The following is a 110,830-nucleotide window of genomic DNA, read 5'->3' as shown; positions in this document are numbered from 1 at the left end:
CCGTCTCGACCCGGAAGGCCCGGCTGAACTGACGCGGGCTCAGGTTCGCCGCATCGGCCAGTTGTTCGACCGATAAGTTCTCGCTTAGGTGATTCTTCGCGTAACTCAGCGCGGTCTGGATGCGGTCCGATTTCGGTTCGAGTTCGAGCATTGCCGAAAACTGGGATTGGCCTCCTGTACGGCGATGGTAGACCACCATCTTCTTTGCGACGGTACGCGAAACCTCGGCGCCGAGGTCGCTTTCCACCAACGCCAGACATAGATCGATGCAGGCCGTCATGCCGGCCGAAGTCCATACCGATCCGTCGACGATAAAAATACGATCCTCGTCCATTTTCACCTTGGGGAACTGCCGCTGCAGATCACGCGCATACGCCCAGTGCGTGGTGGCGCGACGGCCGTCGAGTATCCCGGCCTCGGCCAGGATATAGGCGCCCGTGCAGATGCTTGCGGTGCGCCGCGATGCCGTCAGCACCTCGTTCAGAAATTTGAGCAGCCCGGGCGTCGATGGCGCAACCTGCATTGCCCCAGTCACGATCACCGTATCGAATACCGGACTTTCGAAACGCTCGGTCTCGATCCGTACCCCCGAAGAGCTGCATACCGAACCACCATGCTCGGAAAGCATGCGGACTTGATATGCCGGTTCGCCCCCTGCCTGATTGGCTACCTCGAAAATCGACGCCGCCACCAGATCGAGGATCTGAAAGCCCGGAAACACAACAATCCCGATTTGTCTCATGTTGTCTCAAAAGGAGGGTTATATGTCATTCAGGACGTACGATACTTCCATAGAATTCATTCGTCAACTACCCAAGCCGAAACGCCGACGCGCCAACTTTTACGCTTCGGTCCTCGCACCGGTCGATCCGGGACGATCTTCGGTTCACTTACGATCATACGATTGAGGACTCAGAAAATGAACACGCAAGCCAAGCAAGGCACCGCTCTTATTACCGGCGCATCGACGGGCATAGGCGCCATTTACGCTGACCGTCTGGCACGCCGCGGTTACGACTTGATTCTCGTGGCTCGCGACCAGGCCCGCCTGGACACACTGGCTGGGCGCCTCGCCGCCGAAACCGGCCGTAAAGTGTCGGTGCTCGCTGCTGACCTTACGGACAAAGCCGATTTGCGCCGCGTCGAAGAACGTCTGCGCTCGGATTCGTCCATCACCACGCTGGTCAATAACGCCGGCTTCGGCGCTACCAAGCCGCTGTTCGAGACGGATATCGATAGGCTCGAAACCATGATTGCCTTGAATGTCACGGCGCTCACCCGCTTGACCAGCGCAGTGGTTCCCGGTTTGATCGAACGCGGCAACGGGCTGATTATCAACATCGCATCCATCGCCGCGCTCGCCCCCGAGATATTGAACGGTACCTACGCCGGTTCGAAGGCTTACGTGCTGACTTTCACGCAATCGCTGCATCATGAATTGGCAAACAAGGGGATACGGGTGCAAGCCGTGCTGCCGGGCGCGACCAGCAGCGAGTTCTGGGACCGTGCAGGGGTGCCCATCGCTTATCTGCCCACGCAGATCGTGATGTCGCCGGACGACATGGTCGACGCGGCACTGGCCGGTCTCGACCAGAACGAACTGGTCACGATCCCGTCGTTGCCGGACGCTGCCGATTTCACGACCTTCGATAACGCGCGTCGGGCGCTTGGGCCGAATCTGTCGCGTAGTCAGGCGGCGGACCGCTATAAGATTGGGGCGTCGCAAAACGCCTGAAGGGTCTGAAGAAGGCTGGAAAGACCTGACAGTTGGGCTTGTAAGGCCTGCGGGGCTTCAGGAAGCTGGGACGCCAACGGCGGGGCTGCGGCATCGACGATGCTCGCAGCCCCTACTGCATATACTGGACGTCGCGCTCGCGCACCTGAATGAACAAGCCAACGTCGCCCAACGCTTCGGCAAAGCGCCAGATCGTTTTGGTCACACCGCTCAAAGCCGGCACTTCCAGCCATCCGCCCAACAACGCTATCGTTTCGTCGAAACGCGAGCGTTGCAGCAAGCCGATCGCTTGCAGTATGGTCGCCTCGTCTTTAGCGAGCGCCGGGCAGCAACGGCAGCGCATATCGAGTGGGCGCGGCGAAACGTAAAGCAGCGAGCGCAAGAGCGTGTCGAAGCACTCCATCGCGTCCACGCCCATACCGGCGCCGAGCAAGGCTTCGCGCCAGTCGAGCTTGCCTTCGACCGCCGAGCATTGCGGCCGTAGCCACGCACGCAAAGCGGCCAGTACGATCAACTCGGGGCCGTTGTGACGATACAGGATGGTTTCGTCGAACGGGTCGACATCGCGGCTGGGCTGTTGTTCGGTATACATGGCTACTCCTGAAATAGCTTGGCGTGAACGTATGGTGCCAAGATTCCATTCTAATTGCAAATGATTCTCATTTGCAATGCAGCCATTCACGAATTTTTGTCCTCGATGGCGTGGGCATCGACGCCTGCTTCAATACCTCGTTTCCCGACCTTCGCCGCCTCCAACGAGTTTTGCCTCACCGGGTCGACTCACCGGGTCGACTCACCGCGTCGACTCACCATATCGATGATTCCACCCAATTTTCTGACCAGCCCGTCGATGTCTTGCGCCGGCACCCCGGCATAACCGAGCATGAAACCGTTGTAATGCCCGTTCGACGTTCCAGGCAGGCAATAGGTGCTGATCGGCTGTAGCACCATGCCCTGCGCGAGTGCGGCGCGGCTGACTTGCGTGTCTGCAATCGGCAAGTTCAAGCGCGCCGACAAATGCATGCCGCCTGCGCCTCCCGATACCGTAACTATCTGACTCAGGTGCCGTTCGAGCGCTTCGAGCAGCGCATCGCGCCGTTGCGCATAGAGCTTGCGCATGCGCCGCAGATGGCCCGCGAACAAACCGCTGTCGATGAATTCGGTCAGCGCGATCTGATCCGCCAAGCGCCCGCGTCGGCCGATTTCGCCCAGCGTTCTAGCCAACGGCGCAGCCAGGTTGCGCGGCACCACCATGAACGCAAGCCGCAGCGCCGGAAACAGCGTCTTGCTGAAGGTACCGAGGTAAATCACTGGCGCATCGGCCACCAAACCTTGCACCGCGGACAACGGCGGCCCGTCGCGGCGGAACTCGCTGTCGTAATCGTCTTCGATAATCCACGCACCCGCCGCGCGCGCGCCTTCGAGCAACTGCAAGCGGCGTTCAAGACTGAGCACCGAGCCGAGCGGATATTGGTGCGACGGCGTGACGTAGATTAATTTGGGGCGAGTTTCCCGCCATTGCTCAGCATCGGGCGCCATACCGTCGGCATCGACCGGAACCGGTACGACTTGCAAGCCTGCCGATTGAAACGCCGAGCGCGCGCCGCCGTAACCGGGGTTTTCCAGCCAGGCGTAGTCGCCGCTGTCGGCCAGTACCCTTGCGCAAAGGTCCAGGCTGGATTGGGTGCCGTCGGTGATGAACACCTGATCGAGCGTACATCGCACGCCTCGCGAGACCTTGAGGTATTCGGCAATCGCCAACCTCAGCGGCGCGTGCCCCTGTGCATGCCCATAGCCGAGATGCTGCGCGCCCAGGGTGCGCAGCGCCCGCTCCATACACATACGCCATTGCGATAAGGGAAACTCGCTGAGCGCCGGCACACCGGAGCGAAACGGCAGCATGTCATCGAGCACGTTGCGTTCGCGCTGCAAGCCGCGCACCCGCTCGGCCAATTGCGGTTCGCGCTCGGCGGCCGGGGCTAACCCCTGCGTCGGCGGCAAACCCACGCGTGCAACCACGGTTCCGTGTCGCGTCGTGATGACAAAGCCTTCGTCCGTAAGCCGCTCATAGGCATAGATCACGGAATTGCGCGCCATCCTCAATTCGTCCGCGAGTGCGCGCGTCGCCATCAAGCGCGTGCCCGATGCGATCTTGCCACCCAGGATCGCCTGGCGCAGACACTCGTAAAGCTTGCGTTGCCGGGTCAGCTTGCGACCATGCAGTTCGTTTTCAAACGCGGAAAACAGAAAGCCGTAGTCCATATCGTGGCTCTATAGAGTGGATTCCAAGTGGATCTATTTATAGTGCCACAAAAGGCTTAATTTATAGCCTGATCCTTTCCTGATATTGCCTGCGAGATTGCCATCATGACCCCTGTCGTACGAAAAATCGAAGCATGGGACGAAGCGCGCTGGCGCACGCTGTGGGACGGCTACACGCGCTTTTATGAAAGAGAGCCCAACGAAGCGCTGACGCGCTCGACCTGGAGCCGCCTGATGGATCCGGCCAGCCCGATCCACGGCATCGTCGCGGAGCATCGTGATGCGGGCGTGGTCGGCATGGCCAACTACGTCATACACGAAAGCACTTCGACGCTCACGCCGGTGTGCTATTTGCAGGATCTGTTCGTCGCGCCGGAGCTGCGCGCGGGCGGCGTGGGCCAGCAATTGATCGACTGGCTGGTGGCGCAGATGAGCGCACAAAACTGGGCACGCGTGTATTGGAACACCCGCGAAACCAACTACCGGGCGCGCGGCCTCTACGACAAATACACCCCGCACAGCGGCTTCATCCGATACAACCTGAACCGCGCCGATATCGATCCCAACCCCGACCCCGACGCAACGCCGAATTGACTCTCGCTGGCTGCATTGCGGGTGCAGACGCAGTTTCTTTCAATGTTGTACTGCGATCCATTGCGTCTGCACGCTGCCGCATCGGCTGATCCGTCAAAGCAGTGTTCGTACCGCGCGAGCACCATGCCCCATTCAGTTCACCAAGCCGGTCGACAACCACGGCACCGCCGCGATCACAATCAACGCGACCAGCAGCGCACCCAAATGCAGCCAGACACGGCCGATCACGCGCTCCGGCGCAGTGCGACCGATCGCACAGGCCGTGTAGAAGCCCACGCCAAACGGTGGTGCGAAAAGTCCCAGGCCCATCGCGAACACAATCACCATGCCGTAGTGCACTTCGTCGATGCCGGCAATGCGCGCAACCGGAAACAACATCGGTCCGAACAACACAATCGCGGGGATGCCTTCGAGCAAACTGCCCAGCACAATGAACGCCAGCACCGAGACGGCCATGAAGCCCCACTTCCCGCCCGGTATCGAGGTCATCGCCTGCACCAGTCGTATCGACAAGCCCGATTGCGTCAAGGCCAATGCCATCGCCGTGGCGCAACCTACGATGAGCAGAATGGCGCCTGACAGCGCAACGGTATCGACCAGAATCGGATAGACGCGCCGCCAATCGAAACGCCGGTAGATGAATAGCCCGACCAGCATTGCATAGACGATGCCTATGGTCGAGACCTCGGTCGCCGTCGCCACGCCTTCGACCACCAGCGTGCGTATCAAGAACGGCAATGCCAAGGCAGGTAGCGCAATCACAAACGAACGCGCGATTTCCGCACGCGAGGCGCGCGGTTTTTCAGTCTGCCGCGTTTCAGGCCGCTGCTTTTCAGTCTTCTCTTGGACCGATGGCGTGCTGCGCGTCTGGAAAAACACCACCACACTCAACGCCACCATCCCCACCAGCGCCGGCAGCAAGCCGCCCTTGAACAACGCGGCAATCGATACGCCTGTCACCGAACCCATCGTAATCAACACCAGGCTTGGCGGTATCGTTTCCGACATCGCGCAGGAGGCCGATAGCAACGCCACAAGATCGGCATCGCGCGCGCCGCGCTCGCGCATTTCCTTCATCAGCGCGGGCGCGACGGCCGCCATATCGGCCGCTTTCGAGCCCGAGATTCCGGACACCAAGTAGATCGAGCCCAGCAGCACGTACTCGAGACCGCCACGTACATGGCCGAGCAGAGACAGCAGGAAATTGATCATGGCGCGCGCCATGCCGGTCATCTCGATCAGGCCGCCCAGGAATACGAACAGTGGCACCGCCAGCAAGATCAACGACGACATGCCCTCGTCCATGCGACCGGCGACGATAGACAAGGGCTTGCCGGTGCACAAGGCCAGATACGCGATGGTCGCGATGCCGAACGAAAACGCAATCGGCACGCCGATGGCGACGCAAAATCCGAGCAACACCACGAAGAAAATCAGCAGGTTGTACTGGCCGAGCCCAGCGAACACCGGCTTAAGCAGCCACCCGCCAAGCGCCACCAGCAAGAGCAAAACTGCGACACCCAGCACTTGCCGCACCGTGGCATGCCGCCATACGTCGCACACGGCCGAGATCAACATCAGCGCGGCCCCCACCGCCAGCGCCGCACCCTGAAAGGCATACGAGATCTCGAGGTCCGGCGTCGTGACCATGAGCTGCGTCATGCAATGCTGATAAGCCGGGCCGATAAACATCAGCAGGAACACGATCACGATGCCGGAGGCCAGCGTCTGCAGCCACGCAAGCGCCGTGGGTTGCAGCAACGAGGCGAACAAGGTCAAGCGCATATGGGTGCCGCGCCGCAACGCCACGACGGCGCCCAGCATGGCAAGCCAGATCAGCACCAGGGTAGAGAGCTCGTCGGTCCAGGTCAGCGGCGCATCGAAGCCATAGCGCGCGATCACGCCGGCCAGCAGGATCACGATCTCCGCGACCAGCAGCACGACGGCCGGCAGCTCAGTGAGCCAGCCGAGTGCCGCATCGAGTTTGGCGTAACGGGCCGACACGGCGGGTTCGCTTGCGCTATGGCTGGGCGTCATGACAGGTCCGAAGGGTCATTACTACCGTTGTTACTATTGCGCTCAAGCACCAAGCGGGCCGGTGTATTTCTCCAGCGCAGCCCAGGGCTGAGCGCCGAACTTCGCCTTCCAGTTGCGGTAATAGCCCGCTGCCGCCAGCGCATTCCTGAACGCCACGCGATCCGGCGTGTTGAAGACGATGCCCTTGGCCTGCAAGGTGGAAACCGCATCGGCCTGGGCCTTGGCGAACAAGACACGCTGCTTGGTAACGGCGGCATCGAAATGACGTGTGATGATCGCTTTAATCGGATCGGGGAAGGCGTTCCAGGTCTGTTTGTTACTCAGTACCCACATGCCGTCCCAGCTATGTCCGGTACGTGAACAGTATTTCTGCACTTCGTAGACCTTGGTCGCTTCGATATTGACGAGCGAATTTTCCATGCCGTCGGCAATACGGGTCTGCAGTGCCGAATAGGTTTCTCCGAGGTTGATGGTGGTGGGCGAGGCGCCCAATCCGCTGAACAGCGAAGTCAGCAGCGGGCTGGGCGGAACGCGTATCTTCAGGCCCTTGAGGTCGCTCACCTGAGCGATCGGACGCGTACCGCAGATGATGTCGCGAAAGCCGTTATCCATCGTCTTGAACGCGACGATGCCAAGCTTGTCGAGGATCGTGCGTGTCATCGCGCCCAGTTCGCCGTCGTCGAGCGCGGGCCACAAGGTATCGTAGTTCTTGAACGCGAATGCGGTGCCGGGGATGCCGATCGCCGGCACCAAGGTCTGCAGCGAGCTGACCGAGAGATTCGCGAACTCAAGCGCACCTGAGCGCATCTGCGATTGCATATCGATTTCGCTGCCGAGCTGGCTGCTGGGGTAGAACTTGATGTCTACCTTACCCGCCGTGTCCTTGCGAATCGCGTCGCACGCCTCGGCCAGGCAGATCGAGGCGGGATGCGCCGCCGGCAGCACCGAGCCCATACTCATGGTTTGCGCACCGCTGCCCTGGGCAAACACGCTGCGGCCCGCAGCCGCGGCACTCAAGGCGGTGCCCAATGCGATCTTGCCGAAACTCCTACGGGTTAAGCTCATGTAGCGATCTCCTGTTGTCGGTTTTTTTTGAGTGAAATTTATTCTATTCACACTTGTACGGGCCGGCAATCGGACAACACCCTACTATTGCGCGCATCGTGGTTCGCCAGCGCCGCGCGTGCATGCTGGCTCCTTCGGTAGCCCCTCGCGTGGTGCTTTATGGCGCGGCTTCATTGAGGTAACTTCGTGAGGTACCTTCCGTAACGTAACTTCGGTCCATCCCCCTTATTGACGAGAATCACATGCCATCGCTCACCAACGCTTTCGGACAACCCATAGGCACACCCCTGACCGATTGGACCACTCGCGCCGAACCGCCGCGCACGCCCATCGACGGGCAGTACTGCCGCATCGAGCCCGTCGATCCCGACCGTCATGCCCAGGATCTCTTCGAGGCCTACAGCGAAGCGCCTGATGAGCGCGACTGGACCTACCTGAATGTCGGCCCGTTCACGGACCCCGCCGTCTTCCGCGCTCATCTCGAACGTATGGCGGCGAGCAACGATCCCCTGCATCACGCGATCATCGACCGGGCGAGCGGTCGGGCAGTCGGCACCTTTGCGCTGATGCGCATAGACCGCGCCAATGGCGTCATCGAGGTCGGACACGTCACGTACTCAAAGCGCCTGCAGCGCACGGCTGCGGGCACCGAGGCGATGTTCCTGCTCATGCAGCGCGTGTTCGACGAACTCGGCTACCGGCGTTTCGAATGGAAATGCGACAACCTCAACGGTCCGTCTCGAGCTGCCGCCGCTCGATATGGATTTCAGTTCGAGGGGGTTTTTCGGCAGGCGATCGTCTATAAAAACCGTAGCCGTGACACCGCGTGGTTTTCGATTATCGACGGCGAGTGGGCCGCATTGTGGACAGCGTATCGGGCGTGGCTGGCTGCGGAGAATTTCGATGCGGCTGGGCGGCAGATCAAGCGCTTGGCCGATATGATCGCGAGCAGATAACGAAGCCGGACGGGCGTATTTCCAAACCAGTATGTCGACAAGACATGGAATCTGGCGAAGTCGGTGACGGCTAAGCCTTACCCGACAAGGCGTAAGCGGAACTAATTACCAGAGGATGCTGAGGACATTTTCAGCGCCCTTTTTTTTCAGCCGGTCTTTCGATTTTTGCTTTCAACGCGGCGGGCTATCTTGAAGAGTGGCCGAGCGTTTTCAGTGTGAGGGCCCGAGCTAGCGCGACAGCGAATTCGTTACCCAGCCATCACCATCGACCATATTGAAATGGCGCGCCCCAGCGGGTGTCTGACAAATTATCCCTTATGGGCCGAGAAGCCGGTGACGCGACAGTTCGCTATCGAGCTAATCGAATGCTCACTGTCGACGGCGGATTCAACCGGTCGTTCGCCGCCCGACCGGCAAGCCCGACCACGAACCTACACTTCGCCGCTTACCAGCGTCGCTTCGATCCACGCCAGCACTGCTGACACGCGAGCGAGGTGTCGCACATCCGGATGGGTCAACGTCCAGATTTCCCGCTCCAGTAGCGCTGGACTACCAAAGTCGAGGCGTGCAAGCCCCGCCGTGCGATCGGCAACGATTCATGGCAACAACGAGCCGGGCAAATACGCGGTTACCTACTGCGTCACCGGGTCTCGCGAGGCGAATTGCGATGTCGGCATCGCGCCGGCTCAGATTCAGGTCGCGCGTATCGGCGACCAGTTCGATTCGCAAGTCGGGGTATCGCGCGAGCAACGTCGACAGTGCGGGAACCAGCACGTGATTGACGAGCACCGGCACGGAAGTCACTCGCACCGAGCCGCTCACGGCGCCATCGACGCCTTCAACGACCGCGCTCAAGCCACCAATATGCGCCTCAACCATTTCCGCGCGCTCGATCACGACTTCGCCGGCTTCAGTCGGACGCATTTGGCCATTCGTCGAGCGTTCGAACAATTTCGCATGCAACGCGGACTCGATGGCACGCACCCGCCGCGCGACGGTTGTCGGATCGGTTCTCAAGCGTTGCCCGGTTGCGGCGTAGGCGCCCTCGCGGGCAACAGCGAGGACGTATTGAAGATCGTTCCAGTCGAGGGCGGGCATTTTTGCAGTTTTAACCGGCAATTTTTCTCATTGAGACTGCAATGATGCCGCACTAAGCTAAACGCATCCACCTCACAGGAGATGCAACGATGCTATTCGCGGTCCTATTCGAAGACAACGACGATTGCGCAGCCGATCTGCGCAGCCGATACATGCAGGCGCATCTGGATTTTCTGGGCAGACATGCATCGATGATTAAGGCTGCCGGGCCGCTTCGCCACAACGAAGGCTTGGCGGCGGGTGGGCTCTGGCTGGTAGAGGCGGATACACAGGACGCCGTAGATCGATTGGTGCGGACCGATCCGTTCTGGCCCACAGGCTTGCGTCGATCCGTTCGCGTGTTGATCTGGAAGCAAGTCTTCGCGGACGGCGCACGTCTTTGAGGTTGCGTGTCATCCGACTCCGGGCTGTCCAAATCCATTTCTAAAACACCGATCACGTATGTGAGGTTCATCTGGCGCGCTTCGGCGAGTGACGCATGTGTAGCGCTATATCTAAATTAGATGCGATCAACTTACAGCGACTTCGTCATAAAAATCCGGCTTGTACCGAGCGGAGAGCACGCGATTTCGCCAAACACCACCCAGCCGTTACGTTTATAGAATTCCGGTGCTTGAAAGCTGATCGTATATAGCACTGCCGACCGACAACCCCGCCTTCGCCCCTCATCCTCGAACGTTTTTAATATTTGTGTCCCAAGGCCTGAGCCGCGTAGCGACTCGGGAAGATAGAAAAGATCGAGAAACAGTAATCCCAGAGAAGAGCGACCTGTCGCCCCGCCGAGAACGCCATCCGTCTCGGGGTCTTTCAAAATCACGGCAAGTGGCTGCCTTCAATCACAAAGTGTTGGTGTCGTCAATTTCAACGATCGTCGCAAATCTAAGCCCCTGTCTAACGCCCTATAGTGGCCGAACTCGGTCCCATGATGAACTCCCGTAGTCGACCCGCAACACACTCTTGGCACGCTCGATGTCGAAAGTTGCGGAAATGCCTGCCCGACGCGGCGAACATCCTTTACATGTCATGTGGCTAGCGCGGCACTGTCCGGCGCCGGTCTTCGGCGTGCGAGCAGCAACAGCAAAGCCAACGCAGTTCCAGAACATAAAATTGCAACTTCCAACAAAGCATCGTTACCAAGCCGCGTCAACAACGCAATGAACAGCGGCGGCGCAACTGCTGATATCAAGTTAATGGGGAGAGCTATACGAGATGCCGCTGACGCATATTCGGCCTTGTCGTAAAATGACAGCGGTATGGTTGCCCGAGCGACGGCAAGTGCTCCACTACCCAATCCATAGAGAATGACGAAAACCACGACCGCCGAGTGCGAACCCTGACCCAATATGAGCAGCCCCATCGCCACGGGAAGAGCAATGCCCGCAAAAATGCCGGTCGAAATACCATCCCACTTGCCGCCCCCCAGGAAATCCACCGCTCTTGCGCCGACCTGAATCACGCCGAGTGCTGAACCGAAGACTACAGCCTGCATTGCAGGTAATCCGACAGCTTTGAGTAATTCAATGAATATCGCACTGAACCCAAATGTGACAAATGCATTCAACGTAATCGCTGCCGCCATCAGGTAGAACGTGCTTTTGCGCCTCGGCACATTGGGCGCAGCATTAGAAATAGCGTGTAGATTTTGAGTTGCTGAGATCGTCTTCGCCGGAAGTCCAAACACATAGAGCGGCAGGGATACGAGCATCATCATTGCGGCATAGATCACGCATATTGCCTGCCATCCGACAGCCTTCGCAAGAACCGATGCTATCGGCCAAAAAACACTGCTCGCGAGCCCGGTGAGCAACATCAGCCCGCCGATCGCGCGTTTCGCATTCGGTCCGGCGAGTTCGTTGAGCATAATATAAGCTGCGGTCGTGAGCGTGGCACTACCTGCCGTGCCCAGCGTCACCCAGCCGGCAAAATACAAAAAAGGCCCACCGCTCGACGCGAGCAACAAAAACCCCAGGGCCGCCAAAATCGTGCCGCCCATCATGACGCGTCTAGCACCAAATCGAGCGAACGCTGTGGCCAGAACGGGCGCCCAGAATCCCATGACAACATACAGCACGGAGCTGCCAGCAAAGACGGACGAAAGGTCCATCTTGAGGTCATGGGCCATCTGCCGCCCAACAATCGCTGGCAAGCCAACTTCAATTGCGGCCCGGTTGTAGACGGTGAACCTCTCCTCTTGGAAAACAAGCTGGAAATAATCGTGAATAAACGCCACCTGCGATAGTGGCCCAAGCGGTATTAGCCTGCTGTCCGAGCAGCAACTGCGCCGCCCGAAGATTTTTTGTGCGGCGATAGATCAGCGACGCTTTGGTGCGCCGCATGGTGTGCGTCCCGTAAGCCATATCGTCTAGTCCGATGGATCGAATCCAACGGTGCACGATTCTCGCATACTGACGTGTCGAGATGTCTGGCGACTCATGTAATCTGCTCGGGAACAGGCAGTCTGCCGACTTCAAACCTGTGTGGGCTATCCAAGCCGCAACGCTGTCGCGCGTCTGCTCAGTGAGTTCGAATTGAACCGGACGCTTGGTCTTCTGCTGCATGACTGTCGCTCTGGGCGCGACCCGGTCGCCGTGGCAAACGTCCCGAACAAGCAGCTTGGTCAGATCGCACGCGCGCAGTTTGCTGTCTATCGCTAGGTTGAACATGGCTAGATCGCGAATCTGCGCTGACAACTGCAACCGACCTCGAATAGCCCAGATCTCTTTGAACTTCAATGGCGCTTTCTGACCGACCAGCTTTCCTTTGTTCCACGGTTCCCGCCGCGCAGTGTGAATATTGGTGGCTTCCATGATCGTCTCCTTCTGCGTGAATGGAGATCTAGTTGCCCCTACCCACCGGCTTGCCGCGACCCGTTAGAGCCACTCAGACGGGACCTGCGATCGTCCGCTCCCGAGCCGAGATGAGACGGTCGCGGATGACGCCTAGACCGACCGCTCACCTTGACCATACCTGCCATTCGAAGCCACCGGTTGCGCTTGAGGTCGCTCAACACCTCGGTCGCAATGCGTAAAAATTTCAAGTCGGTATTTCGTGGAGACTTAATTCATCGCCACCGCCTGACGGAGTGCGCAGCCGGAGATCTACAACACCGCGAAACGGTGAACTCCGTGCGCATCAACCCGACCAAGGTTGCCAATAGCACAGAAGTCGCGCTCTGCTTTGATGCATCGTCTTGCGCAAATGCTCCCACCACGAGCGTGGCGGGTTCGCCCGACGCGCGAAGTCACTTCGTTCAAGCAACGACGCGACCCATACCAATTGCCTGCCTGGCCTGCCGCCATTGCCCTGATAGCACCCGCCTCTATGCCTTACGGGAATGATTGTTATGCGGTGCGCGTGTCTTCTGCGGTCGTTTGTATTGGCGGACTATTCATCCAACGCAATGCAACTGCAACACACCACCAAACCGTTCCTCAAAGGAGATTGTCATGTCACTTCAAGCCAAGCTCGACGCATTCAAAGCCGATTTCAAGGGCGGAAAAGCCCCGTACTTTGCACCACCGGAAATGCATCCGATCATGGAACGCGCGACGGCCGAGCTCATCGCGTCAGGTCAAGCCAAGCGCGCTCTCAAAGCGGGCGACGCGGCACCGGAATTTACGCTCACCGACCCGGATGGCAAACCCGTGTCATCGGTCGAACTGCTCAAGCGCGGGCCGCTCGTCATCAGTTTCTATCGTGGCGTGTGGTGCCCATATTGCAACCTTGAACTAACAGCTCTTGAAGAAGCACTGCCGTCATTCAAGGCCGAAGGCGCCAATCTGGTCGCAATCTCACCGCAGAATGCCGTGAATAGCCGCAAGTCGGTTCGTAACAACAAGCTGAATTTTCCGATCCTGAGCGACACGCACAACGATGTAGCAGCCGCATTCGGCATTCGCTTCGCTCTTCCCGACTATCTTGTCGAGTTGTACAAGGGCCTGAAGAACGATCTGCCGGCGTTCAACGGGGACGATAGCTGGACGCTGCCCATGCCGGCGCGCTATGTGGTTGGACAAGACGGGACGATCCTGTACTCTGAAGTGAATCCCGACTACACGCACCGTCCCGAGCCGCAGGACATGTTGCCCGTTCTGCGCCGCAAGGTTACGTCGGCTTCGTAAGTTGGGCCTGCGACGCTGCGGACTCTGAAGTGTCCGCGGCGTCGGCATGGGTGACAGACTTTTAAACAGGGAGACATCGTGAAATCACGCACTTTTCTAGTAACGGGTGCCAGCAAAGGTATCGGGCTAGCTCTCGCGCAGCGGCTGCACTCAGACGGGCACCGCGTAGTGGGGCTGGCACGTCAGGGGAACGAGCGTGGCTTCCCTGGAACGCTCGTGTCCGTCGACCTTTCCGACCGCGCGAAAACGCAGGCCACGCTCGACAAACTTGCGCTGCAATACCAGTTCGATGGCGTGGTCAATAACGTTGGGCTGGTGAAACCGCAGAGGCTGGGCGCCATCGATCTGGACGCACTCGACTCCGTCATGTCACTCAATCTCCACCCTGCTGTGCAGGCTGCACAAGCGATGCTGCCCAACATGCGCGCGCAGGGCTGGGGGCGTATCGTCAATATCTCTAGCCTCACCGTGCTTGGCATCGTGGAACGTACCGCTTATGCTGCCGCAAAGTCCGCCTTGGTAAGTTTTTCACGTTCCTGGGCGCTTGAGCTGGCGACCACCGGCATCACGGTCAATTCCGTTGCGCCCGGCCCCACGGAAACCGAACTTTTTAGAGCCAACAACGCGCCAGGAAGCGAAGGCGAGCAGCGCTACCTCGCTGCAGTCCCAATGAAGCGATTCGGCAAGCCAGCCGAGATCGCTGCGGCCATCGCTTTCCTGCTGTCGGAAGATGCCGCTTTCATCACGGGGCAAACTCTGTTTGTCGATGGCGGTGCATCGATTGGTAAGGCATCAATTTGAGTGGATGTTGTCCGGGAGGTGTTAGCGATTCGTGATATCGAATGCGCCGAACATCTCCTCGACCCATGCAACGAAAGCACGCGCTTTCGCGCTGACCATGCGTCCGCTCGGAAAAACTGCCCACAGATCGACGCCAGGTAATTCCCAGTCGGTGAGCACCTGTTTCACCGCGCCACTCGCGATTTCCGGCGCGAACATCCATTCGGACGCGATTGCGACGCCCATATCGGCGAGCACTGCTGCGCGCACGCCTTCCGCCGCATTCACGCGGACGCGCCCGCCGACGGCAATCGATGTTTCCGTACTGCCTTGCTTGAACGACCAAGCGCTTCCGCCGCCGCCCTGCTCATACACGATCGCCTGATGCGAAAGCAGATCGGCAGGTATGCGCGGCTCGCCGGCTTTCGCGAACCAGGTCGGCGTGCCGACGACGCAACGCCGGCTGTGGCCAATCTTGCGCGCCGTCATGTTCGAGTCGCCGAGCACCCCCATCCGTAACGCGACATCGATGCCGCCTTCCAGTAGATCGATGTTCTCATCGTCGAGCACGATATCGATGTTGAGTTCCGGATGTCGATCGAGAAACGCCGAGAGTCGCGGAACGAGATGCAGCCGCGCAAAGGTCACCGCCGCTGAAATCCTGAGACGACCCGAGAGGGCACCAGCCGATCCCTTCGCCGCCACCTCCGCTTCGTCCGCTTCTTCGATCGCCCTCTTCGCGCGTTCGTAAAATGCCTGGCCTGCCTCGGTCGGCGTCAGTCCGCGGGTGGAGCGCAGCAGCAGTCGGACCGCGAGCCGTTCTTCGAGTTGCGCGACGGACTTGGAAACGGCGGGTTGCCCCACATCCAGCAGTCGCGCTGCAGCCGAAAAAGAACCGGACTCCACCACGCACACAAATGTTTCCATCGCTATCAGTCGGTCCATCGTCCTCCCTCCGGGGAAAGCACGCGCTGCGCGTGCGACATCGGTCGGCGCAGTGGGTTAGCTAGCGCCATTGCGAATGGCATCTCTGTCGATTATCGATCTTTCCGGGTCGCACAAACGCGTCATGCTGCACTCAATCGAGCCACCATTTTGGCCCCTACACCCTTTCCCATCGCGTCGCGATGGCGCCGTTGACGCGCATGCGTTCGGAGCCCGGCGACCTGCCGGGCGGTGACGCACACGGTTACACCGACTATCCGTTCCATGCTGAAACGCGCGCTGCATAAGTCTTAACCCCACCATCCAGTTTCGAAGTTAGGCCGGTTGTCCGGGTGAGGCGGACATTGCGCCACGTCCACGGCTCCCCCGGCGGCAACGATCAGACCGGGAGTTTCGGGGCAGCGGGAAAGTCGACCGCTACGTGCGTCGTCCCGTGCAGATAGTTGGTCACCGTCTTGTCGCCGATGGCGACGATCGTGTCTACCAGGTTGGCCTTGGTCCAGCCCGCGGCAAAGAACGCATCGACAAGTGCCTGGTCCGCGTGTCCGCGATTGACCTCGATGTTCTTGACGAGCCGAGCCAGTGCGTCGAGCTTCGCATCGAAGCTCGCCCGACCACCGCGGATCTCGAGAATCTGCTGGTCGGTGAAACCGTTCATCTTGCCGATGACGGTGTGGGCCGCCAGGCAGTATTCGCAAGTATTCACCTGGCTAACGACGAGGTTGACGACTTCGCGTGCCTTGCCGGTGATCGTGCTCTTTGCATTCTGCAAGGCGAGGTAACTACCCAGCGCAGTCTCGGAATGGGCGAGCGTAGCGTAGAGATTGGGCACGGTGCCGAGGCTGCTCTTGAGCCTGTCGAAGAGGGCCTGATTGGCCGGGGACACTTCTTCGCGGGTTGGGACGTTGATGGTGGTCATGCGAGTTCTCCTAGATTAAAAACGACGTGATAAGCGGGTTAATAAGCGATAAGCCGATGCCTTACTGCGCGGTGTAGCCACCGTCGACTGCAATGCTCTGTCCGGTGAGGTAGCGCGCCTTGTCGCTGGCGAGGAACACGATGGTTTGGGCGATCTCTTCCGGGGTGGCGGCACGTCGTGCCGGGATCGTGGCCAGGAAACCTGCTTTGCCCTCTTCGGTACCGGCGAAGCGGTCGAGCATCTCGGTGGCCACGGGGCCGGGCGCCACGGCGTTGACGCGCACGCCGGCGGCAGCGCCTTCGAGAGCCGCGCTTTTCGTGATGCCTTCGACAGCATGCTTGCTGGCCACATAGACCGAAGCGCCTGCGAAGCCGATCTGACCCGCGACCGAGGAAAGGTTGATGATCGAGCCCGAGCCCTGGGCCAGCATCGCGCGCATCTCATGCTTCACGGACAGCAACGTACCCAGCACGTTCACCGAGAAGGTCTCTTCGTAATTGGCCGCCGATTGCTCGACGATCGGTGCCAGTTGGCCTTCGGTGCCGGCATTGTTGACCGCCACGTCAATACGGCCAAAGCGCTCGATCGTCTGCTCGACAACGCTGCGGACTTCGGCTTCGAAACGCACATCAGCGCGCACGAATTCGGCTTCGGTGCCGAGGGCGCGCAGTTCGGCGGCGAGCGCGTGCCCGGCTTCTTCGCGACGGCCGCTGACGACGACGCGGTTGCCTTCCCGGGCGAAAGCGATGGCGGTGGCGCGGCCGATACCGGTCAACGCGCCTGTGATGAGAACGACGGGTTGAGTCATGTCAGTGTTCCTTCAATTGGGGTTATGGGGAATCGCGTTTGCGATGACTGCACTTTGACTGATGCCGCATGATTGATATAGACGGCATATGGTCATATGATTAAGTCCCACCAGGAATATATAAGGCGCAAATGGATAAGCTACAGGCCATGAGGACGTTTGTGCGCGTCGTGGAGGCGGGAAGTTTTTCGGCGGTGGCGCACGAGTCCGACACGACACAAAGCGCGGTGAGCAAGCAGGTGGCGGCGCTGGAGCGCGAACTTGGGGCGAAATTACTGACACGTACCACGCGTTCGCTCGCGCTGACAGAGGAAGGCGAGCGCTACTTCGAGCAGGTGCGGCGCCTGGTGGCGGAGATCGCGGACGCAGAAGGCGTCTTGCACCGCGGCGAGCGACAATTGACGGGGTGGCTTCGGATCGCGGCGTCGGTTGGCTTTGGGCGCCTCAAACTCATGCCATGGGTTCAGTCATTTTTGAGCGAACATCGCGGCATAAAAATCGACCTGCGCTTGCACGACAACTTCATCGACCTGGTGGAACAGGGCATCGACGTAGCGGTACGTATTGGCGATTTGCCAGACAGTAGTTTGATCGGCAGGCGCGTGGGGACGACCTACCGGCTGATCGTGGCGCATCGCGATTACCTGCGCTCACTGCCCAAAGGAACGAAAGCGCCCACCATTCCCGAAGACCTTGCCCAGCACAACTGCGTGGTCTACACGGAGTTGCCTATGCGCCATGCCTGGAGTTTTACGGCGGGTTCGGGAGCGTCTGAACCGGTCGGAACGACGCGTGTCGTGCGCGTCGACGGTAACCTGCAAACCAACAGCAGCGAGGTGATGCGGGCTTCGATTCTCGCTGGAATGGGAATCGGTTATTCACCGCTGTGGCTTTTTGATAGAGAACTCACGAGCGGCGAAATTCAGCAGCTTTTGCCGGATTGGAAAGCGCCCCCTGTTCCGATCCATCTTGTGAGCCCTCGTGAGCGTTGGCATTCGGCCAAAGTCAATGCCTTCGTCGAGCATGTCAGCAAGGAGATAGCGCGTGGGTGAGATCGTCGTGGTGGGAATGTCATTGTCGGCGAGCGTCGCCAGTGAGTTCACTAGCGGACGGTTGCGAGATTTGGCTGACTGACTGAAATTGGCCGGCTGGTGCCGGCCGTGACCGGCGATAGCCGGCCCACTGCTGCCACTCGACCGCGTTGGTTGGCTGCCAGAAACCGGACGTTCGCGAAGGTCTACTGCTAGCCTATATACTTCGCACCGGCACCATCTGCACCCACAACAACCTAACCCGATAAATGTTCGAGCAACCGCACGAGAATTTGGATAAACCTGACCTGCAGATTGGAGGGATGAAACTTTGGGTACACGGTCGTCAATTTCCGTTGGCGCACGATTACTGGGATGGAAACTGGTTGCAAGTGACCGCCCGATACGACTCCGCAAGCTCAACCGTTTCGACGGTCGGCCCCATTGTGCACCTAGGTGAGTTGGTGAGCCTCCTCGGCGAATGCGAGCGTCTCTACGAATCCCTATCCGGCGTGGCGAAGCTTGATTGCATGGAGCCGAACCTCGGCATTACCTTGACGGCCAAGACAAGCGGACACATCGATGTGCGGATTCACATTACGCCCAACCACATACCAGAGTCTGGTGCGTCAAATGTTGCACAGCGCACAGACTCGTATCATCGTCGAGGCGATAGTCGATCTGGCGCATAAGCTCGACTATCGCGTTGTAGTAGAAGGGGTTGAAACCCGAGAGATCTATGACGCCGTGACGGATTGGCACTGCGATGAAGCTCAAGGGTATGAGATCGCGAAGCCGCTGACGGCGCAGGCGTTTGAGGCTTGGTATCTGGCATTGCAGCAGTAGCCGCTACTGTTAGCCGGTCGATAGGTTAGTAAACGAACAGACTGCCGCCAATATTTTCTCTCTAATCAGCCCCTAGAAACCTTTTCTCGCGCGCCGCTTCATCGCGGATGGCTATTGGAGGGCTAGTGCTTTTCTGAGCGACCATGTTGAGGCGCCGGATTCACAGTTGTTATCGTGAATGAGCGCCTCAGAGCCACCGGACGTCGGGTCGGGTCTCGCTGTTACACGTTCGGGGCCGCAGAAAACGAAAGTTCACGAATGTTGTCGGGCAGACGCGTGGTCCGCTGTCGCCAATGAGCAGCCATTGTTCCGCAGCGCGCGCACATGAAAGGGCGACACATGGTTGATCTGTCGTTGGCGACGTCAACCATGCGGTGCCTTAGACTATCGCATGGTTGCACTCGTCGCAGCGGATCTTAAGCTTTGGCTTACCCCACACAGCGGCATTTCAGCCAGGGCATGTGTATTTTTCTCGTAGGCTTCGATTCACGTCGGCGCGCTCCAATACAGGCATACCCGGCACCGCCTTGATCGGGATCGCGTACGCCAATGCCATTATGTCAGCCGCCGGCATCTGCGGGGTCGCTGCGATCGTGACCACGGACGTGATCTCGTCAAGCGTCGAGTCGATGACCTGGTCGTCGGCCGGCACTGAGCTCGTGGTCACGCTCGCCGATGTATTGTGGAGAAATCGGTGCGGCGCCATCTTGACCGGGAAGCGATCAAACCAGCTAATTGAAAACCCCGTACTCAGAAGTTCGCGCGTCGCCAATTCGAACCGCCCTCCTTTGATCATGTAATCGCCTATTTTTTGGCCGGTCTTTTTACCGCCAGGCATGCCGGTGTCGGACGGCATGAGTCCGACGAATCGATTGTGTGGCAGAGCAGATTCGTCACGGATGCCGATCGCTGTCACATGTATTGAACCGGGCGCAGTTCCGGATCTGCAGTGGCGATGATTTCATCCATGTCGGCATGCGGCGGGTAGATCCAGGATGTGTTGATTTTCGCTTTCAGCGCGGCAGCATCGGTGCCGGACAGCTTGATATGCCGGTCCCATCCTTCAGAGTAAACAGCCCCCCAAGGTCCGAGTGCCAGGCAAGTTACATACTTGTGTTGGTTGTACGGGATGCAGGGCAGCCCCAGTACATCAGCCATCGCGTTGTAGCCGGCTGAGCGTCCGAGATTCATGGCGTGTTGGCACGACATGAGGGCGTGGTGGCCTAGATCGTCGGCGGCAACGAAGGCGACATCGCCCGTCGCATATACATTCGAAGCACTGACCCGCAAGTCGGTTGTTACGTGGAGGCGACCGAGATGATCGTGTTTACCGGAAACTTGCGCGGCCAAGGCATTGGCGCGAGCGCCGGCAGTCCAGATCACGGTCTCTGCTTCGATCCGTTCTCCGCTGGAGGTGGTAATGCCGTTGGGGTCGATCGATGTCACCGCTTGACCCAGGCGCAGCGACACCCCCTGTTCTCGCAAGGCGTGCTCGATGATAGGACGCGGCCCCTCACCCAACTCTGGGCCAACCGTTTGTGCCTGCTCAACGATGACTACGTCGACCTGCGCATCATTGCCCAGGATGGCGCGCAAGCGCGATGGCATTTCTGCCGCCGTTTCGATACCTGTGAAACCACCGCCACCGATAATTACCGTATTGCGTGATTTGCTTGCAGGGCGCTGTGGGAGCGCGTGCAGATGCCGCTGCAATTTTTCAGCATCGGGCAGCTGATCCACGTCGAAAGCGTATTCCCTCAGGCCCGGTATATCCGGGTGGAACAGCGTGCTGCCACTAGCCAATACCAGTCGATCATAGGCGATCGAATGCTTGTCGCCATGAGCGTTGACGTAGACCACAGAGTTGTCGCTCTCATGAATCTGCTCGACCTTGCCTGCAATGAAACGCACACCTGCCACGTCGAACAGCGCTGTCAACGATGGGTCCATTCCCGACAAATCCGCTTCGTATAAACGAGGGCGGATATGCAAGTTGGGCCGCGGCGAGATGACCGAAATCTCGACGTCTTTAGTGCTCTTGCCTTCGAGATGGCGCAAGCGCGCCGCAGCGAGGGCACTCCACATTCCCGCGAATCCGGTGCCAATGATCAGAATCTGAGCAGCCATTTGTTTAATCCTTTCGATCAACTCAAGTTAAAATTCACAACTACGACTATATCAGTCGCAGTTGTGAGGCGCAAGAACTTTCAGGCAATTCATGATGGTGAGACGCTCGCGTTATAATCAGCGACAAATATCATCGGAGTTTTTATGGCTCACATCAGTTCGGGTGTTGAATATGGCATTCACTGCCTTCTATTCCTCATCGACGAGTCCGGTTGCGAGCGGGGAGCGAGTGTTCGTGACCTTGCTGAGTTGCAGGGTGTTCCTGTCGATTTTCTGGCTAAGATATTCACGAAACTGGCCAAGGCACGGCTTGTGGTGGCTACGGAGGGAGTGAAGGGCGGTTTTTCTCTGGCCAGGTCGGCGAGCGAGATCAGTGTGCTCGACGTGGTGACCGCGATCGACGGGAAAAAGGCGTTATTTGAATGTCGCGAAATACGTGTGCGATGTGCGGTATTCGGCGACGTCGCTCCGGCTTGGGCGACGTCGGGAACCTGTGCTGTCCACTCGGTCATGTTGAGCGCCCAGCAACTGATGGAAGAAGCGCTGGCAAAAGAAACGCTATTCGACCTGGCGGATCGTGTCAAACGCAAGAGCCCGGCCAGTTATGGCACCAAAATCATTAGCTGGTTGGATGATAGAGCTGCGCTGAGGAACCCCAAACTCGGGTAAAAACCCCGCTGGGCAGCAATCGCACTGCCGAGCGTTATAGCTCCGTGGCCGCCGCGTGAGAATTTTAGTGGGCAGGACTGAGCCAGCCACAGATTACGTTTTCTGGTCATGTCGCAGATTCGCGGACACATCCTTCAGCACGTCTGCGAAAGTTGTCGCGACGCGAGTCCGCCCGGTTCCCTTCGGCCATAGTAAACCGAGTTTTCGGGACAATTCCGGATGCGTTATGGGTATCAATTTGATGCATTCGAAGCCCGCCCCGGCACGTTCCGGAATGATGGTTGCAAGCTGCCCTTCTGCGGCGACTGCCAGAAGCGACTCCGTGGCATCCATTTCTACGACCACTCGCGATTGCACACTGGCGGCCCTGAACGTCTCTTCAATCAGGATGCGCGTCGAGAATTTTGGTGTGAGCAGCGCAAGGGAAATTGAATCGAGCGTTTTCCATTGAACCCGGTGCTTTTGCGCGAACGGGTGGCCCCGACCAACGGCCAAGACGAGCCGCTCCGAGAAAAGATACTCGGATTCGACGTCGTTCCGTGAAGCCGGATGGAATGCGATACCGAGATCGATTGTTCCCAGTGCCAGTTTTTCCTCGAGCTCTGTCGCGAGAAGATCCTGGACCACGATCCGCACCTTCGGGTACCGCTGGTTGAAGGACGAGACAGCTCGAGGCAGAAATGAAAGTGGAAATACCGGGACAGCGCCCAAAGTAAAGGTACCTGCATCGAGCTCGTTGAGTTCCTGCATGGCACGCTTGGCTCGCATCGTTTCATTGCACACGCGTGCCGCATAGTCGTAAAAAACCCGGCCTGCCTGTGTGAGGCGAATGCTTCGTCCTACTCTGTCGAACAACGCGATACCCAGTTCCTCTTCGAGTTGACGAAGGGCGTGCGACAGGGTGGATTGCGCAACGCACATCGTTTCGGCTGCGCGTGAAAGGTTGTTGAACTCGACAATAGCTAGGAAATAGCGAAGGTGGCGCAGTTCCATGTGTCTCCCGCTGGGTTATTGATAAGCGTAACGATATCCATCGAATTAATTCATTTTCCCGATCATCGACACCTACGTATCATCATCCGTTGACACACCTCGATATCCCGATTGACCAACGAGCGGGCGCGTCACAATTGGTTGACACACGAGAGGCACGGTCAACTCAACTGACGGTGTCATGTCCGTCGGTCTCACCTTTGGAGTACCTTATGAGCGACACCATTGTGCGGCACCATACCCCCGCGCACCTCGAAGCGTCGTGGGCACGAGAATTTTCGGAAGCAATCGAGATCCCCACTAACGCGAAAACCATCACGTTGAGTGGGGTAGGCGCACTGCCGTCGAATCTCGACGCCGACCCGCACGCGGTGAACTATTTCGGCGATTTACAAACGCAAACGAAAAGCGTGCTGGATCAGATTCAGCGAATCCTCGAAAGTAAAGGGTATGGGTTAGGCGATGTGATTGCCGTGCACGCTCTTTTCGTTGCAGAGCCCGCGAAAAACGGTGCGCCAGACTACGGCAGTTTTTCGAGCGTCTATGCCGACTATTTCGGCTCGGCAGCGCAACCCCACCTGCCGACCCGGACTCGTGCACAGGTAGTGGGGCTTGTCGAACCTGGATGGCTGGTCGAAGTGACCGTGACGGCGGCGAAGATCATGAAGGTCTGATCGCACCATCATCGATTCGACCTTTTTGTTCATCGATCCCGCGACAATGTCGACAATCCAGGTGCGGCAGTCGAACGGCGGCTCCTGGCCGAACTAGGTCCGACGGTGAGCTACCGTAGCCGCCCCGCTTCCGACGTTCGGTCCGACGTTGCCGCAGTGGCCGTTTTCACGTGTACGAAGGTCGGCTAAACGCCTTGTTCGAGCACCTGCGGTCAGATCGTCGACTCGTGTAAACTGTGCCGATGTCCCAAGAGATCGATTACCTCAACCCCGCCCTTCCTCCTGGCCTCCGACGCGTGTCGATGCCTGTGGTCGACGCGACCCCTACAACGCTTGATGGATTTGGCAGGCTTGTGACAGACCCGAGCGAGTGCGCGATCGAGATTGTGCAATGGCCGGCGGTGGGGACAAGGCCCATCGATCCTGGAACCGGTGATGAGGCAGGCACAACCGAAGGGACATTTGTGAGCGAATGGCGCGGGGATATTCTCTACGGTCGAAACGAGGCCGTGGGCGGTAACTACATTCTTGCGTACGCAAGGGAGCCTGAAGAAGCCCGCGACGACAGCACCAATGCCCCGGAACGCATGTTGCTTTGGCACGCGAACTACCACCCAGACGGCGGACAACTGTTCTTTCCTCTGGACCATCTTCCGTTCTACATTCCACTGGCATTGCCCGGGGACGACATTGCACCAGAGAAGTTCGTGTGCTTTCGCTTCAATGGACAGCAGGGTCTCTACATCCACCCAAACGTCTGGCATGAAGGTGTGTTCACTCTTAGAGGGACGCAGCGGTTCTTTGACAAGCAGGGCGCAGTCCATGCGCGCGTCTCTGTCGACTTTGCCCGCGAGTTTGGCTGTCTTCTCGAGGCGCCGATCGCCAGCGATGCCTAATCGTTTGGTGGAGGCGGCGATCCCTGCGGGTGCAATTGCTCAACGCGTATAAATTGCCGGACGCGGCCTTTACTCAGATGCCGCGAAAAACCCCAGGTATTCGAAGTCCGCAGTACTGTTCGCATGGACGAGAGAACCGAGCGCGCCAGCCGACACAAGTGTATCGACCATCGTTCGGCGGTTGGATCAGCGGCAGGATGCCAGCATCGACCAGCTTGCCAGCACGCAGCAGCGGCGGCAATCCAGGCGTCCACGCGTCAGGCGGACAGGCCTTGTGCATTGGCGTCAGTTCGACGAATGGACTGATTTCCGCCGGATAGATTCGGCACACCAGAGGCCTTTGCTCATAAATACCGCAGCGCATGTCGGGCTGGAGATTCGGGCATGGGCCCGCATACGCTCCTGTCAGAATGACCACGACCCTCGTGGGCAACGACCCACTCATCGCGGCAAACGAACGACGACGTCTATGCGCCACTGGAGGTTGTCTTCAGGCGGCTCCTCGGGCCACGGCGACGCGTCGCAGAGAATCTGCACATCGTTGCCACGCTCCAGCCAGACAACTGCCTCCGTCACGGTCAAAGGCAAACGCAGATAGCGCGATGAAGAAGAGCAAAACCCCTGACTAGGGTTACCGTTTCCCGGCCGCGGTCATCAGCTGCGCGGTACGCTGGTACCTTCGCCTGGGTTGCACAAGTACGCGGTTAGGGCGTGCCAGCGGCGATTGGAGAATGGGTCTGCAATGCTGGGCCCGATGTTGAACCGGTCCGTTGGAGCAGCCGGTGACTGTTGATCGCGATTCCAATGGATGCCGTCGGTTCCGGCGCTCGCTGGGTAGCTCGACTGTCCGATGCACTGTGTCCATTCTCGTTTGTGGACAGAGTCGGTCGCTCGTGCCCATCACAGCCGATCATTGCATCTTTCTACGCGAGGCGGGGAGCGGTACAAATGAGACGCTGACGTTTGTTACGCGCTAGTGCCGGTCACAGGCCGCCGCCTGTACGAAATAGTAACGCCAGCGTCTCGCGGCACTCCCGAGTTGGTCCGCGCGCTAGTAGTCTCGCGCGGCTTCCCCGTTTCCTCCTGGATGGTGGAAATTCCGTGCTTGTAGACAGCCTGCATGCCTGATGTCGAACTCAGTATCACCATGTACTGGTCAAATGACTCGACATGTCCTATGAGCTTGATGCCATTCACAAGATATACCGCGACCTTTTGCCGCTCTTTGCGCACCCTGTTCAGCATCTCATTTTGGTAATTCTGCGCTTCTGAACTCATCTGGATCCATTCGTAGGTGTCGGGGCAACTCGCTCTCGACCGTTGAGCGTACAGCGCTGCGAGGTCGCCGAACTTTTCCGCTCGCATTGAGACAGCTACGTTAACACATTGCGTGTCTTTTAGATGAGCCCAGCAGAACAGAGACGGCGCCAACCTTCGTTTGCGAGCCCGTGCGGGCGGCGACGCGAAGAGCCTGCGCATGCTGGCCAGGTTTGCAATCAACCGCCTTAGATCGCGCTAGGCACCGAAAAAACTAGTGCGGCTTATGCGCGCCATTTTATGGACTGATCTGTCAAAAACGGAGATAAAAGTGAACGAGAGTCGCAAACTTACGGGAAAGGTTGCCATTGTCTTTGGCGGTTCGCGAGGCATTGGTGCGGCGGCAGCAAGACGCCTGGCAAACGAGGGGGCCGATGTAGCGGTGACCCACGTGTCGGCGCCGGAGCGAGCAGCCGAAACGGTTGGGGCAATAGAGGCCGCCGGACGGACCGGCCTTGCCATCAAGGAAGGAGTCAGGCTACATGACGGGCTCCAGCCTCACCATCGACGGTGGCGTGGCGCTATGACTGTCCGGTGACGGTCCGGGCGGAATTCGTCAAGAACCAGTATTCACGACAGCGTTTCTACGGCCTGCTACGCCGAAGGACAGCTTTGGCTCAACGAGCGGACGCTTGAAAATGGATTGCCGTCGTCCGCTCATGGCCGCACTGAGTCAGATAGCGACCGGCCTAGTCTCGCGTCTTATCAGAACCGATTTTGTCCAACGACAATATCGCATTCTCTGGCAAGCGAAGGTCCACGCTCTCGATGTTCTGCTTCAGATGCTCGACCGACGAGGTTCCGGGTATCAGGAGGATGTTCGGTGAGCGCTGCAACAACCATGCAAGGGCGACCTGCATAGGTGTCGCGTTGCACTGGTCTGCGGCGTGGCTGAGTGCATCAGCCTGCAACGGAGAGAAGCCGCCGAGCGGGAAAAACGGCACATACGCAATGCCGTCTTTTGCAAGACTGTCGATCAGCGCGTCATCGTTGCGATGTGCAAGGTTGTACATGTTCTGCACGCACGCAATGCGCGTAATTGCGCGTCCCTGTGCCACCTGCTTTGCTGTCACATTGCTCAGCCCGATGTGACGAATCAAGCCTTTTTCCTGAAGCTGCACGAGCGCCGTCAGAGGCTCTTCGATGTCACCCTCGGACGGCGCTCCGACGTTGAACATCACACGAAAGTTTACGACGTCCAGCACATCGAGACCGAGATTGCGAAGATTGTCATGCACCGCTCGTTCCAGTTCGGCCGCCGATGATGCAACGTTCCACGAGCCATCGCTGCCTCGGCTGGCGCCTACCTTTGTGACGATAGTGAACGCATCGGGATAAGGATGAAGTTCCTCGCGGATGAGCTGATTAGTGACGTGCGGGCCATAAAAATCGCTCGTATCGATATGCGTGATCCCGCTTTCCACCACGGCACGAAGCACCGCGATGGCTGCCGCGCGATCTTTCGGTGGCCCGAAAACGTGAGGCCCCGCTAGCTGCATCGCGCCATAGCCCATGCGCGTAACAGACCGGTCGCCGAGTTGAAAAGTACCTGCTTGAAAAACTTTAGTCATTGGATGGTTCCTTCCTTCGGGTTGTTGCTTCCGTTGCTGCGAGATATTCGTATAGAATACGAATAATTATTCAGATTGTGAATTCGCATATGCGCACAGACAACGGACAAGGGCTGGACGCCCGCAAACAGCCGCAGCAGGCGCGTTCGCAGGCTACTGTGGACGCGATCTTCGATGCAACTATTCAGGTTTTGCTGGTTGAGGGCCTGCAGCGACTTACCACCATTCGGGTGGCAGAGAGGGCCGGCGTCTCAGTAGGAACGCTTTACCAATACTTTCCTCAAAAACAGGCGCTTCTGTTCGCCGTGCTGCAGCGGCATTTGGAAAGAGTGGTGAGAGCAATCGAGGATGCCGCGGCGTCAGCGCGTGACGCCTGCTTGAGGGAGATGGTAAAGGCCGTTGTCGCAGCATTCGTAAAAGCCAAGACGGCAAATCTGGACGAATCGCGTGCCCTTTACGCGGTTGCCGCTGAACTCGACTCACGCGACTACGTTCGAGAAGTGGAGGCGCGCAACCGTGCGGCGCTGGAGGCTATGCTGAAGACCGCTTCCGATGCACATTTTGACGATATTTCCACGACCACATTTATGTTCACGGGAGCGTTGGTCGGCCCGATACGTTTGTTGCTTGAGGGAAAGTTGCCGCAATCAGTGATCCGCAAATTTCCTAGTCAACTTGAGTCGATCTGTATAGGGTATTTGGAACGCGAGGCGCGTTCGAAGTTATCGGCGGACTAGTCTCAACTATGGTTGGCGTGGGAACAGGCGCACGCCTCATGAACGCGGCGGGACGCGAAACCACGTGACCGCCACGACCAGCAGGAACGCCGCGTAGGCCATCGCGAACACCCAGCCCGGCAAGTTGTAGTACAGCCAGTGGCTTACCCAGCGCTGCACGAACCCCTGCGGGCCGACGCGTCCGCTACGAAGCCAGTCCTCCAGTACCGTCAACGGGCACGGTATGTCAAGAACAGCGAGAATCGCGACGACGCCTATCGCTGTGAGATGCGCAATCCGGAACATGCGGTTGCGTACCCAGTCGCGTTTTAACCATGCACCTGTCCAGATAGCGATTAACCCGCCGACGATAAACAGCACGATCAGCGCGTGCAACACAAGAACGGTATTGGCCAGCCAGTTCATGACGCGCTCGTCCGGTTCGATAACCGTCGCAAAGCCGATCAACCTTTCGAGCAGCGCTCGGCTTGATCCGTCATTCGTTGCCCGGCACCCCGTAGCTGGGCGCGGCGGTCGGATTCAACGCCCGGGTCAGGTAGTCCTGCATCTGCGGCCGATACGCGTGCCACAAACCGTCGAGTTGGCCGAGGGGATCGTCATCCGCCCAATCGACCCGCAAATCGACCATCGGCCAGCTCAGGTCGCCCACGATCTTGAGCGCCGCCGAATGCACGGGTCCCGCCTCGCCGCCGGCGGCCATCGCCGCATGCATGGCTGCGAGCAGCCGATCAGCAAGCGCGCCGGTTGCCTGCTCGAACGCCGAAACCATCGCCTCGATCACTTCGACGCCGGCGAGCATGTTGCCCGCGGCTACGCATTGCTTGCCGGCTAGGGCGTGATGCGTGCCCAACGCTTCTTTACCGCTGAAGAACGCCGTATGGCCCTGGCTATCGACCACCGTGACCTGCCGATATTCGGACCACTCGCTCGCGCCGAGCGCATGGTCCAATGCGGCGGTGGGATCGAATTGCCCGCTCTCCAGAAGATCGAGAACCTGCGGACCGAGTGCCGGCAGCGTGACGTTCTGGGTCGCCACCGCGCCGACGCCTGAGCGCACCCACGGGCATCGAGCGCCCACCGCGATGCTCGAAGAACTGATCGCGATACCGAGCTGCCCCGATTCTGCACAACGTCCAACGATAGAGAATGTCATGTCCTGTTCCTTAGGCTTTCGGCCGCGCCCATCCATCGGGAATGACGGCGATAACGTCGATCTCCATCAGCCATTGCGGCTGACCCAACGCGACCACCACCAGTCCGGTGGAAATGGGAAATACGCCTTTCAACCACTTTCCGACTTCCTGGTAGACCGGCTCGCGGTAACGGGTGTCGGTCAGGTAAGTGGTTGTCTTGACGATGTGGGACAAATCGCTGCCCGCCTCCTCAAGCAACTGCTTGAGGTTCTTCATCGCCTGCTCGGCCTGGGCGCGCGGATCGCCGAGGCCGACCAAACGGCCTTCGAAATCCGTACCCACCTGGCCGCGGACATAGACCGTGTTGCCGGCGCGCACGGCCTGACAAAGATCGTTGTCGAGCGTCTGGTTCGGATAGGTATCCTTCGTGTTGAACATGCGGATACGGGTATGCGTAGGTTGGCTCATCAATGCACCTTAATGTAAGGAAGATACCGCTGAGAAGAAATAGATCGCGGATTAAAAAGGCGTAGGTATCAATTCAAGCCCATCTCGCTGACATTATGGACGGATGAACCGGCGGCGGATACGCCATCGGCACTTCCAGCGCTATCCTCGCCGCGGCTCGGTGCATGGCGCTGCGATTCGTCGTAATACGCCAGATATTTGCGTTGCGTGGCGATGTGATCGGCGACGTGCTTCGCGTCGTGCCACACGCCCCAGATAAATGCCGACCCACGACGCGACAGCCAGGGCAGACCGAGAAAATAGACACCCGGCTCCTTTGATACGCCGCGCTGATGCGTCGGCTTACCCTTTTCATCGAAGGCGTTGACCTGCAACCAACTGAAATCGACTGCATAGCCGGTCGCCCAGATAATCGACGTCACGCCGGCTTTCGCCAGGTCGAGATCGTGCAAGGGATGAGTGACACACTCCGGATCGGCGGGAATGACGCGCGCTTCGGGCTCTCCCGGAAGATCGAGACCGTTGCGCTCGGCGTACGCGTCGGCCGCGTCCAGCAGCGACAGATAGTTCTCGTCGCCGCGCGCGATGTTCGCCGCGAGATCGGCTTCGAAACTCGCCACGCCATTGTCGAAAGCCTTCGTGAGCCCAACGAGAGTGATGCCCTGATGTGCGAGACGCCGGAAATCCACGGTATAACCGCCACGCGCGCCGCTCACCGCAATGGTGACGTGCTCGCGGCCGGGCTTCATGACCTCCGCGTCCCATTCGCCGAGCACGCCCAGCCACCAGCAGAAATCGCGACCGCGATAGGCGCGCGGCGGACGATCATGCGCGCCAACCGACAGATAGACGCGCTTGCCCGCACGTTGCAACTCGTCCGCGATTTGCACGCCGGACGATCCTGCACCCACCACCAGCACGCCCCCTTCGGGCAATTGCCCGGGATTGCGATAGTCGGCGGAATGCATCTGCGTGAGACTGGAATCTTGCGGCGCGATCGGCGGAATGACGGGGCGCTGGAAAGGTCCCGTCGCGACGACCACGCGATTGGCCTCGATCGTGCCCTCCGACGTTTCGATGGTAAACCCCTGCCGCCCCGCATTGCGCACGACCTGCTTCACTTCTACGCCGGTGCGGATCGGCGCTTCGAACTTCTTCGCATAAGCGACGAAATAGTCCGCGACCTGCTCCTTTGGAGCGAATGCATCCGGGTCGACGTCCGCGAACTCGAGATTGGGGAAACGATCGTGCCATGCTGGACCGTTGGCAACCAGCGAATCCCAGCGTCCCGTGCGCCAGCGCTCGGCGATACGAGCGCGCTCCAGTACGAGATGCGGCACGCCGAGTCTGCTCAAATGTTCGCTGATGGCGACGCCCGCTTGGCCCGCGCCGACCACCAGCGTATCGATAGCCGTTCTTTCCACTGTCATGACTCTGTCCTTCTGAAGAGGCGGATGATTTTGATTCGTCCTCGGAAAAATGTACGCGCCCGTTCAGGATCTGAAAAATATATTTAAAAAATGCATAGCATCGGAGTTTCCTATGCAGGTCTTTTTGACCGCTTTACACTTCTTCCCATTGAAGACCTTGAATATTGGAGCGGCGTCGATGGAAAATCACCCGTTGCGTTATTCGTTGCGCCAGTTGCGCTATTTCGTGGTCACGGCCGAAGCGCTGTCCTTCACGGCCGCCGCGAAGCGTCTGCACATCTCGCAGCCGTCGATCTCGACCGCGCTTGGGGACCTGGAAGTGTCGTTCGGCGTGCAACTCTTCATACGGCATCACGCAAGCGGTCTCTCGCTCACGCAAGCGGGACGCGATCTGCTCGGGCAAGCGCGCAATCTGCTGAAGATCGCCGAGGAACTGCAGACGACCGCAAAGGAAATGGATGGCCGCATGACGGGCTCCATCGCGCTCGGCTGTCTCGTCTCGCTCGCGCCACCGCTCATGCCGGCGCTGATCAGCCGGTTCACGAGCGAACACGCAGGCATTTCGTTTCGCACTGTCGAGGCACATCAGGACGGCCTCTTGCGGGGCCTGCACGATGGCTCACTCGATATCGCCCTCACATACAGCCTCGACCTGACAGAAGACATCGCCTTCACGCCGCTGCTCTCGCTGCCACCTTATGCGATCCTACCGAAGACGCATCGGCTCGCACGCGTGCGTAAGGTATCGCTCGCAGACCTCCTGCCCGAGCCCTATGTGATGCTCGATCTGCCGCACAGCCGCGAGTATTTCGCCGCGCTCTTCGATGCGGTGGGCAGCCGCCCCGTGCCGGCGTTCCGTTCATCGCAGCCGGAAGTCGTGCGCGGCATGGTGGCCAACGGTCTCGGGTATAGCCTGCTCAACTTTCCACTCAAGTCGAATCGCACCGTGGATGGCGAAGAGTTCGTCATTAAACGCTTCAAAGACAATGTCAATGCAACGATGCTGGGTATCGCACAATCGCGCGCGATGAAGCCGCGCCAGCTTGTGCATCGCTTTGCATCGTTCTGCGAAACCTATATCGAGCAACTGCACATCGACGCGTGATGCACACCGTGCAATCGTCTGCTTCAAGCCTGCGCCCGGTCTGCCCCCCGCCTGCACCCGCTGCATAGGTAAAAGCTTTGCTTTGTATCCAAAAACAATATTTTGACTTGGAATTTGGCTTGGTAGATTAATGTTCATATTGAGCGCCACGCTGCGAAGGGCGCGCTCATACTGTGATGAATCAAGGGGGACACCATGGTTAACCCGGCAAGGACGATCGCAGTGCAAGCGCTTATCGACACGCTGCGCACGGGTTGCGAACGGCCATTCAGCGATGCGCATGCAATGCCGCCCGGTGTCTACACGTCGCCTGAATTCCTCTCGCTGGAAGAGCACACTATCTTCGAGCGGGAATGGCAATGCGTCGGTCGCGCCAGCACGCTCAAGGCGCCCGGCGATTACTTGACGGCGCGCATAGGAGCGCAACCCATTGTCGTCTTGCGCGACGAACAGATGCAGCTCAAGGCCATGTCGAACGTGTGCCTGCATCGGATGTCGGTACTGCTCGAAGGACGCGGCAATGTGCGTCGCATCGTCTGCCCCTATCACGCCTGGAACTATTCGCTGGACGGCGCGCTGCAAGGCGCGCCGCTCATGGACCGGCAACAGAGCTTCTGCAAGGAAAGCTACAAACTGCCCGCCGTGCGGTGCGAAGAATGGCAAGGCTGGCTCTACGTGACGCTCGACGAAAACGCGCCGCCCGTGCATACGCAACTTGCCAGTTTGAGCGAGCTCATCGGCCAATACGGTATGTCGGACTACATCGAAACCTTCCATGAAGAGCATGTGTGGGACACGAACTGGAAGATCCTCGCGGAAAACTTCATGGAAAGCTATCACCTGCCGGTGCTGCATCGCGCGACGGTAGGACCGCATTCGCGGCTCCAAGACATGGAATGCCCGCCGGGCTATCCCGCCTTCAACTATCACTGGATCACGAAAGAAGCATCCTTGCCCATCGGCAATGCACATCCGGACAACACGCGTCTCACGGGGCATTGGCGCAAGACCACGGCGCTGCTCGCGATCTACCCGACGCATCTTGTTACGCTCACGCCGGGTTACTTCTGGTATTTGGTGCTGCAACCTCAAGGCGTGGGGCGCGTGCATATCCGCTTCGGCGGCGGGCTTGCGCCGGAGTTCATCACGGACCCCGAGGCCAACGCGCACATGACCACGTTGAAGAAACTGCTCGATGAGGTGAATGCGGAAGATAGACGCGGCGTGCAAGCCGTCTTTCGTGGCGTGCACGCGCCGCTTGCGAAGCCCGGCCACCTGAGCCATCTCGAACGCCCCAACTATGACTTCGCCCGCTACGTCGCTAGCAAAATCGTCGCGACGAAGCTCGACACACATTGATTACGACGCACCATCGACAGGACGCGATCACGATGTCAGACCCTTCCTTCATTTCGTTCTCGCGCGTGAGCAAATCGTATGACGGCGTCCAATACGTTGTCGAAGACTTGAATCTCGACGTGCGCAAGGGAGAATTTCTGTCGCTGCTAGGCCCGTCGGGCTCGGGCAAGACGACCACGCTCATGATGCTCGCGGGATTCGAATCGCCCACCCAGGGCGAGATTCGCCTCGATGGCCGTCGGCTCGACGATAAGCCGCCGCATCAACGCGACATCGGCATGGTGTTTCAGAACTACGCGCTCTTTCCGCATCTGACGATTGCGGAGAACGTCGCGTTTCCGCTCTCCGTGCGGCACGTGAGCCGCGCCGAGCAGAAGGCGCGTGTGAAGCGCGCGCTCGAGATGATCGAACTGCGGCATCTGGCCAACCGGCGTCCCGCACAGCTCTCCGGCGGACAGCAGCAGCGCGTGGCACTCGCACGCGCGCTCGTGTTCGAGCCTAGCGTCGTGCTGATGGATGAGCCGCTCGGTGCGCTCGACAAGCGCCTGCGCGAGACCATGAAATACGAAATCATGCGCCTGCATCGGGAGCTGTCGCTCACGATCGTCTATGTGACGCACGATCAGGCCGAAGCGCTGACGATGTCGGACCGCGTCGCCGTGTTCTCCGATGGCCGTATCCAGCAGGCCGCCATACCGAGCGAACTCTATGAGAACGCGCAGAACGCGTTCGTCGCTAACTTCGTCGGCGAGAACAACGGGTTGACTGGGCGCGTCGTCAATGCGGGAGAAGGCTGGGCGACGCTCGCGCTCTCGGACGGCAGCGTTATTCGCGGCCGCTGCGAAAATGGGCTGCGCGCAGGCGACGAAGCGATGCTCGCTTTGCGCCCCGAACGCGCGCATATCGCGAGCGCGGAGGGCACACACGCCGACGAACACAACAACCTGGTGCGTGCGCGCGTCGAGGAACTGGTGTATTGCGGCGATCATCATCGTGTGCACCTGACGCTCGGCTCGCACGATTCGATCGTCGTGAAAGTGCCCAACACGCAGCGCCATGCGCTGCCTTCGCCCGGCAGCGCGATCGAGATCGCATGGCGCCACGACGACTGCAAGATTCTCGCGATGAGTGCGCCGCGAAGCGCGCCTGCGATTCACGTATCCACACCGCCGTCACCTTCCATTCTCACGACCTCACCAGCAGGAGCCAACTGACATGCGCACTTTCATCCAAGCACAATGCGTTGTACTCGCCGTATTCGCATTCGCCACCGTGACTACCCAGGCCGCGGAGACGCTCTCCGTCGTGACTTTCGGCGGCGCGTATGAAGCCGCAGCCAAAAAGGCCTATTTCGAACCGTTCACACAGGCCACGGGAATCGGCTTCTCCACCGAATCGTATGACGGCGGCCTCGCGAAGCTCTCCGCGATGGAGCAGGCGAAGAACACCACGTGGGACCTGATCGACCTCGAAACCAACGATGCGATCACCGCCTGCGACGAAGGCCTCCTGATGAAGTTCGACAGGAAGACGATCGGCAAGACCAGCGACTTCATACCCGGCACGATCAGCGATTGCGCGGTCGCGAGCATGGTCTGGTCCACGGTCTACGCGTACGACGCGAGCAAGCTGAAGGGCACCCCGACCACCGTCAACGACTTCTTCGATCTGCAGAAATTCCCAGGCAAGCGCGGCCTGCGCAAGTCGCCGAAGGTCACGATGGAATGGGCGTTGATTGCGGACGGCGTCGATCCGAAGGACGTCTACAAGGTGCTCGCTACGCCCGCCGGCGTGGATCGCGCGTTCAAGAAGCTCGACACGATCAAGCCGAACATCGTGTGGTGGGAGGCGGGTGCGCAGGCGCCGCAGTTACTCGCAGACGGCGCGGTCGTGATGACGCAGGCCTACAACGGCCGCATTTCCGATGCCGCGAAGAAGGACAACAAGCCATTCAAGAGCGTCTGGGACGCGCAAGTCTACGACTTCGACTGGTGGGGCATTCCGACGGGCGCGAAGCACGCCGACGCTGCCGCGAAATTCATCGTCTTCGCTTCGCAGCCGAAGCAGTATGCCGACTTGTCGAAGTACATCGCGTATGCGCCGCCGCGCAAGGACGCGATTGCGCTCATCGACAAGCAGCGCCTCGGCGACCTGCCAACCGCTCCCGCGAACTTCGGCCGCGCATTGCAGATCAACGCGAATTTTTGGGCCGACAACTCGGACCAGATCAACAAGCGCTTCCAGGTGTGGCTGACGCAGTAACTCCATCGTCTGACGAGCGCCTAACTTGACTTGACTACCAGCATGCTCGCTTCCGCCCAAGGCACGGCCCCAGGCTCTCCGACGAGAGCCGACGGCCGTGCGTCGTTTCAAAAGGCGCGCCGCCGCGCATCGATGCAAGCGCTGTTGCTTGCGCTGCCGTTGCTCGTGTTTCTGCTGTCGACGTTCATTGCGCCGATCATGCTGTTGCTCGCGCGCAGCGTCGAGAATCACGAAGTGCCCGACAGCATGCCCGCGCTCACGCGCGCGCTCGATGCGTGGGACGGTCGCGGCGTGCCGGACGAACACATGTTCGCCCTGCTCGCTGCGGGGCTCAAACAGGCGCAGCAAAGCGGACAGCTCGGCATCGTGGCGCGGCGGCTGAACTTCGCTCAACCCGAGTTTCGTAGCTTGCTGATGCGCAGCGCGCGCCAACTGCCCGCCGATGCGCCGCCCGCGTGGAAACCGGCGCTCATCGGACTCGATGAGCGCTGGGATTCGCCGGAGACCTGGCGGTTGCTCAAGCGCGCCGCCGCGTCGCCGACGCCGGACTATCTGCTCGCCGCAGTCGATGCGCAAGTGACGCCGCAAGGCGCGGTCGCGTTCGTCCCGGACAACGCTTCCGTCTATCGACAGGCGTTCGTGCGCACGGTCTCAATCAGCGCCACCGTCACGCTGCTATGTCTCGTGCTCGGTTATCCCGTCGCGTGGCTGCTCGCGAACTTGCCCGCGAAAAGCAGCAACCGCCTGATGCTCCTTGTGATCGTGCCGTTCTGGACCTCGCTACTAGTGCGCACGACCGCGTGGTACGTGTTGCTGCAACCCGGCGGCGTCATCAATAGCCTGCTGATGGGCCTGGGTCTCGCCACGCATCCGCTGCCACTCATCTTCAACCGCGCGGGCGTGCTGATCGGCATGACACACGTGCTCCTGCCTTATATGATTCTCGCGATCTACTCGGTGATGAAGGGCGTGTCGCCGGTGTACGTGCGGGCCGCGCAATCGCTCGGGGCGCATCCGTTCACCGCGTTCGTGCGGATCTACGTGCCGCAGACGCTGCCGGGCGTCGGCGCGGGCTGCTTCCTTGTATTCGTGCTCGCGCTGGGCTACTACATCACACCTGCGCTGCTCGGGGGCGCAGGCGACGAGATGATCAGTCAGCTCATCGCGATGCAGACCAACACGCAGCTCAACTGGGGCCTCGCCGGCGCGCTCTCGGCCTATCTCGTGATCTTTACGGCGATCGTTTATTTCCTGTTCAACCGCCTGGTCGGCATCGACCGCTTGCGCTTCGGTTGAGTCTGGGTTGAGTGTCAATTAAAAACGCGCACATCGAAGGAACGACATGCCAGTTCAACGCAACAAGGTGCTGACGGAACGCATTGCGCAACGCTGGGTACGGCTGCATACCGCGCTCGTGCTGTTCTTCCTGATTGCGCCGATTCTCGCGATCATCCCGCTCTCGTTCAATTCGGGCTCGTACTTCTCGTACCCGATGCAGGGCTTCTCGCTGCGCTGGTACGAGCAGGCGCTCACGAGCGCGGACTGGCAACGGGCACTACTGAACAGCATGGGCATCGGCGCGGCTGCGACGCTGATCGCCACGTGTCTGGGCACGCTCGCTGCGCTGGGGCTCGCGCGCACCCAGTTTCCGCTGCGCTCACTGATCATGCCGCTCATCATCTCTCCGATGATCGTGCCGATCGTCGTCGTTGCGGCGGGCTTCTATCTGGTCTTCGCGCCGCTTGGCCTTGTGAACTCATATACCGGCGTGGTGCTGGCGCACGCGGCGCTCGGCACGCCATTCGTCGTGATCACCGTGACGGCGTCACTGATTTCGTTTGATAACAGTCTATTGCGTGCCGCTTCCGGGCTCGGCGCGCCGCCCTGGGTGGCATTCAGGCGCGTGACCTTGCCGCTCATCACGCCCGCGGTCGCGACCGGCAGCGTCTTCGCTTTCGCGACCTCGTTCGACGAAGTGATCGTCATTCTATTTATCGGCGGCCCAGATCAAACAACCGTACCGCGGCAGATGTGGAGCGGCATTCGCGATTCGATCGACCCGTCGATTCTTGCCGTGGCGACGATGCTGATCGTGTTCGCAGTGCTGCTCTTCGCGAGCATTAACTGGCTGCGCGGCCGCACGGCCGCCGCCAGCAACGCTCTTACCTGATCCATCGAGGGCCCCTGGGGGCGCCCTTCACGGGTTACCCAAACGAACGCCGCGAATGCGGCAAGACCGAGAACTCACTTTTGAGCAGCCAAGCCCCGCAACCACTCGCTGACCGACCATGCCGATCCTGATAGCCCTTATTGTGGTGTGCGCCGTAATCTACGGCGCAGTCCGCGCATTCAATGCGCTCGATGCACAGTTCGGGATCGCTGTCGCGCTCGGCGCGGCCGCCGTGGTCGCTCTACTGCTGGCGGTGCTGGTGGTCTGGCTGCTGCGACGTCATCGCGATGTCGCACCGAACGCAAGCTCGGGCACCTGGACTCACGTGCTTGAGCATAGCTGGGGGAGCTTGCGGTTTTCCGCCCCGCAGAGGCTGATGATGGTGACCTTGAACGCGGTCACCGGCAATTACATATTTGCCGACCTGACCGGCGCCAGCGTGCAGCAAGCCAATCAGGGCTGGAGCGTGACCATCACGGTCAATGACCGCACGCATCCGCAGTGGGTGCTACCCATGGATAGCCAGCGCGAAGCGCAGCGCTGGGCACGTGTCGTTCAATTGGCGATCGCGCAGAAATTACCAGGACGGTAGCGCGCTCGGCTGACCAGCGCCGCTAGCAGACCCGCTTTCCGCCTTCCACATCAAAGAAATGCAGCCGTTGTCGAGGCAGCCCCAGTTCTATCGTGTCGCCGCGCGCGGGACGATATTCGTGCGGCAGGCGAGCGACCACATCGTGACCGCCCCACCGTCCATAGGCCAGGTTGTCGGCCCCGAGCAGCTCGCAAGTATCGACCTGCAACGAGGTCCGCGCAGAACCTTCATGCGGCATCATGTGTTCGGGACGTACCCCAAGGATATATTCGCGCCCGGCCAGCACGCTTTCCCCCAGGCCTGGCGCGCCTTCGATCGGCAAGCTCACGCCGTCCGTTAGCTCGAAGCGAGTCAGATCGTGCGAAACACGCCCCGGCAGCAGATTCATGGCCGGCGACCCGATAAAACTTGCCACGAAGGTGCTAGCCGGACGCTCATAAACGTCTGTGGGCACGCCAATCTGCTCGGCACGCCCCTGGTACATCACGACAACGCGCTGCGCCAACGTCATCGCTTCAGTTTGATCATGGGTTACGTACAGACTGGTGGTGCCCAGCCTTGCGTGCAGGCGCTGAATTTCGAGCCGGGTGTGTACCCGCAGCTTCGCGTCCAGGTTGGACAACGGTTCGTCGAACAGAAATACGGCGGGCTCGCGCACGATCGCCCGGCCCATTGCCACGCGTTGCCGTTGGCCGCCCGACAGCTCGCGCGGACGACGCTGCAACAGCGCGTCGAGCTCGAGAATTTTCGCCGCGGCAGCCACCCGCTGATCGACAGTCGCTCGGTCCAGGCCACGGATCTTCAGTCCGTAAGCCATGTTCTGTTCCACCGACATGTGCGGATAAAGCGCGTAGTTCTGGAACACCATCGCGATATCGCGGTCCTTCGGCTCCAGCGTATTCACGACACGATCGCCAATCGCGATTTCGCCGGACGTTACGCTTTCGAGCCCCGCTACCATTCTGAGCAGCGTCGATTTTCCGCACCCCGACGGGCCCACCAGCACGACGAATTCGCCGTCGGCGATATCGATATCGATGCCGTGCAGCACCGTGTGCTTGCCATCGTAGGATTTTCGGACGTTCTTCAGTGACAGCTTAGCCATCGTATCCCCACACCACTAGCGGCGCATTCAAACCTGCAGGTTCATTTTTCGGCATCGACCAGCCCTCGGACAAACCAGCGCTGCATGACCAGCACCACCACCAGCGGCGGCAGCATCGTCAGCAGCGTGGCGCTGAGCATCAAGTGCCATTCAGTAGCGACGTCGCCACTGCCGATCATGCTCTTGATGCCCACCACAGCGGTCGTCATGGGCGCGACGTTGGTGATCAACAGCGGCCACAAATATTGGTTCCAGCCGTAGATGAAGGTAATCACGAACAGCGCGGCGATATTGGTCTTCGACAGCGGCAACACGATGTCGATGAAGAAACGCACCGGTCCCGCGCCATCGATGCGCGCAGCCTCGATCAGTTCGTCGGGCATGCTCAGGAATGTCTGGCGAAACAGGAACGTGGCCGTGGCCGAAGCGATCAACGGCAAGGTCAGCCCCGTATAGCTGTTGACCATGTGCAGCGACGACACCACTTGCACCGTGGGGAAAATCCGCACTTCGACCGGCAGCATCAAGGTGGCGAAAATGAGCCAGAACGCCAGTTGCCGGCATGGGAAACGAAAGAACACGATGGCATAGGCCGAAATCATCGACACCGCGATTTTTCCGATCGCGATCACGAGTGCCATCACCAAGCTGTTCAACAACATCACGCCGAACGGGCTGGCAGCCGAGCCGGTGCCGTGCTGCCAAACGTTGGCGATGTTTTCGAACAAATGAGTGCTCGGTACCAGCGACAAGGGCACGGAGAAAACTTCATGCTCATTCATCGTCGCGGCGCAAAACGCCACGTATACCGGGAACACCACCAGCAACACGCCAGCGATCAGCATCGCGTGGCAAAAGATATCAAGACCGCGCCGATTTTCTATCATGAGTACTGCACCCGGCGTTCGATGAAGCGAAATTGCAGCACAGTGAGTACGACGACAATGGACATCAGCACCACCGACTGTGCTCCGGAACTGCCGATATCCAGGCCTTTGAATCCGTCGTCATAAATTTTGTAGATCAGCGTGCGCGTCGACTGGCCGGGACCGCCGCCTGTCGCCGCATCGATGATCGGGAACGTGTCGAAAAACGCGTAGACCAAGTTGATGACCATCAGGAAAAAACTGGTCGGCGACAACAAGGGCAGCGCGATATTGAGAAACCGCCGTACCGGGCCGGCGCCGTCGATCGCTGCGGCTTCGATCAACGAACGCGGAATGGCCTGCAATCCGGCGAAGAAAAACAGGAAGTTGTAGCTGAACTGCTTCCACACCGACGCCAGCACGATCAGGAACATCGCCTGACCGCTGTTGAGCGCGTGGTTCCAGGAAATACCGAATTTGGCGAGCGCGTAGGTCGCCAGGCCTATGCTCGGATTGAACAGAAAGCCCCACAGCACCGCCGCGATCACGGGCGCCACCGCATATGGCCAGATCAGCAGCGTTTGGTAGATACCGCGCCCCCGCGTGACCCGGTCGGCCAACGCCGCAAAAAACAGCGACGTAACCAAGCCGATCACCACGACCAGGGCGCTGAACACCATGGTCGTGTTGAACGAGCTCAGATACAGCGGGTCGGTAAACAACTGCTTGAAGTTACCCAAGCCGACGAATTCGCTGGACGTGCCGAACGCATCCTGCGTCTGGGTCGACTGCCACAACGCCTCGCCCGCCGGCCATAGGAAAAATACGGCCGTGATCGCCAGTTGCGGAGCAACCAACAGGTAGGGCAGGAAGCTGACGCCGAAACGGGAGCGTTCTTGCATGATTAGCCGCGTCCGAGTTTAAGGTGCACTCAGTTGCCCTGGCTTTGGAAACGGCGCAGCAATTCATTGCCGCGCTGCACCGATTCATCGAGCGCAACCTTGGGCGTCTTCTGGCCGGACCACACTTCCTCGAGTTCTTCGTCGATCACGGTGCGAATCTGCGGCATGTTACCCAGGCGCAAACCTTTGGTGAAAGGTAACGGCGGCTTGTTCAACATTTGGCGGATTGCCGTATCCGAGCCCGGATTCTTATCGTAGAAACCTTGCTGGCGGGTCAGGTCGTAGGCGGCCTTCGTCACCGGCAGGTAGCCGGTGTCCTGATGCCACTTGGCGGCCACAGCCGGCGAGGTCAGGTAAGCGAGGAATTTGGCCACGCCACGATAGACGTTCGGATCCTTGCCCGCGATCACCCACAAGCTCGCACCACCAATGATGGCGTTTTGCGGCGCGCCCGGCACAGTGGCGTCATAGGGCATGAAGCCGGTACCGAACGAGAATTTCGCATACTTGCGGATCGTGGCAAGCGCACCCGACGAACCGGTGATAATGCCGCAGTCGCCGCTGTAGAACTTCGAGTTCGGTTCGTCTTTGCGACCGACGTAGGTGAACGTGCCCTGCTTGGCCATGTTGGCCAGGAACTGGATATGGGCGATTTGCAGCGGCTTGTTGAATTCAAGCACGGCATCGGCGCCGTCGAAGCCGTTGTTGCGCGTGGCAAACGGCAGGCCGTGCCAAGCACTGTAGTTCTCAAGCTGAATCCAACCCTGCCAACCGCTGGAGTAACCGCACGACATGCCCGAGGCCTTCAGCTTGGCTGCGTCGGCAGCCAGTTCGTCCCAGGTCTGGGGGGGCGTATTCGGATCCAGCCCGGCCTTCTTGAACGCGTCCTTGTTGTAGTACAGCACGGGCGTGGAGCTGTTGAACGGCATCGATATCAGCTTGCCGGTCTTCGAATCGCTGTAATAGCTGGCGATGGTCGGCACGAATGCATTTTCATCGAGCTTGACGCCGGCCTGCTGGAACACCTGCGAAACCGGGATCACGGCTTTCTTAGCGGCGATCATGGTGGCGGTACCCACTTCGTACACCTGCAAGATGGCCGGCGCGTTGCCGCCGCGATAGGCCGCGATGCCGGCGGCTAGCGTCTGGTCGTAAGTTCCCTTGAAGACCGGGACAATCTTGTAGTCGGTTTGCGACGCGTTGAAATCGTTCGCGATGTCGTTGACGCGGTCGCCGAGCGCCGCTTCCATTGCATGCCAAAACTGGATTTCCGTGGCGGCCAGGGCCGCGTGAGACGCGCCCAATAATAACGCCGCTCCCATTGCGATCGAACGCAAAAGTCTGCTCTTCAACATCTGACTACCCCTGTCATTGAATTCTGTGTCTGTGGTCCGACGCACCGCCCACGGCTATCGCACTGCGCCGGATGCCGTAGATGACGCTTGCCTGCACCCAAAAATTGGATCCAGATCGGAAGGAATGCAGAGATTACCGGCCGTTTATTACAGACCGGTGTCTTTGCACATCGAGAAGTCAGTCTACGAATTCAGTTGACTAATTCTGTCGATATGATTGCCGGAATTAAGCGGTTGTCCTGATCTCTGTTTAAAGATAGGCATCCGCATTTTTCTTTTTTTGGTCACTTCGTCCCCTCCTAATCATGACAATTTTATGCGTGTTGCATTGATAACACTTTGTCTGACAATTTTCAAGTTGACATCAATTTCGGTAAATCGATTTTATACACTCTGACCCCGTCGGGAACCTGTCCCATGCGGTTTGGCGGATTCTTTCAAGCTCGCGCTGTTCAAGCGGGCACGACATTTTTTAAATCAATTCAACCTATTCGCGACAATTTCGGGGTTATAAGAATGAAGAAGATTATTTTGGTGAGCGCTCTCGCAAGCGTATTTTCGATCACCGCACACGCACAAAGCACCGTGACCTTATATGGCATCATCGATGAAGCGGTTCAGTTCAATAGCAATGCCAAGAACACCGTGAACGGCGTCAATGTCGGTGGACGTCAGGTTACGTTGGATTCGACCAATGGCATCAACGGCAGCCGCTGGGGTTTGAAAGGCGCTGAAGATCTGGGCGGCGGCCTGTCGGCCGTGTTCACCCTCGAATCGGGCCTGAACCTGAACACCGGCGCCTTCGGTCAAGGCAGCACGCCGTTCGGCCGCCAGGCGTTCGTCGGCTTGCGCAGCACGCAATACGGTTCCTTGTTGCTGGGTCGTCAGTACGATCTGGTGAACGATTACGTTCAGCCGGTGACGGCGCTGGGATACTTCGGCAGCACGGCGTTCGAACATCCGGGCGACCTGGATAACACGAACAACTCGATTCGCGTCAACAATGCGATCAAGTATGCGAGCCCGAATTTCAACGGCTTGACGTTTGGCGCCGTTCTGAGCTTGGGTGGCCAGGCTGGCAACGTGACCGGCAGCGGCGGTTATTCGGCGGGTGCGGCTTACAACAATGGTCCGTTTGCCTTGGGCGTGGCTTACGATTACTTTAAAAATCCTACAGGCCCGTTCACCACGGCAACGCCGGGTACTACCAGCAGCGCCAGCAGCGGCTTTTTCACCGACAACGTGAGCGGCTCGAACGCACTGAGCGGCGCGCTGAATACCGGCTACCTCACCGCCAGTTCGTATCAGGTGGTGGCTGCAGGCGGTACATATGCAATCGGACCGGCGTTGTTCGGCGTGTCGTATTCGAACGTGCAGTACGCTTCGATCACTGCACTGGCAGGCGCGACGGCAATCTTCAACGATGCGGAAATCGCGTTCAAGTGGAGATTCACGCCGGCCTTCTTTGCAGGCGCTGCGTATAACTACACCAAGGGCAATAGCGTGCGTAACGCTGCAGGCGTGAGCATCGGCAACCAGCATTTCAACCAGATCGCTGTGATGGCCGATTACTTCTTGTCCAAACGCACCGACGTGTATGCGGAGGCTTCGTTCCAGAAGGCTGCGGGTACCAGCTCGACGGGTGGCGCTGCAGTGGCGGACATCGGTAACATCGGTGATTCGTCGAACAGCCGTCAGGCGCTGGTTCGGTTGGCCTTGCGTCACAAGTTTTAAGCCCGACCTCGTTTGAAACGCGCTTAGAAGTATGAAGACGGGGGCATTATGAGTCCCCATCCCCTAGAGTGAATAGAAGTGGCGGCTAGGTCGTGTGGGCTGAGTCCTGTATTGCATAGGACTCAGCCCTTTTAATTTGAGATTGAGACGTTCGCACTGCGTTGCATCGCGGTGCTAGGCTACAACCGTCCGGTGGCGTTGGCCGGTTGGTCAGTTTCGGCGCCTTTGCTCGCGGAGCCGGTCATCGGCAGACCGGTTGCCGGGTCGAGATTTTTGTCTTTGCTCAGACGCTCGATCAGCTCATCCGAAGGCTTCTGCGGAGGAACTGTTGCATTCTGCTCCCTCTGCCATTGGAACGTGCCGTCCCATGGTGGCAACTGCGCCGGCGGCAGGGGCACGATCTGGTCGATGTCAGGCACTTTCGGATTGTGACCGTCGTTGACGCGCATAAACTCCGCAATTGCACGGTAACGGCGTGCGCGCTCGGGATCGCCGGGGAGCCCCACGTACTCCATGTCGTCGCGCGACACCCTCTCTCCGAACCCAGACTCAAACACCATTGCCGAGATCATACTGCCAGCCTCCACCCCCTTCTGGAAGGCCTCGATTGCTTCGGGATAGCGTCTCTTCTTCGCGAAATAAATGCCCAATCTGCTAGCGCCGCGAGCATAGCCCTCGTCGGCTGAGCACCGGTACATCTGCTCCGCAATCTCTGGCGCGTTCTCCACGGGTTCTAAAATGTCGCCGACTTCAACCTGCGCCTCGGGGCTGCCCAGATCAGCGGCCTTGCGCAAATAGCGCAGCGCCTTGTATTTGTCCGGCTGCACACTATAGTCAAGATCGAGGTAACCGCTCATGTCGATGTAACCGTCCGGCACACCAGCGTTCATCAACCGCCCAACCAGATCGATGGTTTCCCGAGCAGGGGTGGGCGACGAGGCGGAATCTTTCCACACTAGCCGCTGCAGATTGTGCATGGCCTTGTAGTGGCCATGTGCAGCCGCGATCCGATAGTAACGGGCGATGGCACTCAAATCCTTCGGTCCGTCCAGCCCTTCCAGATAATGGCCATACTCAAAAAGCTCGTCGGCCTGTACGTCCAGCGGCGGCAGACGATCGGCTTCATGCGTGCACGTGAAAGGGAAACTGACGCGCACCGCGCTCATGTCAGCTTGAGACCACGCCTCCAGGCGACGTCGGGCAGTCTGGGCGCTTTGGGTTGTTGAGGCAGTCAGTGGCAAACCGGTCGCCGGGTCGAGGTCTTTATCCTTGCTCAGACGCTCGATCAGTTTGTCAGAGGGTTTTTGCGGCGGAGCCGCATCCTGCTCCTTCTGCCACTGGAACGTGCCATCCCAGGCGGGTAGCTTCGCCGGTGGCAGTGGCACGATCTGGTCAATATCCGGCACCTTCGGATTGCGACCTTTGTTGTTGTCAATGAAAGACCTGATCAGCTCGTATCGGCGTGCGCGTTCTGGGTCGTTGGGTAGCGCAAAGTAGTCCACGTTGCCTGGCGATAGGAGTCCTTTGAACCCACTCTCAAGAATAAAAGCCGAATCTGCATTGCCGCCTTGCACTCCCTTTTGGTGAGCGCTGACGGCGGCGGTGACGTTTTCATTCACCGCGTAGTACTCCGCCAAGTTGTTAGCGGCGTCCCCGTTGCCTTGTTCCATCGCACACGCAAGCATCTGCTTGCCGATCTCGCGTTCCGCCTTAATGAGCAAATCGCCCACATAGTTTTGTGCATCCGAGTTACCCATATCGGCGGCTTTACGGAGATAGCGGAGCGCGTTGCTGTCATCCTGCTTCATTCCATAGCCATAGAGCAGGGAGTAGCCCATGTCGTAGTATCCGGTTGGCACATCTTGCCTGACCGATTGCCCGATCAGATCAATGATTTCCTCACTACGGTTGGGCGATGCAAGCCCATCCGCCAACATCGATTGCAGGTTGTGGTTGGCCTTGTAGTGACCGTGGGCGGCAGCAATCCGGTAGTAGCGCGCAACCTCGTCAGAGTCGTTCGGTCCGTCCAGTTTTTGCAGGTAACGGCCATACTTGAACAACTGATCGGCCTCCGGATCGAGTGCCGGCAGATGATCCGATTCACGTCTGCATGGGAAGGCAAACTTGGTACGCACGACGCTCATGTCTGCTTGCCGCAGCATTTCGCTACGTGGCGCCGCCTGCCAGCGCCAGTGTGTATTTCTTGGTGGTGACGTGGTGGTCGACCGGAATTTGGCCGCTTGCGTCGATCACACCTTGCTTAACCAACACACCATCCGCGAAGAGCTTGTAGGGCATGCCTTTCGGTATGCTGCCCAGCGAAGCCGGCGCAGCCGCAGCATCGAGCATCACATGCTGCGTGGGCAAAGCGTTCGCCAGCGCCTGTTTGTGGACAGGGCTGGATGCCGCTGGCTCCAACCCCCAATACGCACACCGCTCGTAGATATCGCCCGGCGTACAGTATTCAATTCCGTTGGCGCTGATCCTGATATACGACCCGCCCGCGCCGATCCAGACTTCCTTAGCTGCCGTCAGGACAATCCTGTCTGCAGAACTGGTGATCGTGAAGTCCTTGAGCGCCGCAAGCGTCATCTCACCGCGTTGCGCCTGGACTTCTACCTTGCCCCTCGCGGCAAAGAGTTTCATGCCCCCCTTCTGCGCGAAGAGCGAGATGGCCTCACCCGCCGCGACCGTGAAATTATTCTGCACGCCGATGTCCGCACTGCCCCCTGCGTTAGCAATCAAGTTCTTGCCGGCCGACAGCTGCAGATGGTCCCCTGACACCAGACCAATGCCGTCCGGCGCACTCATCACCACGGCCGGGTACTCGAACCTCTTGAGGACGTTGTCCAGCACCTCCCGTTGCGCGGCAAGATCAGCGACGCCTGCTCGCGCCGATTTCGCTGCGGCGGCAAGTTCCTCCATCTGTTCCAAGGCCTGTTCAAGCAATTTGCGCGTGGACTCCATGTCCATTTGTTTGCCATTGGCCCCAGGCTGCGCATCGGCTGAGATCAGGATGCCCTTGCCGCTGCGCATCGCAAGGTGCTCGTCGGTGCGCAGTTCAGCCCCTTGCCCGCGCTCTTTGCTGTTGCCGTCGACCATGTGCCCGAGACTCAACTCGCTGGTCTGAAACGGTGTTGTCAGCCGGATATGCTCTAAGCCGTCTCGGTCCTCCATCCGCAGTTCGTTCTGCGCGACCGTGCGGATAAGGTTGCGGGTGTGGTTGAAGGTGTTGACCAGATCCGGATGCAAGCTATCGTGCAATGCGCCGACAATGATGGGCCGATTGGGATCCCCCAGCGTAAAAGCGATCGCGACCTCCGCGCCATCGATCAGTGGGAAGTGATGACCATAGTTGTCGCCGCTGAAGGGCTTTGAGCGCCGCACGGGCCGGCTTGTACCACCCGGGCTCCAGGCATCCAGATCGAACGGTAGCTTGATCACGTACCAGCCTTCCGGGGTCAGGTAGGCACGGGAATAGTCGCCGGGCGAGGTGATGCGTGCCGGCAGGAGACCTTTAATCACCGGCTGCGCCTCCGGATCGATGGGTGTGCGCCAGACGCGGTCCGACGGAATCGCCGTGAAGGTATTCCAGTACGCTTGGCGGCGGCCACCACTCGACTCGACCGATAGGATGAACAAACCGTGTGGTGCGTACGCAGGGTTGGGATCGATTTTCAATACTTCGCCGACCTCCAGAGCAAACGCGTTGCCTTCGCCCTTGAAGGTCGTCTGCTGGGCTAGATGAGCTTCATGGCGTAACTGTGCAATGCGTTGCCCTTCTTCCGGTGTCGCGTAGTGTTCGCCCCAGCGAGAGTCCACACCATTCGTGGTCGTGTCGTTGCGCGCGGCGTTTGCCTCGACGAGCAGAGGCACGTTTGCCTGTCGATGGTTGTAATCGTTCAACTGAACCGATTCCGGCACGCGCTGCATGCGACACTCAAGCGACTTGATGGCCTGAGCGCCTGCGCTCTCCAGACCCGACTCGCGTCGCAGCGGCACCGTTCTCTGGTTGCGTGCATACGCATCGAGGTCGTCACCGAAAATGATGACTTCTCGATTCTTCACCTGCTCGAAGCGAAACCAGATGCCTTCGTCCGCCGCGATGCGTTGGATAAACGCGAACGTGCTCTCATGGTATTGCGTGATGTATTCGTGACGCTTGTACTGCGCGCGCAACTGGAACTTGAAGTCAACACCGTCGCCGTAGCCGTAGTGGTTCAGCGTCTGCGTGATGATTTCCTGTACCGATTGCTTCTGAAACAGCCGGCTCTTCTTGCCGCGCGCGAGATCGGCCGTGCGCGGCTCAATCACCAACTTGTAGCGTGTCTGATCCGCCGACGTCTCGAACTGGACGAACTCGGTGACAACGCCATGTATCGTGCGCGCTGGCGGCATGTCGCTGAACTTTTCTGCATTCTCGCCAAACATATGACGCAGATACTCAGCGTTCGGATCAATGGTGTCGATGATGAATCTCGCGGGCCGCCCGAGCACTTTCTCCGTCGGGATATGGGCAACGGGACTCGTGAATTCGACCTCGTACCGATATAGCTCGCTGACCGCATCAAGGCCCGCAAATTTGAGCACCGAGAACGGCGCCGGATGCGGCGCGAGCTTTAACTCATATGCCTGGGACGGCAACACCATCGATTTCATAAATGAATTTTTCCCTAGTCGAAGAGACGCCCGCTAACACGGCGCGTCCGCGAGGATAAGCGATATTCTTCAAATAAATTGGGATGCGGATCGTGGCGAAACGCGGAGCAATATCGAGACGATATCGGCGCATTTGCGAAAATTTGGAAGACTCGTTTTCAGCGAAAGTCGAGAGCGTTGACCGCGACCGACATTCGATCGCTTACAGTTCGACCGAGCGCGTTGTCACGTATCTCAGGAAGATCGACATGCTGTGGGAGCGAGGTGGAAGACTGAAAAAGTCGGAGGTACTCGCAAGGATTTGCGACGACTTCAAGTTTCAGATACTCACTGGCACTTCGTCATAAAAAAAGAGATTGGACGGGTGTCCAATCTCTGAGGTGCACTTCACATTAGCGATTTTTTTCTCTTAACCATTCCCGCTCAGGGCAGGAAAAACCCGTCGCCTCGTTCAAGGAATCAGCCAGAGCGCCGCCGCATAAATCACGAGCGAGACAGCGAACGTAACCGCCGTGTAACCCATCACGCGCTGGATGCGTATCCCGGCGATCGCGACCACCGGCACCGCCCAGAACGGCTGCAGCATATTCGACACGTTCTCCGCCATCGCCACACCCATGGCGGTATGCGGCACCGAAGCATGCAGGCTAAGCGCAGCGGGCAACACGAACGGGCCCTGCACAGCCCAATGGCCGCCCGCACTGGGGATCAGCAACGTGATGATCAGCGAGCTCAAATAACTCCATACCGGCAACGTGGCTGGCGTGGCAATCGCGACGAACGCCTTGGCAATAACGGACGCCAGTCCCGTGCCGATCATGATGCCCATGATCCCCCCATACACAGGATATTGCAGCAGCATCGAGCCGGTTTGCCGAGCCGCCCCGCGTATCGCGTCGGCATAAGCAATCGGCGTACGTTGCAAGGCCAGGCCGATCAGCAGGAAGATCAGGATCGTCGTATTGATGTCGAGCTCGAAGCCCTTGCTGGACCACGTCACCCACAGATAACCCACGCCCAATGCCAACAAGAACAAAGTGCCCAGCATCGAACGTTCCACGCGCGACGCGAACGAGTTCGGCGTTGCCTGCCGCGCGTGCGAATCCTGCAACGCGCCCTCCTCGGCTTGCGTAAATGCAACAACATGCTCGGGCTTGGGGTGCATCCAGATGAAGATCACCATCATCACTACGACGACCAGCACGGTAGGAATGAGGACAAACGGCGCGAAAACGGTCTCATTCAAACCGATCACATTGCCGGTCGCTTTCTCGACCAGATTCAACGCATTGCCGTGCGACGCCTGCGACAGCGCGATCGAGCTCGACAGGCCGCTATTGCAGACCGACCACGCCGAATAGCTTCCGGCCACCAGCCACGCGAAATCCACTTTGACGCGCCGGGCGATTTCTCGCGCCAGCAAAGCGCCGACCACCAGCCCCAGCCCCCAGTTCAACCAGGCGGCGATCGCCACCACCGGAAACACCAGCAGCGCCGCACGCGTGGGCGTGTGCACGCGCGCCGCCAGCGCACGCAAGCCGCCCTGCACCACAGGTGCATCGGCAATGGCATAGCCGGTGGCGAGGATCAGGATCATCTGCAGCGCGAAGCCGAGGATGTTGAAGGTGCCGTTGTACCAGGCGGTGAGGATGTTCGGTATCGAGCCATGCGGTGCAAAGCCTGCCGCCACCAACGCGACCACCAGCGTGAGCCCGATCGACAAAACGAAGGGGTCCGGCATGATTTGTTCGAACGTGTAAACCAACCCCGTGACCAAACCTCGGCGCGGTGCAGCGGCGCCTGCAGGCACCGGTTCTCTATGTATCTTGTCCACTGTCTCGTTCCTTTATATTGCGAGCGGTGTCGACGCTCGCATTAATATTTTGCACCTGCTTTTCTGTCTTGCCGTGGCGGCCGCGCGAGAACGATCTCGCGCGCCGCCTGCTCCCGATTCAGATCCAGGTATCGAACCTGGCGGCTGATTCCGACGGTCTATGCCGGATGCATATGCCTGATCCTTAAACCCGCTCGATAATCAGCGCGATACCCTGCCCCACGCCGATACACATCGTGCACAAGGCATAGCGACCACCGGTACGAGCCAGTTGATAGGCCGCGGTGGTGACCAGACGCGCGCCGCTCGCGCCCAACGGATGACCGATCGCGATCGCGCCGCCATTGGGGTTCACATGGGCTGCGTCGTCGGGCAAACCGACATCGCGCAACACAGCCAGAGCCTGCGATGCGAATGCCTCGTTCAATTCGACCACATCGATATCGGCCATCGTCAGGCCTGCCAACGCCAGCACCTTGCGAATCGCATACGCCGGAGCAAAACCCATGATACGCGGTGCGATACCGGCGGTGGCCATCGCCACCACACGCGCTCGCGGCGTTAAGCCCAAGCGGGCAGCGGTCGCTTCGTTGGCGAGCAACACCGCGCATGCGCCATCGTTCACGCCCGAAGCATTGCCGGCCGTTACCGTGCCGTCGGGACGTACCACGCCTTTCAAGCGCGCCAATGCTTCGAGCGTGGTATCGGCACGCGGATGTTCATCCACGGCGACGATCTTCGGATCGCCTTTTTTCTGCGGCAGGCTAACCGGTACGATCTCATCGTCGAAGCGCCCAGCCTGCTGCGCCGCCGCCGCGCGTTGCTGGCTGCGCAACGCAAAGGCGTCCTGATCAGCACGCGAGACGCCGAATTGGTCCGCCACGTTTTCACCGGTCTCGGGCATCGTATCGACGCCGTACTGCCCTTTGAGCCGAGGGTTGATAAAGCGCCACCCGAGCGTGGTGTCCTCCATCTTCATCGACCGCGAAAACGCCGTATCCGCCTTGCCGACCACGAAAGGCGCGCGCGACATGCTTTCCACGCCGCCGGCAATCAGCAACCCGGCTTCGCCCGCTTTGATCGCACGCGCAGCCGTGCCGATCGCGTCCATGCTGGAGCCGCACAGGCGGTTCACCGTACTGCCCGGCACTTCCACCGGCAAGCCGGCCAACAGGCCGGCCATGCGCGCGACGTTGCGATTGTCTTCCCCGGCCTGGTTGGCGCAACCGTAAATCACGTCTTCGACCGCCGCCCAGTCCAGCGAGGGATGACGCTCCATCAGCGCCTTGATCGGCAGCGCCGCCAGATCGTCGGCGCGCACGCTAGCCAGGGCGCCGCCATAGCGGCCGAACGGGGTGCGAACCGCGTCGCAAATAAAAGCGTGTTCCATGGTATTTCCTTTGGTGCTTCCTTGCATGTTCCCTTAGGCGGACTGCACGAGCGGCAAACCCGCCAGGCGCTGCAGTTCTTCAAAGTCCAACCCATCGACCATCTCACGCACGAGCAAACCCTCGGGCGTGATGTCGATGATGGCCAGATCGGTATAAACACGATCGACGCAGGCAATCCCGGTAAGCGGGTAAGCACATTGCTCGACCAGCTTGGATTCCCCGGACTTGGTGAGCAACTCCATCATCACGAATACTTGCTTGGCGCCGATTGCCAGATCCATCGCACCACCAACGGCGGGGATGGCACCCGGCGCACCGGTATGCCAGTTCGCCAGATCGCCACGCCGCGATACCTGAAACGCGCCGAGCACGCAGATATCGAGGTGACCGCCGCGCATCATCGCAAACGAATCGCCGTGGTGAAAAAAGCTGCCGCCCGGGAGCAGCGTGACCGGCTCCTTGCCGGCGTTGATCAACTCGGGATCTTCCTCGCCCGGGGCGGGCGCTGGCCCCATGCCCAGCAGGCCGTTCTCGCTGTGCAGGAAGATTTCCCGCTCCTGCGGCAAGTAGTTGGCCACCCGGGTGGGCAGACCGATCCCCAGGTTGACGTAAGCCCCTTCAGGGATATCGCGGGCTACACGGGCAGCCATTTGATCGCGGTTCAGTCGGTTCATAGCGGTTCTCTCTCAGGCCGGAGTGGTTTGCACGACGCGCTGGACGAAGATGCCCGGGGTAATGATCGTCTCGGGGTCCAGCTCGCCGAGGGCCACGATTTGGCGTACCTGAGCGATGGTGCAGCGCGCAGCCGCCGCCATGATCGGCCCGAAGTTGCGGGCGGCCTTGCGGTACACCAGATTGCCCCAGCGGTCCCCGCGCTCGGCTTTGATCAGCGCGAAATCGGCTGTGATCGGGTACTCGAGCACGTAATGGCGGCCATTGATTTCACGAGTCTCTTTGCCCTCGGCCAGCAAGGTGCCGTAGCCGGTCGGCGTGAAGATCGCGCCCAGCCCGGCGCCGGCAGCCTCGATGCGCGCCGCCAGATTGCCTTGGGGCACCAGTTCGAGTTCGAGTTCGCCGGCTCGATACAGTGCGTCGAAAACCTGCGAGTCGGACTGGCGAGGAAACGAACAGATGATTTTGCGTACCCGTTTGGCCTTCAGCAGCGCAGCCAAACCTACCTCGCCGTTACCGGCGTTGTTGTTGACGATGGTCAGGTCGCGGGCGCCGTGCGCAATCAGCGCATCGATGAGTTCAGAAGGCATGCCGGCGGTACCGAACCCGCCAATCATCACAGTGGCGCCGTCTTGAATAACGCTGACGGCCGCCTCCAGCGAAGCAACGGTTTTATCGATCATGGTTCTCTCTTTCCAATTGAGCAGGGTGCGCAGAGGGCAAACGCAAGCACCGTGCAACGCGTGGCTGGACAAACCACTGCAAAGCGATACTATTGCGTTGTGCGATAAACGAACATTCATCCGATCAACGCACGGTCAATTTAAGATAAGAACCGATACAAGGTCAATCCGGTGCGCGCAAATTGCGTGCGGTGATCGAACAAACCTGGAACAAAAACCGGAACAACCCGGTTCAAAAAGAGGAGCCGCGCATGTCCACCGCAAAGCCGCGCATAAGGCGTACGGACGCCCCAAACCCCGTTGCGCAATCGATCGCTGCGCCCAGCGATCGGGATGAAATCGTGCAGGACCTTAGCGGGCAGAACGACAGCGCGATGCCGGACGTTGGCCTAGCCAGCGACGAAAGCGCTCCGGTCAGCGACCCGAACTACATGACGTCGCTCGCACGCGGTCTGGCGGTAATTCAAGCGTTCAGTCCGCAGCGCCGTAGCTTGTCGATCTCGCAGATCAGCCAGAAAACGGGGATCCCGCGCGCGGCAGTCAGACGCTGCCTTCATACCTTGAGCCTGCTCGGTTTTGTCGCGGCCGACGACGCGCGTAACTTCGTGCTGCGCCCACGCATCCTGTCGCTGGGGCATGCCTATCTGGCGTCGACGCCGTTGGCCAAAGCGGCGCAGCCGGTTCTGCGGCACGTGAGCAGCGTATTGAGCGAATCGTGTTCGATTGCACTGCTGGACGGTGACGACATCCTTTATATCGCACGCGCCTCGACCTCGCGCATCATGACGATAGACCTCGATATCGGCAGCCGCCTGCCCGCGAGTTGCACATCGATGGGTCGCGTCATGCTCAGCCAGCTCGACCGTGCCTCGATCGACGCGCATCTGGCGCGCGTCAAACTCGTTCAGTACACCGCGAACACACTGATAACGCCCGCGGCGTTGCGGCGCGAGCTTGAAAAAGTGCGGGAGCAAGGCTATGCCGTGATCGATCAGGAACTGGAGATCGGGCTGCGCTCGATCGCGGTGCCTATCATCGATTCATCCGGCAAAACCGTGGCGGCGATCAATGTCGGCGCGCACGCGGGACGCGCGTCGGTACAGGACATGACAGAGCGCTTTTTGCCCGTGTTGAACGACGCCGCGCGCGAACTGACGTTGTTGGTGGGATAAGAAGCGGTGGGATAAAGAGGCACGACACCGCAGATCAACGCGCCGCCACGCTCACACGCACGCGAGCGCTTCGCGACGCTCGGGTGCCGCGAGCTGGCGCAATGCGGCGATCGTATTCACGCACGCCTGTGCCACCTCAGCACCTTTGACGACAAAGTGTTGCGAGAAAAACTGTTGATGTTCCTCATGCCCATGGAAATGATGCGGCGTGAGCACCGCCGAAAACACCGGTACTTCTGTTTCCAGTTGGACCTGCATCAGGCCACTGACCACCGACTGTGCGACGAAGTCATGGCGATAGATTCCGCCGTCGACCACGAGGCCAGCGCCGACGATGCCGGCATAGCGCCCGCTTTTGGCCAGCAACTTGGCATGCAAGGGAATTTCGAATGCGCCCGGCACTTCGAACAGATCGATTTGCGAGCGTGCATAGCCGGCGCGTTCCATTTCGGCCAGGAACGAATCCCGGCATTGGTCGACGATATCGCGGTGCCAGCAAGCCTGGATAAAAGCGATGCGGCCGTTATGTTCGGGACGTTGGGTGTTCATCATGAAGCTCCTGTTTTCAATGCAAAAACAGGGCGTATGGGGACGCGCGAGCACCTCGGCCCAAATGGCCCGAGCACCTGCGGAAGGTCCCGCTCTCTCTTTATCCGGACTATACCGTCGGCCCCGGAATCACACCGGGTCTGCTGACCTTGCGGCATACCGCCACAAGCGCTCGCGGGCTATGCGTCGTGACGCAATTACCGCCGGTGGGGAATCGCACCCCGCCCTGAGAACGTTGCGACGAGGTGAATCGCCGCGGGAAGAAAATTATCAGCAATATCGAGATGCCGCAAGCATGCCCTGGCAGCGGGTAGGGCTTAATTCGAGGGTTGATCAGCCCCGCGCGGTTCGTCGGACGACGGCACCGTATCGCCTGGAATCGAAGCTGCGTTAAAATCACGGTTTGCGCAAGCAAGCTGCACCCCAACCTGCACTCACCCGCGCCACATTTACGCGTCACATTTTTTTAGCAACACGGCATTACCAGCATTTACCTACACAACATTTACCACGCGTCATCTACGCATAGACCTACGCGAGATTCGCGGGAACGGGAGTTATCCGGCATGGCAAACGAACAGCAATTCAAGTCCAGTGGCGCAGCGGCCGTCGGCCTCGCCACTCTAACGCCGCAAGGCGTGATCCTGGACACCTGGTTTGCGCAACCGGCATTGACAGCACAGGCTGAGCAGGCCAAGGCGAGCGGCACCCAGCGCTTGTCGGCCGACGAAGCGCAGCGCCTGCTGGGCGCCGCAGCCAAATGCGTGGGGCCAGACGAGCGCCGCGGCGTCGAGGTGGTCGCGGTGCGCACTGAAATTGCGTCGCTGGCTCAAGCGCCGGTCGATGCGCATGACGTCTACCTGCGCCTGCATTTGCTCAGCCACCGCATCATCAAGCCGCATGAAGCCAACCTCAGCGGTGTGTTCGGGCTGCTCGCCAATGTGGCATGGACCTCGCTGGGCCCGTGCCCTGTGGAGAATGTCGAGCAACTGCGTCTGCTTGCCCGCGCCGAGCGCATCCCGTTCGAGATCAGCAGTGTCGACAAATTCCCGCGCATGACCGACTACGTGGTGCCGGCCGGCGTGCGCATCGCCGATGTCGACCGGGTTCGCCTGGGCGCCCATCTGGCTGCGGGCACGACCGTCATGCACGAGGGCTTCTGCAATTTCAATGCGGGCACACTGGGCTCGTCGATGGTCGAAGGGCGTATCAGTGCGGGGGTCGTGGTCGATGACCATAGCGATATCGGCGGCGGCGCTTCGATCATGGGCACCTTGTCGGGTGGTGGCACCACGGTGATTTCGGTCGGCAAGCGCTGCTTGCTCGGCGCCAATTCGGGTATCGGCATTTCGCTCGGCGACGACTGTGTGGTCGAAGCCGGCTGCTATGTCACGGGCGGCACACGCGTCACGCTGCCGGACGGCAAGGTCGCCAAGGCCAGTGCGCTATCGGGTCAGTCCGATCTGTTATTCCGCCGCAACTCGCAATCGGGCGCAGTCGAGGCGATCGCGCGGACCAAGGCTTGGGGTGGCCTGAATCCGATTTTGCACACGCATAACTGAGCGGGATTGAGCGCGGGCGATTGATTGGGCGGCCGCTGCTCGCGGCCGTCGAGCCCATGCTCAAGCAGACGTGGCTTGGATGAAACCAAGCACATACCGATTGAACGCGCTCGGATGCGCAACGTTCATACCGTGCGAGGCGCCCGCCACTGTCTCGCGCCGCGCATCGGCAATCCAGCTCGCCAACATCTCGGTATTCTTGCGAAACATGCGCGGACTTTTCTCGCCATCGATCAGCAAGGTCGGGCAACGAATCGTCGCGGCCAACTGCGCCGAATAGGCCGGCAACGGATCGCGAAACTGCAGCGCCAACGTATGTGCGTTGTCGGTCGCCATCATGCGGAATTCGTGGGTGCTTTTTTTCCAGAAACCGGGGCGGCTGACGGAATCGACGAACAGCTCCAACCCCGTGTCGATATCGCCCGCGGTGATCAGCCCGGCGGCCTTCGCGCGCAGGGCATTCAATGTCTCGGGGAGTTGCGCGACCGTGGCCTCACCCTGCTGCAGCGGGCCACCGGGGTCGGCCAGCGTCAGCGTGCGTACTAGATCGGGATAGCGCGCAGCCAGATGGAACGCGACGCAACCGCCGCGCGAATGCCCAACCACATGGGCCGGCCCGGCATCAAGATGCGCGATCAACTCGGCCATTTCATCGACGTGACGACTCCAGCTGAAGCTCTCACTTTCGGCCGGTTGCGCACCTGGCCAGTAATGAGCCAGGCTCGGCGCAACGCAACGATAGCACGTCGAAAACGGTGCGAGCTGCGGCTTCCAATAACGAAAGTCGCATAAGGACCCATGCACCAGTAGCAGCAACTCACCGTCGCCACTGTCGAGGTAAGGGGCGGCTAAACCAGCTTGCAGTTGAGCCGCGAGCGGCGCCGGCAGGCCGAATAATTTGGCTGGGTCGGAAATTTCCATGCATTCGGCCAAAATTGGACCCTTGAGTTTATTCCTCGACCGGACTCGCGACGCTCACCCCACGCGCCGTGTTCTTCAACGAAGTTCTCATGTAATAGAACACGAGCGACGACGCCAGCGTCACTACGCCCACCAACACAAAGGTCACCCGAAACGCGAGTATCGGATTCGACCATGCCGCCGATAACGATTTGACCAGCGCGCCACCTACTGTCACGCCCAAGCCGATCGCCAGCATCTGCGCCATCGAAAACAAACCGTTGCCGCTGCTGGCCTGCTCGCGGCTGAGGTCTTTCAGCGTTACGCTGTTCATGGCCGCATATTGCATCGAGTTGCCCGCGCCGAATATCGCCAGTTGCAAGATCGTGAACCACAACGGCCAGCTCTGTTTGATAGCCGAGAACGCCATGATCGAACCACCCACCAGCAAGGTGTTGGCGACCAAAAATTTGGAGTAGCCAAAGGTTTTCACCAGCGGCGAAACCAGGCCTTTGCACGCGACCCCGGCGATCGCAACGGGCAGCATCATCATGCCCGATTGCAATGGCGTATAACCGAGCTCGAGCTGAAACAACAGCGGCATCAGGAACGGTACGGCGCTGGCGCCGACGCGGGCAATCAGGTTGCCGATCAGCCCCTGGCGAAAGGTCGGGCGCTCGAATAGCGACAACGGAAACAGCGGGCTGGCATGGCGGCGGGCATGCGGCACATAAGCCCACCCTGCCACGGCACTGAGCGCCATCAACCCGGCGATCCAATGCCAGGCCTTCGCGCCGCCGGCGCTATCGAGCGCCAGCGAAAACGCGACCATGCAAACAGACAGCAGCGCGAAGCCCGTCATATCGAAACGCGGCCGGCTATCCAGCGGTAATGTCCGTGGCAGAAAAACCAGCACCGCTATGCAGCCGACCAGACCGATCGGCAAATTGATCAGGAAAATCCAGTGCCACGAAATGGCCTGGACCAACCATCCGCCCAATACCGGGCCAAGCAGAGGCCCGACCTGGCCCGCGATCGACACGACCGCGATCGCGGATAGATATCGGGCACTCGGAAACGTACGCAGCACCGCAAGCCGCCCAATCGGCAACAACATCGAGCCGCCAACCCCCTGCAACACGCGCGCCGCAACCAGTTGGTTCAGCGTGTGGGAGAGCGAGCAAAACAGCGAACCGATGGCAAAAATCAGAATCGCGACGAAGTAGACGCGCCGCGTGCCGAAACGGTCGGCGAGCCAACCCGAGGCCGGCGTCAGCATTGCCATGGTCAGCGAGTACGCAACGATCACCGGCTGCATGTCCAGCGGCCGCTCGTGCAGGCTATAGGCCATCGAGGGCAATGCGGTGTTGACGATGGTGGTATCCAGCGCCTGCATGAAGAAACCGGCTGCGACGATCCACAGCAGCGCAGTCAGTGATACATCGTTTTTCATACTAAAAAATTTCCCGTTCCTGCTCGAAAGTCGTGCGTTCCCGTAACGGCGACGTGCCGATTTTACTTCGACGCACGCCGACGAGCAGCCGAAGGGTGCCCTAAGCGGGCGCGTACTGCAAGTTGCCCGCAATGCGATCACTGTTGCCGTGCGACTAAGGCCCCGGCATGTTGGGAGCTGCTTGCGAAGTGGCTACACCCCGCGCGCAGGCGCTTGCCTGCTCGGTTGCCTGCTGGGTTGCCAGCTCGGTTGAGAGCTCAATAAAATGGCTCACCGGATCGTCTGCATTGCTCTGTCCCGGCTCGCGATAAGCCAGGTTCAACGGCACCGCGAATGCCGATTGCGCATCGAGCCTGCGATACGACACACTGGCCGTGTGTAAAGCACTCATGGTCTCGGGCACCAGCGTAACGCCCCGGCCAGCCGCGACCTGGGTGAGCGCCCCCATCAATCGCGGCACCTCCTCGACCACATGCGGGCTAAAGCCGGCGCGCTGGCAAGCCGCGATCACAGCGTCCAGCGTACCCGGTCCGTCGGCGCGCCGATACAGAACAAAATCCTCCTGGGACAAGGCAGACAACGGAATGTCCGTGGGGTAGACATGGGTCAGCGGATGCCCGATGGGCAATGCGACGATCATCGGTTCATGGCATAGCACGATCGAGCGCAAGCCCGGATAACGCAGGGAGGAAGCCCGCACGAAGGCGATATCGAGCCGACCGCCAGCGAGCGCTTCAAACAACGGGTTGGTCAGGTTTTCCTCGATGGCCAGCGTCACCAGCGGATAAGCAGCGCGAAACGCTCGGATGATACGTGGCGCCAACGCGTGCAGCGATGATGAATTGGTATAGCCGACCGCAATACGCCCGAGTTCGCCGCGTGCCGCCTGTTTGACCCGCAGTACCGCCGCATCGGCGTCGGCCAGCAAGGCACGGGCGTCTTGCAGAAAAATCCGGCCGGCGGCATTGAGCAGGATCTTGCGAGGCGAGCGTTCGAACAATTGCACGCCCAGCTCCTCCTCCAGCGCCTTGATTTGTTGGCTCAAGGGCGGTTGCTGAATACCCAGCCAAGCGGCGGCCCGCGTCATGTGCTGTTCTTGCGCAACGGCCACGAAATAACGCAGGTGGCGTAGTTCCATTTGGCTTGCCTCCAGAAAATGGCGCATCAGATTGCATGCGAATGGATACTTATTACATATCCATTTGCAATGTTTGAGATATTTTACATTGCGATGCGAGATCGGTAAGCTTCACGTATTCGGTCATACAGGAGCCTTATCATGCAATCGCGCGCAAGCGAGATCGAAGCGGGTGCAGCGGGTGTAATCGACCCGCCGCCGACAGCGCTGCAGCTGTTCAATGGCTTTCTTGCGCTCGGTCTGACGGGTTTTGGCGGAGTCCTGCCGATGTCGCACAGGATGCTCGTCGAAAAACGTCGCTGGCTGTCTGATGCGGAATTCACCGATTTGCTCGGCCTGTGCCAATTTTTGCCGGGCGGCAACATCATCAACTTATCGGTCGCCGTCGGTCTGCAATTTCGCGGCATTCGCGGCGCCCTGGCCGCGATTATCGGCCTGATCGCAGGACCTTCGTTGATCTTGATCGGCCTAGCCATCGTGTATGGCCATTACGAAAGTAACGTCACCCTGCAGCATGTGTTTGCCGGCTTGGCCGCAGCAGCGGCAGGCTTGCTTGCAGCGACGGCGCTCAAAATTGCCGCGCCGTTGCTCGGCAAACCGATCTCCATCGTGATTGCCCTGCTGTGCTTTGGTGCCATTGCGGTGCTACGCCTGCCTTTGCTGCCCACTATGCTGATCCTCACGCCGCTGAGCATCTTGGCCATCTGGAAATACAGGTCATGATCGCGCTTCTGATGGCGCTGGCCGGAATTTTCTCGGAGCTGTCGTTATTGGCGTTTGGTGGTGGCAATACCATCCTGCCGGAGATGCAGCGCCAAGTGGTGGAGATCCACCAATGGATGTCGGCGCGCGACTTCAGCGCGATGTTCGCGCTGGCGCAGGCCGCGCCCGGGCCGAACATGATGGTGGTGACGCTGGTCGGGTGGCGGGTTGCCGGTTGGGCCGGGGTGTTGGTCACGTCGCTGGCAAAGTTCGGGCCGTCGTCGATACTGACGGGTATTGCGCTGCATGGCTGGAAACGCTACAAAGACGCGCCATGGCGCCCTATCGTGCAGGCCGGGTTGGTGCCGATCACCGTCGGCCTCGTCAGCGCCAGTGCGCTGTTGATCGCCAAGGCGTCCGACCATAGCATCGCCATGGCGGCCATCACCGTCGTCTGCGCGTTGCTCTCCTGGAAGACGCGGCTGCATCCGTTGGTCTTGCTGGCGGGCGGTGCTGCGATCGGCTTGATCGGGCTAGGTTGAACGGTTGGGGGGGCAGCGTTAGACGACATGCCGCGGCGCCTGCGCTATGATGTAGCGCACATGCCGCACGCGAATCTATAACAGCTCGATACAAAGAGCGCACCCAGTATATTCAAGCGTGTAGCCGATCCGCCCACCGAAGTTGTCGTCCTTTTTGTCCTTTTCACCGGAGCACTGCATGAGTCCATTTACCGCGTTGGCGGCGATCTTGGCCGCACTTCTGATCGGCGCAATGAGCCCCGGGCCCAGCTTCGTCGTGGTGGCTCGCAATTCAATTGCCTTGTCGCGCCGCGATGGTTTGGCGAGCGCCGTAGGCATGGGCGTCGGTGGGGTATTTTTCAGCGCCGTTGCTTTGATGGGGCTGTACACGCTGTTGGCTGCGGTTGGATGGCTGTACGCCGGATGCAAGATCGCTGGCGGTCTGTATCTGATCTACATAGCCATCAAAATCTGGCGTGGTGCTGCGCAACCGCTCAGTTTCGAAGCGGCTGGCGCTGGTCGTAATCCACAGGCAGCCAAGAGCTTCTGGGTTGGACTGAGCACGCAGTTGAGCAATCCGAAGACGGCAATCTTCTACGGCAGTATTTTCGCCGCGCTGCTGCCCCAGCATCCGCCGGTCTGGAGTTACTTTGTGTTGCCGCCGGCTGTGTTCGCGATCGAAGCGGGTTGGTACACCGTGGTGGCACTGTGCTTTTCAAGCGCCCGGCCGCGCGCGCTGTATTTGAATGCGAAGACGTGGGTGGATCGCGTGGCCGCGGGCGCGATCGGCGTGCTAGGCCTGAGGTTGATCATTGGGGCGCATCGGGTCGGTATATAAAGCAAGGGTGCGCTCGTCTACTCGTCGCGTTGTGCGTGCTCTTAGGCGCGGCTCAGCTTTCTGCCCATCTCTCGGAGCGGCTTAACTTCAATACCGGTGAGCAAGCGACGCTCGCCGGCATTTGGAGTCACAATCATGTTGACCCGCTCCCTCACTTCTTGAACCTTGTCGTCAAGGCCTATCAAGAACCCGTCAAGCTCATGCTCCGCCCCAGCGCGTCTTAACCCCAACTGCTCAGCAAACAAGAGCACCTCCTCACGGGTAACGTCATTAAAGAATTTAGCGTGCCCCAAGGGTATTGTCAGTTCGCAATTGGGCCACCGTTCGCCCGAAGGTTGATAAGTTGGGTTGTTGTAGGCGACCGTGCTTACCATGTCGTAAAACGGGGCGAGGTGATAGCCGCGGTTCGTGGAGAAAAAAGAGATGTTTTTAAGATGCGCATCGGCATTGCCAATGAGCACGTTGAATACTGACCATTTGAAAATGGCCAACCGTGTCGCGGCCTTGGTGCTTGTCAGCGCTATGCAGCGTCGCAATGACTCGACATTTGCTTCGTGATACTTGTAGGTACGTGAAATACCCAGCAGTTGAGTCGCGTCCAGTGTATGGAGACGCGTGGCAGGTTGCGTAGAGCTGTCGCGATCGAAACGTTCGATGAGGTAGCAGGCAGAGGGAGCGCGAAGAAAATAGGTCCGTGGAACATTCAGTCCCATCTTCTGCGCAAGCTGCATACAGAAAAACTCATTCACAGCCGAGTGAGGATAGGCGGTCGTCCGTTGATCTGGCTTAAGCAGGTGCATGGAAGGCTCGCTCCCCACCGGTTCAAACAATGCGCAATCGGGCGGTTCGCCTTCCATTATCACCAGCAGTTTTTGTTGCGCCCCCGCTGCCGACATGCGTTTAGGTGCCCTGGCAGTGAGGGCCTGCTCTGGCATTGCCTGAATTCGCGCCTCGAGTTCTTCCAACGCAAGAGGCTGACGGCCTCCTGCCGGCTCTATGTCGTCTTCACCGAGTAGTGTCAACGCGCCGGCCGTCTCGCGGCCAAAGTACGAGAGCAGTCCCCACGCGTCGCTTGTATCTACCTTGGCTTCGCGAGCTATGACCTCACGCATGGCCTCTTCCGGCAGCAGGTTGTCGAAAAACCACTGGACCGGCCGCTCGCTCGAAGCGTCAATGAGCGTTTCGGCTGCCAGAGGAATCTTTGGCGAAATAGGGTATGCCTCGCCCATGTTGACCCAGTCCTCCTCGTAGACGAAGGACCAGATGCCATTTGTATCGAATAACGTACCCACGCGCCGCCCGTTCGCGAGCGCGACAAGTTTTCTATTTTCCATGTGGCGACCGACGTCGTTGCGTGGCAGCTAAAATCGTTTTATGCGATATATCGATCGAGGTGTGCGCACATAAGGTCACCCCGAGTTCAGCCAGCAACTGCAGCACTTTTCCAATTTGCGCTGTAGGCTTGCCAGCTTCCACGTGTGAAATGAACTTGGGGGACAACCCTGTCGCATTGGCCAGAGTGTCCCTCGTAAGTCCTTGCTGCAACCTGGCTGCACGAACCAACGTTGCTAATGCCGCAGTGGAACCAATCATTTCGCCCGTATTGCCCAAAATTCGCTCCTTCGTACCCGCTCGGTACCATTTTCGCACGAAACGGACTTCATGTAACGTTTCGTACCGGATCGGGTACGAAGAGATGATTTATCCAGGGATTCAACCCGATTCGTACCCGACCAGGTACGAATGAGCTCAAAAACTGCAGTGAGATTGTTTTCGTACCCAAGCGGATACGGAGTTCGGCCGCAGCGCCAATGCGGTGAAAAAACAGCGCCGGCTTGTGCGGGACCGCCTTCTAGCGCGCCCATCCCTGCTAGCCCGCTTTACGAAAGGTCAGGTTGATGCGCTGGTCGCCCAACGTTGCGTGCTGATTCGGCTTTAGCGGCATGACACCGTGGAAACGCAACCGCGCCGGACCGCCCCACACCACGACGTCGCCGTGGGTCAGCGCAACGCGCATCGGCTTGTCGCTACGTTGCATTCCTCCGAACAGGAACACAGCAGGAACGCCGAGCGAGACCGAGACGATGGGCTGCATGAAGTCATGTTCGTCCTTGTCCTGATGCAAGGACATCCGCGCCCCCGGTTCGTAGCGATTGACCAGGCACGCGTCGGGCGCAAAGTCTGCAAACCCGGCATCGGCGGCAGCCTCTCGCGCAAGGACAGCAAACACTTCCGGGATGGCCGGCCACGGTCTGCCGCTCTGCGGATCGCAAGCGTCGTAACGGTAGCCGCCCCGATCCGTCACCCAACCTAGCGCGCCGCAATTGGTCATGGCCACCGACATACGCAACCCGCCCGGTGTGACCATGTTGCGAAACGGCGCTTGCTCGATAATCGCAGCCAACCCATCAAACAGCGCCCTCTCCTTCGCCACCGCAAAACCACGCAGCACCACCGCACCTGGGCACAGCGCTTCGCACCATTGCCGGTTCGGCTCTATCTCGTCGAATAATCCTCGCGCGATGGCACTGACGGCACCGGGTTCCACAGACATTACACAAACTCCCTCATGCAGCAACCAATCCTGCCGCCAATTGGGCCGTCGCGGCAGACAAAGTCCAACCCAGGTGGCCATGCCCCGTGTTGTAGTACACGCCGCGATGGCGCCCCGCGCTGACCCTGGGCAACATGTTCGGCAACATCGGCCGCAAGCCGCTCCACGGAATGACCTTCGCGGTGTCGATCGCGCCGAAATGGCGTCGCGTCCAGTCAACCAGCGGCTTGATCCGGTCCGCTCGAATATCGCGGTTGATCCCATTGATTTCGGCTGTGCCCGCTACGCGAAAGCGATCATTGCCCAGACGGCTCGTGACGATCTTGGCCGCGTCATCGAGCAGACTCACTCGCGGCGCGCCTTGCTGACTCTGCGCATCGTCCATGCACACCGTAATCGAATATCCTTTTACCGGATAGATATTAACGCGATCGCCAAGCATCGCGGCGATCGCGCGACTGCCGACACCGGCACACACAACCACGCGATCAAAGCGGATGGTCTCGGTCGAACTGACGTGTTCCACCTGCTCGGGCTGATGCACAAGCGCGATGTCGAATTTGCCCTCGACCGGGGTGATGGACGTGATGGCGGTGTCGAACCGGAAGTCGACGCCGCGGCGCTGGCACGCTTGCGCCAAGCCTCGCGTGAATTTGTGAATATCGCCGGTACAGTCGGACGGGGTAAAAAAGCCGCCGTAAAACGAACCTTGCACGGTCGGTTCGATCTGTTTGATTTCCTCCGGCGTAACTGCCCTGCGCTCCAGACCTCCCGCCATCAGCAGCGTGTTGACCTGCGCAGCGGCGTCGAAACTTTTCTTATCGTGGTACACATGCAGTATCCCTCGGCGTTCCAGGTCGAACTGCACGTTCTCCTGCTCGGCCATGGCGAACAGATGCTTGCGCGCTTCGATGGCAAGCCGGGTCGTTTCTATCGTGTTGGCCCGGTAGTTCGGAATCTGGCTGACGAATTCCGCCATCCACGAATACTTGTGCCAGGTGGGTATCGGGTTGAGCAGCAGAGGCGCGTCGCGGGTGAACATCCAGCGCAATCCTTTCATTACGGTCGCGGCGCTGTTCCAGACTTCGGCATTGCTGGCCGATAGCTGCCCACCGTTGGCAAACGACGTTTCCATCGCAGCATAACGATGACGATCGATCACAGTGACTTGGAAGCCGCGCTCGATAAGGGCGTGCGCAGTGGTGACGCCGGTGATTCCGGCGCCGATGACGGCGATATGAGACATTTGATTGATTCTCCAGACAGGTGACGTAAGAAAGCCGATAACGGCTGCTACGCCCCATCTGTCTGTGTACCTGAGAGTTTCATCCACGCTATAGGCTCAGCGTGAAATCCCCTTCGGTGGACGCTAGCTCGCGTCGCTCTCCAGATGTTCTAACATCGCGGTCCTTTTGCCTGAGAGTTTCCGGGGCGGTTGCTCCATCGGCGCCGCGCTGGTCAGCGCAGGCTCTCCCGCGATATCGGTAAGAACGTGTGGATCATAAACGCGGAAAAAGAGATGCGCAAGCACCGCGTAAAACCGGGACCAAGCAGAGGCTGAACAGGGGCTGAACACCCCGAAGGTTGCAACGCGGCTTTTACTTTAGCGCGACGAACAATTGCTCGACCCTTTCCCTGGCCCAGGGCGTCTTGCGCAAGAAGGTCAGGCTGGATTTGATGCTGGGGTCGCTTTTGAAACAGCGTATATCGATCTTGCGAGCGAGTCCGTCCCATCCGTAGTGTTCGACCAGTTTGACGAGAATGGCCTCGAGGGTGACGCCGTGCAACGGATTGTTGTCTTGGTGGCTCATAGAATGCGTGTGTTCTCGATAATGCGCGGGGCGCCCCGAGCCGGCAACCGGCTGCCCGGCTAAAGCGGGGCTATACAACCCGCAAAATAAAGATCGAGTATTAGAAGCCGACTTGCGTCACGAACTTGGTATTCAAATACGCTTCGATAGCTTCCGAACCGCCTTCAGACCCATAACCGGAATCCTTGACGCCGCCAAACGGCACTTCCGGTAAGGCCAAGCCCAAGTGGTTGATCGAGACCATGCCGCTTTCGAACGCCGAACCGATCGCGTTAGCCGTTTTCAATGACCGCGTGTACGCATACGCCGCCAAACCGAACGGCAAACGATTCGCCTCTTGCACCACTTCATCGAAACTGGAGAACGGCACGATAGGTGCGATCGGGCCGAACGGCTCTTCGCTCATGATGCGTGCTTGGCTTGGCACATCGACCAGCACGGTCGGCTCGAAGAAGTTGCCTTGCGTGCCGATGCGCTTGCCGCCGGTCGCGATTTTCGCGCCGTGCGAGGTGGCGTCGTCCAGCAGCATTTGCATCGCTTCGACGCGGCGGCCGTTGGCCAGCGGCCCCATCCGGGTACCCGCGTCGGTGCCGTCGCCTACCTTGATGGCCTTGGCTGCCGCGACGAAGCCGTCGACAAAGCGCGCATAAACCGATTCGTGCACCAGGAAGCGCGTCGGCGAAACGCACACTTGACCGGCATTGCGAAATTTCGATGCAGCCAATTGCTTCACCGCGGCATCCACATCGGCGTCTTCGAACACGATCGCCGGGGCGTGGCCGCCGAGTTCCATCGTGATGCGCTTCATGTGCAGGCCAGCCAGCGCCGCCAGTTTCTTGCCCACCGGCGTGGAACCGGTGAACGTCACCTTGCGGATCACCGGATGCGGGATCAGGTATTCGGAAATTTCGGAGGGCACCCCAAATACAAGACCCACGACGCCAGCGGGAATCCCGGCGTCGACGTAAGCCTGGATCAACGCAGCGCAACTGGCCGGCGTTTCTTCGGGCCCCTTGAGAATCACCGAGCATCCGGCAGCCAATGCGGCCGATACCTTGCGCACCGCCTGGTTGATCGGGAAATTCCACGGCGTGAATGCGGCTACCGGACCCACCGGCTCCTTGATCACCAATTGCATCACACCTTCGGCGCGTGCCGGCACGATGCGGCCATAGGTACGGCGCGCTTCTTCGGCGAACCAGTCCATGATGTCGCCAGCCGCCACGGTTTCCATGCGGGCTTCAGCCAGCGGCTTGCCCTGCTCTTGCGTCATCAACTGGCTGATCGTGTCGGCGCGGCTGCGGATGATGTCCGCGGCTTTGCGCAGCAGTTTGTAACGATCGAAGGCCGACACTTTGCGCCATGTGTCGAAGCCCTTTTGCGCGGCCGCGAGCGCGTGGTCGAGGTCGGCCCGGCTGGCATGCGCGAGACGGCCGATAGACTGCCCCGTCGCTGGGTTGAAAATGGGTTCGCTTTTGCCCTCGGAACCTTCAGACCATTCGCCGTTGATGAAAAGCTTAACGTCAGAATACATAGTTGTGTCCTTGTTGGTTTTACCCCGCCATTGTATAGCGCTAACATCGACACGCCTGTTGAACGCTAAATCGGCATCACGGCTGTGCAAAAGGCAGATCGACTCGACCCTGCGCTCTCATTTCGAACTGCGGCAATCGGGGAGTCATTGAATTTCGCTTCGATAACTTATTTGGCTTCGATAACCTATTTGGGTCACTCGATCGACGGTTAGATCAACCGGGTTAGATCGATCAGTTCTCGCGGTAATGCGCCGTTGGCCAACCAACCCAGCAGCGCATGATTGATTTCACGCGCGCTCTCGTACTGCACCCAGTGCCCACTGCCCGGAACGCCGTACCAGTGGGTATTCGGTAACCCCGCCGAGATTTGACGAGCCATTGCGCCGGGGTCAGCCAGGGTCACGTCCTGGTCCCCCCATATCGCCAGCACCGGGACATCACGCAACTTTTCCAGCATGGGCCGCAACGATGCCGTCAACGCGATGTCCTTGCTGCGAAAACGCGTCGCGACGCAGGACAATTCGTAAACCGCGATCGCAAGCGGATCCGCCACGGCAGCGTCGTACAACATAAAATCCTTCATGTTGCGAGTCAAGGCATCGCGACGTTCGATCACGCCCTCTACCAGCCGCCAATTGACCATCGCCGGGAACGGCCGGCGCGCGCCGCCATGGCCGGCAACCCCCAGCAAGGCCAACCGGCGCACCGGGCGCCGCACCGCGAGCTGCATGGTCACCAGAGTGCCGAACGAGAAGCCGACGATATCCACCGGCACCTGCGCGCCAACCAGTTGATCGAGCGCCAGCACGGCCGCATCGAGCAAGGCATCCATCGGAGCATCGCCGCGCGCCTCGTCGGATTCTCCAAAACCGGGTAGATCGGGCACCCACACCGTGTAGTGTTGTGCCAATTGCTCGATGTTACGAGCCCAGTGCAGCCAACTGCCATGGCCACCATGGATCAAAACCAGCGGCTCGCCCGCACCGAAACGCCGCCAGCGCATCTTGCCACCGCCCGGTATCGCGATATCGTAGTGGCGCGACGTCTCGTCCAAGCGAGCGATCTCTTTCAATGCGTCGTTGTAGTTGTTCATTGGCTCAGTATCGGTGCGCAGACGAACGACAAACGGCAGCAGGCACGCGGGAACACGTGCCGTCCATGCGTCGAATGCGCGGATAGAATTCGGATGGCGCGAAAGTCGTCATCGCGCCGGTTTAAACCAAATTCTATTGGAAATCAGCCACGCACACGCGCATACACCATTTAGCGACGCGATCCGCGTGGCCCATCGCCACGCCTGCGGCAAAGCTCGCTAAGCGAACGCATCGTAATAAGCGTTCAAAGCCGGCGCTCCGCCCAGATGGACATACAGCACGTCCGAGCCCTTTTTCAGTTCCCCCGATTTCGCCATCGCGATCAATCCAGCCATCGACTTGCCCTCATACACAGGGTCCGTCAGCATGCCCTCCAGTCGGGCCGCCATGCGGATTGCGGCTATCGTCGGCTCGTCGGGCAAACCGTAGTCAGGCCCTGCAAAACGCGGATCGATGATGACGTCGGCATCCTCGATGGTCCGCTCGATGCCGATCAGTTCGGCTGTCGCGCGCGCGATCTTGGTGACGGCCCTGCGCGTCATGTCGGCGTTGCACGCGGTGTCCACACCGATCAGCCGGCGCGGGCGGTCCTGCGCCTTGAAACCGGCCACCATGCCACCCTGGGTCGACCCGGTGCAGGTCGCGGTGATAATGGTTTCAAAAAACACACCTTGTTCTTTCTCCTGCAGCGCCAGTTCATCCGCAAAATTGGCGTACCCGAGGCCGCCCAGCGGATGGTCCGATGCGCCGGCTGGAATCGCATACGGCTTGCCCCCGTCGCGACGCACCTGCTCGAGCGCGCGCTCCCAGGTTGGCTTGACTTCGGTCGAATAGCCCTCGCCTTCGAGCAAGGTCTCGGCGCCCATCAAACGGGATAGCAAAATGTTGCCGACCTTGTCATAGACCGGGTTTTCCCAATGCGTCCATTCTTCCTGCACCAGCCTGCATCGCATGCCCAAGAAGGCAGCTACCGCCGCGACCTGGCGCGTGTGATTCGACTGGATATTACCGATGGAGACCAAGGTATCGCAGCCCTGCTTGAGCGCTTGCGCCGCCAACCATTCAAGCTTGCGGATTTTGTTGCCACCGTATGCCAGGCCGGACGACACATCATCGCGCTTGGCCCAAACCGACACGCCCAATGCTTCGGAAAGCCGATTCAGGCGTTGCAGCGGGGAGGGAAAATAACCGAGCTTGATGCGGCCGAAGCGGCTTTCAAGATTGAGTGACATGGAATCTCCTGTTTCGTGGGAACGGTAGGAAAATTCTAGGAAAAATGCCGGGGAAGGTGCTTTTTAATCAACATCTCGGTTTCGAATAAATATCTTCTATTGCTCGTTATAGAAACGGATATCCTTAAAAATAGGCGATCAACAAGAGGATATTTTTATGGATTCGTCGCAAATTACACCGGTGCTGGATTCCGTCGACAAGAAAATCCTGCGGGCGCTGCAAGCCGACGGACGCGTGAGCAACGCCGATTTGGCCAAGGAAATCGGCTTGAGTCCCGCCGCTTGCTGGAATCGCACCAAACGTCTGTTCGATGAGAAAGTGATTCAATCGGTGCGCGCCTTGATCAATCCCCAAGCGGTGCAGCGTGCGGTCGTCGTTCTCGTTGGTGTGGTGCTCGATCGATCGACGCAGCAAAGCTTCAGCGAGTTCGAGAAGGCAGCGCGAGAGCTGCCACAGGTGCTGGAGTGTTTTCTGGTAGCCGGGGATGTCGATTATTTTCTGAAAGTGCGGGTGCGCGACCTCGCGGCGTTCAATGTGTTTCACAGCAAAAACATCCTGAGCCTCCCCAATGTTCGGCAGGTCAGGACGTTTTTTGTGATGAACGAGGTTAAAACGGACGGCTTATTGGTGTTTTGAGCCTTCCGGGAGCTTCAAGGCCTCGGGGTGTTCTCAACGTTCCGGGGATATTGAATTATTGGCCTTCGGCTGCCCTTTTGGCCGCGAGGCGTTGCTCCGCGGCCTGGATGTTCTCTGGGTAATTGACCCAGTCGTTCGGGTTGTAGCCGACAGCTATCAACGCGGCCAATTCTGCACGTACCTGCGCGCGGGTCACAGGGCCATTGTTTTGTTGCGCAAACGCGATGGCCGGCAAACTCAACATGATTGCCGCAGCCGCTGTATAGATTAACGCCTTCATGATGACGATCCCTCCTAGTTACCTGATGCATCCGCGGCGACGAAATTCTCGAAGCGAACACTACAAATATAGGAGTAGGAAGCCTAACTAAAAAGCCTTTACTGCCAAAATAACGTTTCGCTTATTGCAACGATCCCGACTGCCTTCATGCGCCCCCGGAAAACGAATATTTCTCCCCTCGGGAGTGATCCGAACGGCACTGCCTACCGGCCAGCATTGTGCAGATGTATTGCGCAGATGCATGGCGCAACCGCCCCACACCAGCTCGATTATTAGCCTTTCTGCAACTATCTATTCCCGGGTACAGGCTTTTTCAGCCGGCCCCGCAGCCCTATAGTGATGTCACTGGCTTACGACATTCAAGTCATGGCCGCACCTACTAAAAACAACAAAGAGGGCATCATGAAATCATTTATTTACGCTGTAGTCGCAGCAACCATTCTGGCAGCTCCGGCACTTTCGTTTGCTCAGCAAAGTACTGCACCTGTGACACGAGCAGAAGTACGCGCCGAACTGGCAGCGCTTGAGAAGGCCGGGTATAACCCGAACGACTGGCTGAACTACCCGGACAACCTTCAGGCCGCCCAGCGACGCGTCGATGCAGAACGTATCGCGCAAGGTCATGCCCCGGCTGTCACGACATCGGCCAGCTCGCAATCGTCGGTCGTCGGCTCCTGAGTTACGCGTCCCGGGTTGCTTGTCCCGGGCGAGGTGTGCCGGGCTAGATGTGCCGGGTTGCGGGTTCGGGCGCGACGACAATTCGCGAGCGTGGATTGATCGTGAGATCCGGCGAAGAGGTTCAAGCAGTTTTTAAACATGAGTTGTTGATGGGCACGTTTAGCGGACGATCTCGATTGACCTGGGTGTAGGAAAGCACCGAGGCCAGTCGAGGGCTCTGGACCGTTGCCCTCTTGCTGCCTCGATGGTGGCGTTGCCCAGCCCGAAAGGCCTGGGCTTTTTTTTTGCAAGTGAAGAACCAAGCAAGCTGATAATCGAACACCGTCAGTGACCAGCGTCGCGAATGGAACGTTTTATGCTTGATCCTTCAGGGATCTCGCCGGGTGCAGCGACGCTACACCCGAAAAAACGGAAGCTCCCCCTAGTGGATAAAATGGCATCGCGACGTAATTCGCCCAAACTGCTCCTAGCCGACGACGACGATTCGTCGTTGCGTGCGTTCGCGATATTCTTCGAACTCGAAGGTTTCGACGTACGGATTGCCCACGATGGACGGGAAGCCGTCGAACTCTGCGAACACTGGCATCCGGACCTCGCGCTGCTCGATATCGACATGCCCTACGTCAATGGCTACGAGGTTGCGCGCCGAATGCGGGCGGATACGCGCGCGCCGCCGCCGCTACTTATCGCGGTAACGGGCCGTGGCGATTCCCCGTCGGAACGCGATGCGTCCCTGACAGCCGGATTCGACTACCATGTCAGCAAGCCGGCCCGGCTGTCACGCTTGTTGGAGCTCGCGAACCGCCACCTTTTCAAAATATCCCATTGATCGTTCATCGCAACGGCCCGCTCGATCCAGCCCCGCGATGACAGTGACGGTAACAGCGACGACTAGCGTAAATGTTACCGGTGGGCGGTAATAATTATCATGACCGCACTATCGTCGAGGTTCAATCGTCGTATACAATCGGTCGCTTTGCCGACGATCCCATGTGGTTCAAAAATCTACAGTTACACCGTCTTTCGGCCCCTTGGGCGATTTCTCCCGATCAATTGGAAAAGCACCTTGCCCCGCACGCATTCGAAGCGTCCGGCGGCTCGGAAATGCAGACGCAGGGATGGGCGTCCGCGCGCGATAACGGCCTGCTCGCGCATTCGATCAATGGGCAAACCCTGCTGGTCTATCGCGCCGAAAAGAAGCTGCTGCCCGCTTCGGTCGTGAATCAGGTGACCAAGGCACGAGCGCTCGAAATCGAGGATCAGCAAGGGTTCAAGCCTGGTCGCAAGCAATTGCGTGAAATCAAGGAGCAAGTGACCGACGAACTGCTGCCGCGCGCGTTCAGCATTCGGCGCGACACCCGCGTCTGGATCGATGCCACGCATGGCTGGCTAGTCATCGACGCCGCTTCGCAAGCGCTCGCCGATGACGTGCGCACCCTGCTGATGAAATCGATCGACGGATTGCCCTTGAGCAATTTGCGCGTGGCGCAATCTGCCGTGTCCGCGATGACCGGTTGGTTGCTGGCCGATGAAACGCTCAGCGGCTTCACCGTGGATCAGGACGCCGAGTTGCGCTCGAATGGCGAAGGCAATGCAACGGTACGCTACGTCGGGCACACGCTGGAGAGCGACGAAGTGCGCAAGCATGTGGAGGCCGGCAAACAATGTATGCGCCTCGCGCTCACATGGAATGAACGGGTTTCGTTCGTGTTGACGCCATCGTTGATCATCAAGCGCGTGACACCGCTCGACGTATTGAAAGAAATGGCGGACCCGACCGCGCAAAACGACGACGAGCGCTTCGATTCCGATTTCATTTTGATGACAGGCGAACTCGCCAAGATGCTGTCCGATGTCGTGGAAGCACTGGGCGGCGAGCTCGCTTGATGCACTTAACAATGCACCTGAGGCAGGCCTAGCTCTTGAGCCGGTAGCCCGTCTTGAAGATCCACATCACGACCCCGAGGAACAGCGCCAGGAACACCGCCGTCATCGCAAGGCTCACGCCGATGCTGACGTCGGAGATCCCATAGAAGCTCCAGCGAAAGCCGCTGATCAGATAGACCACCGGATTGAACAAGGTGACAGTGCGCCAGAACGGCGGCAAGATCTGCGTCGAATAAAAGCTGCCGCCCAGGAAGGTCAGCGGTGTGATGATCAACAGCGGCACCAGTTGCAGTTTCTCGAAGCCGTCGGCCCAGATGCCTATGATGAAGCCAAACAGGCTGAACGTAACCGCCGTGAGCACGAGGAACAGGATCATCAACAACGGATGATCGATATGCATCGGCACAAACAGGCACGCGGTGGCAAGGATGATCAAGCCGAGGACGATGGACTTGGTTGCCGCCGCGCCGACGTAGCTCACCACGATCTCGATATGAGACACGGGCGCCGACAGCAGTTCGTAGATGGTCCCGGTGAACTTCGGAAAGTAAATGCCGAACGATGCGTTCGACACGCTTTGCGTGAGCAACGACAGCATGATCAGGCCCGGCACGATGAACGCGCCATAGCTGATGCCCTCGACCTGCTGGATGCGTGACCCGATCGCGGCGCCAAACACGACGAAATACAGCGAAGTCGAAATCACCGGCGAAATAACGCTCTGCATCAAGGTGCGCCACGTGCGCGCCATTTCGAACAGATAGATTGCGCGGACTGCGTGAAAATTCATTGTTTGTCTCCCACCAGGCTCACGAAAATATCTTCCAGCGAACTCTGGGTGGTATGGAGGTCCTTGAAGCCGATACCCGCCTGGTTCAAATCGCGCAGTAGCGCGATGATGCCGGTACGTTCGCCCTGCGCGTCGTAGGTATAGATCAGTTCGTTGCCACCGCTGGCCAGCTCGATCTGGTAGGGCGCAAGCTCCGACGGAATGTGCGCCAACGGGTCTTGCAACTGCAGCGTCAATTGCTTCTTGCCGAGCTTGCGCATCAGTTCGGCCTTGTTCTCAACCAGAATGATTTCGCCCTGGCTGATCACGCCGATCCGGTCGGCCATCTCTTCGGCTTCTTCGATGTAGTGCGTAGTGAGGATGATGGTGACGCCGCTTTCACGCAGGCCGCGCACCAGTTCCCACATATCGCGTCTGAGTTCGACATCGACACCGGCGGTCGGCTCGTCGAGAAAGAGGATGCGCGGCTCGTGCGAGAGCGCCTTGGCGATCAGCACGCGGCGCTTCATGCCGCCCGAGAGCGTCATCAGCTTGTTGTCCTTCTTGTCCCACAACGAGAGATCGCGCAGCGTCTTCTCGATATGCGCGGGGTTCGCCGGCTTGCCGAACAGCCCTCGGCTGAAGGAGACCGTCGCCCACACCGTCTCGAACGCGTCGGTGGTGAGTTCCTGCGGCACCAGTCCGATCAACGATCGAGCGGCGCGGTAATCGGCAGAGATGTCGTGGCCATCCACCATGACGGTGCCTTCGCTCGCATTGACGATCCCGCAGATGATGCTGATGAGTGTTGTTTTACCTGCGCCATTGGGCCCGAGCAGTGCGAAAATTTCGCCCCGCCGGATGTCCAGGTTGATGCTTTTCAAGGCACGAAAACCGGACGCGTAGGTTTTGGATAGGTTAGCTATCGATATGATATTCGGCATGGGGCGAAGATAGCACAAGCCGGCGTTTTTTGGATTGCATGCGGCCAGCCCGGCCTTCATACGCCTTTGCCGGTCTTCATGCCCTCCCGGCGGCTGAAGGCCGAATGCGCTACGCTAATGCCGTCACCACAACGCACCGGCCGTTACGCATGAATTCTCTCCCGTTTTCGAATACCTCCGCCGACGAATCCGATAGCTTGCACGCATTCGTGATGCGTCATCCGAAGCTGTTCGTGTTGTCTGGCGCCGGCATCAGTACCGCATCGGGGATTCCGGATTACCGCGACGCCGACGGCCAGCGCAAAGGGCGCTCGCCCATAATCCTGCAGGATTTCCTGCGCGCCGAGCCGGCTCGCCAACGGTACTGGGCTCGCAGCATGGTGGGTTGGAGGACGGTGGCGACGGCTGCGCCCAACTCGGCCCATCGCGCGCTGGCAGAACTCGAATCATTGGGCCGAGTGGAGCAGTTGGTTACGCAAAACGTCGATGGTTTGCATCAACGTGCCGGCAGTGCAGACCCCATCGAATTGCACGGCAATATCGGCTATGCCATCTGCCTCGACTGCGGCCAACGGCATGCGCGCGCGTCGATTCAAGTCATTTTGGAAACAGACAATCCCGAATTTCGCGCCATGTCGGCAGCCGCGGCGCCCGACGGCGACGCCAATCTGGAATCGTCCCACTTTGCGACATTTCGGGTGCCGTGTTGCATCGCTTGCGGCGGCGTATTGAAACCGGATGTAGTGTTCTTCGGCGAGGGGGTGCCCCGAACTCGCGTCGATGCGGCGGCGCAGGCGCTGGAGCGCGCCGACGCGATGTTGGTCGTCGGTTCGTCGCTAATGGTCTACTCCGGCTACCGTTTCTGCGAGTGGGCTGCACGCGCGGGCAAACCGATCGCGGCGATCAATATCGGACGCACCCGCGCGGATGGGCTTCTTGCGTTGAAAGTACTTACACCGTGCGCCGAGGTACTGACTCGATTGCTTGAGCAGCTCGTACGCTAGAGGTGTGTTCCAGCCATATCGTAGGTCTGGGCCTTATGACGCCGCATGAGCTCGCCGCATAAGGTCGCCGCGTGAGGTCGCCGCATAAGCTCACGACTTATGCCCTAACCCTCCTAGCCCTACGCACTACTACTTTCACGTAGGCAGCAAGCCTCGGAAAGCGCGTTTATACTCTCGCTTTTTGTCAGATTTGGATCCGCGCGTGGAACGAACGAAGTATTCGCCGGCTCCAACATTAGCATACGCCCAGTGCTGTACGAGTCGAGTCGGGTACCCGCGAAGAATACACGCAGGACCCAACAGTCGCCTGAGCCAGGAACCCAGATGAATCGATACCGAATCCTGCTTGCCGTTACCTCGCTAGCACTATTCGCGGCAAGCACCGTCGCCCACGCCGAACCTGAAGACGTGCAGGCGAAAGCCTGTCGTGGCGACGCCCTGCGCTTTTGCCTTGTGGATATACCGCACAAAGACAAGATCACGGATTGCATGAAGCGACATATGAGTGAACTCAGCCCGCGCTGCCGTGCGATGTTTCACCCGAGCGACCCCTCCCCCGAGAAATCCGACGAGTGAAGTCGTGTAGCGCGGCGTTCGGCATTGCCGCGCTCGCTGAAAATACCGTTACCGCGTCACTACCAAGCGCAATGACGCAGTGGCCGGTGCCGTTGCCGTGACAGTCACGCGATTGGCGCCGCGCTTGATGTAAAAGTGTTGGCGCCCCGGACTGTTCACGTCGTGTACGGCCTCCGGTAGGCAGGCGGCGATGTCGGCACCCAGGGCCTGCAGTGCGACGCTCGCGGTACCGTTCGGATTATCCGCATTGGCTCGCACTTGCCATTGGCAGTCGTAAGCACTCGCGCTGGCCCGGCAATCGGCCGCGTCTTGCGCGGCAGGCGGCCGCGCAGCCGGATCATCGCTTAAACCGGTAAAGCTGGAGTCGGCTGCGCTGACGACATGCGTCAAGGCCGGACAAATACCCGCGCCTTGTTGAGCATAAGCGGGCATGCTGAGCGCAGTCACACAGGCGCTGCCTATCGAAACAAACGCTACCCATCTTTTCGTCGCCATTTTATAAACTCCGTCGTCTGCATGAGCAAAAAAAACGCCCGGCATGCCAAGGAATTCCTTGGCATGCCGGACGCGACATCTCTACCTCGAGTTAGACATCAAGGTAAGACGCAAGCTGGTTTAATGACGTTTTGCGTCGTCTTTCGCTTGTTCGCGTGCATCGCCCACTGCTTTTTGGACTTTGCCCACGCCTTGCTGAATGTCGCCCTTCACTTCCTGGGTCTTGTTGCCGGTGACCTTGCCAACCACTTCGTTGACTTTACCCTTCACCTGTTCTTTCACACCGTGGGTTTGATCTTTGTTCATATCGACTCCTTGAGTTAATTGACCGGGAGGGGACCGCCGCATGGTCTGAAACGCGTTGGCGACCACTCCTCTATGAAACACCTGGCAAATTTTCGTTCGCCGACAGAATGTAACGAAATGTCTACCGTTGATAGCCATTCCTTACATACTCAGGAATAAGCATTTATCGTTCCCACGCAAAGGGCCGCGCCGCAAAAAATGACGAGCACCCAGTCGGAATAAGGAGTTACAGGCGGGTCGCGGTGCGGGTTGCGCTCTTGCGCAGCTTTGACGTGTAGTGTTGTTGGCGCGGGTGGGAAATACGTGCCGTGTGTAAAACAGGGAGTTCGGTAATAAATACATGCCGCCGCGCTGCGGATCGAGCAATCGAGGCCAATGCGCGTGGCAGGCGTCCGCCCGAGGCGCCGGGACGAGGATGCCGCGAGCCGCTTAGAGCATTTCGAGCGCTTGTTTGCGCCTGGGTGGCGGAAAGGCGAGGTCGAGATCGCTCAAATCGGCGGCGGTTAATGCGACGGTCAGGCTTGCGCTGTTTTCGCGCACGTGCGCCTCGGAACTCGCTTTGGGAATCGCGATGACGTCTGGATGGCGTAGCACCCAGGCCAACGCCACCTGAGCCGGTGTCGCCCCATGGCGCTCGGCGATCCGGACGAGGGTTCGGTCATCGAGCAGGCGCCCTTGCTCGATGGGCGAATACGCCATGATCGGCACATTGCGTTCACGGCACCAAGGCAGTAAATCGTATTCGATCCCACGCCGGCTGAGGTTATAGAGCAACTGATTGGTCTGGACCAACCCTCCGGTAGCCTGTTCAGTGAGCTCTGCCATATCGTCGAGGTCGAGATTGCTCACGCCCCATAGACGAATCTTGCCTTGTTCGACCAGGGTGTTCATGGCTAGGATTGTTTCCGCCAGCGGATAGCTACCGCGCCAATGCAGTAGATAGAGATCCAGGTAGTCCGTCCCCAACCGTCGCAAGCTCGCCTCGCAGGCCGCAACGGTGCCGCGGCGCGATGCATTCGACGGCAGGACTTTGCTCACCAGGAACACACCGCTGCGCCGGCCCGCGATCGCCTTGCCGACTATTTTTTCAGCGCCTCCGTCGGCATACATTTCAGCAGTGTCTATCAAGGTCATGCCCAAATCGACACCCAATTGCAAAGCGCGTACTTCCTTTTTGGCGTCGGCCGGCGAATCGCCCATGAACCATGTACCCTGCCCGAGCGCGGCAACGCTTGCGCCATTGGAAAACGTGACATGTCTGATTGCGGGCATCGCGCAAGTCTCCAAAAATTGAACCCCGAAGGCGCCTAGTTTATCGTGCCTTGCGATCGATGTTTTGAAGCTGCGCAGTTACGCGTACCGGCATAAAAAAACCTCCGCAAGGAGGTTTGTGAGACTTCTGCTTCGACTGCTTCTTGTCGGCCAGCGTGGACGCTGTAGCCTCCACGCTGACCCGCGCCTGCGTACTTAGCTGGCGTCGTGGCCAAACGCGAAAATGTTGTTCTTCGAGTTCGAAGCGACGTTCACGCCATGCTTGACTGCGGCACGCGACACGCTGACGTTGCTTAGTCCCAATTCCGGGTAGGTGGTTTCTTCGTTGCCGGTGCGGCCGGCGACTTGTTCCGATTGAATCAGCTCGGCACGCACTTGGGCACGCGATTCGCCGGAATTGCTTTGAGCCAGTACCGGGTACGTGGTTTCTTCGTTCGTGTTGCGGCTTGCGACTTGGCTCGATTGGATCAAGTCCGCACGTACTTGAGCGCGGGTCACCGTACTCGGCGTGCTCGTGCCAACCAGTGCATTGACGTCGTCACCAACGTGAGCGTTACCAGCGAACGCGGGGGTCGCAATTACAGCGCTCGAGAACAACAGGGCAGCCAAAAGTTTCGTGTTCATTTTAATACTCCAGTCATCGTTATTTTTAGATGGGGACGTCAGCGTGGGAGGTTTCCGTTTGCTGCGTCGACAGAACCCATGGTAGAGATTCGATGACCGAAGATTAAGAGGGGCCGATGGAATGGATTATTGCGGATTCCGTGGCAATCCCGGATGGATAGTCCAAACCCCTTGTTATTACAGCGCTTTCGATAAAACCGTAGCACTGCCAAAACGATTGTTAGCCTTTTCGCGGCAATCTATTACGATACGCAGAATAATGAAGATTCGATTGCAAAAAAAATCCCTCATGGCGAGCGTTTAGAGGGATGTCTCGTTTGCCGCGAAGTTTCCCCTAAGGGCCGTCGGCGAGATGCTGAGCGTGTGATTGTCTTGTTAGCGAACCCGGCTGTAAATTGGGTTGCCGCCTTGAGTGACCCGACTAAGTGACCTAAATAAGTGACCCAACTAAAGTTACCTAACTAAGTTGCCGGACTCAGTTACCAACACTAGTTACCGAAATAAACGCTGCATTCGCTGGTCGGAACGTTACAACGTGTCTGCTCGCGTTGTTGCTGGTGCAAATAAGCTGAAGCCGATGACATACCCACGATCACACTACCCAATACTGCAATAACCGGGACGAGTTTCTTAAGCACTTGCATTTGATGTTCCTCCTTCCGTTACGTGGCAGGCGCCACATTGGCAATATAGGTCGGGCGCGCGCTTCAGAACAGTCGAAATACAAATAACCTAATTACCTTTTTGTGGGGACGTATTGGATTGTCGCGGCCCGTCATTCGGCCGGCTGTGCGTCGGGACACACCCACTCGGACCAAAGTACCATCAAGATGGTCGTGAGAGCGGGCCCGATAAACAGTCCCAGCAGACCAAACGTTTCCGCGCCGCCGAGAATGCCAAACAGTGCCAACAGAAAGGGGAGTCGCGTGGAACCGCCAACCAGAACCGGGCGCACAAAGTGCTCCGCGATAAATACGATGACGAAGCCGAACGCCAGCAGCCCTATCGCCGCAGCGTTTTCGCCTTGAGACAGCAACCATAGCGCCGCACCGCCGAAGATCAACGGCGCGCAAAACGGCAACATCGCCGCGATTGCCGTCAACATGCCAAGCAAAGCAGCGTGCGGCACATCGAAAATCAAATATGCAGTGCCCAACAAAGCCCCTTCGCCAATACCGACTGTAACCAAGCCTGTCACCGTGCTACGTACCGAGGATGCCATGCGCACGACCAGGCTCGCCCCATGCTGCCCGAAGGCCCGGCGCGTGCCGCCCAGTAACTGCGAGCTAAGGCCCAGCCCGGCGCGCAGGATGAAGAACAGCGTCATCAGCATGAAGCCGAACTGCACAGCGCTGTGCAACGCATGGATACCGAAGCGTCGGCTGAATTCAACGAGGGACCCATCGTGCAGCGCTTTGCCCACGGGGGTGGTCTCCAGCGGCCCTGCCAAATTGGTGTCCCACCAATCGTTAAGCGTCCGGCTCACCATGGGCAAGCGCGTAAGAAAGTCCGGCATGGGCACGCCGTTGTCTTTCGCATCCTGGAACCAGACGAATACTCCGTGCGCTTCGCGTGCTGCCTGTGCGGCGGTGAGTGCGAGCGGCAACACGAACAGCACGCTGACTGCCAACGTCAGGGCTATCGCAACCAGCGTGCGCCGCCCCGCTAGAGCGTGAACGCCTTCGATTTTGCGCAAGACCGGCCAGAGCACGATTGCCAGCACGCAAGCCCACGCCACTGCGGCAGCGAAATCGCGCATGACCCACAGGGCCAACGCTGCCAGTACCACGTACAGGACCGCCAATGCTCTGCGCTGCGTGAGGGCGCCCCGATTATCGGCCGCCTCGCGAGTCTGCTGATGCTCTTGCTCGTGTCCTTTCTCAATCATCGAAGCTCCTTTTGCTCTCTGTACGTTATTGTCCTGCTTTGTTATGTCGTGTCGTGGAAGCTGACCCACGGCACGCGCTATTAGACCATGCGCGCCTTACCGGACATCTACGCCAAGACCCGCGGCGATACCTGTGCACCGATCAAACGCACCGCGTGCTGTGACAACGCGTCGGCAGCCACATTGCGCCGGCGCGGAATCCAGCGCAATTCGACCGCGCGGAGTTGCGAGATCAGTTGTCGCGCACGCTCGCAGTAATGCGACAAAACTGCCGCGCCACCGCCTCGTGCGCTTCGTGCGCTTAGCGCCTGTGTGACACCATCGATCACCACCTGGCTGTCGCCATACACGATCAACTTGGCCGGCTGTGCGCGCACCGCGGCTTCCAGAAGAGCGATCAGTGCCAGATATTCAGCCTGATTGCTGTCGCCCTCGCCCGCAGTCACACAAATTTCGACGCGTTCTCCTGCGGGGCTTAGAAGCAAACCGCCCAGGCCCATCCTCCCCGGATTGGGATGAGTCGAGCCATCGAACCAACCGAGCCAGGCGGCGGGATCCGGGCGATCCGGGTAATGATTCTTTTCCCGGCGATTCGCCAACGCGTCGGCCCGCGCTTGTTGCCGCGCTGCAAGCCGCAATTCGGCGCCATGCGCGGCTGCGCGCGCCGCCGACTCGCGCGCGGCGATCAATTCGCCCAGCGGCCGATCGCCGGCCACTTGCTGAAGCACTTGGGTCAACGCCTCGTGCAGCGAGGCGCCGGTACGTTTCGCCAGCCGCCGGCCCAGGGCCGCTTCCTTCTTATATGCAATCGCCAACAGGATTTGAAAATCGATCATCTTTAGCAGTATTTAAGGCCGCATAAGCAGCATGAACGGCCATGAAGGCGACATGGGCGCCTGCGCGCCGGGCCCTATGCTACCCGCTATTAGCGCGCCACCACATCCCTTTAGTCGGTGTATTGGGGTCGAGGGTGCGATAATTGCGCTTTTGCTGGCGCACCTGCCCCCTCGCCTCGCCCATGTCGCTTGCCCTGAAGACCTTTATCGTCCCTCTGATTGTTGCATGCGCAATGTTCATGGAGGCCGTGGACGCGAATGTGATTGTCACAGCGCTACCGGCAATGGCACACGACTTCGGCCGCGACCCCGTCACGCTTAAAATTGCCGTGACCAGCTATGTGCTCGGTCTCGGCGTGTTCATCCCGATCTGCGGCTGGGTGGCCGACCGTTTCGGTGCACGTACGGTGTTTCGTCTCGCCATCTGCATCTTTGTCGGCGGCTCCATGCTGTGCGCCGCGTCGAACTCGCTGATTACCTTCACGGCCGCTCGCTTTGTGCAGGGCATAGGCGGCGCGATGATGGTGCCGGTGGGCCGCATCATCATCTTTCGCGCCGTGCATCGTTCGGAGTTTATTCGGGCGATGAATTACCTCAGCTTGCCGGCCATGCTGGGACCGGCGGCCGGGCCACTGCTTGGCGGCTTCATCACCACCTACCTGCACTGGCGGCTGATTTTCTTCATCAACATTCCGATCGGCATACTCGGGATCTACCTGACCAACCGCCATATCGCCAACATGCGCGAAGAGCATCCGGGTCCGTTGGACTGGTTTGGCTTTTTCCTGTCTGCCAGCGGCGGCTCGTTATTCCTGCTGGGGCTATCGCTGGTCGGTGGAGATTTGGTTTCGGGCAGCACGGCGTTTTACATGTGCGTCACCGGGCTCGTGGCGCTGCTCGCCTACTGGTTCTACGCGCAGCGCATCACACGGCCGATCCTGGATCTGCGGTTTTTGCGTGTGCCGACTTTTCAGGCAAGTGTGCTGGGCGGCTCGTTATTTCGCATCGGATTGGGCGCGGTGCCGTTTCTGCTGCCGCTCTCACTGCAAGAAGCACTGGGCATGACGGCGTTTCAATCCGGCCTGATCACCTGCGCCTCGGCTGTCGGCGGCATGTTCATGCGCACCGCCGCGGCACGGCTGCTGCGCCATTACGGCTTTCGCACTGTGCTGATGTACAACGCGGCATTGTCCGGCATTGCGATTGCCGCTTGCGGGACGTTTTTCCCCGGCACACCCACTTCGGTGATCTGGTTGGTGGTATTGCTGGGCGGTTTTTTCCCGGCGCTGCAATTTACCAGCTTGAACTCGCTGGCATACGCCGAAATCGAAAGCCGCGATGTCGGCCGCGCAACCAGCCTCGCGAGCGTCATCCAGCAAATATCGCTGGGGCTGGGCGTAACGGTCGCCGGCATCGTCCTGGAGGCGTCGCAACAGTTGCAAGGTCACGCGACCATACAGTGGACAGATTTCTGGCCCGCATTCCTGGTGGTCGGACTGTTCTCGGTGGCGTCGATCGCGGTGACACGCCGTTTGCCGCACAACGCCGGCGCCGACATCGCACGCGGTCGTGTCGCTTCGACTGCCGCGAGCGGTCCTGAGCCATCCTGAGCAGCCCTGAACCGTCTTGAACCGTCTTGAACCGTTGAACGGTCGCTCGCCGCTGTGTCCGTTTATAGCCTAGTGATCCGGTATGGAGCGCTACCGACCGGATCGACCTCGCGAAAGGCCGATCCAGCCACGAGACGTTACCGGTTGGCTTTCTTGTAGTCGAGCCGGAACTGATGCAACAGCGGCTCGGTGTAGCCGCTGGGCTGCTCGCGTCCTTCGAACACCAGCGCGCAAGCCGCCTTGAAGGCCAGCGAAGCGTCGTAGTTCGGCGCCATCGAACGATATGCCGGATCGTTGGCATTTTGCTCGTCAACGACCTTGGCCATGCGTTGGAACGCTTCGACAACCTGCTCCCGCGTCACCACCCCATGGCGCAACCAGTTGGCAATATGTTGGCTGGAAATACGCAACGTCGCGCGGTCTTCCATCAGGCCCACGTTGTTGATGTCGGGTACCTTGGAACAGCCGACACCCTGGTCGATCCAACGCACCACGTAACCGAGTATGCCCTGCACATTGTTGTCGACTTCGCGACGGATATCGTCGGCCGACCATTGCGTGCGATCGCCCACAGGCACCGTGAGCAAGCCCGTCAGCAATTCGTCCCATACCGTGTCGAGCTTTTGTTTCTCAAGTTCGAGCTGGATGGCTTGCACGTCGATCTGGTGGTAATGCAAGGCGTGCAAGGTCGCAGCCGTCGGCGACGGCACCCATGCGGTATTGGCGCCAGCCTTCGGATGCACGACTTTCTGCTCCAGCATCGCGGCCATTAGGTCAGGCATCGCCCACATGCCTTTGCCGATTTGCGCGCGGCCACGCAGGCCCGCATCGAGTCCGACCAGTACGTTACTGCGCTCATACGCGGCGATCCACTCGGACGACTTCATATCGCCCTTGCGGCGCATCGGGCCCGCTTCCATGGCGGTGTGCATCTCATCGCCGGTGCGATCCAGGAAACCCGTGTTGATAAACGCCACCCGAGCGGTAGCCGCGCCGATACAGGCTTTCAAATTGACGCTGGTGCGACGCTCTTCGTCCATGATGCCCATCTTGATCGTATGGCGCGGCAGTTTGAGCACGTCTTCGACACGTCCGAACAGTTCGTCGGAGAAGGCCACTTCGGCCGGCCCGTGCATCTTGGGCTTGACGATGTAGATCGAGCCGGTGCGCGAATTCTTTTTCAGCTTGATGTCGTGCAGCGCGGCCAGGCTGGTGATCACGCCGTCCAGGATGCCTTCGGGCAGTTCGCGGCCGTCGCGATCGAGCACGGCCGGCGTCGTCATCAGGTGTCCGACGTTACGCACGAACATCAGCGAGCGACCATGCAGCTTGAGATGCGAGCCGTCCGCCGCGGTGTATTCGCGGTCAGGATTGAGCGCACGCGTAAAGGTCTTGCCACCCTTCGTGACGCTTTCGGTCAGGTCACCCTTCATCAGGCCCAACCAGCTGCGATACATGACGACTTTGTCGTCGGCATCGACGGCGGCAACCGAATCCTCGAAGTCCATGATGGTGCTCAGCGCCGCTTCGAGCAGCACGTCCTTCACGCCCGCTGCATCGGTCTTGCCGATCGGGTGGCTGGTGTCGAACTGGATTTCGAAATGCAGGCCGTGGTTTTTCAACAGCACGGCCTTCGGTGCGTTTGCATCGCCCTGGAAGCCGACAAATTTGCCCGGCTCTTTAAGCGTCGTGGCGCCATTCTTCAACTTGATGTGCAACTGGCCGTCCTGCACCGTGTAGGCGGTCGCGTCCACATGCGAGCCGGATGCGAGCGGCGCGGCCAGATCGAGGAAAGCGCGGGCGCGGGCAATCACTTTTTTGCCGCGCACCGGGTTGTAGCTCACGCCTTTGTCGGCGCCATCGGTTTCGGCAATCGCGTCCGTGCCGTATAGCGCGTCGTAAAGGCTGCCCCAGCGCGAGTTGGCCGCGTTCAGCGAATACCGTTGGTTGCCCACCGGCACAACCAACTGCGGGCCCGCTTGCTCGGAGATTTCGCTATCGACATTGGCGGTGGTGGCCGCAACCTTCGCCGGCGGCTTTACCAGATAACCAATTTTTTCGAGGAAGGCGCGGTAAGCGGCCATGTCCCGAACCGGGCCCGGGTTGGCGTGATGCCAGGTGTCAAGTTCCTGTTGCAAACGGTCGCGCTCGGCCAGCAAGGCACGGTTCTTCGGCGCAAGATCGTGCGCGAGGGCGCTGAAACCTTTCCAGAAAGAGTCGCTGTCCAGCCCGGTACCGGGCAGGACTTCGGTTTCGATGAAACGGTCCAATATGGCCGCTACTTGCAGGCCGTGGCGCTCGATACGATCACTCATAACCTTCTCCCATCCTTTTTCGGTTTCAAAAATTACTGTACAAATGACCGCGAACGCGGTGTCGGCAATCGGGCGGCACTGGCTTCCCAAATCCGCAAAATCGGTGTGGGCGCGCAAGATACCACCCGTGCGTTGGCGGCTATCGGCCATCAATGCAAGGGTAGCATCCGGGACCGCCCTGCGGACCGAACGATGACTCTGGAATTTGGGGGGAATTCGGCAGTAGCTACAATCCGGCAGTAGTTACATGATAACCAAGGTTATCGCGTCACGCTTGAGCAATGATACAGCCGCGCAGGGGGAGCGCCGCCGCGTTGCCCGGTGGAGAGGCTAGAGCTATAAGGGAGCGGGGTTGTAAGCGGAGTTGTGAAGCGAAGGCGCAAAGAGCAGCGCCCAGGCACGAGACTGAGGCGAGATGAAGCACGCGGGTGAAATGACAGTGCGCCGCTACGCGCGTAGCGGCGCAGAACCCGAGTCGGCTGATCAACGCACAGGCACTTGGTCCGTTTTCGGTAACCCCAGGGCGACAACGCCCAGCAAAGGCAGAAACGCGCAGACCTGGTACACCACTTCCACGCTGGTCCGGTCGGCCAACAAGCCCAACACCGCAGCGCCCAAGCCGCCCATGCCGAACGCGAAACCGAAAAACAAGCCGGCAACCATACCGACCTTGCCCGGAATCAATTCCTGTGCGTACACCAAAATCGCGGAGAAAGCCGACGCCAGCACCAGCCCGATCACCACCGACAACACCGTGGTCCAGAACAAGTCCGCATGCGGCAGCAACAGCGTGAACGGTGCCACGCCGAGGATCGACACCCAGATCACGGGCTTGCGCCCGATGCGGTCGCCGACCGGGCCACCGACGAACGTGCCCACTGCCACGGCGGCAAGGAACAGGAACAAATGCATCTGTGCGTTCTGAATCGACAGATGGAATTTATCCATCAGGTAAAACGTGAAATAGCTACCGATGCTGGCCAAGTAGAAATACTTCGAAAAGACCAACAGCATCAGCACGCCGACGGTACCGATCACCTTGCCGCGCGACAACGTGGAGATGGCGGCAGGACGTTTTGGCCGGCCGCGCGAGGCGATCTGCCTGTGGGCGTACCAGCGGCTCACCGGGGTCAGCAAGCAAATCCCGAGCAATGCGGCCAATGACAGCCAGGCCAGGCTGATCTGCCCGTATGGGGCGATCACCGCCGCTGCGATCAACGGGCCTAAAGCGCTCCCCGCATTCCCGCCAACCTGGAAGAACGATTGCGCCATACCGTGCTTGCCGCCCGATGCCATACGCGCGACCCGCGACGATTCCGGGTGGAAGATCGAAGAGCCCACCCCGACCAGCGAAGCCGCAAGCAGTACCAGCCCGAAGTTCGGCGCGACCGACAGCAGCAGCAGGCCCGAGAGCGTGAAGGCCATGCCCACAGGCAACGAGTAATGCTGAGGCCGCTTGTCGGTAAACAAACCCACCAGCGGCTGCAACAGCGATGCGGTGAGCTGATACGTCAAGGTAATCAAGCCGATCTGGCCGAAGCTCAAGTGAAAGTCGTTCTTGATGATCGGATAGATGGCCAGGATCAATGACTGCATCATGTCGTTGATCATGTGCGAAACGCTGATCGCGCCGAGCACGCCGAACGACGCGCCGGCGCTGCGATCGTGATCGGGTATGGGGGCGGGCGACGACGGCGCGGCGACCGTCGTGGTCTGGGTCTGCATGACACGAGCTCCTGAACTGAAAATGCTTGATTTAGGACATCGTAAAGATAAAATGATTGTCGTTCTCACGCAAAAAGTGAGTCAACCCTCGAGAAAACGACATGCAAACGGTGCCGATGTCTCCCGAATACCTGCAATGGGTGGACGAAAGCCCAATGCCGGTCGCAGCCGGCGCGGCGATCGACTACCCGATCGATCATCAGATCGCACCGCACAGTCATAAAAAGAATCAACTGATATGTGCGGTCCACGGGGTGATGGTGGTGGCCTCCAAGAGCGGCCAGTGGATCGTGCCGCCCACCCGGGGTATCTGGATGCCGGCCGGTAAAACCCACTGGATACGCTGCATCGGCACAGTGCATATGCGCAGCCTCTACATCCGGCCCGAGGCTGCGCCTGGCATGCCGATGGAACCCATCGCGGTCAGCATCTCGCCCTTGTTGCGAGAGTTGATCCTCGCGGCCTCGCAAATCGTCAAACCCTACGACGTAGACTCGCGCGATGCGCGCCTGATGCGATTGCTGATCGATGAAATCGCGATCCTGCCGATTCTGCCGTTGCACCTTCCTCAGCCCGTGGATCCGCGCATCCGGCGTATTTGCCAGGCGATCTCCGCAACACCCGACGACACGTCCACCTTGATCGAGTGGGCGCAGCGCCTACAGGTCGATCCGAAGACCGTGCAACGGCTGTTTAGTCGCGACACGGGCATGACGTTTGGCCAGTGGCGGCAGCAGGCGCGACTGTTGAAAGCGCTGGAGCAGTTGGCAATTGGCACGAAAGTCGTCGATGTGGCGCTTAATCTCGGCTACGACAGCCCCAGCGCGTTTGCCACCATGTTCAAGCGACAGTTCGGCCAAACGCCGAGCGCATTTTTTCGTTGAGTGTTGCTGCACGGCTCGAAGACATAGCCAATACTCGAAAACATAGCCAATACGATAGTCAATACGACGAAGTGAATTGTCGCAGTGAATTTCCTGAGGTCGAGCGCTGTCTCATAAGAATGGAGGAAGTTCGCATAAAATCGCCGCTCACCTGAACGTTAAGCCAAGTCCTTGCTACGGACATGGTTCGTTCTCTCTGTTCAAAAAGGAGCCTATCGTGTCTGCGAAATCACTGCACGCCTATCTCGCCTTCGACGGAAAATGTGCCGAAGCTTTTGGTTTTTATGCCGAGTGCCTCGGTGCCGAACTCGAAGAAATGCACCGTTACACCGGTTCGCCCATGGAGAAGGAAATGCCGCCCGACTGGGGCGACAAAGTCATGCACGCGAGCTTGAGCTGGAACGGCTTTCGCCTGATGGGCTCTGACGGTCCGGCGCCGGGTGGCTACTCGGGTATTTCGCTATGCGTGAATCTCGACGATGTAACTCAGGCTGAAAAGGTGTTCGCTGCATTGGCCAAAGGCGGGACGATCATGCAGCCGATCGCTGAAACGTTCTGGGCCAAACGCTTTGGTATGCTGAAGGATCGCTTTGGCGTGAGCTGGATGGTGAACTGCGAGTAACGACGGTGCACAGGTGGCGATGAGCGTATGCGTCGCGTCGCATCGCCGCCTGTTTCAGCGCGGTTTGGCAAATTCGTTTTCGATCCAGGTGGTCGCCGACCCCATACTCAACTTGAATGCGGGCGTCACCTTGACCTGCGCCACCTGCTCGTCGAACTCGTCGAATGCACTAAGCATCGCGTAAGGGTCGTATTCGTCGGCCACGATATCGAGGGTCACTTTCCAGCGCGTTTCGCCGACCGTCGCATACACTTCCTTGTGCAACATGGCGTGCAGTTGCTGCTCATGCCTGCGCAATACCTCCGAAGCCGTTTTGACCCAAGTGTTGAACGCATTCGTATCGAGCGGCTTGGGGTTCTTTTTATCGCGGCCCATCGTCCAGGGCGCTACGAGCGCGGGTTCAGCCTCACCGTCCTTGATCATTTCGACGGCCCAGCCCTCGTCGCTCTCGTTCTTGATGACGCGTGCGGTCCAGCCATCGCCCTGCCACAGCCGCGCTTCGCGCGTAGGCGCGTTTTCCTCGCCAGACTCATTGGATGTTTCAGGCGTGGGGACAGATGAATCAGTTGCTACAGCGTCGGTCATTACAGCGGCTCGCGTCGAACGTGGGGGTGCCTATCATAGACCAAGTCGAGAGCCCTGGCCGCCTAATATAGGCGATCGATAGACACCTCGCCCATTCGGCATAGCGCAACGGCGCATTCAAGCACGCAACAACCGGGGCAGCGAACTCGTGCCGCGGTTCTGCGGAAACAAGGTTTGGAACGTGTGCGCCGGGTCGAGTCCAAAGGTCTCGCTCGCAGCGTTGGCAATCAGCGTGTCGAGCCCGGTAGTCGCTTTCAGGTCGCGCCCTTCGTACAGCGAGCTGCTCGCCAACCCCGGCCAATCGGCAAGCACGCGCTGCCCTTTGACCGCGCCGCCCAGCACCATGGCCGCAGAACCGGTGCCGTGATCGGTGCCGCCGGTGCCGTTTGCCGCCGCGGTGCGGCCGAACTCGGTGGCGACCACAACGGTGGTCTTGGCCCAAACCGGCCCCAGATCGTCGCGCAGCGCAGCCATCATCGTATCGAGCGCTTTGAGCTGCGCGGCAAGGCGCCCGGTTTGCGCACTATGGGTATCCCAGCCCCCCGTTTCGATCATCGCAATACGCGGGCCGTCGGCGCGCCCGAGAAAACTGGCGGCGAGATGCCCAAGGCTGGCGGGGTCCTGGCGCGGACCGGTGTCGCCCGCGAGACCACGCGCCTGCATCGCCGAGGACCACAACGGGTGCAACTGATCGTCGCTGGCGTAAAGCCGCGCGACGCGGTTCAGCAGATCGTCGGACGCCTGCGGCAAAGCGGACGGCGCATACGAGGTGACCTCGGCTGGTCCGCGTAAAGCCATCGGCACCGTAGGCGCAAAAGCGATTGCATTGTCGCGGCTCCTGGGCAACAACGTTACCAGCCGATTCATCCAACCATCCTTGAGCTGATAAGGCGCGGTGCCGCCCGATTCGAGCACGTTCTGACCATCGAAATGCGAGCGATCACGGTACGGCGACGCCACCGCGTGGACAAAGAGCGCCTGACCCGATGCGTACATCTTGGCCATTTCGATCAGTGAAGGGTGCAGTGCGAACGTACCGTCGAGCTTGGTGGCGCCGGCAGGATCGATGGCCAGCGCGCCGCGCAGGTTTGCGTATGCCGGGTCGGCATAGGGCACCACGATGTTCAAGCCATCGGCGGCGCCACGCTGGATCACAAACACAAAGCGCTGATCCGACTCCACATTGGCAAATGCCAGGTGCGGCGACACGAGGATGGCCCCCGCACCGGCACCCGCAAATCTCAGAAAATTCCGGCGGGAAATCATGATGCTTATCTCCGTTGAAAATCGGGTGAAACAAGCAGCAGCGCAATGGCTGTCGTCGGATTGTCGGCTTCGCGCACGGCCTCGCTAGTCGGCGCGCTCAGCGCACCACCGCCGAGCAGCGTGCGGCCAAGCAACTGGGGATCATGCCCATCGCCGACCTGGGCCGCGAAGCGCTGGGCGAGTTCGACCCGGCGCACCAACGCATCGGGCGCGGCCCAGCTCCCGGCAATGTCGTCGTAACCGGCGGGCGACCCCGGCCGCCAAGTGGGCTGACCCAGTTGCGTCAGCATCTGCGCGCACTGGATTTTGCTGACGTCCTGCCAGCCCAGCCCGCGCATCGACGAAAGCGTCCAGTCCCAAGGCGTCTTGAATTTGACCGGGTTGGGCACCCACGACTGCTGCGCTTCTATCAATGCCCGATAGACACTGGGCAAATCGCCGTTGCTGCCGATAAACACACTGGACAGCCGCTCGACCAAGGCCGGTGGCGGCGTATCGCCGACGAAGTGTCGTGCGAGCTTTCCTGAAATATGTTGGGCCGTGGCCGGCGCCGCCGCGAAATCGCGCAGCACCGCGCCGGCTTGATCCTGACCCGGCTGATCGTAGCGTCGGCCCAAGACGATGCGCTCCCCCGGTTCATGCAGTTGCTCACGAAACACAAAGCTGCCCGCGCCGCCCGAACCCGCTTGGCCACCGCCCATCCCTTCGATGCTCCAGCCCGTCAGTGCACGTGCGAATTCCGTCACATCGGCCTGGGTATAGCCGCTGCGCGCACCCAAGGTATGCAGCTCCATGATTTCGCGAGCCAGGTTTTCGTTGAGCCCGCGCGGATGATCGGGATTGCGCTGCGCGGCACGCACCGCCGCGAGGCTGTTGGGACCGACCGAGCGCGCCTGATCGAGGTAAATCTGCATCGCGGGGTGGGTCTCGACGGCCAGCAGCATGTCGTCGAAACGGCCGAGCACGTGCGGGCGTATCGCTTCGACTTCGAACGCGCCTGCCAGCGTCGCGACGGGGATTTTTTCTGTCGAGAGCGCAAAGTGATTGGCCCAGAAATGCACCAGTCGCTCGACAAACGGGGCGGGCGTGGTCAATGCGCTGGCAACCCGCGCATTGACCGCCGCGCGATAAGTGGCCAGCGTCTCGCGGCCCAGGCTTTTGCGCGCCGCTTGTTTGGCGTCGGCATCCGCCATGCGCAACTCGCGTTGCTGTTCAAGCAACTCGCTTGCAAGCGCCGCGGTGCGCGGCTGGTTGGCCCAAGCGGCAGGCGCCGCCTGGTAAAGCTCAAACTGTCCGAGCAGCCAGCCTTTCGGATTGGCAGGCGGCGATTCATCAGGACGCGCGCCCAGCCCAAAGCGATTGACCGCAATTGCAGCCGACGTCATATGTGGCATGTCAGTCATCACGACCTCCGTTCGACTGTCCCGGCAATCCGGGCGGAAATGGGAGTGAACATCGCGTGCCGTCGCTTATGAAGCCAGCCCGGCGCGACCGATGCTATTTTTTTTCCGGCGGCGCAGGCGCAACCCTCAGCAAACCGTCGTGCCTCAAACCATCGGCAAAAATAACGCGCTCTTCGGGCGATAAGCTCGCCGCAAAAGTCGCTATGGTTTGTTCGACGCGCATGCGCAAGGCCACATCGGCATCGCGCGTGCGCGTGAGTGCGGCGTCGAGTGCAGTCGGGTCGAGTTGCGGCGCGGCCAGCACCTGTGACACGTCGAGACGGCCTTCGCGACTGTCTTGAGCCAGCGTACGGCTATCACGGCGCGCCTGCCGCAGATCATCGGCGAATTGTTGCTGGCGCTCCTTCGACAGGCCATCGACCGCAAACCGCAGCGGCCGGGCTTGTTGCGCGGCGACCGAGCGCTGCGCCGCAATCCATCGATAACCACCGCCGACAATGCCGCCAATCAGGAACACATTCAGCAACACCGAGACGATCACCAGAACCCGAACCGAACGACTAGTCATTCGCTGCCTCCGTCCGCGAACGGCTCACTGAAAACCGCAGTTGAAAACGCGGGGTTGACTGGCGCCGGCGGCGTCAAACTCGAAACCACTATTGACACCACCAGTGCACCGGCCAGCCCCCCAGCAACGCTAAACCCGGCCAATGCCGCGCTCGACCACCAAACCCGGGCGCGACGCCATGCGGCGCGCGGCGCCGGGGCGGCATCGAGAATTCGACGGTATAACGCGCCATCGGGCTGCGCCACGCGGTGAGTCGCCAGCAGGCGGTCGAGTTCGACCGCCTCGGACCACGCGTCATGCCCGTCGAGGCTTGCGTAAGCCGAGGCAGCTGCGCGTTCGGCGGCAGGCCACAGTTGAGGGTCGGCCCCATAGGCTTCGATCAAGGTACGGAAACGTTCGGGTGTCATAGCATGTCCTTGGTATCGCCTTGGCCGATGAGAGACGCACGCATGTTGCGCCGCGCACGCGCGAGCAAGCTTTCAAGTGCTTCGATGGATACGCCCATCAGCGCAGCCGCGTCTTCATTGGATAATTCCTGGTAATAGTGCAGCACCAGTGCCTCGCGCTGCCTGGCCGGCAATCTCGCCAACGCCGCGCCGACGCGATCGCCACGCGAGCGTTCGTCGAATTGCTCGTCGGGGCGCTTGGCCGGATCGACAGCGTCCGCGACATCCTCGACCGGCTCCTCACGCTGCCCACGCTGTCCGCGCAGCCGGTCGTAACACAGGTTCAGCACCACACGATGCATCCAGGTGTCGAATCGGGCATTGCCCACTTTCCAACGCGACGCCTGTTTCCAGATGCGCACGAACGTCTCCTGCGCGACATCTTCGGCTTCCGCTCGATCGCCCAACATGCGCGTGGCCATGGCCAGGACCCGCGGTAACTTGCGCGTCACCATCTCGCGCACGGCATGCGGATCGTGCTCGCCCACACGCGCGAGCAAGTCCGCATCCGGGTCCTCTTCAATCAACGGGCGCTACCCCGGTCACGACCTACACCGCCAAAGCGGTCGACGCGGCCCGGTGCAAAAGCCCGTGGCAATGCCCGCGCTAAAACCCATGAACGAGCTGATGCACAAGCGTCCGGTACCACGACGCCAAGGGTCGTCACGAAAATGGCTTTCATCTAGCGTCCTTGTGAAAACAATTTCAGCGCACCCAATGGCCTTCGACCCAGATCCAGTTAGGGCCGCGCTGGACCCAGTGTCCTTGCGCCCAACGATAGCCAACCCGCACGCGGCGCCAATGGCCGGGAATCCAAACATAGGCCCCGCGCTGCATTTGCCAGTGACCCGGATCCCATACGACACCAGGCCTTGCTTGCGGTACGACCTCGACGCGCGGCGGCGGGGGTGCCACCACAATGACTTGGGCAAAAGCGGTCGACAGCGCGAGCGCACCGGCCGCACCCGCAGCCAGCTTCGTCAGCCGAAGACGGGTCGCCCCGAAGGGTTTGAGTTTGAGGGTGTTTTTCATAGTTATCTCCGTTTAACTGCAATGACGATAGTGGGTTCGTACTTGTTAAACGCAGTTGCGCGAGAAATCGGTCGTTTTCCCGCGGTAGTTCACCATTGTTTTTATTACGGCTGAAATATTTGCGCGACCCAGCGTGCCGAGGGTGCAGCAGTCACGCACGGACCCTGTAGTGGTACTCGTAAGCCAGAGCAAACCCCAGCTTGCGATAGAGCCCGACCGCAGCAGTGTTGCTGGCAGTCACTTGCAAATAAGCTTGCGCAGCGCCCTGCCCTTGGCCCCAGCGCAGCAACCCCGCAATCAGCTTTTGACCTGCACCGCGCCCGCGTTCAGCAGGCGTGACAACGATATCGAACAAGCCCACGTTGCCGCGCTCGGCCACGGCGAGCCCGTAGGCAATCGGAACACCATTGCGAGTCAGCGTTGCGAATGCCGCCGGTAGCGCGATCAACCCCAGCATGCGATCGTGTACGGGACGAGAAGCAGGCGCCACGGCATTCGCCCGTGCGAAACCCTCGCGCCACTCGGCACTGGCCGTAGGCTCGATCACGACCTCATCGTCGAGCGCCGTCAATTCGCTTGCACGCGTGCTTGCGCAGGCGGCTGGGAGCGTCGCTGAAAGCGCGAGCGTCATTACCAGCGTGGGGTCGACGTATCGGTAACCCGCCGCGTCCAGGACTGACGCCGGCTCAGTGCCTGCCAGCGGAGACAAACGAAACACGGTGGGCAACGCATGGCGTGCATAAAACGCCTCGATGAGCGGCACGATCTCGCTAAACCGTCCGGTCGGAAACAAGGCGTTCGCAGAATTTGCGCGCTTGGTATAACCGGCGGCCAGACGTAGCACCCAACCGTCGCACAACACGCTTTGATGTGCCGGCCAGGCATTCATCGCGCATTCTTCAAGGATTTTGATCGCGTCGGATTCGGGCGAAGGAACTACCATTGTTTGCTCCTGGGACATTTTAAAATTGATCACCGCGATTTGTGTCCAAAAGGACCATCGGGATTGACGTAGAGATTGCGTTGATTCTTTTGGACTAACCGTCCTCGTCAGACAGGACAGCCTGCACTCCACAGAAGATATTCTGATTTGATGTTACTTATATGGAACATTGATATCTAAATCAACTGAAGATGCGTTTAGGAATCTCTTCCAACCGTGGGAACGGCGTCTATTGTTAAATAAAAAACGCCCCCGAAATTTCGGGGGCGTTTCATGTTCATGGCAAGACCAGGGTGGCGACCCTGCCAGCACTGACTTAGCGTTTAGCCGGCCGCGTGGCGAAGAGCAAACATGTCTTTTGAAGCCGCAGCCACTTGGGGCACTCGGCCCCACTACTGTGAAGCGGTGACTTAACCGGCCTTGGAATTCAGCACCGGATAGGTGGTTTCTTCACTACCCACGCGACTGGCTAGTTGACCCGATTGGATCAGCTCCGAGCGCACATGAGCGCGCGATACGCCGCTATTCGCTTGAGCCAGTACCGGGTACGTGGTTTCTTCGCTGCCAGCACGGCTTGCGAGTTGACCCGATTGGATCAAGTCTGCACGCACTTGAGCGCGGGTCGTTGTGCTCGTACCAGCCCATGCGCTGACGTCGTCACCAACGTGGGCGTTGCCGGCGAATGCTGGCGTAGCGATTACAGCGGTCGAAAGCAACAGGGCAGCCAAAAGTTTCGTGTTCATTTTAATACTCCAGTCATCAATTTTTAGAAGGGGACGTCAGCGTGGCGGGTTTCCGTTTGCTGCGTTGACAGAACCGATAGTAGAGATTCGACGACTGAAGATTAAGAGGGGACGATGGAATGGATTATTACGATTTCGCGCACAGTGCACCGAGTGACGTCGCGGCCATATCGACCTTACCCTTATGGCACAAGCGCTTCAGGTCACGGCCATGTGTCGCCCGACCGAATTATTCTTAGATGCGCAACAATGTATTGGCTCGCGCGCAAGAAACGCTCATAGCATCAGGCGTTGCGCGATAAAGTCGAGAAAGCTCGTAATGCGGGCCGCCAGCGAAGTATTACGGTAATACACGGCGCTGATCGGCTGGCGATAAGGGGCAAGCGCGTAGCTCAGTACCGGCAGCAAGCGGCCGGCGCTCACGTCCGAGCCGCTCATGAAATCGGCCAGGCAAACCACGCCCAAGCCGGCCAGCGCAAGCTGACGCAGTGTCTCCCCACTGGAAGCAGCAAGATCCGGCGTGATCTTGAGCAACTCGCCGCCTGCGTGCCGCAGCGGCCAATGATTCAATATTTCGGGATCGGTGAAGCCCAGCAATCGATGGCGCGACAGATCGGCGACTTCGAGCGGTTCACCATGTTCAGCGAGATACGCCGGGCTCGCCAGCAAACGCACGGCGCTACTTCCCAGCGAACGAGCATGCAGCGTGGAATCCTCGAGCGCGCCGATGCGAATCGCGATATCGGTGTGCTGCTCTAGCAGATCGATATTGCGCTCGTTGCTGCTCAAATCCAGTCGGATCTTGGGATGCAGACGGCTGAATTCCGCGATATGCGGCACGATGCAATGAAGCATGAACGGCGTTGCGGCGTCGACGCGCAAACGCCCCGCAGGCTGGTGTCGGCGCAAGGCAATCTGCTCTTCGGCTTGATCCATCGCACGCAGGATCTGGCGCGCGCCACCCAGGAACAGTTCGCCATCCTCGGTCAATCGCAGACGCCTCGTCGTGCGTTGCAATAGCGTGGCGTCGAGCTTCTTTTCCAACCGCCCCAATGCACGACTTACGCCGGAAACCGTCTGCCCCAATTGCTCGGCGGCAGCCGTAATCGACCCGCAGTCTATCACGGTGACAAAGGCCAGGAGTTCGTTGGTCGAGAAAGGCATTCTTGATTTTTAATCAATATAATATTGATATTAACACTGTTTCTGCGTTGAATAAGATCCGGATAATAGGTCCCAGCCTTTCCACATCCAGGAGCTCTTCATGAAAATTTTCGTTACCGGCGCAGGCGGCTTTATCGGTGGGTCAATCGCCACGGGTTTGCTCAAGGCGGGTCACCAGATCACTGGCTTGGTTCGCAGCGCCGAACAAGCGCGCGCGCTCGAACAGTTGGGCATCGCCACTCGCGTAGGCACGCTGGACGATCGCGAGTTGCTGATCGCCGAGGCGCGCGCCGCCGACGCCGTGATCAATGCGGCCAGCAGCGACCATGCCGGCGCGGTCGAGGCGTTGATCGAAGGCTTGGCGGGTTCGAACAAACCCTTTTTGCATACGAGCGGTTCCAGCATCGTCGGCGACGCGTCGGGCGGCGACACTGCCTCCGACGTCATCTATGACGAGGCGCATTTACCCGTCCCCACCGCTGACAAGGCCGCGCGCGTGGCAATCGACAACCGCGTATTGGCTAGCGCGGACCAGGGAGTGCGCTCTGCAGTGCTGTGTAATACCTTGATTTACGGTAACGGCGGCGCCTTGTCGCGCGAAAGCGTGCAGTTGCCACGGCTGATCAATCAGGCGCGCAAAAGCGGCGTGGTCCGGCATGTGGGGCGTGGCGCGAACATCTGGTCGAACGTGCATATCGATGACGTGGTCGCGCTCTATCGACTGGCGCTCGAAAAAGCGCCCGCAGGCACGTTCTACTTTGTCGAAAACGGCGAAGCGTCATTTCGTCAGATGAGCACGGCGATTGCGCATGCAATGCACCTGGGCGAGCCGCAAGACTGGCCGCTCGAGGCGGCCATCGCGGAATGGGATTACGAAATGGCCTCTTATGGACTGGGCTCCAACAGTCGGGTCCGCGCCGACCGCGCGCGCAAGCAACTGGGCTGGGCGCCGCAACACAGCTCGGTGCTGGATTGGATCGCTCGCGAGGTGCACTGAGCAGCCATCGCATGACAGACGTACGCCTTGGCCACACGCTTTAGAGGCTTTCGCCGTGCGGCTAAAGCGTCAACCTCGGCTGAGCTAGACTGCGCTCGCCGATTGCGATTGCGATTGCGATTGCGATTGCGATCAGCCTAGTTGAAGCGATTACCCTCGTCTACCGGCTCCAGCACCAGAAAGATAATCAGCACGATTGCGCCGATTGCGGGCACGAGACAGATCCACCACCACCATCCGCTGCGATTGGTATCGTGCAGCCGACGAACCGCTACCGAAAGCGAAGGCAAGAAAAAGACCACAAATAAAATAAGATCCAGGAAACTATTGATAAGGCGACCCAGCATCGCCCCGATAAACGCGGCGACAAGAGAGCAGAGACCGCTGAACAACGCGAACCACCAATATTCGGATCGCGATGCGCGTCCGGAGAACACCGCGTACTTCGAAAAGGCGATTGAAATCGCGGCATTGAGCCCCACTCCCCGCTGTGCTGTCGTCATACTCATCTCCGGTCGATAGTCACTACGTTGCCCGGCTGTCGTATTCGAATAATGGACTGGATTGCTTACCAAGTTCCAAATTGGGTTTCATCGACGTTTTCCGAGTTATACCGTACCGGCAATGTAGGCGGCATCCAGAGTGCTGTCAATAAAACGTCATGCAAATTCTTTTAAACTACTTCGTGCTATTTAAGACACAAAAAATGTGCTCGATAGTTCTATGGGTTCCTGAGAATATCAAAACCGAGTTTAACGGTTAGCAAGGTGCTGGCACCCAGAAAGATGATTCGCACCGCCCGGCTACCATTGCGTCGAGCGATTGCTACTCCGGCGACGCCGCCGACGGCGCAGCCCAGCGCTAAGGGCACAGCGACGTGGAAATTAACAGCGCCTTTCGCTATGAAATTTGCTACAGATGTCCCCGTGACTAATAAATTTATTCTCGTCATTGCGGCCGCACTGTCGAGAAAAGACAAACCGTAAAAGTACATTAGCGCGAACATCAAAAAGGAACCGTAACCCGTTCCGAAAAATCCCGAATAGGCAGCCAACAAAAAAATTGCGACGGCACCACCGATTTTCTTTTGTGAAAAATCGTCAGCGGGGCTTTCGCTTTTAAATTGCTTGATGGTGCAACTCATGACTAGAACCAGCACCAGCAGCACCAGGACAATCAGCCGTAGAACGTTGGGAGCGACGGTGAGCACAATGCTCGAACCGGTCAGTGCTCCGACGAACGACAACGGCCAGACTATTTTCGGAATCGAAAATTCGGTCTTGGCAGAACGTTTATAGGCGAGCGTGCCAGCGATAAATGACGCCAGCAGGGCAAACTTGACGATCACTATCGCGTCGTTGGCCGTGTAGCCATAAGCCATCAAAAACGGCACGCCAAGCGTAGCGCCTCCGCCGGCGGTTACGGAAACGATGCCAACGAAAAGGCCGGCGATCCCGATCGGGATCGATTCGAGAATGTTCATGGGCTAGCTAAGCGATCGACTCGAATGAAACGCAATTTCCAGTTTCGAAAGCGTCTTTTCTCAAGAAAGCAGCAAGCAACGCCATGCGCACCGCTACGCCGTTCGATGCTTGCGCGAAATATTTGTTGTGCGGCGTGTCGTCGACGTTGCAAGGAAGCTCGGCCGTTCTAGGAAGACAATGCAGAACGATCAGATTGGGACGGGCCTGCTTCAAGAAATTCCGGTCAATGCGGAATAGGTCGAGTGTCGAGGCATAGGCCGCCTCACTCTCAAAACGCTCCCTCTGAACTCTGACTACGTACAATGCATCGACTGTCGCTAAGAAGTCTTTCGGGTTCTCGTGTCGTCGAACGCGCACCCCGTTTGTTCGCATGAAATCGACGATATCCAGATCGATTTCAAAGCCGCGCGGACTTGCAAGGTGGACCGTGACATCGTTGAACTTCGCTAGACCCAGACAAAGTGACTTTGCCGCGCGTGAATGCTTCAGGCCGCCAGCAATACCGATGTGGCGCCCGTCGATGCTGCCCAATTCCTTTTGGATCGTATAAAGATCAAGGAGCGTCTGGCTAGGATGATTATTCAACCCATCCCCAGCATTGATCAGTGGAGTCGTGATAGCGCCCCCGGCAAACTGCGCGGCAGCAAGAGTGGGATGCCTGACAATGACAACATCCGAGTACGCGCTTGCCATCCGGATCACATCCTGTACGGATTCGCCCAACCCTCCCCGCGTTGAAGCCGGATCTGCAAACCCAATCACGCTGGCCCCCAATCGGTGGGCCGCGGCTTCGAAACTCATCCGCGTGCGCGTACTTGATTCAAAAAAAAGCATCGATACGATTTTCCCCGCGAGTATCAGTCGATGTCTATCCTTGAACGACTCCATCCGGCTAGCCAGACGAAAGATCATGTCGATCGAATCGCGATCCAAGTCGGCCACCGTTAAAAGTTTTTCTGACCACATAGGTTGGGAGTTTGTAAAAAAACAATTGTATAAGCCTGCCATCAAAAAAAAACATTTACGAGGGCCAGCGCCGGGAATCACTTCAGGAAAATTCTTAAATTAGTAGTACTGATATAAACCTCGGTGGATTTTGTCTAAAAAAATCCACTCACCTGATTATTTCGACTCAAAGTCACCAGACGGGCATACTAGATAAACAAAACGCTGCGTAGCCAAACCGATGACAAATCCCACCCTTGGGCCCTGCATGGCCCTACCCCTGCGCCTCGCGCCCGGCAACGATCTCCGCATAGCCCTGGAAGCCGCGTTGCACGCTCAGCACATCGGCGCGGCGTTCGTCATACAGGGTATCGGCAGCTTGAGCGTGGCGCAGATACGCTTGGCCGGGGCCGACCAGCCGACAGTACTGCGCGGTGATCTGGAGATTCTCACGTTGGCAGGATCGCTCTCGCCAACAGCTAGCCATTTGCATATGAGTGTGTCCGATGCTCAAGGTCGCGTCATCGGCGGTCATGTGTCGCCCGGGTGCATCGTACGTACCACGGCCGAAATACTATTAGCCCTGCTGCCACACCATGAGTTTTCTCGCGAGCATGATCCGCAATCGGGATACCCGGAGCTTGTAATCCGGGAGATAACAGGATTGGAGTGAAAGCATCTCCGAAATCACAAGCGCACGAAACCCCGGCGGTCGTGATCGTGAGCGCCGCGACCACGTCGGCGACGCGCATCATTTTTTGTCCACCGTTTCAAGGTGCGTCTGTGTATCCCTCGATTGCAAACGCGCCGGCATCGAACGCGTCGCAATACGTCTGCCAGTCCTGCTCGACCTTGACGCTGAGTGCCTTGGCGGCGGCCAGCAATTCCCGCCGCCACGACTTTTGATTCGCGAAAGCAATCAACTCATCGGCCGTCGCGGAGTCTTGCCGCCCCGAGCTTCGTAAATGATCCCACGCGGTGCACTGGCCCATGACCCGCATCACCCCGGCAATATTTTCGATGTCGTGATGACTCTTGGCAAGCGGTACGCGATCTTCCAGCGGCTGCAAAGCACGCAGGATGTAGCTGCGCCGGCCGAGCATGACGGGATGCAAGAACGCCATCGGCACCGCCTGCATGCGCTGCTGTAGTGCCACGACACGATGCGCCTCGCTGGCCCACGCCGGTTGCCCACGACCACGATGAGACGCGATGCTGGAAGGCAGCGCCTGCTTCAGATCGAGCAGATAGTTCTGGTTGGGCAAGCCTTTGCCGCCCACGAGGATCGCGTAACGGTCAACGCCCAGGCTTCCGGTACCGGCAATCCGGCGCGCGACGTCGAGCACCTTGTAGAACGCCGGATCAGGCTGCGTTTTGGCAAAGCGTTTCATAAACGCGGTGACACGCTTGCGCTGCGCATCGGAAACCGGCAGCGTTTTCCGGCCGTCCAATCGAAACACGCGCCGGCCGTCCTTGTTGATCGTACGGGTGTCGAGAAACGCAGCGCGGTTACGCTCTCGCAGACGGTCCAGCAATTCTCTGACCATCCCCTGCGCGGTTTCGCGTTCGACCCATCGCGCCTTGCCCAAGGCCAGCGCTGCTGCGTAGGCATCGATAAACTGCCCGCAAAGCGCACGCGCCTGCGCGCGGTCCACCCCGAATGTCCCGGCGCCAATCAGGATGCTGGTCAGCAAGCGTACCAAGTCCCAACTGAGCGGGCCCAGCGCGGCTTCGTCGAAATCGTTGATGTCGAAATAGGCGAGCCGGTTATCGCCTTTATAACTGCCGAAGTTTTCCAGGTGCAGGTCGCCACACAGCCAGGCCAGTGGCGCCGACTTGAAAACACCGTCCTTGGGCAAACGGTCGTAGAACAAATGGCAGGTGCCGCGCAAAAAGCTGAACGCGCTGCCGCGCATGATCGCGTATTTCATCGCGAGACGCTCGGGATCGCGCCCCTCGTTGGCTTTGTGGATTCGACGGATGACGTTCACGGTGACCTCTCATTGACAGGCGTTAAATTACTGGCCAAACCGTATGACAATACCGACGGCGCGTATCAGCAGCCGCGAGAGCACGGTCATGTCCAGCGGCATGCCACGCCTACGCACATCGAGCAGCAACGCGATGCGCACGGCATCGCTGCGATTGTGCACTTCGTGCGCGAAGGTGTCGTCCCACAACATCGCTTGCCCGTCGCCGATACGATGCTCCCGGCCATCGAGCGTGAGCACCGCAGCGGCTGCGCCGTCGGCCGCCCGCGGCACGGATAAACCGAGCTGGAAACGCAACACACCTCTGAACGGGCCGCGATGACGTGGAATATGTTTATGCGGCGCCAAAAACGACAAGGATGCCGACAATACATCGGGGCACGACGCCACCAACTGCGCGAGTTGCGGGCACGCCGCCTGGTTCTTCTTGATATCGATGCCGTAGGCCTTGAGCACGAACACACGCCAGTCTATGCCGTCATTGGCCGAGATCTCCGCCTGGGACGCCATCAGTTCATGAAACCGCGGCACCGCATGCAACTGCTTGGCGAGCGTCAAGGCCTCTTCGCGCAGTTGTGGCCACGCTTGCTGGAATCGGCGACCGTCAGGAAATAGCGTTTCCATGTCCAGTACCGGTTGATCAGAAATCCGCGCATCGTAAATTCGACGAATAAGATTGGCCGAGAAATCGTACAAAACACTCATGTCTATTTTTTCGGTTGCAACTAGTCAGGAAAATTTGCACGTTAGCATCAATCGCCGTTGCATATCCCCTTTGTAACGCAAGGTAAGGAAACGTTCATCCGCGAGGCGCCGAGCGCGGCGAAGGCGGACAACCCAGCAGCGAATCCGAAGAACCCGGCGGCGACCGCGATTTTTCCAAGGTCCTCGTCGGCATCCAAATTTATAGTTGCATAGCTAATGATATGTGTTTTATCATGGGCTCATGTTCGATCACTGCCTTTACTTCAACGCCACCGCGCTCGCCCGTATTGTCGAGCGCGAATGGACTGCCGCTTACGAGCCGTTCGGCCTCACGCCGCAGCAGGGGTTTGTACTGCGTGCGGTGCTGAAAACGCCCGGGATGTTGAATCGCGAGATTGCAAGTTTGCTATGCATCGCGCGCCCCACCGCAACGCGGGTCATCGACGGGCTGCTGGCCAAGCAATTGATCGCGCGGCGGCCTTCGACCGAAGATGGTCGCGAATGGCATCTTTTTCCGACGGAGGCTGCACTGGCAATCGATGAACCGATCAATGCCGTTAGCGCCGCACTCGCGAAGCGCTTGCGCGGACAACTCGGCGCTCAAGTGTTCGACAATGCAATCGGCACGCTGGGAAAGGTTAGGGGCAAGCTGACCTGATTAAGATCGGAGTGAAAGGAATGAAAAGCCCAAATTTCGCGTGCACATGAAGCCGCTTTTTTTCAGCCATTCTAGTTGTCTAGCTAACCATTTGCCGCTGCAGTATCTAAAGGAAAAATAAAATGAAGCCAGCCTGCACCGCTAACTCCACGCCCTGCATTTCCCGCTACGTCGCCACTCAGTCGGCAGCGCGCCCCTCGCGCAAGCGTGTGTCCGCCGCCGCCGTGACCGCAATTGCACTGGCTGTTGTGCTGATGCCCGTCACGATAGATAGCGCACGTTCGAATCTCGCGCGCTGCGTCGACAGTCACGCAACGCAAGCGGGTGTGAACCCGAACGTCTCCACTGCCGACTCGCGTTACCGAGCGAGCCATCTAGAAGCCATCGCCGCATGCTCTCGCGGAATCTAGTCTGCATCACAGACAAAAATAGTTAGTAGGCCTGTTCGCGCCCCAAATAAAATTAAGCGCCCCCTGAAATCTCCGTGTGTTTTAACAACACGGCACCAGAAACTTTTGAGATTAGGGTTAAACAATATAGTTAAACGTCAGAATGAGCGGTACGCTCCAGCGCTGGTATGCACACGCGCGTACACACACATCGCGACACCGGCAAGACTAAGCCGGGACGTTGGACTGAAACATATTGAGAGGGGCTGCGATGCACACACTGACTTTTAAACAGAAGCTCTGGATGCCGCTGATCATCAGCATCCTAGGGTTACTTATAGTAGGCATTTTCAACGCCTATCAAGCCCGTGAAGTGCGACTTGGAGAACGTCAGTCCGATCTGGTACATGCGAACGAAATTGCGTTGTCCATCATCAAGCAATATGCGGCCTATGCCGACAGCGGCGCGATGAGTGTCGCAGAAGCGCAAAAGCAGTCGCTCGAACGCATCAAGGCGCTGCGCTTCGGCCAAGACGGATACATCTCGGTGTCCGACTTCGATGCACGCAGCGTCATGCATCCGATCAAACCGGAACTCAATGGCAAGGACCTCAGGGACTTCAAGGATCAAGCGGGCAATCCGGTCTACGTCATGATTTCCGATATGGCCCGAAATTCTGGATCCGGCTTTATCAACTACGTTTGGCCGCATGCCGCCGGCGGCGACCCCGTGCCCAAGACCAGCCACGTCCTCGCCTATAAGCCGTGGCAATGGGCGCTCACGACGGGCGCCTACACAGACGATATCAATACCGAAGTATTGAAATCGCTGATCTTTCCTTCTTCGGTACTGGCCGCCATTGTGGCGATACTGTCGTTGTTTATCGCGTACGCTGCGCGCAGCATCCAAAAGCAGCTCGGCGGTGATCCCAGCTATGCCTCGGCCGTCGCGGCGAAGATCGCGACCGGCGATCTGTCCGCAGAAATCGATACGGTACCGGGCGACACGAACAGCTTGATCGCAAATATGAAAGCGATGCGCGACAGCTTGGTCAAAACCATCCACGGCATCACCAGCTCGGCCGATAACGTTGCCGTGGCAGCCAAGGAAATCGCCGGCGGCAATCTGGATCTTTCGCAACGCACCGAAGAGCAAGCGGCGTCGCTCGGCGAAACCGCGTCGAGCATGGCGCAAATTACCGCGATGGTTAAGCGCACTGCCGACAACGCGAAGCGCGCCACCGAACTGGCCGGCGACGCGGCAACTGTCACCGATCGTGGCGGTGCCACTGTGTCGGAAGTCGTCGAGACAATGCGCGATATTTCGAGTCAGTCGAACAAGATGGTCGAGATCATTTCGGTGATCGAAGGCATCGCGTTCCAGACCAATATTCTGGCGCTCAATGCCGCAGTGGAAGCGGCCCGAGCCGGCGAGCAAGGGCGCGGCTTTGCCGTGGTGGCGGGGGAAGTCCGTACCTTGGCGCAACGCAGCGCCACGGCCGCTAAGGAAATCCGCGATTTGATCCAGACCTCGGTCGGCAAGATCGATACGGGTTCGACCTTGGTCGAAAGCGCCGGCGCTACGATGCAAGAAGCACAGGCCGCGCTGTCGCGCGTGTCGGGCATCATCCACGAAATCGAAACGGCGGCGCAGCAGCAAAGCCAGGGCATCGCCCAGATTACGGTCGCGGTTGCGCAGATGGATGAAGTGACGCAACAGAATGCGGCGCTCGTCGAAGAAGCGTCGGCGGCAGCGCAATCGTTGGAAGAGCAGGCCGCGCATCTGCGCTCCGAAATGGCGACCTTCAAGCTGCGCGAACCGGCGCGCGCCCATGTCGAGCCTGCTCGCGCGCGCCCACCGATCGTGGTGAAGAGCGCCCGCGACGTGATAGATCGCGCCCGCAAAGTCCCGGCGCGTACGGCAAAACCGGCCGTCGCCCGCGAACGACCCGCCCCGAAAAAAGCACTCGCGGCTACCGCTTCCTCATCCGACGATTGGGAAACCTTTTAAAGCGGCAAGGCGTTCGACTATCGATGACGTTGGGGGAGCTGGATGAATAAGATGAAGAGCCAAGTGCAATTGCTACACAACGATGACACAGTGCTCGACCCTGCCGACCCGTCATTGCGCGAACGCGGCGCCGTGATGGTCGACGGGCGGGAGTGGGGCAATTGGGAAAGTCATCGCAGCGGTAGCTGGACTGCCTGCCAGCACCACGACACACTGAGGTTGGAGGCGTCGTCCAAAGAAGCGCTGGAAGCGGCTATCGCAAGCCACAATTAATCACTTCCACATGCTTTTCAGGCCACCCGCAATATCGATGCGGGCTTGGGCCAAGGCTCGGCGCCCATGGTCGGTGGGCGCCGCCGCGCGCGGCCATGACAAGCTCTCGAATAACGTCAGCAACTTCCCCGGGATAAAACGCGTCCGGTTTGCATACACATGCCGGTCGCCCTGGCTGGCTTGTTGATGCACATAAAACCGCTGCGGCACGACAATATGCAACTCGTCTTTGGCGCGCGTCATGGCGACATACAAGAGCCGCCGCTCCTCTTCTATGTCCTCGCTGCTACCCGTTCCGAGATCCGAGGGCATGCAACCGTCCACTGCATTGAGCAGGTAGACGCTGCGCCATTCCTGGCCCTTGGCGGAATGGATCGTGGATAGAATCAGATAGTCCTCGTCGCGCAAGGGCACGCCCGATTCATCGCTGGTCGCATCGGGCAAATCGAGCGACAGCTCAGTCAGGAAACGCTCCCGGGACGGATAAGTCGAAGCGATCTGCTGCATTTGCGCGAGATCGGCTACGCGGGTCTCGGCATCCTCATGCAGTCGTTGCAGGTGCGGTTCGTACCAGGCGCGGATCAGTTCGAGCTCGGCCGGCCACGCCGCGCTCTGCGTCGAAACCTGTCCCACCAGTTCGAGTAATTCCGACCATTGCTGCGCGACGCGAGGCGGCGGTGCAAATGCACTGAGCGCGGCAAGCGTGTCGCCGCCTTGTGCCAAGCTGCCGAGCACACGCGACGCCGTGCCGGGACCAACGCCCGGCAGCAGTTGCAGCACTCGAAATCCGGCCACCTGATCGCGAGGATTCTGCAGCCAGCGCAGCATCGCCAGCAGATCTTTGACGTGACTCGAATCGAGAAACTTCAAGCCGCCGAACTTCACGAACGGCAGGTTGCGCCGAGTCAGTTCCACCTCCAACTGGGCACTGTGATGCGAGGCGCGAAACAGAACGGCCTGCTCCTTGAGCACCATGCCGCCCTCGCGGCTGGCCAGCACCGATTCGACCACGAAACCAGCCTGCTCCCCTTCGTCGCGCACCGTCACCAACTGAGGCCGGTCGGTACCGGCTTTATCGGACCAAAGTTGCTTGGAGAAGCGCTCGGCTGCAAGCCCGATCACAGCGTTGGACGCGGCCAGAATGGCGGTGGTCGAACGGTAGTTGCGCTCCAGCGTGACGGTTTGCGCCGGCGGCGTGAACTGCGCGGGGAAGTCGAGAATATTGCGCACGGTTGCGCCGCGAAACGAATAGATCGATTGCGCATCGTCGCCCACCACTGTCAAACCGCGCCCATCCGGTTTGAGGGCAAGCAGGATGCTGGCTTGTAGACGATTCGTGTCCTGGTATTCATCGACCAGCACATGCTCGAAACGCGGCGACAAGTCCGCGGCAATCACAGGCTCGGCAGCCATCCGCGCCCAGTAGAGCAGCAGGTCGTCGTAGTCCAGCACCTGCTGCGCCTGCTTGGCCTCGACATAGGCCGAGAACAGCGAGCGCAACTCATCCTCCCAGCCGGCACACCAAGGAAACGTACCGGCGAGCACGGTTTGCAACGGCACCTCGGTATTGACCGCGCGAGAATAAATCGCGAAACAGGTGTTTTTCGTTGGGAACCGTTTGGCCTGGCCTGAGAGGCCCAGATCGTGACGCACCAGGTTCATCAAGTCGGCGGAGTCCTCGCGGTCGTTGATGGTGAAGCTGGGGCTCAGCCCGATATGCTCGGCATACTCACGCAGCAGCCGCGCGCCTACGCTATGGAAGGTGCCGGACCATGTCAGCGCCGCCTTGGTGAGTCCGGAATTCGGACCCAGCACCTGCGCCGCGAGCCGCTCAACGCGGCGGGTCATTTCGAAAGCCGCGCGTCGCGAAAACGTCAGCAGCATGATTTTGCGCGGGTCCGCGCCGTTGGCCACCAAGTGCGCCACCCGGTGCGCCAGTGTGTTGGTCTTGCCGGACCCCGCGCCGGCCACTACGAGCAGCGGGCCGCCATGCCCAGCGCCGCGAGGGTCGACGCCATGCTCGACGGCTCGTCGCTGCTCAGCGTTCAATTTATCGAGGTAACTAGCGCGGGCGGTTTCGGGTCCGCGTTCTGACTGGACAGTCGTCACGGCAATCGGTGCTCAAGAAATGCGGGTTTGGCGTAAAGAATCGGTGCCGGGTGGGCTGTATATCCGTACAGCATACTATACCAGTGCCGCAGCCCTGGTATTCGGACAATCATTGCTGATGTGGGAGATCGAGCAACAGTCCCGCGGCGGCCAGGACGTTGCTGATGTACAGAAGCACAGCGAGAGGCACTGCGCAGAATCACGGTTCGTCAAGCCGCACGCAGCGCGTCGACCTCGATCCGGTCGCGGCCACCGGTTTTTGCCCGATACATCGCCTGGTCAACTTCCTTGAGCCACATCTGATAGCTTTCCAGCTCCGGTCGATAACCGACCAGTCCAATGCTGGCAGTGCATGGGCACATGCTGTCGAGTTGCGAGGCCATGCGTCGGATCGCCCCGGTGAGCCGTTCAATCACCAGCACCGCCTCGGCGAGCGGAGTATCCACCAAAATCACGACGAACTCTTCGCCGCCGTAACGCCCGATGATGTCGGTGGCACGTAGTTCTTTGCGCAGCAGCTGCGCGAAAACCTGTAGCGCAAGATCACCGCTGGCATGCCCGTAACTATCGTTGACACTTTTGAAGTGATCCAGATCGAGCAGCGCCAAGCAAGAGGACTGCCCCTTCGCGCGGCAATCGGCAAACGTCTCGACCAGGCAAGTCTCCCAATAAGGCCGGTTGAACAAACCGGTCAGCCCGTCGATGCGGCTTAAGCGCTCGAGCTCGGCCGAACGCGTCGACAGTTGCCTGGCCAGACGGTAAGTGGTGCTGCCCAGCACGAGTGGATACAGAGCCATGAACGGC

Annotated in this window: 112 protein-coding genes, 1 pseudogene and 2 riboswitches (2 of these 115 only partly in view); of the genes and pseudogenes, 41 read left to right on the top strand and 72 right to left on the bottom strand. The window is 59.4% G+C overall.

Going from position 1 to position 110,830, the window contains the following annotated elements; all coding sequences use genetic code 11:
• Positions 1–742, bottom strand: the 5' portion of a protein-coding gene (locus tag GSQ77_RS01225) for a GlxA family transcriptional regulator (RefSeq protein ID WP_158898208.1). The gene continues 203 nt to the left of window position 1, outside the view; the window shows 742 of its 945 coding nt (coding positions 1–742); its start codon is at positions 740–742; its stop codon lies off the left edge, out of view.
• 177 nt (positions 743–919) lie between these two features.
• Between GSQ77_RS01225 and GSQ77_RS01220 the strand changes: the two genes are divergently transcribed.
• Complete coding sequence (locus tag GSQ77_RS01220; RefSeq protein ID WP_158898206.1) at positions 920–1,735, top strand: SDR family oxidoreductase; 816 nt, start codon at positions 920–922, stop codon at positions 1,733–1,735.
• 112 nt (positions 1,736–1,847) lie between these two features.
• Here the strand turns inward: GSQ77_RS01220 and GSQ77_RS01215 are convergent, their stop codons facing one another.
• On the bottom strand, positions 1,848–2,327 hold the full coding sequence (locus GSQ77_RS01215; protein ID WP_158898204.1) for a hypothetical protein: 480 nt from the start codon (positions 2,325–2,327) through the stop codon (positions 1,848–1,850).
• A 188-nt stretch (positions 2,328–2,515) separates the two neighbouring features.
• A complete protein-coding gene (locus GSQ77_RS01210) occupies positions 2,516–3,997 on the bottom strand; it encodes a PLP-dependent aminotransferase family protein (RefSeq protein ID WP_158898202.1) in 1,482 nt (493 codons plus the stop codon).
• Positions 3,998–4,102: 105 nt separating this feature from the next.
• Here GSQ77_RS01210 and GSQ77_RS01205 point away from each other — a divergent pair, with 105 nt between their 5' ends.
• Positions 4,103–4,591, top strand: coding sequence for an N-acetyltransferase (locus GSQ77_RS01205; RefSeq protein ID WP_158898200.1), 489 nt, complete (start codon positions 4,103–4,105; stop codon positions 4,589–4,591).
• A gap of 132 nt (positions 4,592–4,723) precedes the next feature.
• Here GSQ77_RS01205 and GSQ77_RS01200 read toward each other — a convergent pair whose 3' ends face one another.
• On the bottom strand, positions 4,724–6,628 hold the full coding sequence (locus tag GSQ77_RS01200) for a TRAP transporter large permease subunit (RefSeq protein ID WP_158898198.1): 1,905 nt from the start codon (positions 6,626–6,628) through the stop codon (positions 4,724–4,726).
• Positions 6,629–6,670: 42 nt separating this feature from the next.
• Positions 6,671–7,693, bottom strand: a complete 1,023-nt coding sequence (locus GSQ77_RS01195) for a TRAP transporter substrate-binding protein (protein ID WP_216854833.1) — start codon at positions 7,691–7,693, stop codon at positions 6,671–6,673.
• A 242-nt stretch (positions 7,694–7,935) separates the two neighbouring features.
• On the opposite strand from GSQ77_RS01195, the gene GSQ77_RS01190 reads away from it, so the two are divergent.
• Positions 7,936–8,649 carry a GNAT family N-acetyltransferase gene (locus GSQ77_RS01190; protein WP_158898196.1) on the top strand — a complete coding sequence of 238 codons (714 nt, stop codon included), beginning with the start codon at positions 7,936–7,938 and terminating at the stop codon, positions 8,647–8,649.
• A 549-nt stretch (positions 8,650–9,198) separates the two neighbouring features.
• On the opposite strand, the gene GSQ77_RS01185 is transcribed toward GSQ77_RS01190, so the two are convergent.
• Complete coding sequence (locus GSQ77_RS01185; protein WP_158898194.1) at positions 9,199–9,768, bottom strand: LysR family transcriptional regulator; 570 nt, start codon at positions 9,766–9,768, stop codon at positions 9,199–9,201.
• A gap of 68 nt (positions 9,769–9,836) precedes the next feature.
• Between GSQ77_RS01185 and GSQ77_RS01180 the strand changes: the two genes are divergently transcribed.
• Entirely contained in the window at positions 9,837–10,130 is a 294-nt protein-coding gene (locus GSQ77_RS01180; protein WP_158898192.1) for a YciI family protein, read from the top strand.
• A gap of 131 nt (positions 10,131–10,261) precedes the next feature.
• Here GSQ77_RS01180 and GSQ77_RS01175 read toward each other — a convergent pair.
• The 3 genes and pseudogenes from GSQ77_RS01175 to GSQ77_RS01165 all read right to left on the bottom strand — a co-directional run.
• Positions 10,262–10,573: pseudogene (locus tag GSQ77_RS01175) on the bottom strand (GNAT family N-acetyltransferase); the annotation flags it as partial.
• Between the two features lie 195 nt (positions 10,574–10,768).
• The gene (locus tag GSQ77_RS01170; RefSeq protein WP_216854832.1) at positions 10,769–11,977 is read right to left on the bottom strand and encodes an MFS transporter; all 1,209 of its coding nucleotides are present in this window, start codon (positions 11,975–11,977) and stop codon (positions 10,769–10,771) included.
• Positions 11,901–12,554, bottom strand: coding sequence for a tyrosine-type recombinase/integrase (locus GSQ77_RS01165; RefSeq protein WP_158898188.1), 654 nt, complete (start codon positions 12,552–12,554; stop codon positions 11,901–11,903). Before GSQ77_RS01165 ends, GSQ77_RS01170 begins: the two co-directional genes overlap by 77 nt.
• Positions 12,555–13,193: 639 nt before the next feature.
• On the opposite strand from GSQ77_RS01165, the gene GSQ77_RS01160 reads away from it, so the two are divergent.
• Positions 13,194–13,868, top strand: coding sequence for a peroxiredoxin-like family protein (locus tag GSQ77_RS01160; RefSeq protein WP_158898186.1), 675 nt, complete (start codon positions 13,194–13,196; stop codon positions 13,866–13,868).
• Between the two features lie 78 nt (positions 13,869–13,946).
• Positions 13,947–14,669, top strand: a complete 723-nt coding sequence (locus GSQ77_RS01155) for an SDR family oxidoreductase (RefSeq protein WP_158898184.1) — start codon at positions 13,947–13,949, stop codon at positions 14,667–14,669.
• 21 nt (positions 14,670–14,690) lie between these two features.
• Here the strand turns inward: GSQ77_RS01155 and GSQ77_RS01150 are convergent, their stop codons facing one another.
• The 3 genes from GSQ77_RS01150 to GSQ77_RS01140 form a co-directional block, all read right to left on the bottom strand.
• A complete protein-coding gene (locus GSQ77_RS01150; protein WP_158898182.1) occupies positions 14,691–15,593 on the bottom strand; it encodes a LysR family transcriptional regulator in 903 nt (300 codons plus the stop codon).
• Between the two features lie 379 nt (positions 15,594–15,972).
• On the bottom strand, positions 15,973–16,512 hold the full coding sequence (locus tag GSQ77_RS01145) for a carboxymuconolactone decarboxylase family protein (RefSeq protein ID WP_158898180.1): 540 nt from the start codon (positions 16,510–16,512) through the stop codon (positions 15,973–15,975).
• 61 nt (positions 16,513–16,573) lie between these two features.
• Positions 16,574–17,320, bottom strand: coding sequence for an SDR family NAD(P)-dependent oxidoreductase (locus GSQ77_RS01140; RefSeq protein ID WP_158898178.1), 747 nt, complete (start codon positions 17,318–17,320; stop codon positions 16,574–16,576).
• Positions 17,321–17,451: 131 nt separating this feature from the next.
• On the opposite strand from GSQ77_RS01140, the gene GSQ77_RS01135 reads away from it, so the two are divergent.
• Together GSQ77_RS01135 and GSQ77_RS01130 are read left to right on the top strand one after the other, a co-directional pair.
• A complete protein-coding gene (locus GSQ77_RS01135; RefSeq protein WP_158898176.1) occupies positions 17,452–18,372 on the top strand; it encodes a LysR family transcriptional regulator in 921 nt (306 codons plus the stop codon).
• A 561-nt stretch (positions 18,373–18,933) separates the two neighbouring features.
• Positions 18,934–19,197, top strand: a complete 264-nt coding sequence (locus GSQ77_RS01130) for an EAL domain-containing protein (protein ID WP_301951133.1) — start codon at positions 18,934–18,936, stop codon at positions 19,195–19,197.
• Between the two features lie 448 nt (positions 19,198–19,645).
• On the opposite strand, the gene GSQ77_RS01125 is transcribed toward GSQ77_RS01130, so the two are convergent.
• Together GSQ77_RS01125 and GSQ77_RS01120 are read right to left on the bottom strand one after the other, a co-directional pair.
• Positions 19,646–19,993, bottom strand: a complete 348-nt coding sequence (locus GSQ77_RS01125) for a hypothetical protein (protein WP_158898172.1) — start codon at positions 19,991–19,993, stop codon at positions 19,646–19,648.
• 116 nt (positions 19,994–20,109) lie between these two features.
• Entirely contained in the window at positions 20,110–21,324 is a 1,215-nt protein-coding gene (locus GSQ77_RS01120) for an NAD(P)/FAD-dependent oxidoreductase (protein ID WP_158898170.1), read from the bottom strand.
• Between the two features lie 144 nt (positions 21,325–21,468).
• Here GSQ77_RS01120 and GSQ77_RS01115 point away from each other — a divergent pair, with 144 nt between their 5' ends.
• Positions 21,469–21,993, top strand: coding sequence for an Rrf2 family transcriptional regulator (locus tag GSQ77_RS01115; protein WP_158898168.1), 525 nt, complete (start codon positions 21,469–21,471; stop codon positions 21,991–21,993).
• A 93-nt stretch (positions 21,994–22,086) separates the two neighbouring features.
• On the opposite strand, the gene GSQ77_RS01110 is transcribed toward GSQ77_RS01115, so the two are convergent.
• The gene (locus GSQ77_RS01110; RefSeq protein ID WP_158898166.1) at positions 22,087–22,986 is read right to left on the bottom strand and encodes a LysR substrate-binding domain-containing protein; all 900 of its coding nucleotides are present in this window, start codon (positions 22,984–22,986) and stop codon (positions 22,087–22,089) included.
• Positions 22,987–23,198: 212 nt separating this feature from the next.
• Here GSQ77_RS01110 and GSQ77_RS01105 point away from each other — a divergent pair, with 212 nt between their 5' ends.
• Positions 23,199–23,660: a Rid family hydrolase gene (locus tag GSQ77_RS01105; RefSeq protein WP_158898164.1), complete on the top strand. Its 462-nt coding sequence runs from the start codon at positions 23,199–23,201 to the stop codon at positions 23,658–23,660.
• A gap of 242 nt (positions 23,661–23,902) precedes the next feature.
• Entirely contained in the window at positions 23,903–24,556 is a 654-nt protein-coding gene (locus GSQ77_RS01100; RefSeq protein ID WP_158898162.1) for an ureidoglycolate lyase, read from the top strand.
• A gap of 73 nt (positions 24,557–24,629) precedes the next feature.
• On the opposite strand, the gene GSQ77_RS29880 is transcribed toward GSQ77_RS01100, so the two are convergent.
• Together GSQ77_RS29880 and hfq are read right to left on the bottom strand one after the other, a co-directional pair.
• The gene (locus GSQ77_RS29880; RefSeq protein ID WP_367889644.1) at positions 24,630–24,920 is read right to left on the bottom strand and encodes a YkgJ family cysteine cluster protein; all 291 of its coding nucleotides are present in this window, start codon (positions 24,918–24,920) and stop codon (positions 24,630–24,632) included.
• A 602-nt stretch (positions 24,921–25,522) separates the two neighbouring features.
• A complete protein-coding gene (gene hfq, locus GSQ77_RS29875; RefSeq protein ID WP_158898160.1) occupies positions 25,523–25,834 on the bottom strand; it encodes an RNA chaperone Hfq in 312 nt (103 codons plus the stop codon).
• Between the two features lie 265 nt (positions 25,835–26,099).
• Between hfq and GSQ77_RS01085 the strand changes: the two genes are divergently transcribed.
• On the top strand, positions 26,100–26,411 hold the full coding sequence (locus GSQ77_RS01085) for an SDR family NAD(P)-dependent oxidoreductase (RefSeq protein ID WP_158898158.1): 312 nt from the start codon (positions 26,100–26,102) through the stop codon (positions 26,409–26,411).
• Positions 26,412–26,562: 151 nt separating this feature from the next.
• Here GSQ77_RS01085 and GSQ77_RS01080 read toward each other — a convergent pair whose 3' ends face one another.
• The gene (locus GSQ77_RS01080; protein ID WP_158898156.1) at positions 26,563–27,444 is read right to left on the bottom strand and encodes an aldo/keto reductase family oxidoreductase; all 882 of its coding nucleotides are present in this window, start codon (positions 27,442–27,444) and stop codon (positions 26,563–26,565) included.
• 89 nt (positions 27,445–27,533) lie between these two features.
• Between GSQ77_RS01080 and GSQ77_RS01075 the strand changes: the two genes are divergently transcribed.
• A complete protein-coding gene (locus tag GSQ77_RS01075) occupies positions 27,534–28,181 on the top strand; it encodes a TetR/AcrR family transcriptional regulator (RefSeq protein WP_158898154.1) in 648 nt (215 codons plus the stop codon).
• 36 nt (positions 28,182–28,217) lie between these two features.
• Here the strand turns inward: GSQ77_RS01075 and GSQ77_RS01070 are convergent, their stop codons facing one another.
• From GSQ77_RS01070 to GSQ77_RS01055, 4 genes are all read right to left on the bottom strand, one after another.
• Complete coding sequence (locus GSQ77_RS01070; protein WP_158898152.1) at positions 28,218–28,586, bottom strand: DUF2784 domain-containing protein; 369 nt, start codon at positions 28,584–28,586, stop codon at positions 28,218–28,220.
• Positions 28,587–28,656: 70 nt separating this feature from the next.
• Positions 28,657–29,334: a DUF1028 domain-containing protein gene (locus GSQ77_RS01065; protein ID WP_158898150.1), complete on the bottom strand. Its 678-nt coding sequence runs from the start codon at positions 29,332–29,334 to the stop codon at positions 28,657–28,659.
• A gap of 10 nt (positions 29,335–29,344) precedes the next feature.
• The gene (locus tag GSQ77_RS01060; protein WP_158898148.1) at positions 29,345–29,782 is read right to left on the bottom strand and encodes a RidA family protein; all 438 of its coding nucleotides are present in this window, start codon (positions 29,780–29,782) and stop codon (positions 29,345–29,347) included.
• Between the two features lie 68 nt (positions 29,783–29,850).
• The gene (locus GSQ77_RS01055) at positions 29,851–31,212 is read right to left on the bottom strand and encodes an NAD(P)/FAD-dependent oxidoreductase (RefSeq protein WP_158898146.1); all 1,362 of its coding nucleotides are present in this window, start codon (positions 31,210–31,212) and stop codon (positions 29,851–29,853) included.
• Between the two features lie 178 nt (positions 31,213–31,390).
• Here GSQ77_RS01055 and GSQ77_RS01050 point away from each other — a divergent pair, with 178 nt between their 5' ends.
• The 7 genes from GSQ77_RS01050 (at position 31,391) to GSQ77_RS01020 (ending at position 38,700) form a co-directional block, all read left to right on the top strand.
• The gene (locus GSQ77_RS01050; RefSeq protein WP_158898390.1) at positions 31,391–32,317 is read left to right on the top strand and encodes a LysR family transcriptional regulator; all 927 of its coding nucleotides are present in this window, start codon (positions 31,391–31,393) and stop codon (positions 32,315–32,317) included.
• A gap of 195 nt (positions 32,318–32,512) precedes the next feature.
• Positions 32,513–33,676 carry an SRPBCC family protein gene (locus GSQ77_RS01045; RefSeq protein WP_158898144.1) on the top strand — a complete coding sequence of 388 codons (1,164 nt, stop codon included), beginning with the start codon at positions 32,513–32,515 and terminating at the stop codon, positions 33,674–33,676.
• A 32-nt stretch (positions 33,677–33,708) separates the two neighbouring features.
• Entirely contained in the window at positions 33,709–34,890 is a 1,182-nt protein-coding gene (locus GSQ77_RS01040; RefSeq protein ID WP_158898142.1) for an ABC transporter ATP-binding protein, read from the top strand.
• A gap of 1 nt (position 34,891) precedes the next feature.
• Complete coding sequence (locus tag GSQ77_RS01035) at positions 34,892–35,938, top strand: ABC transporter substrate-binding protein (RefSeq protein WP_158898140.1); 1,047 nt, start codon at positions 34,892–34,894, stop codon at positions 35,936–35,938.
• 42 nt (positions 35,939–35,980) lie between these two features.
• Positions 35,981–37,234, top strand: coding sequence for an ABC transporter permease (locus GSQ77_RS01030; RefSeq protein WP_158898138.1), 1,254 nt, complete (start codon positions 35,981–35,983; stop codon positions 37,232–37,234).
• 46 nt (positions 37,235–37,280) lie between these two features.
• Positions 37,281–38,108, top strand: coding sequence for an ABC transporter permease (locus tag GSQ77_RS01025; protein ID WP_158898136.1), 828 nt, complete (start codon positions 37,281–37,283; stop codon positions 38,106–38,108).
• A gap of 118 nt (positions 38,109–38,226) precedes the next feature.
• Positions 38,227–38,700 carry a hypothetical protein gene (locus GSQ77_RS01020; protein WP_158898134.1) on the top strand — a complete coding sequence of 158 codons (474 nt, stop codon included), beginning with the start codon at positions 38,227–38,229 and terminating at the stop codon, positions 38,698–38,700.
• A gap of 22 nt (positions 38,701–38,722) precedes the next feature.
• Here the strand turns inward: GSQ77_RS01020 and GSQ77_RS01015 are convergent, their stop codons facing one another.
• Genes GSQ77_RS01015 through ugpB form a run of 4 tightly spaced genes read right to left on the bottom strand, consistent with a single transcriptional unit; the run spans position 38,723 to position 42,928 of the window.
• A complete protein-coding gene (locus GSQ77_RS01015; RefSeq protein ID WP_158898132.1) occupies positions 38,723–39,805 on the bottom strand; it encodes a sn-glycerol-3-phosphate import ATP-binding protein UgpC in 1,083 nt (360 codons plus the stop codon).
• A 41-nt stretch (positions 39,806–39,846) separates the two neighbouring features.
• Positions 39,847–40,692: a sn-glycerol-3-phosphate ABC transporter permease UgpE gene (ugpE, locus tag GSQ77_RS01010; RefSeq protein WP_158898130.1), complete on the bottom strand. Its 846-nt coding sequence runs from the start codon at positions 40,690–40,692 to the stop codon at positions 39,847–39,849.
• On the bottom strand, positions 40,689–41,573 hold the full coding sequence (ugpA, locus tag GSQ77_RS01005) for a sn-glycerol-3-phosphate ABC transporter permease UgpA (protein ID WP_158898128.1): 885 nt from the start codon (positions 41,571–41,573) through the stop codon (positions 40,689–40,691). Before ugpA ends, ugpE begins: the two co-directional genes overlap by 4 nt.
• Positions 41,574–41,602: 29 nt before the next feature.
• Positions 41,603–42,928, bottom strand: coding sequence for a sn-glycerol-3-phosphate ABC transporter substrate-binding protein UgpB (gene ugpB / locus GSQ77_RS01000; RefSeq protein ID WP_158898126.1), 1,326 nt, complete (start codon positions 42,926–42,928; stop codon positions 41,603–41,605).
• 516 nt (positions 42,929–43,444) lie between these two features.
• On the opposite strand from ugpB, the gene GSQ77_RS00995 reads away from it, so the two are divergent.
• Positions 43,445–44,662 carry a porin gene (locus tag GSQ77_RS00995; protein WP_158898124.1) on the top strand — a complete coding sequence of 406 codons (1,218 nt, stop codon included), beginning with the start codon at positions 43,445–43,447 and terminating at the stop codon, positions 44,660–44,662.
• A gap of 179 nt (positions 44,663–44,841) precedes the next feature.
• Here the strand turns inward: GSQ77_RS00995 and GSQ77_RS00990 are convergent, their stop codons facing one another.
• The 6 genes from GSQ77_RS00990 to GSQ77_RS00965 form a co-directional block, all read right to left on the bottom strand.
• Positions 44,842–46,806, bottom strand: a complete 1,965-nt coding sequence (locus GSQ77_RS00990; RefSeq protein ID WP_254067399.1) for a DUF6396 domain-containing protein — start codon at positions 46,804–46,806, stop codon at positions 44,842–44,844.
• A gap of 22 nt (positions 46,807–46,828) precedes the next feature.
• Positions 46,829–49,321 carry a type VI secretion system Vgr family protein gene (locus GSQ77_RS00985; RefSeq protein ID WP_158898120.1) on the bottom strand — a complete coding sequence of 831 codons (2,493 nt, stop codon included), beginning with the start codon at positions 49,319–49,321 and terminating at the stop codon, positions 46,829–46,831.
• Between the two features lie 451 nt (positions 49,322–49,772).
• The gene (locus tag GSQ77_RS00980) at positions 49,773–51,146 is read right to left on the bottom strand and encodes a TIGR00366 family protein (RefSeq protein ID WP_158898388.1); all 1,374 of its coding nucleotides are present in this window, start codon (positions 51,144–51,146) and stop codon (positions 49,773–49,775) included.
• A gap of 193 nt (positions 51,147–51,339) precedes the next feature.
• On the bottom strand, positions 51,340–52,545 hold the full coding sequence (gene pcaF, locus GSQ77_RS00975) for a 3-oxoadipyl-CoA thiolase (protein ID WP_158898118.1): 1,206 nt from the start codon (positions 52,543–52,545) through the stop codon (positions 51,340–51,342).
• 33 nt (positions 52,546–52,578) lie between these two features.
• On the bottom strand, positions 52,579–53,220 hold the full coding sequence (locus tag GSQ77_RS00970; RefSeq protein ID WP_158898116.1) for a 3-oxoacid CoA-transferase subunit B: 642 nt from the start codon (positions 53,218–53,220) through the stop codon (positions 52,579–52,581).
• 12 nt (positions 53,221–53,232) lie between these two features.
• Positions 53,233–53,901 (bottom strand): 3-oxoacid CoA-transferase subunit A, encoded by a 669-nt coding sequence (locus GSQ77_RS00965; protein WP_158898114.1) that lies wholly within the window; start codon positions 53,899–53,901, stop codon positions 53,233–53,235.
• Between the two features lie 251 nt (positions 53,902–54,152).
• Here GSQ77_RS00965 and GSQ77_RS00960 point away from each other — a divergent pair, with 251 nt between their 5' ends.
• The gene (locus GSQ77_RS00960; RefSeq protein ID WP_254067397.1) at positions 54,153–55,073 is read left to right on the top strand and encodes an IclR family transcriptional regulator C-terminal domain-containing protein; all 921 of its coding nucleotides are present in this window, start codon (positions 54,153–54,155) and stop codon (positions 55,071–55,073) included.
• Between the two features lie 51 nt (positions 55,074–55,124).
• On the opposite strand, the gene GSQ77_RS00955 is transcribed toward GSQ77_RS00960, so the two are convergent.
• Entirely contained in the window at positions 55,125–55,625 is a 501-nt protein-coding gene (locus GSQ77_RS00955) for a 6,7-dimethyl-8-ribityllumazine synthase (RefSeq protein WP_158898112.1), read from the bottom strand.
• 84 nt (positions 55,626–55,709) lie between these two features.
• Positions 55,710–55,860: riboswitch (FMN riboswitch) on the bottom strand.
• Between the two features lie 328 nt (positions 55,861–56,188).
• Between GSQ77_RS00955 and dapD the strand changes: the two genes are divergently transcribed.
• A complete protein-coding gene (dapD, locus tag GSQ77_RS00950) occupies positions 56,189–57,184 on the top strand; it encodes a 2,3,4,5-tetrahydropyridine-2,6-dicarboxylate N-succinyltransferase (RefSeq protein WP_158898110.1) in 996 nt (331 codons plus the stop codon).
• A gap of 60 nt (positions 57,185–57,244) precedes the next feature.
• On the opposite strand, the gene GSQ77_RS00945 is transcribed toward dapD, so the two are convergent.
• The 3 genes from GSQ77_RS00945 to GSQ77_RS00935 all read right to left on the bottom strand — a co-directional run bounded on the left by GSQ77_RS00945 (position 57,245) and on the right by GSQ77_RS00935 (position 60,675).
• On the bottom strand, positions 57,245–58,105 hold the full coding sequence (locus tag GSQ77_RS00945) for an alpha/beta fold hydrolase (protein WP_158898108.1): 861 nt from the start codon (positions 58,103–58,105) through the stop codon (positions 57,245–57,247).
• 28 nt (positions 58,106–58,133) lie between these two features.
• On the bottom strand, positions 58,134–59,537 hold the full coding sequence (gene mdtD / locus GSQ77_RS00940; protein ID WP_158898106.1) for a multidrug transporter subunit MdtD: 1,404 nt from the start codon (positions 59,535–59,537) through the stop codon (positions 58,134–58,136).
• A gap of 154 nt (positions 59,538–59,691) precedes the next feature.
• Positions 59,692–60,675: a LysR family transcriptional regulator gene (locus GSQ77_RS00935; protein ID WP_158898104.1), complete on the bottom strand. Its 984-nt coding sequence runs from the start codon at positions 60,673–60,675 to the stop codon at positions 59,692–59,694.
• A gap of 141 nt (positions 60,676–60,816) precedes the next feature.
• Between GSQ77_RS00935 and GSQ77_RS00930 the strand changes: the two genes are divergently transcribed.
• The 3 genes from GSQ77_RS00930 (at position 60,817) to GSQ77_RS00920 (ending at position 62,736) form a co-directional block, all read left to right on the top strand.
• Complete coding sequence (locus GSQ77_RS00930; protein ID WP_158898102.1) at positions 60,817–61,398, top strand: chromate transporter; 582 nt, start codon at positions 60,817–60,819, stop codon at positions 61,396–61,398.
• Positions 61,395–61,919: a chromate transporter gene (locus GSQ77_RS00925; protein WP_158898100.1), complete on the top strand. Its 525-nt coding sequence runs from the start codon at positions 61,395–61,397 to the stop codon at positions 61,917–61,919. The genes GSQ77_RS00930 and GSQ77_RS00925 overlap by 4 nt, the downstream gene beginning before the upstream one ends.
• Positions 61,920–62,097: 178 nt before the next feature.
• Positions 62,098–62,736, top strand: a complete 639-nt coding sequence (locus tag GSQ77_RS00920) for a LysE family translocator (RefSeq protein ID WP_158898098.1) — start codon at positions 62,098–62,100, stop codon at positions 62,734–62,736.
• Positions 62,737–62,777: 41 nt separating this feature from the next.
• Here the strand turns inward: GSQ77_RS00920 and GSQ77_RS00915 are convergent, their stop codons facing one another.
• From GSQ77_RS00915 to GSQ77_RS00880, 8 genes are all read right to left on the bottom strand, one after another.
• A complete protein-coding gene (locus tag GSQ77_RS00915; protein ID WP_158898096.1) occupies positions 62,778–64,070 on the bottom strand; it encodes a HipA domain-containing protein in 1,293 nt (430 codons plus the stop codon).
• Positions 64,060–64,329, bottom strand: coding sequence for a helix-turn-helix domain-containing protein (locus tag GSQ77_RS00910; protein WP_158898384.1), 270 nt, complete (start codon positions 64,327–64,329; stop codon positions 64,060–64,062). Before GSQ77_RS00910 ends, GSQ77_RS00915 begins: the two co-directional genes overlap by 11 nt.
• A 277-nt stretch (positions 64,330–64,606) precedes the next feature.
• On the bottom strand, positions 64,607–65,290 hold the full coding sequence (gene alkB, locus GSQ77_RS00905; protein ID WP_158898094.1) for a DNA oxidative demethylase AlkB: 684 nt from the start codon (positions 65,288–65,290) through the stop codon (positions 64,607–64,609).
• 13 nt (positions 65,291–65,303) lie between these two features.
• Entirely contained in the window at positions 65,304–66,536 is a 1,233-nt protein-coding gene (locus tag GSQ77_RS00900) for a D-amino acid dehydrogenase (protein WP_158898092.1), read from the bottom strand.
• Between the two features lie 148 nt (positions 66,537–66,684).
• A riboswitch (glycine riboswitch) is annotated at positions 66,685–66,776 on the bottom strand.
• 112 nt (positions 66,777–66,888) lie between these two features.
• Entirely contained in the window at positions 66,889–67,101 is a 213-nt protein-coding gene (locus GSQ77_RS00895; RefSeq protein ID WP_158898090.1) for a VF530 family DNA-binding protein, read from the bottom strand.
• A gap of 100 nt (positions 67,102–67,201) precedes the next feature.
• Positions 67,202–68,635 carry an NAD-dependent succinate-semialdehyde dehydrogenase gene (locus tag GSQ77_RS00890; RefSeq protein WP_158898088.1) on the bottom strand — a complete coding sequence of 478 codons (1,434 nt, stop codon included), beginning with the start codon at positions 68,633–68,635 and terminating at the stop codon, positions 67,202–67,204.
• A gap of 209 nt (positions 68,636–68,844) precedes the next feature.
• On the bottom strand, positions 68,845–69,729 hold the full coding sequence (locus tag GSQ77_RS00885; protein ID WP_254067396.1) for an alpha/beta fold hydrolase: 885 nt from the start codon (positions 69,727–69,729) through the stop codon (positions 68,845–68,847).
• A gap of 219 nt (positions 69,730–69,948) precedes the next feature.
• On the bottom strand, positions 69,949–70,962 hold the full coding sequence (locus tag GSQ77_RS00880; RefSeq protein WP_158898086.1) for a 1-aminocyclopropane-1-carboxylate deaminase: 1,014 nt from the start codon (positions 70,960–70,962) through the stop codon (positions 69,949–69,951).
• A 157-nt stretch (positions 70,963–71,119) separates the two neighbouring features.
• Here GSQ77_RS00880 and GSQ77_RS00875 point away from each other — a divergent pair, with 157 nt between their 5' ends.
• A complete protein-coding gene (locus GSQ77_RS00875) occupies positions 71,120–71,599 on the top strand; it encodes an Lrp/AsnC family transcriptional regulator (RefSeq protein ID WP_158898084.1) in 480 nt (159 codons plus the stop codon).
• 55 nt (positions 71,600–71,654) lie between these two features.
• Here GSQ77_RS00875 and GSQ77_RS00870 read toward each other — a convergent pair whose 3' ends face one another.
• The gene (locus GSQ77_RS00870; RefSeq protein ID WP_158898082.1) at positions 71,655–71,879 is read right to left on the bottom strand and encodes a DUF4148 domain-containing protein; all 225 of its coding nucleotides are present in this window, start codon (positions 71,877–71,879) and stop codon (positions 71,655–71,657) included.
• Between the two features lie 402 nt (positions 71,880–72,281).
• On the opposite strand from GSQ77_RS00870, the gene GSQ77_RS00865 reads away from it, so the two are divergent.
• The 3 genes from GSQ77_RS00865 to GSQ77_RS00855 all read left to right on the top strand — a co-directional run bounded on the left by GSQ77_RS00865 (position 72,282) and on the right by GSQ77_RS00855 (position 74,444).
• Positions 72,282–72,557, top strand: coding sequence for a DUF4148 domain-containing protein (locus GSQ77_RS00865; RefSeq protein ID WP_158898380.1), 276 nt, complete (start codon positions 72,282–72,284; stop codon positions 72,555–72,557).
• Between the two features lie 433 nt (positions 72,558–72,990).
• Positions 72,991–73,386: a response regulator gene (locus tag GSQ77_RS00860; RefSeq protein WP_158898080.1), complete on the top strand. Its 396-nt coding sequence runs from the start codon at positions 72,991–72,993 to the stop codon at positions 73,384–73,386.
• A gap of 161 nt (positions 73,387–73,547) precedes the next feature.
• A complete protein-coding gene (locus GSQ77_RS00855) occupies positions 73,548–74,444 on the top strand; it encodes a recombination-associated protein RdgC (protein WP_158898078.1) in 897 nt (298 codons plus the stop codon).
• A 28-nt stretch (positions 74,445–74,472) separates the two neighbouring features.
• Here the strand turns inward: GSQ77_RS00855 and GSQ77_RS00850 are convergent, their stop codons facing one another.
• Together GSQ77_RS00850 and GSQ77_RS00845 are read right to left on the bottom strand one after the other, a co-directional pair.
• The gene (locus tag GSQ77_RS00850; protein ID WP_158898076.1) at positions 74,473–75,234 is read right to left on the bottom strand and encodes an ABC transporter permease; all 762 of its coding nucleotides are present in this window, start codon (positions 75,232–75,234) and stop codon (positions 74,473–74,475) included.
• Entirely contained in the window at positions 75,231–76,157 is a 927-nt protein-coding gene (locus GSQ77_RS00845) for an ABC transporter ATP-binding protein (RefSeq protein WP_158898074.1), read from the bottom strand. Before GSQ77_RS00845 ends, GSQ77_RS00850 begins: the two co-directional genes overlap by 4 nt.
• Before the next feature lie 149 nt (positions 76,158–76,306).
• Between GSQ77_RS00845 and GSQ77_RS00840 the strand changes: the two genes are divergently transcribed.
• Positions 76,307–77,161 (top strand): NAD-dependent protein deacetylase, encoded by an 855-nt coding sequence (locus GSQ77_RS00840; protein WP_158898072.1) that lies wholly within the window; start codon positions 76,307–76,309, stop codon positions 77,159–77,161.
• Between the two features lie 324 nt (positions 77,162–77,485).
• Complete coding sequence (locus tag GSQ77_RS00835; protein ID WP_158898070.1) at positions 77,486–77,737, top strand: hypothetical protein; 252 nt, start codon at positions 77,486–77,488, stop codon at positions 77,735–77,737.
• A 48-nt stretch (positions 77,738–77,785) separates the two neighbouring features.
• On the opposite strand, the gene GSQ77_RS00830 is transcribed toward GSQ77_RS00835, so the two are convergent.
• The 6 genes from GSQ77_RS00830 to GSQ77_RS00805 form a co-directional block, all read right to left on the bottom strand.
• Positions 77,786–78,232, bottom strand: coding sequence for a hypothetical protein (locus tag GSQ77_RS00830; RefSeq protein ID WP_254067395.1), 447 nt, complete (start codon positions 78,230–78,232; stop codon positions 77,786–77,788).
• A gap of 120 nt (positions 78,233–78,352) precedes the next feature.
• The gene (locus GSQ77_RS00825; protein ID WP_158898068.1) at positions 78,353–78,538 is read right to left on the bottom strand and encodes a CsbD family protein; all 186 of its coding nucleotides are present in this window, start codon (positions 78,536–78,538) and stop codon (positions 78,353–78,355) included.
• 429 nt (positions 78,539–78,967) lie between these two features.
• Positions 78,968–79,810 carry an aldo/keto reductase gene (locus GSQ77_RS00820; protein ID WP_158898066.1) on the bottom strand — a complete coding sequence of 281 codons (843 nt, stop codon included), beginning with the start codon at positions 79,808–79,810 and terminating at the stop codon, positions 78,968–78,970.
• A gap of 195 nt (positions 79,811–80,005) precedes the next feature.
• Positions 80,006–80,434, bottom strand: coding sequence for a DUF4148 domain-containing protein (locus GSQ77_RS00815; protein WP_158898064.1), 429 nt, complete (start codon positions 80,432–80,434; stop codon positions 80,006–80,008).
• 775 nt (positions 80,435–81,209) lie between these two features.
• Positions 81,210–82,322 (bottom strand): AI-2E family transporter, encoded by a 1,113-nt coding sequence (locus GSQ77_RS00810; RefSeq protein WP_158898062.1) that lies wholly within the window; start codon positions 82,320–82,322, stop codon positions 81,210–81,212.
• 107 nt (positions 82,323–82,429) lie between these two features.
• Complete coding sequence (locus GSQ77_RS00805) at positions 82,430–83,158, bottom strand: reverse transcriptase-like protein (RefSeq protein WP_158898060.1); 729 nt, start codon at positions 83,156–83,158, stop codon at positions 82,430–82,432.
• A gap of 182 nt (positions 83,159–83,340) precedes the next feature.
• On the opposite strand from GSQ77_RS00805, the gene GSQ77_RS00800 reads away from it, so the two are divergent.
• Positions 83,341–84,768: an MFS transporter gene (locus GSQ77_RS00800; protein WP_158898058.1), complete on the top strand. Its 1,428-nt coding sequence runs from the start codon at positions 83,341–83,343 to the stop codon at positions 84,766–84,768.
• Between the two features lie 137 nt (positions 84,769–84,905).
• Here the strand turns inward: GSQ77_RS00800 and GSQ77_RS00795 are convergent, their stop codons facing one another.
• Positions 84,906–87,083 carry a malate synthase G gene (locus tag GSQ77_RS00795; protein ID WP_158898056.1) on the bottom strand — a complete coding sequence of 726 codons (2,178 nt, stop codon included), beginning with the start codon at positions 87,081–87,083 and terminating at the stop codon, positions 84,906–84,908.
• 483 nt (positions 87,084–87,566) lie between these two features.
• A complete protein-coding gene (locus tag GSQ77_RS00790) occupies positions 87,567–88,808 on the bottom strand; it encodes an MFS transporter (protein ID WP_158898054.1) in 1,242 nt (413 codons plus the stop codon).
• A gap of 101 nt (positions 88,809–88,909) precedes the next feature.
• Here GSQ77_RS00790 and GSQ77_RS00785 point away from each other — a divergent pair, with 101 nt between their 5' ends.
• Together GSQ77_RS00785 and GSQ77_RS00780 are read left to right on the top strand one after the other, a co-directional pair.
• Positions 88,910–89,692 carry a helix-turn-helix domain-containing protein gene (locus GSQ77_RS00785; RefSeq protein WP_158898052.1) on the top strand — a complete coding sequence of 261 codons (783 nt, stop codon included), beginning with the start codon at positions 88,910–88,912 and terminating at the stop codon, positions 89,690–89,692.
• Positions 89,693–89,909: 217 nt separating this feature from the next.
• Positions 89,910–90,314: a VOC family protein gene (locus GSQ77_RS00780; protein WP_254067394.1), complete on the top strand. Its 405-nt coding sequence runs from the start codon at positions 89,910–89,912 to the stop codon at positions 90,312–90,314.
• A 54-nt stretch (positions 90,315–90,368) separates the two neighbouring features.
• Here GSQ77_RS00780 and GSQ77_RS00775 read toward each other — a convergent pair whose 3' ends face one another.
• The 10 genes from GSQ77_RS00775 to GSQ77_RS00730 all read right to left on the bottom strand — a co-directional run bounded on the left by GSQ77_RS00775 (position 90,369) and on the right by GSQ77_RS00730 (position 98,464).
• On the bottom strand, positions 90,369–90,899 hold the full coding sequence (locus GSQ77_RS00775) for a hypothetical protein (protein WP_158898050.1): 531 nt from the start codon (positions 90,897–90,899) through the stop codon (positions 90,369–90,371).
• Positions 90,900–91,016: 117 nt separating this feature from the next.
• Positions 91,017–92,165, bottom strand: a complete 1,149-nt coding sequence (locus tag GSQ77_RS00770) for a DUF1501 domain-containing protein (protein WP_158898048.1) — start codon at positions 92,163–92,165, stop codon at positions 91,017–91,019.
• Positions 92,166–92,170: 5 nt separating this feature from the next.
• A complete protein-coding gene (locus GSQ77_RS00765; protein ID WP_158898046.1) occupies positions 92,171–93,568 on the bottom strand; it encodes a DUF1800 family protein in 1,398 nt (465 codons plus the stop codon).
• A gap of 94 nt (positions 93,569–93,662) precedes the next feature.
• Positions 93,663–94,136: a periplasmic heavy metal sensor gene (locus GSQ77_RS00760; protein WP_158898044.1), complete on the bottom strand. Its 474-nt coding sequence runs from the start codon at positions 94,134–94,136 to the stop codon at positions 93,663–93,665.
• A complete protein-coding gene (locus GSQ77_RS00755) occupies positions 94,133–94,543 on the bottom strand; it encodes a hypothetical protein (RefSeq protein WP_158898042.1) in 411 nt (136 codons plus the stop codon). The genes GSQ77_RS00760 and GSQ77_RS00755 overlap by 4 nt, the downstream gene beginning before the upstream one ends.
• Positions 94,540–95,109, bottom strand: a complete 570-nt coding sequence (locus tag GSQ77_RS00750) for an RNA polymerase sigma factor (RefSeq protein WP_158898040.1) — start codon at positions 95,107–95,109, stop codon at positions 94,540–94,542. Before GSQ77_RS00750 ends, GSQ77_RS00755 begins: the two co-directional genes overlap by 4 nt.
• A 178-nt stretch (positions 95,110–95,287) precedes the next feature.
• Positions 95,288–95,614 (bottom strand): YXWGXW repeat-containing protein, encoded by a 327-nt coding sequence (locus tag GSQ77_RS00745; protein ID WP_158898038.1) that lies wholly within the window; start codon positions 95,612–95,614, stop codon positions 95,288–95,290.
• A gap of 151 nt (positions 95,615–95,765) precedes the next feature.
• Entirely contained in the window at positions 95,766–96,557 is a 792-nt protein-coding gene (locus GSQ77_RS00740) for a GNAT family N-acetyltransferase (protein WP_158898036.1), read from the bottom strand.
• A gap of 410 nt (positions 96,558–96,967) precedes the next feature.
• Complete coding sequence (locus GSQ77_RS00735; RefSeq protein ID WP_158898034.1) at positions 96,968–97,300, bottom strand: DUF4148 domain-containing protein; 333 nt, start codon at positions 97,298–97,300, stop codon at positions 96,968–96,970.
• Between the two features lie 276 nt (positions 97,301–97,576).
• Positions 97,577–98,464 (bottom strand): LysR family transcriptional regulator, encoded by an 888-nt coding sequence (locus tag GSQ77_RS00730; RefSeq protein ID WP_158898032.1) that lies wholly within the window; start codon positions 98,462–98,464, stop codon positions 97,577–97,579.
• Positions 98,465–98,564: 100 nt separating this feature from the next.
• On the opposite strand from GSQ77_RS00730, the gene GSQ77_RS00725 reads away from it, so the two are divergent.
• A complete protein-coding gene (locus tag GSQ77_RS00725) occupies positions 98,565–99,461 on the top strand; it encodes an NAD-dependent epimerase/dehydratase family protein (RefSeq protein ID WP_158898030.1) in 897 nt (298 codons plus the stop codon).
• Positions 99,462–99,598: 137 nt separating this feature from the next.
• Here the strand turns inward: GSQ77_RS00725 and GSQ77_RS00720 are convergent, their stop codons facing one another.
• The 3 genes from GSQ77_RS00720 to pyrB form a co-directional block, all read right to left on the bottom strand.
• Positions 99,599–99,964, bottom strand: a complete 366-nt coding sequence (locus GSQ77_RS00720) for a DUF805 domain-containing protein (RefSeq protein ID WP_158898028.1) — start codon at positions 99,962–99,964, stop codon at positions 99,599–99,601.
• Positions 99,965–100,182: 218 nt separating this feature from the next.
• Entirely contained in the window at positions 100,183–100,944 is a 762-nt protein-coding gene (locus GSQ77_RS00715; protein ID WP_158898026.1) for a sulfite exporter TauE/SafE family protein, read from the bottom strand.
• A 7-nt stretch (positions 100,945–100,951) separates the two neighbouring features.
• Positions 100,952–101,911, bottom strand: coding sequence for an aspartate carbamoyltransferase (pyrB, locus tag GSQ77_RS00710; RefSeq protein ID WP_158898024.1), 960 nt, complete (start codon positions 101,909–101,911; stop codon positions 100,952–100,954).
• A gap of 247 nt (positions 101,912–102,158) precedes the next feature.
• Between pyrB and GSQ77_RS00705 the strand changes: the two genes are divergently transcribed.
• Positions 102,159–102,563, top strand: a complete 405-nt coding sequence (locus GSQ77_RS00705; protein ID WP_158898022.1) for a PPC domain-containing DNA-binding protein — start codon at positions 102,159–102,161, stop codon at positions 102,561–102,563.
• 97 nt (positions 102,564–102,660) lie between these two features.
• On the opposite strand, the gene GSQ77_RS00700 is transcribed toward GSQ77_RS00705, so the two are convergent.
• The gene (locus GSQ77_RS00700) at positions 102,661–103,881 is read right to left on the bottom strand and encodes a DUF2252 domain-containing protein (protein ID WP_158898020.1); all 1,221 of its coding nucleotides are present in this window, start codon (positions 103,879–103,881) and stop codon (positions 102,661–102,663) included.
• Positions 103,882–103,908: 27 nt separating this feature from the next.
• Positions 103,909–104,586 (bottom strand): aspartyl/asparaginyl beta-hydroxylase domain-containing protein, encoded by a 678-nt coding sequence (locus GSQ77_RS00695; protein ID WP_158898018.1) that lies wholly within the window; start codon positions 104,584–104,586, stop codon positions 103,909–103,911.
• 241 nt (positions 104,587–104,827) lie between these two features.
• On the opposite strand from GSQ77_RS00695, the gene GSQ77_RS00690 reads away from it, so the two are divergent.
• The 4 genes from GSQ77_RS00690 to GSQ77_RS00675 all read left to right on the top strand — a co-directional run bounded on the left by GSQ77_RS00690 (position 104,828) and on the right by GSQ77_RS00675 (position 107,917).
• Complete coding sequence (locus tag GSQ77_RS00690) at positions 104,828–105,244, top strand: MarR family winged helix-turn-helix transcriptional regulator (RefSeq protein WP_158898016.1); 417 nt, start codon at positions 104,828–104,830, stop codon at positions 105,242–105,244.
• A gap of 122 nt (positions 105,245–105,366) precedes the next feature.
• Positions 105,367–105,654, top strand: coding sequence for a hypothetical protein (locus GSQ77_RS00685; protein ID WP_158898014.1), 288 nt, complete (start codon positions 105,367–105,369; stop codon positions 105,652–105,654).
• A 250-nt stretch (positions 105,655–105,904) separates the two neighbouring features.
• On the top strand, positions 105,905–107,644 hold the full coding sequence (locus GSQ77_RS29740; RefSeq protein WP_158898012.1) for a methyl-accepting chemotaxis protein: 1,740 nt from the start codon (positions 105,905–105,907) through the stop codon (positions 107,642–107,644).
• A gap of 42 nt (positions 107,645–107,686) precedes the next feature.
• The gene (locus GSQ77_RS00675; protein ID WP_158898010.1) at positions 107,687–107,917 is read left to right on the top strand and encodes a hypothetical protein; all 231 of its coding nucleotides are present in this window, start codon (positions 107,687–107,689) and stop codon (positions 107,915–107,917) included.
• Here the strand turns inward: GSQ77_RS00675 and GSQ77_RS00670 are convergent, their stop codons facing one another.
• Together GSQ77_RS00670 and GSQ77_RS00665 are read right to left on the bottom strand one after the other, a co-directional pair.
• Positions 107,918–110,026 (bottom strand): ATP-dependent helicase, encoded by a 2,109-nt coding sequence (locus GSQ77_RS00670; RefSeq protein ID WP_254067393.1) that lies wholly within the window; start codon positions 110,024–110,026, stop codon positions 107,918–107,920.
• A 209-nt stretch (positions 110,027–110,235) separates the two neighbouring features.
• Positions 110,236–110,830, bottom strand: partial view of a diguanylate cyclase gene (locus tag GSQ77_RS00665; RefSeq protein WP_158898372.1) — the 3' portion only. It continues 449 nt past the right edge of the window; only the last 595 of its 1,044 coding nucleotides appear in the window; its start codon lies beyond the right edge, outside the window; it ends in the stop codon at positions 110,236–110,238.

The organism is Burkholderia sp. L27(2015), from assembly GCF_009765705.1.
Classification (GTDB): domain Bacteria; phylum Pseudomonadota; class Gammaproteobacteria; order Burkholderiales; family Burkholderiaceae; genus LMUX01.
Note: the sequence above shows the minus strand (reverse complement) of the source record. Positions and strands in the feature narration are given on the sequence as shown.

What these genes read in the sequence shown, in the direction of transcription:
- GSQ77_RS00890 (WP_158898088.1), bottom strand. Translation starts at nt 68,635, where the DNA reads ATGTATTCTGACGTTAAGCTTTTCATCAACGGCGAATGGTCTGAAGGT.
- GSQ77_RS00790 (WP_158898054.1), bottom strand. Translation starts at nt 88,808, where the DNA reads ATGCAGACCCAGACCACGACGGTCGCCGCGCCGTCGTCGCCCGCCCCC.
- GSQ77_RS01025 (WP_158898136.1), top strand. Translation starts at nt 37,281, where the DNA reads ATGCCAGTTCAACGCAACAAGGTGCTGACGGAACGCATTGCGCAACGC.
- GSQ77_RS00900 (WP_158898092.1), bottom strand. Translation starts at nt 66,536, where the DNA reads ATGTCTCATATCGCCGTCATCGGCGCCGGAATCACCGGCGTCACCACT.
- GSQ77_RS00895 (WP_158898090.1), bottom strand. Translation starts at nt 67,101, where the DNA reads ATGAGCCACCAAGACAACAATCCGTTGCACGGCGTCACCCTCGAGGCC.
- GSQ77_RS00990 (WP_254067399.1), bottom strand. Translation starts at nt 46,806, where the DNA reads ATGAGCGTCGTGCGTACCAAGTTTGCCTTCCCATGCAGACGTGAATCG.
- GSQ77_RS00860 (WP_158898080.1), top strand. Translation starts at nt 72,991, where the DNA reads ATGGCATCGCGACGTAATTCGCCCAAACTGCTCCTAGCCGACGACGAC.
- GSQ77_RS01195 (WP_216854833.1), bottom strand. Translation starts at nt 7,693, where the DNA reads ATGAGCTTAACCCGTAGGAGTTTCGGCAAGATCGCATTGGGCACCGCC.
- GSQ77_RS00935 (WP_158898104.1), bottom strand. Translation starts at nt 60,675, where the DNA reads ATGGAACTACGCCACCTGCGTTATTTCGTGGCCGTTGCGCAAGAACAG.
- ugpA (WP_158898128.1), bottom strand. Translation starts at nt 41,573, where the DNA reads ATGCAAGAACGCTCCCGTTTCGGCGTCAGCTTCCTGCCCTACCTGTTG.
- GSQ77_RS00825 (WP_158898068.1), bottom strand. Translation starts at nt 78,538, where the DNA reads ATGAACAAAGATCAAACCCACGGTGTGAAAGAACAGGTGAAGGGTAAA.
- GSQ77_RS00835 (WP_158898070.1), top strand. Translation starts at nt 77,486, where the DNA reads ATGAATCGATACCGAATCCTGCTTGCCGTTACCTCGCTAGCACTATTC.
- ugpE (WP_158898130.1), bottom strand. Translation starts at nt 40,692, where the DNA reads ATGATAGAAAATCGGCGCGGTCTTGATATCTTTTGCCACGCGATGCTG.
- GSQ77_RS00725 (WP_158898030.1), top strand. Translation starts at nt 98,565, where the DNA reads ATGAAAATTTTCGTTACCGGCGCAGGCGGCTTTATCGGTGGGTCAATC.
- GSQ77_RS01045 (WP_158898144.1), top strand. Translation starts at nt 32,513, where the DNA reads ATGGTTAACCCGGCAAGGACGATCGCAGTGCAAGCGCTTATCGACACG.
- GSQ77_RS00815 (WP_158898064.1), bottom strand. Translation starts at nt 80,434, where the DNA reads ATGAACACGAAACTTTTGGCTGCCCTGTTGTTCTCGAGCGCTGTAATT.
- GSQ77_RS00965 (WP_158898114.1), bottom strand. Translation starts at nt 53,901, where the DNA reads ATGATCGATAAAACCGTTGCTTCGCTGGAGGCGGCCGTCAGCGTTATT.
- GSQ77_RS00845 (WP_158898074.1), bottom strand. Translation starts at nt 76,157, where the DNA reads ATGCCGAATATCATATCGATAGCTAACCTATCCAAAACCTACGCGTCC.
- GSQ77_RS00830 (WP_254067395.1), bottom strand. Translation starts at nt 78,232, where the DNA reads ATGGCGACGAAAAGATGGGTAGCGTTTGTTTCGATAGGCAGCGCCTGT.
- alkB (WP_158898094.1), bottom strand. Translation starts at nt 65,290, where the DNA reads ATGTCTGTGGAACCCGGTGCCGTCAGTGCCATCGCGCGAGGATTATTC.
- GSQ77_RS00720 (WP_158898028.1), bottom strand. Translation starts at nt 99,964, where the DNA reads ATGACGACAGCACAGCGGGGAGTGGGGCTCAATGCCGCGATTTCAATC.
- GSQ77_RS00715 (WP_158898026.1), bottom strand. Translation starts at nt 100,944, where the DNA reads ATGAACATTCTCGAATCGATCCCGATCGGGATCGCCGGCCTTTTCGTT.
- GSQ77_RS01110 (WP_158898166.1), bottom strand. Translation starts at nt 22,986, where the DNA reads ATGGAACTGCGCCACCTTCGCTATTTCCTAGCTATTGTCGAGTTCAAC.
- GSQ77_RS01180 (WP_158898192.1), top strand. Translation starts at nt 9,837, where the DNA reads ATGCTATTCGCGGTCCTATTCGAAGACAACGACGATTGCGCAGCCGAT.
- GSQ77_RS29880 (WP_367889644.1), bottom strand. Translation starts at nt 24,920, where the DNA reads ATGCGCTGCGGTATTTATGAGCAAAGGCCTCTGGTGTGCCGAATCTAT.
- GSQ77_RS01130 (WP_301951133.1), top strand. Translation starts at nt 18,934, where the DNA reads ATGTGCGGATTCACATTACGCCCAACCACATACCAGAGTCTGGTGCGT.
- GSQ77_RS00765 (WP_158898046.1), bottom strand. Translation starts at nt 93,568, where the DNA reads ATGACTGACATGCCACATATGACGTCGGCTGCAATTGCGGTCAATCGC.
- GSQ77_RS00885 (WP_254067396.1), bottom strand. Translation starts at nt 69,729, where the DNA reads ATGAACAACTACAACGACGCATTGAAAGAGATCGCTCGCTTGGACGAG.
- GSQ77_RS00775 (WP_158898050.1), bottom strand. Translation starts at nt 90,899, where the DNA reads ATGACCGACGCTGTAGCAACTGATTCATCTGTCCCCACGCCTGAAACA.
- GSQ77_RS00740 (WP_158898036.1), bottom strand. Translation starts at nt 96,557, where the DNA reads ATGGTAGTTCCTTCGCCCGAATCCGACGCGATCAAAATCCTTGAAGAA.
- GSQ77_RS00770 (WP_158898048.1), bottom strand. Translation starts at nt 92,165, where the DNA reads ATGATTTCCCGCCGGAATTTTCTGAGATTTGCGGGTGCCGGTGCGGGG.
- GSQ77_RS01055 (WP_158898146.1), bottom strand. Translation starts at nt 31,212, where the DNA reads ATGACAGTGGAAAGAACGGCTATCGATACGCTGGTGGTCGGCGCGGGC.
- pyrB (WP_158898024.1), bottom strand. Translation starts at nt 101,911, where the DNA reads ATGTGGTCAGAAAAACTTTTAACGGTGGCCGACTTGGATCGCGATTCG.
- GSQ77_RS00970 (WP_158898116.1), bottom strand. Translation starts at nt 53,220, where the DNA reads ATGAACCGACTGAACCGCGATCAAATGGCTGCCCGTGTAGCCCGCGAT.
- GSQ77_RS29740 (WP_158898012.1), top strand. Translation starts at nt 105,905, where the DNA reads ATGCACACACTGACTTTTAAACAGAAGCTCTGGATGCCGCTGATCATC.
- dapD (WP_158898110.1), top strand. Translation starts at nt 56,189, where the DNA reads ATGGCAAACGAACAGCAATTCAAGTCCAGTGGCGCAGCGGCCGTCGGC.
- GSQ77_RS01020 (WP_158898134.1), top strand. Translation starts at nt 38,227, where the DNA reads ATGCCGATCCTGATAGCCCTTATTGTGGTGTGCGCCGTAATCTACGGC.
- GSQ77_RS01070 (WP_158898152.1), bottom strand. Translation starts at nt 28,586, where the DNA reads ATGAACTGGCTGGCCAATACCGTTCTTGTGTTGCACGCGCTGATCGTG.
- GSQ77_RS01065 (WP_158898150.1), bottom strand. Translation starts at nt 29,334, where the DNA reads ATGACATTCTCTATCGTTGGACGTTGTGCAGAATCGGGGCAGCTCGGT.
- GSQ77_RS00805 (WP_158898060.1), bottom strand. Translation starts at nt 83,158, where the DNA reads ATGATCGATTTTCAAATCCTGTTGGCGATTGCATATAAGAAGGAAGCG.
- GSQ77_RS00810 (WP_158898062.1), bottom strand. Translation starts at nt 82,322, where the DNA reads ATGATTGAGAAAGGACACGAGCAAGAGCATCAGCAGACTCGCGAGGCG.
- GSQ77_RS00930 (WP_158898102.1), top strand. Translation starts at nt 60,817, where the DNA reads ATGCAATCGCGCGCAAGCGAGATCGAAGCGGGTGCAGCGGGTGTAATC.
- GSQ77_RS01035 (WP_158898140.1), top strand. Translation starts at nt 34,892, where the DNA reads ATGCGCACTTTCATCCAAGCACAATGCGTTGTACTCGCCGTATTCGCA.
- GSQ77_RS00985 (WP_158898120.1), bottom strand. Translation starts at nt 49,321, where the DNA reads ATGAAATCGATGGTGTTGCCGTCCCAGGCATATGAGTTAAAGCTCGCG.
- GSQ77_RS01190 (WP_158898196.1), top strand. Translation starts at nt 7,936, where the DNA reads ATGCCATCGCTCACCAACGCTTTCGGACAACCCATAGGCACACCCCTG.
- GSQ77_RS01080 (WP_158898156.1), bottom strand. Translation starts at nt 27,444, where the DNA reads ATGACTAAAGTTTTTCAAGCAGGTACTTTTCAACTCGGCGACCGGTCT.
- GSQ77_RS00755 (WP_158898042.1), bottom strand. Translation starts at nt 94,543, where the DNA reads ATGACACCCGAACGTTTCCGTACCTTGATCGAAGCCTATGGGGCCGAC.
- GSQ77_RS01220 (WP_158898206.1), top strand. Translation starts at nt 920, where the DNA reads ATGAACACGCAAGCCAAGCAAGGCACCGCTCTTATTACCGGCGCATCG.
- GSQ77_RS00745 (WP_158898038.1), bottom strand. Translation starts at nt 95,614, where the DNA reads ATGAAAAACACCCTCAAACTCAAACCCTTCGGGGCGACCCGTCTTCGG.
- GSQ77_RS00995 (WP_158898124.1), top strand. Translation starts at nt 43,445, where the DNA reads ATGAAGAAGATTATTTTGGTGAGCGCTCTCGCAAGCGTATTTTCGATC.
- GSQ77_RS00785 (WP_158898052.1), top strand. Translation starts at nt 88,910, where the DNA reads ATGCAAACGGTGCCGATGTCTCCCGAATACCTGCAATGGGTGGACGAA.
- GSQ77_RS00795 (WP_158898056.1), bottom strand. Translation starts at nt 87,083, where the DNA reads ATGAGTGATCGTATCGAGCGCCACGGCCTGCAAGTAGCGGCCATATTG.
- GSQ77_RS00850 (WP_158898076.1), bottom strand. Translation starts at nt 75,234, where the DNA reads ATGAATTTTCACGCAGTCCGCGCAATCTATCTGTTCGAAATGGCGCGC.
- GSQ77_RS01100 (WP_158898162.1), top strand. Translation starts at nt 23,903, where the DNA reads ATGTCCCAAGAGATCGATTACCTCAACCCCGCCCTTCCTCCTGGCCTC.
- GSQ77_RS01210 (WP_158898202.1), bottom strand. Translation starts at nt 3,997, where the DNA reads ATGGACTACGGCTTTCTGTTTTCCGCGTTTGAAAACGAACTGCATGGT.
- GSQ77_RS01015 (WP_158898132.1), bottom strand. Translation starts at nt 39,805, where the DNA reads ATGGCTAAGCTGTCACTGAAGAACGTCCGAAAATCCTACGATGGCAAG.
- GSQ77_RS01120 (WP_158898170.1), bottom strand. Translation starts at nt 21,324, where the DNA reads ATGGCTGCTCAGATTCTGATCATTGGCACCGGATTCGCGGGAATGTGG.
- GSQ77_RS00925 (WP_158898100.1), top strand. Translation starts at nt 61,395, where the DNA reads ATGATCGCGCTTCTGATGGCGCTGGCCGGAATTTTCTCGGAGCTGTCG.
- hfq (WP_158898160.1), bottom strand. Translation starts at nt 25,834, where the DNA reads ATGAGTTCAGAAGCGCAGAATTACCAAAATGAGATGCTGAACAGGGTG.
- GSQ77_RS00730 (WP_158898032.1), bottom strand. Translation starts at nt 98,464, where the DNA reads ATGCCTTTCTCGACCAACGAACTCCTGGCCTTTGTCACCGTGATAGAC.
- GSQ77_RS00865 (WP_158898380.1), top strand. Translation starts at nt 72,282, where the DNA reads ATGAAATCATTTATTTACGCTGTAGTCGCAGCAACCATTCTGGCAGCT.
- GSQ77_RS01125 (WP_158898172.1), bottom strand. Translation starts at nt 19,993, where the DNA reads ATGATCAAAGGAGGGCGGTTCGAATTGGCGACGCGCGAACTTCTGAGT.
- GSQ77_RS01215 (WP_158898204.1), bottom strand. Translation starts at nt 2,327, where the DNA reads ATGTATACCGAACAACAGCCCAGCCGCGATGTCGACCCGTTCGACGAA.
- GSQ77_RS00875 (WP_158898084.1), top strand. Translation starts at nt 71,120, where the DNA reads ATGGATTCGTCGCAAATTACACCGGTGCTGGATTCCGTCGACAAGAAA.
- GSQ77_RS00695 (WP_158898018.1), bottom strand. Translation starts at nt 104,586, where the DNA reads ATGAGTGTTTTGTACGATTTCTCGGCCAATCTTATTCGTCGAATTTAC.
- GSQ77_RS00880 (WP_158898086.1), bottom strand. Translation starts at nt 70,962, where the DNA reads ATGTCACTCAATCTTGAAAGCCGCTTCGGCCGCATCAAGCTCGGTTAT.
- GSQ77_RS01075 (WP_158898154.1), top strand. Translation starts at nt 27,534, where the DNA reads ATGCGCACAGACAACGGACAAGGGCTGGACGCCCGCAAACAGCCGCAG.
- GSQ77_RS00855 (WP_158898078.1), top strand. Translation starts at nt 73,548, where the DNA reads ATGTGGTTCAAAAATCTACAGTTACACCGTCTTTCGGCCCCTTGGGCG.
- GSQ77_RS00915 (WP_158898096.1), bottom strand. Translation starts at nt 64,070, where the DNA reads ATGGAAAATAGAAAACTTGTCGCGCTCGCGAACGGGCGGCGCGTGGGT.
- GSQ77_RS01140 (WP_158898178.1), bottom strand. Translation starts at nt 17,320, where the DNA reads ATGACTCAACCCGTCGTTCTCATCACAGGCGCGTTGACCGGTATCGGC.
- GSQ77_RS00910 (WP_158898384.1), bottom strand. Translation starts at nt 64,329, where the DNA reads ATGATTGGTTCCACTGCGGCATTAGCAACGTTGGTTCGTGCAGCCAGG.
- GSQ77_RS01115 (WP_158898168.1), top strand. Translation starts at nt 21,469, where the DNA reads ATGGCTCACATCAGTTCGGGTGTTGAATATGGCATTCACTGCCTTCTA.
- mdtD (WP_158898106.1), bottom strand. Translation starts at nt 59,537, where the DNA reads ATGAAAAACGATGTATCACTGACTGCGCTGCTGTGGATCGTCGCAGCC.
- ugpB (WP_158898126.1), bottom strand. Translation starts at nt 42,928, where the DNA reads ATGTTGAAGAGCAGACTTTTGCGTTCGATCGCAATGGGAGCGGCGTTA.
- pcaF (WP_158898118.1), bottom strand. Translation starts at nt 52,545, where the DNA reads ATGGAACACGCTTTTATTTGCGACGCGGTTCGCACCCCGTTCGGCCGC.
- GSQ77_RS00945 (WP_158898108.1), bottom strand. Translation starts at nt 58,105, where the DNA reads ATGGAAATTTCCGACCCAGCCAAATTATTCGGCCTGCCGGCGCCGCTC.
- GSQ77_RS01150 (WP_158898182.1), bottom strand. Translation starts at nt 15,593, where the DNA reads ATGGACCGACTGATAGCGATGGAAACATTTGTGTGCGTGGTGGAGTCC.
- GSQ77_RS00840 (WP_158898072.1), top strand. Translation starts at nt 76,307, where the DNA reads ATGAATTCTCTCCCGTTTTCGAATACCTCCGCCGACGAATCCGATAGC.
- GSQ77_RS01105 (WP_158898164.1), top strand. Translation starts at nt 23,199, where the DNA reads ATGAGCGACACCATTGTGCGGCACCATACCCCCGCGCACCTCGAAGCG.
- GSQ77_RS00960 (WP_254067397.1), top strand. Translation starts at nt 54,153, where the DNA reads ATGTCCACCGCAAAGCCGCGCATAAGGCGTACGGACGCCCCAAACCCC.
- GSQ77_RS01165 (WP_158898188.1), bottom strand. Translation starts at nt 12,554, where the DNA reads ATGGAAGCCACCAATATTCACACTGCGCGGCGGGAACCGTGGAACAAA.
- GSQ77_RS01145 (WP_158898180.1), bottom strand. Translation starts at nt 16,512, where the DNA reads ATGACCACCATCAACGTCCCAACCCGCGAAGAAGTGTCCCCGGCCAAT.
- GSQ77_RS00800 (WP_158898058.1), top strand. Translation starts at nt 83,341, where the DNA reads ATGTCGCTTGCCCTGAAGACCTTTATCGTCCCTCTGATTGTTGCATGC.
- GSQ77_RS01030 (WP_158898138.1), top strand. Translation starts at nt 35,981, where the DNA reads ATGCTCGCTTCCGCCCAAGGCACGGCCCCAGGCTCTCCGACGAGAGCC.
- GSQ77_RS00690 (WP_158898016.1), top strand. Translation starts at nt 104,828, where the DNA reads ATGTTCGATCACTGCCTTTACTTCAACGCCACCGCGCTCGCCCGTATT.
- GSQ77_RS01060 (WP_158898148.1), bottom strand. Translation starts at nt 29,782, where the DNA reads ATGAGCCAACCTACGCATACCCGTATCCGCATGTTCAACACGAAGGAT.
- GSQ77_RS00870 (WP_158898082.1), bottom strand. Translation starts at nt 71,879, where the DNA reads ATGAAGGCGTTAATCTATACAGCGGCTGCGGCAATCATGTTGAGTTTG.
- GSQ77_RS00735 (WP_158898034.1), bottom strand. Translation starts at nt 97,300, where the DNA reads ATGAACACGAAACTTTTGGCTGCCCTGTTGCTTTCGACCGCTGTAATC.
- GSQ77_RS01200 (WP_158898198.1), bottom strand. Translation starts at nt 6,628, where the DNA reads ATGACGCCCAGCCATAGCGCAAGCGAACCCGCCGTGTCGGCCCGTTAC.
- GSQ77_RS00675 (WP_158898010.1), top strand. Translation starts at nt 107,687, where the DNA reads ATGAATAAGATGAAGAGCCAAGTGCAATTGCTACACAACGATGACACA.
- GSQ77_RS00820 (WP_158898066.1), bottom strand. Translation starts at nt 79,810, where the DNA reads ATGCCCGCAATCAGACATGTCACGTTTTCCAATGGCGCAAGCGTTGCC.
- GSQ77_RS01135 (WP_158898176.1), top strand. Translation starts at nt 17,452, where the DNA reads ATGGATAAGCTACAGGCCATGAGGACGTTTGTGCGCGTCGTGGAGGCG.
- GSQ77_RS01085 (WP_158898158.1), top strand. Translation starts at nt 26,100, where the DNA reads ATGCGCGCCATTTTATGGACTGATCTGTCAAAAACGGAGATAAAAGTG.
- GSQ77_RS00705 (WP_158898022.1), top strand. Translation starts at nt 102,159, where the DNA reads ATGGCCCTACCCCTGCGCCTCGCGCCCGGCAACGATCTCCGCATAGCC.
- GSQ77_RS01205 (WP_158898200.1), top strand. Translation starts at nt 4,103, where the DNA reads ATGACCCCTGTCGTACGAAAAATCGAAGCATGGGACGAAGCGCGCTGG.
- GSQ77_RS00955 (WP_158898112.1), bottom strand. Translation starts at nt 55,625, where the DNA reads ATGATGAACACCCAACGTCCCGAACATAACGGCCGCATCGCTTTTATC.
- GSQ77_RS00760 (WP_158898044.1), bottom strand. Translation starts at nt 94,136, where the DNA reads ATGACTAGTCGTTCGGTTCGGGTTCTGGTGATCGTCTCGGTGTTGCTG.
- GSQ77_RS01160 (WP_158898186.1), top strand. Translation starts at nt 13,194, where the DNA reads ATGTCACTTCAAGCCAAGCTCGACGCATTCAAAGCCGATTTCAAGGGC.
- GSQ77_RS00920 (WP_158898098.1), top strand. Translation starts at nt 62,098, where the DNA reads ATGAGTCCATTTACCGCGTTGGCGGCGATCTTGGCCGCACTTCTGATC.
- GSQ77_RS01040 (WP_158898142.1), top strand. Translation starts at nt 33,709, where the DNA reads ATGTCAGACCCTTCCTTCATTTCGTTCTCGCGCGTGAGCAAATCGTAT.
- GSQ77_RS01050 (WP_158898390.1), top strand. Translation starts at nt 31,391, where the DNA reads ATGGAAAATCACCCGTTGCGTTATTCGTTGCGCCAGTTGCGCTATTTC.
- GSQ77_RS00685 (WP_158898014.1), top strand. Translation starts at nt 105,367, where the DNA reads ATGAAGCCAGCCTGCACCGCTAACTCCACGCCCTGCATTTCCCGCTAC.